Origin of the sequence: Kineosporia succinea (assembly GCF_030811555.1) — a bacterium.
Classification (GTDB): domain Bacteria; phylum Actinomycetota; class Actinomycetes; order Actinomycetales; family Kineosporiaceae; genus Kineosporia; species Kineosporia succinea.
Genome location: NZ_JAUSQZ010000001.1, coordinates 4,307,221 through 4,420,875, shown reverse-complemented (window position 1 = coordinate 4,420,875; position 113,655 = coordinate 4,307,221). Strand labels below are relative to the sequence as shown.

Sequence of the window (113,655 nt, the reverse complement as noted above, 5' to 3'; positions counted from 1 at the left end):
CGCCGACGACGTGGTCGGCCACACCCTGCCGATGGCCTTCCACGCCGGCCTGATGGCCACCTGCGCGGGTGTGCTGGTCGGCACCACGATGGCGATGTACGACATCCGCACCCTCGGCATCGACGGCCTGCCCGCCTGGATCGATGCCAACCAGGTCACGATCGTGCAGGCCAGCCCGGCCATCCTGCGCAACTTCGTGGGCATCGCCCCCGCCCCGGAGCAGCTGCGGCGCCTCACCAGCGTCACCATCGCCGGCGAGGCCGCCTACGGCCCGGACATCGAGGCCGCCCGGGCCCTGCTGCCCCCCGGCTGCGTGATCCGCAACCGTTACGGCTCGTCCGAGACCAGCCTGCTCACCGAGTACCAGGTCGACGACGCACACCCCCCGCTCGACGGGCTGCTGCCGGTCGGCCGGCCCATCCCCGATGTCGAGCTCACCCTGGTCGACGAGGCCGGGATCCCGGTTCCCGCAGGCGGTTCCGGCACGGTGACGCTGACCGGCCGCAACTTCGCGATCGGCTACCTGGGCGACGCGGCGGCCACCGACGCGGTGTTCACGCCGGCGGGTGACGGGCTGCGCACCTACCGCTCCAGCGACGTCGGCACCCTCGGCACCGACGGCGCCCTGCGTCTGCTCGGCCGTCGTGACCACAGCGTGAAGATCCGCGGCTACCTGGTCGAGCCCGGCGAGGTCGACGCGGCCCTGTCGGCGCTCGACGACGTGCGCGAGTCGCTCACGATCGGCGCCGAGAAGTCCGGGGACAGCGGCGGCAAGCGCCTGGTCTCGTACATCGTCTCCACCGCCGAACGGCCCGCCGCGGCCCCGGTGCGGCAGCAGCTCGCCGAGGTGCTGCCCTCGTACATGGTGCCCGAGAGCATCGTCTTCCTGGAGGCCCTGCCCCGCACCGACCGGGGCAAGCTCGACCGGGCCGGGCTGCCGCAGCCGCCCACGGTCACCGCCGGGGCCACCAAGGAAGAGCTGACCGAGTGGCAGAGCGTCGTGCACGCGCTCTGGTGCAGCGTGCTCGCCCTGCCCGAGATCAGCCTGGCCGACGACTTCTTCGAGCTCGGCGGCGACTCGCTGGCGGCCGAGAGCCTGATGACGCGGATGCAGACCGATCTGGGCGTGGCGGCGGCCGAGGCACAGACCACGGTGCTGGTGCAGGCGCCCACGCTGGGCGAGTTCGCCGAGCGCGTCACCCGCAAGGTCGACGCGGCCAACCAGACGCTGATCCCGTTGCGTCCCACCGGTTCCCGTCCCCCGCTGTTCCTGATGACGGGTGGCGGCGGCCTCGGTGTGACGCTGGTGCCGCTGATGCGCCGGTTGCCCGACGATCAGCCGGTGTTCGCGCTGCAGGCCTTCGGCCTGGAGGCTCGCGGCATCCCGGACTGGAGCGTCGAGGCCTCGGCGCGGCGTCACATCAAGGCACTGCGCCAGATTCAGCCCTACGGGCCGTATTTCATCGGCGGCCATTCGTTCGGCGGGGTCGTGGCGGTGGAGGTCGCGCACCAGCTGCGCGACGCCGGGCACGAGGTGGGCCTGCTGGTGGTGCTCGACTCGTTCCCGCCCGACCGCAAATCCCATGCGGGATCGGAGGGTTCGCTGGTGCAGCGGCTGAAGACCGCCGCCGGCGTGGCCACCACCGGCCTGCGCGGCACGCCCGGCGACGACCAGTACTGGCGCTTCTGGCGGCAGAGCAACTACCTGCACCGGCTCTACAAGGGCAAGCCCTACGACGGCGAGACCCTGGTGATCGTGGCGGCCGACAGCGACGAGAAGGAGGAGCGCCGCGCCTGGGCCCCCTTCCTGACCGGCACCTGGCGACTCACCCACGTGCCCGGCGACCACCTGTCGATCCTGCGTGACCCCTACGCCGGCCGCACCGCCGAGCTCATCCGGGAGGCACTGGAACCGGCGCAGGAGAAGCAGTACGACACCACCCGCCGCCCCAAGGACGAGACCCGGCCGCGTCTGTTCCGGCGCGGCAAGGCCTGGCCCGACCAGTACTGACAGGCGTCAGGAAGCCGCCCGGGGCGAGAGACCCGTCAGCAGCTCGTTGTACGAGTCCCGCAACGTGTTCGGCATGCGCCAGCCCCACACCCCGTAGGGGCGCCAGATCGCCTCGACCAGCACGATCTGCCCGTCCACGGGAATGAACGTGGCCCGCACCCGGGCTCCCGCGGTGATCTGGGTGCACTCCCCCGCCGTCATGCTGCGGCTGGCCCGGTAGAGACCGCCCTCGGTGACACCGCTGCCGCGCCAGCCGCAGAACAGGGGCAGGCGCGCGTAGCGGCTCTGCGGCTGGGCCATGCTCGAGCGGCGGTAGTCGAGCTGGGTGGCCGTGCGCCCGTCGACCTGCACCTGGCGCACGCCGCTGACGTACACGTCCGGATGCCGCTGCAGCCAGGCGGCCGGATCGGCGGGCAGCGGGGCGCGGGTGCCGTCGGGCTGCACGACCTGCTCGGGCACGGTGACGAGAACCCATCCCCCGTCGTCGAACTGGACCCCGATGTAGCTGTCGTCGGCGGTCGCGACCGCCCCCTCGGGCAGGTTGAGCGCCACCGGGGCGGTCAGGTGCTGACCGAGCACGACGGTCTGCCCGGTCGGTTCGGGGTCCTCGTCGTCGCGGAAGAACGAGGGCACCGACAGCCCACCGACGATGAGCACGAGCACGGCCGCGGCGGCGACGAAGAGCCGTCGACGGCGGCGCAGCGCGTCCGGGGAGACCGGCGCGGCCCGACCGCCCTCGTCCACCCACCCGTCCGGTGCGTCGAGATCGACGGCCCAGTCCGACGCGTCTTCAATCGTGTTGTTGCTCGTGCCGCTCTCGACCTGGGTGGCCGACCGGTCGCCGAGGTCGAACTCCATCACCTGCCCCTGGCCGTCGAGGCTCTCGATCGCGGGGGCCGGCTGGGTGGCCGGGCGGGTCAGGCCGATGGTGGACGTGGTGGCCGGCGGCGGCAGGGGCGGTCGCCCGAGCGGGGTGGCGGGGTTCGTGCCGGCCGGGGGCAGGCCCTGGTGAGAGGCCGGGCCTCCGGCGGTCACGCGTGAGGACGCGTCGGCACCGGGCGGCCCCCAGAGGGCCGCCGAGTCGTCGGGTTCGGTCGTGTGAGGACCAGGACCCGACGACTCACCGTTTCCCGACGTCAGTGACTCCGAACCCGCCATTGCCGACTCCTCGTTCAACCCGCACCCGCCGAAGCATTGTCACATCCCGATAACGATTAGGCTCGTCGGGTGCAACGGTGCGTGTGTCGCCGAGGTTCCGGCCCACCGGATCAGGCGTCCTCCGAACGGGTGTGCCGGGCCACGTTGCTCACGTCCTCGTCACCGAAGCCGGCCGCGATGAGCTTCTCCTCGATCGTCGCGACCAGCTGCGCGACCTCCAGCGGAAGATCGAGGACGGCGGCCTCGCGCAGGGCGATGCGCACGTCCTTGAGGTGCAGCGACGTGCGGAAACCGAGGGGGTAGGAGCCCTTGACCATGTTGCCCGCCCGCTGGCGCAGCACCCACGAGTCGGCCGAGCCCGCACTCAGCGCCGGCAGCAGCTGCTCGAACGGCAGGCCGAACCTCTCGGCCAGTACCACGCCCTCGGCCACCCCGGCGTAGGTACCCGCGAGCACCACCTGGTTCACGGCCTTGGCCGCCTGTCCGGCGCCGGCCTCGCCGAGGTGCGTGATGCGCGCCCCGAACGTCTGCACCACGGGCATCGCCCGGGCCACGGCGTCCGCCGATCCCCCGAGGAAGACCGTCAGCGTGCCCTTCTCGGCGCCCTCGGACCCCCCGGAGACCGGGGCGTCCACGAACATCCGGCCGCTCTCGGCGAGGTCCCAGGCCAGCTCGCGGGCCAGCGACGGGGACGCCGTGGAGCAGTCGACCAGCACCGCGCCGGACGGCAGCATCTGTGCGACGCCGTTCTCGCCCAGCACCACCGCGCGCAGGTCGGGGTCGTCGGAGACACAGGTGAGCACCGCGTCCGCCCCCTCCGCGGCCGCCGCCGGCGAGTCGGCCCGACGGGCACCGAGGGCCGCGAGCGGTTCCTCCTTGGACCGGGTGCGGTTCCACACCGTCACCTCGTGCCCCGCAGCGATCAGGTGCCGGGCCATCGGCGCCCCCATCGTCCCGAGCCCGACGACCCCGACCCTGAGCGCAGTACGTTCCGTCATGTCGGTAAGCCTATGCGCAGGGCCGTTCTTCGATCACGGACGCGATCAGGCCGCACCCAGGTAGCCGGTGCCGGCGTTGCCGCTGCGCTCGTCACCGCTCGGCTCGCCGGACTGCCCCGGGCCTCCCCGGTGCTGGAACCGTGGACCACCCTCGGGCGGCTTCGGCAGCGCGTTCTCGACCGCCGAGGTGATGCGCTCCCTCAGCTTCGCCTCGAGGTCGTCGGCCCGGTCCTGCTCGAGGCGGCCGTCCTTCACCGCCTGGTCGATCTTCGCGGTGGCCGCCGTGACCAGGGCGTCGACCACGTCGTCCACACTCTTGCCCTTCTCCTGGGCGAGCTCCTTGATCGACTTCCCGTCGGCGAGCGCGCTCTCCACCTCGTCGCGGTCGACGCCGAGGACCTTGGCGACCTCGTCGAGAGCCACGCCGAACGGGCCGGCGATGCGCAGGTCGAGGTGCGGACCGGCCTTCTCGGCGAGCTTCTCGGCCACCTTGTCGGCCTGGTCCTGGGTGATGGTGCCGTCGGTGACCAGGTCTTTCAGGGCGTCCTGGATGCGGTCCTCCCCCTTGGCGGAAGAACCGGGCGGCGTGGGTGAGGCACTGGCCGCAGGTGGGTCGGTGGGGGTGTCGTCGGCGAAGGCCGGGTAGGCGGCGAAGCCCGCGATCCCCAGCACGACCGCCCCCGCGGCCACGCCCATCAGTGGTGTGCGCATGTCTCGTTCCCCTCGGGTCGGGGCGGCTCCCCGGTCGAGCTCCCTGGATCCCTGCCCCAGGAGCGGGCGCTGCCCTCGTACCGAAGCTCGACCTGTCGCCTGGGGTGCGGCTCGGGGGCACCTGGCAGTTCGCTGTGAAGCTGTGAGGAGGCTGTGGGCAAGCTGTGACCAGAGATGTGTCGGCGACCTCACGGCACGCCGGTGGGGCATGGTCACGAGCACCCGCTGAACCCTGGTAAAGTTTTCCACGCCGAAGGGAACTCCGGCGAGCACGATCCCCCCTAGCTCAATTGGCAGAGCATGCGACTGTTAATCGCAGGGTTGCTGGTTCAAGTCCAGCGGGGGGAGCATCTGCCCGGTCGGGTCCGCATCAGCGGCCCGCACCGGGCTGTTCTGCATCCGGGCCCCGTTGGGCATCGGCATCGGCGGCAGCAGCTCGGCCGGCGACACCATGAAGACCTCGGCGAGCGAGTAGATCTCGACGAGCGTGAAAGGCGTCTTCCCCCGAAGACGCATGCTGATCTGACCCTGGGTCAGCCCGAGGGCTGAAGCAAGATCGACCTGTCGCAGCCCCCGCTTTGCAGCGTGGCCGCGCACCTCGGCAGCGACCCGCTCGACTGGCGAGTCGCTCCCGTAGAGCTCCGTGATAGCGGTCATGCCAATCAGAGTACGGCTCAGCCAATACTGACTCAAGGTCAGCAGATACGAGTGCACCAAGAGGTACATCAACTCGTTACCCAACCGAGATAAGGCGCCCTGACCAGGGCGCCTTTCGTTTAGCCACCTGTAATCAGGAAAATCGCAGCGATATCACTTGACCTGATATCCACTCGACCCGTAGAACATCATCCATGCAGATATCGCAGACCACCGCGAACATCCGGGCGGAGATGAGCCGGGCAGGACGCCGGCAGATCGACATCGCCGAACACCTCGGCATGAGCCAGGGCCAGATCAGCACCCGGCTGAACGACCAGACCGCGTGGCGCGTCCACGAGGTGCAGAGCATCGCCGCGTACCTGGGGATCTCCGTCAAGACCCTGATCAACGACGACGGCCCCGCAACCGTCACCACCGAGGCGGTCGCGGCGGTGACGCCGTGAGCGCCGTGATCCGCGCGCTGCGGAGCTACCGGCGGCTGCGCAAGCTGCACGGCGCTACCACCACCGATGCGGTCGAGATCGTCACCACCGTGCTCGCCGAGGACCGGTGGAGCACCGACGCCGAGGTCGGCGCCGCGGTCCGAGCGCTCATCGCCGAGAAGCGCGTGGACGACGCGACCGCCGACGCCCGTTGGCGCTTCCACATGATCAAGTTCGCCGAGGAGCAGACCGAGCTGCGTCGGCGGTTCGCGGCATGACCGGCGCCGTCGAGACCATCGTGAAAAGGGCTGTCTCGCAATGGCGTCAGCTGCTGGGCGAGCGCACCGAGCACGACCTCGCCACCGTCGCCGTGCTGCAGACCGCCCTCGACGACCACGATCTCACCGACCAGGCCCTCGGCCGGCTGACCCGCGCGGTGCTGGCTGAGCGCGAGGCCACCCTCGTCGCGCGCCACCGCGCGCTGACCGAGGCGAGCGCGCGGTGAGGCACCGCGGTGCTGGGCGCCACTGCCGGCCCCGGCCGCTGCTGCGCACCGAGGTGGTCTGGCAGACGATGCCCGGCGGCTGGTCGCGCCCCATCGTCTTCCGCCCGCGCATCCGGCTCCGCGACGTCACCAAGTTCGCCGGGGCCGTGGCGCTGCTGCTCCCCCTCCACGCGGTCGCTGCCGCCCTGACCGTCGGCGCGCTGCTGCTGGCCCTCGACCGGGTCGCCACCTAGACCGGCGGCCGCTCCGGCGTGACCCGAGCCGCCGGACGGCCGCCCTCCAACCACCGCATGAGGGCGGGCCGGGGCAACCCCAAGCTGCCCCGGCCCGCACCGAGATCCAACCCCCGAGAGGACTCACCGTGCAAACGATCCTGGCGCCTGTCAGCCCCCTTCCCGAACTCCCCCGCGTCGTCGCACGCACCACGACCGCGGTCGACGAGCTGCTCGCCGACAGCAGCGTGCCGTTCGACGACCGGATGACGCTGGCCCTGGCCCGAGTGGCCGTCATGTACGCCGACCTGCAGCGGCTCGCAGCGGCCGCGGTCCCGGCCACCACCCGGACGGTCGTCATCGACCTGGGCGCCCGGGCGGTGTCGGCATGAGCGGCCCCGCGTGGCAGCACGACGGCGCGTGCATCGACGAGGATCCCGAGCTGTTCTTCCCGATCGGCAGCACCGGACCCGCCATTCAGCAGATTGAGGAGGCCAAGGCGGTCTGTCACCTCCGCTGCCCGGTGCGCCTCACCTGCCTCAACTGGGCCCTCGAGACCCGACAGGAACACGGCGTCTGGGGCGGCCTGTCCGAGGACGAGCGACGATCCCTCAAGCGCCGCGAGACCCGGGCCGGGCGTAAGCCGAAGGTCAAGGCAACGCCGACGGCGCCGCCGCGCACCAGTGTGTCGGCCGACGCCGCCCGCGACGCCCTGGTCGCCGCGCGGAGCACCGGTCTCACCTGGCCGCAGATCGGGGGCCGGGCGGGCATGGACACCAGCGCGGTGCGCCTGATCGCGATCGGCGGCCGGCCGACGATCCTGGCCGAGACCGAGCGCCGGATCCTGTCGGTCTGGGCGCCCAAGGCGGGCCGGTGACCGAGACGCTCGAGCCCGGCCTCCACGACATCCCCGAGGCCGAGTACCACGCCGACCCTGTGCCCGGCGGCAGCGCCTCGAGCAGCACGCTGCGAAAGATGCTGGCGCCCTCTGCGCCCGCGGTCGTGCAGTGGGAACGCGAAAACGACACGTGGAAGCCGCAATACGACTTCGGGAGCGTCGCACACAAGCTGCTGCTCGGCCGTGGCGCCGAGGTGCACATCGTCAACCGCGAGGTGTGGAACACCAACGAGGTCAAGGCCGAGGTCAAGGCGGCCCGAGAGGCCGGCCTGATCCCGATCAAGGCGTCCGACTACCGCCGCGCGCAGGAAGTCGAGAAGGCCGTACGCAGACACCCGATCGCGCACGCTCTGCTCGAGCCCGGAAGCGGGATGCCTGAGCGCACGATCATCTGGCGCGACGCTGAGACCGGGCAGTGGTGCCGGGCCATGCTCGACTGGCTGTCCCTGCTGCCCGGTCAGCAGCCCGTGATCGTCGACGTGAAGACGACCGGGTCGGGTATCGACCGGCGCTCGATCACGAACACGATCGCGAAGTTCGGCTACCACCAGCAGGACGCGTTTTACCGGACGGCCGTCGAGTCACTCGGCTACGACCGCCCCTGGTTCTTCTTCGTGTTCATCACCTCGACCCCACCTCACCAGGTGGCCGTGGTCAGCCTCGACGACATCTCCGTCGTGGCCGGCCACGAGAAGAACCGGACCGCTCTTGCCCTCTGGGCTGAGTGCCGCCGCACCGGCGAATGGCCCGGTGTGTCAACGGATCTGGAAACCATCACCCTGCCCAACTGGGCTATCACGGAGGCATACGCGTGACCATCGAAACCCTGGCCAGCGCCCCGACCAGCGACCTGGCCGTGCCGACCCCGATCGGCGGGCACATCGCCGTCGCCGACGTCACCGCCTGGGTCGAGCGGGCTGAACTCTACGGCCAGCTGGCCCGGCGCCTGGTCCGTTCCCACTTCATCCCGCAGGCCTACAAGATCAACGTCCCCCCGCGCGCCGGGCAGGCCGAGATCGACGAGGCCTACGCCGTGGCCGAGGCCAACGCCACCGGCGCCATGATGCTCGGCGGCAGCCTCGGCCTCGACCCGCTCACGAGCCTGCAGCAGATCTACATCGTGCACGGCCGTCCTGGCATGTACGCCAAGATCAAGGTCGCCCTCGCGCAGGCTGCTGGTCACGAGGTCTGGGACGAGACCTACTCCGCCGAGCGGGTTGTCGTGTGCGGGCGCCGCAAGGGCTGGGCCGACGACCGCCTCGTCCGGATCGAGCTCACGATCGCGGACGCCGAGCGGGCCGAATGGGCGAAGTCGAACCCGAACTACCGCAAGACCCCGGCCGACATGCTCTGGTCGCGCGCCGCCTCCCGGGTCGTCGACCGCATCGCGTCCGACGTCCTGCACGGCATTCAGTCCGTCGAGGACATCGACGCTGACGAGACGACAGTCGAGGCCCGGCCCGCAGCCACCTCGGTCACGAGCGCCGCGATCCTGGCCCGAGCGGCGGCCGTGAAGGCCGCTGCTGACGACGCCAGCCCGCAGACTGTGCCGACCGCCGAGGCGGCCAGCGAGCCCGCCCCGACAAAGGCCGCGCCGCCGAAGATCCGGCAGGGGCAGCGCGACCGCCTCGCCGCAGCGTTCGACGGGCTCAAGGTCACCGAGTCCGGCGAACGGACCGCGATCCTGGCTGCGGTGGCCGACCGCGTGATCCGGTCGTCCGCCGACCTCACCGCGGCCGAGGCCGACACGGCCGTCGACCAGCTCGAGCGAGTCGCCAAGAAGCCCACCGCCGACGCCGACGCCTGGGTCGACCAGCAGCTCGAGCACGCGGCCGCGCTCGACCAGGTGCTCAGGACGGTGCGCCGTGGCGACTGACACCAAGCACCACCACGACACCGCGCACCCGGGCGCGGACCTCCGCAAGACCATCGAGCAGCTGCAGGGCTCCGGGCAGAGGAGGCCCTGCCAGCTGGCCGTCATGATCATCGTGCGCAGGTGGGCCCGCAAGGTGGCGGTCCCCGCCCCGTGCCCCGACGTCGCTGCGTACGAGATGCACGTGCGCTGCGGGATCGGCGACGAGGCACGCGAGGGCGCGGTCCTGATCTGCGCCGAGCACGAGCGCATGCTGCGTGAGCGCCCCGAACTCGCGCAGTGCCCGGCCGGCCACCCCACCACCATCCTCGCGGTGCTGCCCCTCGGCGGTGGCGCGTGACCGGCGTTCTGGCCGTGCTGCGGCACGTGCGGTTCTCCGACGGCACCCGCCTGCCGGCCGACCCGCCCCGAGACACCCGCGACCCGCGCGCGATCGCTTGCAGGGACCACCGCACCGGGTGCGATTGTCGCGAGGCGGATCTCTGCGAGGCGATCACCGAGGCTCGGTCCGAGGCACACCACGCGTTCCGAGCCGAGACGCACCTGCGGGCCGTCCTCCGGCTGCACGCGCCCCGCCTGCGCCGGTGGGTGACCGGGACCGGCTGCAGCACCTGCCTCGACCCGTGGCCCTGCCCGACGTGGTCACTCGCAAGCTCCGGCTTGCCCGAGCGGGAACGCGAGCAGCAGCTGCGCGAAGCCGAGAGCAGGATCTGATGCGCGAATGGCGAATCGACCTGCCGTTCACCAAGCCGGTCACCCTGAACGACCGAATGATCTGGCAGGTCAAGCACACCCACCGAAAGAGGTGGCGCGCCGCCGCGAAAACCGGTGCCAGGCAAGCCGGTATCCCGGAGCTCGCCAAGTTCACGGTGGTGTTCCACTACCGCCCGATCGACAACCGACGCCGCGACACCGACAACCTGGTGCAGTCCCTCAAGTGGATGGTCGACGGCCTGGTCGACGCCGGCGTCTGCATCGACGACGACCCCACGCACTACCGACTCACCGAGCCGGTGATTCACGGGGCGACCCGACCCCGTCAGCCCGGGCAGCTCTGGCTCGTCGTCCGCGATCTCGGCGACGAGCCGGGAACACAGACGCTGCTGCCCCTCGAAAGGACAGACGCATGACCGTCACCACCAAAGCCACCGTGCGCGTCAGCACCGCAGACCTGCGCGACGCCCTGAACGCCGTCATCCCGCTGGCGAAGAAGACCAGCACCGGCGACGACGAGATCGAGCACCGCGTGCGCCTGATCTTCGCCGCGAGCTGGCTGTTGATCTGCGCCACCAACGGGCAGGCCACCGGACTCGCGAAAGTGTCGATCGTCGAGGACTCCCGCGGTGTCCTGGGCGTCCTCGAGCCGGACGACGGCCCGATGATCGTCGACCTCCGGCCGCGCCGCGTGAAACTGATCCTGCAGCAGTTCAAGCCCCGCGCGACCGACCCCACCGTCGACCAGGCCATCCAGTTCAGCATCGACACCACCGCAAAGACGCTGCAGGCCACCGATGTTGGCGGATTCTGGTCGGACGGCGAATCCGTGGTGTTCCCCATCGAGGAGGCGGTCGACGCGTTCCCCGACATCGTTTCGCTGACCGGCCGGGCCCTGAACGGGATCGGCACCAGCCAGGTCGGCAAACCGCTCGTCACCGACTCGACGCTGCTCTCGCTGTTCCGGCCGGCGGGCAAGGCGTACGGGCACCCGCTGCAGGTCGAGTCCACCGGCAACGCCGACTCGCGCGGGTTCGTTGTCAGCTGCGGCGCGCGCTTCCTCGGAACCGTGGAATCCCGTCATCAGGACGACGATTCGCTCAAGTCCCGTGACAAGTGGCGCAACAGCTGGCGCGACCTGCTGCCCGCTCGTCTGGCGGCAGTCTGATGCCCGGCCTGCAGGTCGACCCGCAGATCACCGACGGGGCGTGGACCGGGCAGCTCCACAACCTGGCCAAGTTCCGCGTCGGCACCCTCACCCACGTCGGCATCCTCCCCCACGGAACACCCGACGGGGATGACGCATTCGCCGTAATGGGCCACACCAGCGACGGAACCCACGTAGTGCTCGAGGTCAGCTGGGACACGATGCGTGACGCCCTCGCCGAGATCGTCGCGGCCCGCCCACAGGAACCGACCCAGTGACCGGCGTGACCGTGACGGCCGCCGCCGTACAGGCAGCCCGACACCACGCTAAGGGCCGCGCGTTCGTCGAGCCGGGTGCCGACGCCGCCTGGCGCGGCGCTCTCGAGGCGGCCCTGCCTCACCTGATCTTCACCCCCGACGCAGGAAGCGAGGTCACCATGACCACCCCGACCGACCTGCCCCACCCGTCCACCATGGCGCTCGAAGAGCCCGAGTTCGACGAGCTGGCCACGGCCAAGACGCAGCGGTACCTGCGCGAGGAGCTGCAGGTCGAGGCCTCGGCGCTCGAGGTGACGACCCTGCTCGAGCTGCTGCGACCGCACATCGTGCAGTCGCTGACCGCGTCCCTCGAGGTCGTCGACCCGACCCCGTACGAGGTGCGCCGGGACGCCCTCGCCCTGGCCGTTCAGCGCTCGGCCGTGCGGTGCCCGTGCACGCATCAGCCCGAGGACGACATCTCGCTCGAGCTCGCGCCGATCTACGAGGACCTGCTGCGCGAGAAACTCCCCAGCGGCACCCAGATTGAGCTCGTCGACGACGTCGACCAGGCGCACGCACAGCCCTGATGAACGCCGAGCAGGTATGCGCGTGCGGGGCCGGCCTCCGAGTGGTGATCACCCTCGGCGGCCGGCGCCGCGAGCTCGAGGTCGACCCGCACCCCGACGGCACCCACGTCCTGACCGAGGTGCCTGCCATCGGCGGCGGCATGGCCGTGCGCGCACGCGTCCTCAGCGGCGTCGACCTGCCCGCTCAGGAGCCCGCGTACCGCTCGCACACCTGCCCCGCTCCCCCACCCCCGAAGGCGCCCCGGTGCGGCATCTGCCAGGGCCCCATGCCCATCGACGTCGCCACCTTGGAGGGCTGGACGATGCACCCGTGCTGCGACCCCGCGTACCAGCGCGAGGCCGCCCGCCAGCGCACCACCCCGCGGGCCCGGAGGTCCGCAGCATGAGCGACGTCATCACCGACCAGATCCGTGCCGGAGTGCTTGGCGCCATCGGCCGAGGCATGAGCAAGAGCTACGCCGCCCGCGCGGACGGCATCAGCGTGGCCGACGTCGAGGTGCTCATCGCCGAGGCTGGCGGTCTCGACGCGGTGCTCGCCCGCTACGCGCCGCACCGTGTGGTCGAGGGTCCACGCCCATGCCGTGTCTGCGGCGTGCCCGTCACCGCGGAGTACATCACCCGCACCGGGAACGACTGGCACGGCCACCACCCCGCCCCCCGCCCCCGGATCGAGCTGTGAACGGCGACCAGGTGCTCATCGACGCTCCTGCAGAGCGCCCGTGCACGCACCAACGCGTGCACCATCATCACGGCACCCTCGGCCGGTACGTGAGCGACCGGTGCCGCTGCAGGCCCTGCCGTGACGCGCACACCGCCTACCACCGCGACCGCACCACCCAGCTCGCGCACGGATCCTGGCAGAAGTACGCCGACGCAGAGCCTGTCCGTCAGCACCTGCGACAGCTGATGAGCGCGGGGCTCTGGCAGACAACCATCGCCGCACGCTCCGGTGTCGGCCTGGCAACCATCGCCCGTCTTCTGCGCACCAAGGGGCCACCCGTCCGAGTCCGCACCAGCACGGCGGCAGCTCTGCTCGCAATCACAGCGGGCCCCACAACCACCCGGACAGCCAGCGCGCTGTTCACCCTGAAAGAGGACGTCTGACAAATGGTTTGGTTCATGATCGATGACGCCTTCTCCGAGCACCCGAAGGTGCTCAGCATCCCGCGCACCTCGCGGCTGCAGGTCGTCGGTCTCTGGACGCTGATGGGCAACTGGTCGGCGCGGCAGATGACCGACGGCGCGATCTCGCGCGACCTGGTCGTCGAAAAGGGAGGAAGACCAGCGCAGATCAAGGCTCTGATCGATTCCGGCCTGTGGCACGGCCCCGACTCGCAGTGTGACCACCCAGACGACTCGTGCCCGGGGATCCCGGGCAAGGGCGAGCTGATCTTCCACGACTGGTTCGACTATCAGAAGTCCAAGCAGGAAATCCTCGACCGGCGAGCGAAGCGCGAGGCGTCGGGCCGGGCCGGCGGCAGGGCGTCAGGCACGACCCGACGCGGAAAGTCGGCAAGCAAACCCGAAGCAAGTGCTTCGCCCAAAACGAAGCAAGTGCTTCGCGAATCGTTCGTCGTTGCTTCGACCACGGGCGAACCCCCTTTCCCTCACCCTCACCCTCACCCAAACCCCTCTATGGCCGAGCTGGTCTGTCGTCGTCTGTTTGGTGACGCCCGCGACGCGAAGACGACGGCGCAAGAGCTGATTCCGATGTGGCAGGCAGCCGCCGGCGACGCAGACCTCGACGCCGAGCTGCGGAACTGGTTCATCCGCAACGCAGACACCGACCTGCGCAGCCCCTCGGCCGCCCTGCTCGGCTGGCTGGCCAAGGCAGCTGAACGAGCCGCCCGCCCCGGACCCAAGCCGGTACTCGGCTGCAGCGGCTGCGACCGCGGCTGGCTGCCTGACCACCCCGAGACCGGCATTCCCCGCCCCTGCCCGACCTGCAAGCCCCACACCCGCCGCATGGAGGCAGTCTGATGTCCGAACGCCACGAACAGCCCGCAGCCCTCATGCTGACACTCTGGCGCCGCTGCGCGGCCGTCGCCCTCGAGGCCGCCCGCGTCGGCGACCACGACGGCGCCGCCGGGTCGCTGCGCATGATCCGAGGCCTCGGCCACCGCGCTGAGCAGGTCTCGCTGCTCGTGTGGGTCGACGCCGTGCTCGAGGCCAACGGGCTCGCCGGCCACACCGGCCCCGCGTGCTTCCGGCTCTACGAGATCGACGGCCGCGGCGCCTCACAGCACCCCGCAATCGACTGGCTCGGCCGGCTCGCCACCGCCCGCGCCGAAGGCGACCACGACCGGATGAGCCGGGTCATGCGCGAGGCCGAGGTCGACCAGATGCGCTGGCGCGAGTACCTCGACCAGGCCCTACACGTCGCCGCGCACACCATCCAGCTCGAGCCTCAGCGCCGCGCTGTCGTCGCGCTGAACTGACCTACGCCACAACCGCAACCACGGAGGAGAATCAACGATGAGCCGCCTGCAGTGGCACGAGCTTCGCGCCGAAAACGACCGTCTGCGAACCGAAAACGAGCGCCTCAAGGCCGGCGCAGATGAGACCGCGCTCGTCGAGGGCGCCACCCCGACGCCTGGGCAGTGGATCGCGGCATACCTGGCCGCGAGCGCGCAGGGCCGCCGGGACATCGCCTCGGCGGTTCTCGAGCAGAGCGCGCTCACCCGCCGATGCTTCGAGATGGACCACGAGAACGAGTTGACCCGGCTCAAGACCGAGGCGCAGCGCCTTCGCGAGATCAGCGCGTCCGTGACGGCCCTTCCCGACGGGCAGCTCCACGTCGAGTGGCACGGGCCCGATCGCGACCCCTGGGACTGGACACTCATCCGGCCTCACCTGCTCGACGGTTTCATCGAGAAGCACAACGCGCTGGTGCGCGAGCTCGCCGAGATCGCAGCCGAGCGCACCGCGGCCTGGCAGGCCTACGCCGAGACCACCGGCGACCACTCGGCCGCCGAGGCACTCTGCGAGGGCTGCAGCGGCACCGGCGAGCACAAACGCTGGTGCCCGCGCGCAGTCGGCAAGGTCGCCGCGGTCCTCGGCGCGCTGGCCGACACCACCCGCGACGTGGCCGCCATGATCGCCCGCGAGGATCCCGACACCGCCCTCGACGCCGCCAGCATCGCCAACCGCCTCGAGGCAACCGCCGCCCTGGCCACCCGCACCCCGACCGGAGCCTCTGCGTGACCTTGCACTGCGTCGTCGAGACGTGGCACCCGCTCAAGGGCGAACACGTGCTCGGCTGCGAGGACGAGCGGTGCCGGGGCTGCGCGCCCCGGCCCGCCGAGCCCCCGCTACTGGTCTGCACCCCCTGCCGACTGCGGACCGAGGACCACCTGACCGAGCTACCCGCGCTACGGGTAGATCTGCTCACCCCGACCCGGCCCCGGGCCGGCGGCGGCCCGTCCCTCGAGGACGCCGTGCGAGACCGGACACCGACCACGCTGGCCGAGGTCCGGTCCCCCGCCTCGGACGCCGCTCTGTCCGAGCGGCACGACCTGCGAGATCTGGTGCTCAAGTGGGTGCGCTACCTGATCGACCACCACGGCACCCCTGCCTGGGACGTGCGCACGGGCGCGTACCGGTACATCCTCGAGCACTACCGGCTGCTGCTGGCCGACGTCGACCAGGCCGCCACGTTCGTCGAGCAGCTCGACGACGCCCTGCGCCGGGCCAGACGCCGGGCCTACCCGTCGGGCCCGCCCGGGCAAGCATTGGGCGAGTGCCCGACCTGCGGCGTGATGGTGCGCGCCGAAGGCCTCGGCCCGGCCACCTGCAGGGGGTGCGGCGCCACCCGCAGCATCGACGAGTGGCAGCAGGTGCTCGCGGGCGACCTGTCCGGCGAGGTGGCCGCGATCGGGCCCGATATCGCGGCCTGGCTCTCCGCCCGGCATGCCCGCGAGGTCACCCCGTCCACAGTGCGGCAATGGGCCAGCCGCGGCGCCCTGGTCGACCGCCGGCCGCCCTTACTCGGCCGCGAGCGCGTCACCGTGCGGCGCCTGGGCACCGACGACTACGCGCGGGCCCTGTATAGCGTCGCGGACGCCCGCAGGATCGGCCTCGGCCTGTACGGAGCTCCCAAAGCCAGCCTCGGCGTCTGACCTGCTCTCACCAACAAGGAGATCCCCCAAATGCCTCTGTCCATCACCGAACGCCGCACCACATGTGCCACCGCCCCCGTCCAAATCGAGGGCACCCTCTCCAACGGCCAGTTCTTCTACTTTCGGGCCCGGCACACCGGCATATCCCTCGGCATCGGAGCGACACCCGATGAGGCGGTCGAGAACACCGTCATTGCAGTGGGTCTCGCTCAGCAAGGGGCTATACCTGTTGGCCCGCACGAATGGTCGCACCTCGCACAACCCGACCTGGTGCTCGAGGCCCTGCTGAGCCTGCTGCCGTGACCCTGATCTTCCTTTACCTCTGCTGGTGCGCCCTGGCTGCCTGGGGCCCCTGGTCACCCGGCCGATACCGGTTCCCGGCCAACGTCGGTGCCTGGATCCTCTGTCTGTGGGCGGCCGTCATCCTGCAGCCGGTACCCTGACCGCGGGTCGAGTCCACCGCCCCGGCGTCTGGCGCCGCCGGGGCACCCTCGAAAGGACTCCTCATGCCCGCATTCCCACGCATCCGCCGGGCCACCCCCGGCGAGACCGTAAACGTCTACGACCCACCGCTGCCCGTGCTCGCCGGCATACGGTTCCCCGACATCACGCAGACCGGCAAGGGCAAGCAATGGACCGAACCGCGCGAGTACGGCTGCATCGCAATTGCCTGGACCAACAACCCCGACGCCGTACAGATCCGGTGGCAGATGGAACCCAACGACCCGCTCTTCGAGGACTGGATCGACGCTGGTGACGTTCGCTACCTCGAAACGTAGCCAACGTCACCCAACGACATTCGACGATCCGAATTGACGTCAAACGCCGCCTTGACCGATCATCTGTCACAACAGAGCGGCGCGGCTGCATCCCCCCGTCGGCCCGCCGTACGGCGCTCAGCTTCCCCCGTGGCTGAGCGCCGTCTCTGCGTCCGGGGACAAGCGAGGTGAAATCCCTTGCCCACCAAGCGGACCCGCACGACAGGCGACCCCGCCCTCAAGACGTACGCACGCAAGCAGCTCCGCGCCGCCATCCTGATCGAGGTCAAGGCCGGCCGCGGATGCGAGAAACCACGCTGCCTCATGCGCACCCGAGCGATCGCCTGGTGGCTCCCCCGCACCTCGCCCTGGTCCTACGACCTCGACGAGATCCTGACCCGCGACCAGGGCGGCAGCCCCACCGACCCGCACAACGTGCGGCCCGCCCACGCAAGATGCAACCGGTCAGCCGGTGCCGGCCTCACCAACAGCAAGCGACGTGCTCGAGCTGCAGCTGCTCGCGGCCCGCTCGACGTCCACCTCGACGATTGGTGAGGAGATCAGGGATGACCGGGCACGAACTCGCCAAGCTGTTGCTCTCACTGCCCGATCTCGAGGTGCAGCAAGGTGAATGGGACATCGCGGGCGCCTACCACCTGCAGTTCACGCACATCCCGGACGTGATCGAGCTCGAGGCGCGCTGACCCGGGGGCACCCCGAAAGTTCAGGGCCCCCGGCCGGGACCCCGAACACCGTCGACATTTTTTTCTACTGAACGGGGGCCGGCGTGGCGGTGCGATCGGTTGGCGGGACGGGCGGGGCCCGGAAGCCCCGGGCGAAGGCGCCCGGGCCGGTGCTGAAAGCCGCGCGCGCGTCGCTCGAGACGCTGGACTCGCGACACCCGATGGCGCAGCTGCTCGGCGCGGCCGTTGAGCGCCTCGCCCGCGACGTCGACGAGGCCGAAGAGGTCCGAGACCGGGTCGCCGCGGTGAAGGCGCTCATGGACGTGACCGGCCGCCTCGGCGAGGTGCCGACCACGCTGCCACCGGGCTCGCCGCCCCTCGATGGCACGGACGACGCCGAGGGCGGTGCGGCCCATGGTGACGACCCGTTCGACATTGGCGATCTGCCCCCCGGCGTGGGGAACTCGCAGGCGTCCTGAGCGGGCGACGTGGGGCCCGACCGTGGCCCGGGTGTCGGCCCGGATGGGCAAACGGCAGATGCCGTGGCAGCGGCACGTGCTCGACGTCGCGCTCGAGATCGACCCGGACACCGGCGAGCTCGCCTACCGCGACGTCGTGGTCACCGTGCCGCGTCAGTCCGGCAAGACCACCGTCACGCTCCCCCGCGTGGTGTGGCGGGCCGAGGCTGCTCACCTGCTCGGCGGCCGGCAGACAATGCTGTACGCCGCGCAGACCGGCATCGCGGCCCGCTCGAAGTGGGAAGAGGACTTCTGCGAGGACCTCGCGGCGGTCCCGATCATGCAGGGCCGCTGGCGGAAGATCGGGACCACCGGCCGCGAGAGGATTCGTTTCAAGTCCGGCTCGACGTTCGGGCCGATTGCCACCAAAGCCGAGTCCGGTCACGGGAAGACGCTCGACGACGGCACCCTCGACGAAGCTTTCGCTCAGGTCGACGCCAGGGTCGAGGAGGCCTGGCGGCCCGCGATGATCACGCGGCGCAACGCGCAGTTCTGGGCGGTCAGCACCGCTGGCACCGCGAAGTCGCTCTACCTGAAGGGCAAGGTGGCCCGGGGCCGTGCGATCACCGAGCTGGGGCGCTCGTCGCGTACGGCCTACTTCGAGTGGTCGGCGCCGAAAGACGCTGATCCGGAGGACCCCGCTACCTGGTGGGCGTGCATGCCCGCGCTGGGCCACACGATCCGGATCGAGGACATCCGGCACGAGTTCGAGACGATCGAGGGCGGGTTGCCGGCGTTCCGCAGGGCGTACCTGAACCAGTGGAGCGATGAATTCGACGACGCTGACTGGTGCATCCCCAAGCTGTCCTGGTTCGCCTGCGAAGACGAGACCTCGACCCGGATCGGGCCGCCGGCCCTGGCGCTCGACGCCGCCCCGGACCGCTCCCGGGCGTCGGTCGCCTACGCCGGCGCGCGCGCTGACGGGCTGCCGATGACGCAGCTGATCCGTGCTGGCGAGGGCACCGAATGGGCCGTCGACGAAGCCGCGAAGATCGCCCGCGAGAAGGGCGCGACTTGCGTGGTTCTCGACGGCGGTGGCCCGCTGGCGAACAAGCTCGAGCGGCTGCAGACCGCGCTCGGCGGGGTGTGCCCGGTCGAGGTGCTCGACCAGGGCGACGTGGCCAACGCGGTCGGGTCGATGCACGACGCGATCGTCACCGAGCAGCTGCGCCACACCGGACAGGCCGAGCTGACCGGCGCCCTGGCGGCCGCGGTGCTGATCCCGTCCGGCGACGGCCGCTCACGGTTCGGCCGGCGCAAGTCCGGCGGCGACATCAGCCCGCTGTACGCCAGCACGCTCGCCCTTGAGGGACTGCGCCGATACCCGGACACCGGCTCGATTCTCTACTGACGGAAGGCGGTTTCACCGTGGAGTTCTCGACCCCGCTGCAGGTGCTCGGCCTAGCGCTGCTGGTCATGTTCGCCGCGACGTTCGGCGCCCGCTGGGCGCTGCTGGCTGGGGCCTGCGTCGCTCTGTTCCTGTCGCTCGCGCTCTCGGGGGTCCGGCTGCAGCTGCGTCTTCGGGTTCCGGAGCGTGAGGCCTCGGCCGCCGACGAGAGCAAGGGCTGATCATGGATCTCATCAGCCGCGCCGCGGCGACCCTGCGCGGGCCCCGGGCCAGCCTGCAGAACCCGGCCGTGCCGATCAGTTCCGACGCCATCGTGACGATGATCGGCGGAGCCCCGGGCACGTTCACAGGCCGCCCGGTGACCGAGAAGAGCGCGCTCGGACAGTCAGCGGTCTGGCAGGCCGTGAATCTGATCTCGGGCACGTGCGCGGGTCTGCCGCTGCACGCGTACAGCAAGAAGGGCAGCAGCCGGCAGCCGCTGAGCTCAGGCCGGGCCGCTGCGCTGCTCGATAACCCGCACCCGGACCTGACCCCGTACGAGCTGTGGGAGCTGGTCTACGGGTCACTGTGCCTGCACGGCAACGCGTACCTGATGAAGCTGCACAACCAGGCCGGGGCGCTGGCCGAGCTGTGGTGGATCAACCCGAACCGGGTGAAGGCCGGCCGGGCCGACGACGGCACGAAAATGTACGTCCTCGACGGGAACACCGACCCGCGGGCGATCCGCTCCGACAAGACGATCCTGCACATCCCCGGTTTCGGGTATGACGGCACGGTCGGCTGCTCGCCGATCCGGATGGCGCGACAGGCGATCGCGTTGGGCATGGCCGCCGAAGAGTTCGGCGGCACGTTCTTCGGAAACGGCAGCCTCGCGACCGGCATGCTGCAGACCGAGCAGCGCCTCGACCAGGCCGAGGCCACCCGGCTCAAGGCGTTGTGGAAGATGGGCGCCCACGAAGGCCTCGACGGCGCGCACGACATCCGAGTCGTCGGGTCGGGAGCGACCTACACGCAGCTGACGATCGCGCCTGCCGACGCACAGTTCCTCGAGACCCGCGAATTCCAGATCACCGATATCGCCCGGTGGTACGGGATCCCACCGCACATGCTGATGCAGACCGAGAAGAGCACCAGCTGGGGCACCGGGATCGAAACGCAGAACCGCGGGTTCATCACCTACACGCTCGATCGGTACCTGGTGCGAGTCGAGCAGCGGATGACGAAAACCATCCGCCCGGAACCGGTCTACGCGAAGTACACCCGGGCCGGACTGCTCCGCGGTGATACCGCCGCGCGAGGCGCCTTCTACCGCGAGCTGTTCCACCTCGGCTCCATCTCCCCCAACGAGATCCGTGCGCTCGAGGACTGGGACCCGATCGAGGGCGGCGACGCCTACTACGTCCCGCTGAACCTCGGCCCGCTCGGCGCCGAGCCCGCGCCGGATCCGGAGCCCGAACCACCCGCGCCCGACCCGGCTGCGGACCCTGATGACGAAGAAACGGTGCCCGCATGATCGTCGCAACGAACCTGCCCGTCCGCTGCCTGAACAGTTCGTGCCCGGCCCCGGCCGACACCAGCGTGCCGATCGCCGAGGCAGCCCCCGGCGTCCTCGCGCTGCCGCGGCTGCTGTGCGCCGGATGCCGTCACGAGGTCCACAACGTCACCGAGGAAGGGGCGCCCGATGCGTGACACCCTCTACCGATTCCACGGCCGCGCGAACCCGGTCAACCGCCAGCGCACCCCGATCCGCGCCGAGCTCATGGTCGAGGACGGCGAGGCAGCAGGATCGGCAAAGCTGTTCCTGTACGACCCGATTGACAGCTGGGGCGGGATCTGGGGCGTCAGCGCGAAGGAGTTCCTGACCGCGCTGGGCGAGCTGCCCGAGGGGACCGAAGAGATCCGGCTGCACATCAACTCCCCCGGCGGCGAGGTCTACGAGGGCATCGCGATCCTGAACGCGCTCCGAGCTCACCCGGCCCGGGTCGTGGCCGTGGTCGACGGCCTGGCCGCCAGCGCCGCCAGTTTCATCGCGACCGGCGCCGACGAGGTCGTGATGAGCGAGAACACCGAGCTCATGATCCACGACGCCTGGGGCATCGTGATGGGCCCGGCCGCCGACATGCGGTTCATGGCCGACCGGCTCGACGCCCTGTCCAACAACATCGCGAGCGTCTACCAGCGCAAGGCCGGCGGCACCGTCGAGGACTGGCGCGCCGTCATGGTCGAGGAGAAGTGGTATTCCGCGGCCGAAGCCGTCGAGGCCGGCCTCGCCGACCGCGTCGACGACGGCACCGACCCGGCGGCCGCCGAGACCGCGAAGGCCAGCTACGACCTCGCCGGCATGTTCAAGGCCCGGGGGAAGAAGGCGCCGACCGCACCGGCGCCGGACTACACGCCACCGCCGCTGCCCGCGAACACCCCGCGGGCACCCGAACCCACCGCTCCCGCGCGCACCGAGAGCGATCCCGATCTGCTGGCACGGTTCCGGGCCCGCGAGGCCCGACAGCTCGCCAGCGCCTAACCCCCTGAGCAACCGGGCCCACGAGGGGCGCCGGTGCGATCCCTGACCGATGAGAGGAAACAACCGTGGCACCTGACCTTCAGGACCGCATCGACGCCCGTGCACGCGCGTGGGAGACGATGAAGGAGATCATGCAGCGGACGGGCAACGACCCGTCCGGCGAGGACAAGGCCACCTACGTGAAGGCCGAGATCGCCTACGACCAGGCGGACGAGGTCATCGCGACGGCCGAGAAGTTCCTCAAGATCGCAGCCGCGCAGAACGCCGGTTCGGTGGTCAACCGCGCCGGGGTCGTGGCCAGCACGGGCGACATCACCTCCGAGGAAGACGCCGCTTACGAGCGGGCTTTCAACCGCTACGTCCACGGTGGTCTGGCCGAGCTCGAGGCGGACGACAAGAAGCTGATGCGCGCTCGGTTCGAGCAGCCGAAGAACGCGGCCGGCACCACCCCCGCCGCCGGTGGGTACACCATCCCCCCGGCGTTCCGTGACCAGATCATCCAGCAGATGCGGTTCTTCGGACCGATGCTGCAGGAGGCCGAGGTTCTGGAGACGACCACGGGCGCGAACATCCCGTGGCCGACCAACGACGACACCGGCAACGTCGGTGCGATCCTCGCGGAGAACAGCCAGATCACCGAGCAGGACGTCACTCTCGGCACCAACTCGCTGGACGCGTACATGTACACGTCGAAGCTGGTGCGCGTCAGCTACCAGCTGATGCAGGACAACCCGCGGTTCGAGGCCTGGCTCGCCAAGCGCCTCGGCGAGCGGCTCGGCCGGATCCTGAACGCGCACTACACCGTCGGCACCGGAACCGCTCAGCCCGACGGCATCGTCACGAACGCCACCGTGGGCGCCACCACCAGCGGCACGTTCGCCGCGACCGGCGGCGTCAACTACGCCGCGCTGGTCGACCTGGTCGAGTCGCTCGACCCGGCCTACGGCGGCCTGTCCGACCTGAAGTTCATGGGTCACCAGAGCGCCCGGAAGGCGGCCCGGAAGATGCTCGACGGGCAGAACCGGCCCCTGTGGGAGCCCTCTCTGCAGGCCGGTGTCCCGTCGAACCTGATGGGTTACCCGTTCATCCTGAACAACGACATGGCCACCGAGGCGATCGCCTCGAAGTCGCTGGGGTTCGGCTCGATCCGCGAGGCGTACGTGGCGCGGGTCGTGCAGGACCAGAAGCTCATCCGTCTCGACGAGCGCTACGCCGACTACCTGCAGGTCGGCTTCTTCGCCTTCACCCGCGCGGACGGCACGCTGCAGAACGCGTCCGCTTTCAAGGTTCTGCAGGGCCCGGCGAGCTGACCCGGCCCCTGACGTAGCGACCAGGAAGGACCCACCACCATGGCTGACGCCAAGGCGAACACGGCCGTGCCGACTCCCGCGCACGGCGACCACGACCGGGTGCAGATGCTCTCTCTGCGCGCGGACGGAACCCCCGACCAGACCGCGGGATTCGAGATCATCGGTGACCGCGAGGTTGCCCTCGAGCAGGCCCGCGAGCAGTTCGCGCAACAGGCCGTCTCGGCGGTTGACCAGGCCGAGCGAACCGCGGCGGCGACCGACGAGATCGAGGACCTCGGTCAGGATCCCGTGATCGAGGAACGGCTGCGCAAGCACGAGGCGGCGGCGAAGGCCGCCGAAGCGGCTGCGGCGCGGGTCATCGACGAGAAGTTCACGGACGACCCGGCCGACACCGCGCAGTCGTCGACGTCGGCCAAGTCCGGCAGCACCTCGAGCAAGTAGCGCACCCGGCCGGTCGGCCCGGCATCACCACCCCGGGCCGACCGGCCCGCACGCACCGAAAGGACCACCCCGTGCGACATGACGCGCACCGACTCGGCGAGGGCGCCACGCTCGCCGCCGATACACACCGACACGACGCTGTCAGATGGCACTGCCACGCGCGCCTTTCGCGCCTGACCGTGCCACATGCCACAAGCCACAAAGTCCGCGACGAGATCCGGTCGCTCGAGGTGGCCGGCCGCCACGGGCTGCAGGGCTGGGGCGAGGCGCAGCACCGGCTGCTGACCGACCTCGGTGTCGAGCCGGACGTCACCGAGGTCGACGGCAATTTGCTGATGTACGGCGGCGCGTCCGTTCAGTGGCAGACGCTCATCGGAAATGGCAGTGCCACAGCCGATCAGGCGCTGACGTACTACTCCAACGCCCGGGCCGCGGTCGGTGTCGGTGACTCGACGACGGCGGCCGCTGCCACCCAGACCGACCTGCAGGCGGCCACGAACAAGACGCGTGTCGCGATGGATGCCACGTATCCGCAGCACACCGACGGCACCGTGCTGGCCTCGGCCTCGATTGCCTTCCGGGCCACCTTCGGTACTGCGGCCGCGAACTGGGCCTGGCAGGAGTGGGGCATCTTCAACTCGGCAACGGCTGCCACGGGCCGGATGCTCAACCGCAAGGTCGAATCGCTCGGCACCAAGACCAGCGCCTCGAGCTGGCAGCTGACGCTCACCCTGACGCTGGCCTGACACACCCCGGACCGGGTGTCGGTGGGGAGCGGGTAACCCCACCGACACCCCCGGCCCAACGAATCGCGCAGGGGGTGCTGTGGCCAAGCTCGACACCCTGGTCGACACTTTCGACACCGCCGACGGAACGAAGTGGGCCGGCATCGCCGGCACCAACCCGCTCGTCACCGGCGGGCAAGTCCAGATCACTCCGACCGGCGCGTTCCCGGGGTTCACCTCGCAGGTGACGTGGGACCTGACGAGCAGCTCGTTCACCATCCAGCTGGTCTCGGTGCCCGCCATCGGCACCCCGTCCGCCGGCGTCTTCGTGGCCCTCAACGTCGACGAGACCAACCACGTCCGATGGAACTGGGACAACACCGGGAACGTCTTCGCCGTCAGGGAAACCGCAGGCGTCGACAGCCTCATCGGCACCGGCGGCGTGCCGTACGTGGCCGGCATGTGGGTCCGGTTCCGCGAGGCCGCTGGTGTCATCAGCTGGGACTACAGCAACGACGGCATCTCGTGGACCAACAAGGGCTCGTGGGCCGCCACCGGCGTCTGGTCGGCGGTCAAACCCGTCATCTACGCGGGCTACTGGAACGCGGCTGACCCGGCTCCCGGCCCGGCCGCGTTCGACAACGTCAACAACCCGCCCGTGCCCACCACCAAGGCCGCGGGCGACACCACCACGCTGACCGACGCCGCGCAGCTGCAGCGCGCCAGCGCGGTGACCGACACGAGCACACTGGCCGACAGCGTCACCGGGCTGCAAAGCACGACCGGCAGCACCGACACCGCCGGTGTGGCCGAGTCGGTCACGCTGGTGGCGGCACTGGCGCGCACGGACACAGCCACCCTCACTGAGGCCGCGGCACTGACCGTGGTCGTGGCAGCGTCGGACACAGCCGCGCAGACCGAGGGCCCGCCGGAACTCGCTCTGGCGGTCACAGACACAGCCACGCTGACCGAGACGGCGGCCGCGGCCGCCACACTCACCGCGGCCGACGACGCAGCCCTGACAGAAGGCGCGACGCTCAACGCGGGCAGCAGCCCGGCGGCCGCCGACGGCGCGGCGCTCGGTGAGGCAGCGGCAGTGGCCGCCACGGTGGCCGGCGCCGACCTGGCGGCGCTCACCGAGGCGGCGCAGCTGCTGGTGCTGCTCGACCGGGCCGACTCTCTGGCCCTGGCCGAGGGCACCACGTCGGGCAGTGTGGCAGCGGCCGCCACCGACACCTGGTCGCTGACCGAGACTGCCAGCCTCGGCGCTGACGGCATGGTCGCGGCCGGCGACGCGGCCGCCCTGGCGGAGGCCTCGGCGCTGGCCGCCGTGCTGGCGGCCGCCGACGCTCTCACCGTCACGGACGTGGCCGAGCTCGGCGCCTATCTGGCGGTCACAGACGTTGTCGCGCTGGCCGAGTCTGCCGCTGTGGCAGCCGCTGTGGCGGCCGCCGACGTGCTGGGTCTGGCCGAGCAGCCGGCGGCGCTGGCGGCACTGATCGCGCGGTCGGACGCGGCGGTGCTGGCCGAGGCCTCGCTCTTGACGATCGCGACCAGCCTGATCGGCGCTGACTCGAGCCTGCTGCTCGAGAGCGCGGCGCTGCTGATCGTCGATGGCGAGCTCCACACCCGCGGCGTGCTGACCACCGGGCAGGGCGCCGGCACCGGGATGCAGATCGGGATGGGCCCGAGCACCACCATGAGCGGAGGACGGACATGATCGAGGTCGGCGACCTGGTGCCCCTCACGTGCAAGGTCACCCGGCCCGATACCGGCGCGCTCAGCGACCCGGGCGACATGCGGCTCGTCGTCACGCTGCCGGACGGGCTGACGACGCTCTCGTCCCCGGCTGACCTGACCGTGGAGCATCCGAGCATCGGGCTGTACACGTGCGACGTGCCGACCACGGTGGCCGGTCTGCACTCTTATCGGTGGATCGCCACCGGCGTGAACAGCGGCGTGCAGGCGGACGTCTACAACGTCGAGGCGGACGGCCCGCGCCTGGTTTCGCTCGTCGAGGCGCAGGAGGCGCTGCGCGGCCTGCGCCCGTGCACCAGCGCGGCCGACCTCGAGCGGCTGCGCTGGTACGTCCTGGTGGCCTCCCGCGCGGTCGAGCTCGACCTCAACCGGGTACTGACCCCGCGGACCATCACCGAGGTGCACCAGACCGGCGGCTCGGTGATCCTGCGCCAGGGCCCGGCGCAGCAGATCCTCTCGGTCGACGTCGACGGGATCGTCGCCGATCCCGGCACCTACCGGATGCGGACCGACGGCATCGTCGAGACCCGCTACGGGTGGACGACCTCGCAGGCCTGGGGCGCCGGCCGGACCACGATCACCTACCGCGCCGGCGACATGGTGCTCGACCCGGTCGTGCGCAAGATGTGCCTGTCCGGGATCAAGCGGATGTGGCTGCAGGCGCAGCAGACCCCGTCCCTGCCGCCGGAAGACATCGGCGCAGAGGACCTTTCCGCGATCGTGCAGAGCCTGACCCCGCTCGAACTCGACGCGTACTTCAAGCTGCGGCGCCTCGCGATCGCCTGACGAGAGGGGAGAGATCATGCCCGACCAGATCCGCACCGGTCAGGTCATCGATGCACTGCTCGCGCGGTGCCGTGCGCTGCCCGGTTTCGCCGACCCGGGCACGTGCGAAGAGAGCGACGACGTTCTCGTGTGGGACGGCCCGGAGTGGCTGCCCCTGGAGAGCAACACCCGCGGCCGACACCTGATCATCGGGTGGTCCGGCGACCGAGGCAGCCCCTCGCCTGCAGCCGATACCGACTGGGTCGCGGGCTCCATCGCCCGAGACGTGCGTCCCCGAGACGAAACGACCCGGCTCGTGTGCCTGGGCACGGCGCAATGGGCTGACTCCCCCAAGGCGGCCCGAGACCAGGCGCTGCAGCTCGTCTCTGCCGTCGCAGGGATCTGCAGGACGGATCCGAGCCTCGGGATCGACACGTCCGCGACCGTCGGCGGGCACCGAACCCTCACCTACGTGACCGGCGGGTCACTGACGCAAAGCGCTGTGCAAGAGGGCTTTACCGCCTCACAGCTGTTCACCATCACGTACAAGACAAGGGTGTGATCCGGTGCGAACCGTAAGACTGATCGACCCGGCGCTGCAGCCGGGAGAGTGCCGCATCGTCCCGGTGCTGGCCGACTACGGGCTCGACACCCGGGTCGAGGTCGGCCGGGACGTCGAGCTCCCGGACGAGGTGGCCGGCGAGCCACCGACCTGGGAACCGCGGACCACGCACATGACCGACCCCGGCCGAGGCCTGCTGGCTCAGCACGACGTGTGGATCGACCCCGAGCTCGGCCCCGCCGATCTCTCTGCACCGCGAACGGAGGCCTGACGCATGGCCAACAGGATGGAACACCAGGTCGGCATCAAGGCCGAAAGTTCTTACAACACGCCGGTTACCGTTGATCGGTTCGTGCCGTACCTCGACGGCACCGAGGGCAACTGGGACACCCGGCAGCGCCAGGGCCAGGGCGTCATGGTCAGCACCCGCCGTGGGTTCCGCGGCGATCGGCGCGTGCTGCCCATCGGTCAGGGCGAAGTCGTCATCAAGGCCGAGGCCGGGAGCCGGCAGTTCGGTCTGCTGCTCGAGGCCGCCGCAGGAGCGGGCACGGTCACCGCGATCACCGGCGGCAGCCTGCAGCTTTTCACGCCGAGCATCCCCGGCACCGTGATGCCCAAGTCGTACACGATCCAATTGGCCAAGGTGCGCAACGACGGCACGGTCGACACCGAAACCTTCGGCGGCTGCACTGCGGTTTCGGCGGAGATCGAGTGCCCCGAGGACGACATCCTCACGGTGCAGGTGACTTTCGACGCGCGCTCGTATCAGACCGGAGTGCCGCTGGCAGTGGCGTCGTACACCGCTGCGTCGTACCTCTTCGACCACTCCCAGGGCGCTGCGGGGGTCGGCGGCACCCTGGTCGCGCCGACCACCACCACGCTGGCCAGCGGCCTGACTCCGTTCGGTGCGATCCGCTCGTGGAAGCTCGAGTGGGAGCAGAACGCGGACATCGAACGGTGGGTGCTGGGCGGTCGCAACCAGCCGACTGTGGGCATCCTCGAGCCCGAGTTCACAGCCGACGTCGAGTACAACGACACGACCCTGCGCACGGCATATCTGGCCGGCACCGGCCTGCCGGTCACCGTCACGCACACCACTACCGAGGTCGTGGGATCCGGCAACAGCCAGCTGCAAGTGGCGATCCCGCAGCTGTTCCTCGAGAGCCCGGTCACGCCAGGGATGGCGGACGAGACGGCAGTCGTCGGCATCACCGGCAAGGTGACCTACAACAACACCCACGATCTGTTCTACATCGGCTACCGGACCGCGGACACGGCACTCTGATGGACGTCGAGCTCACCCCCTCGAAAGAGTTCGAGCGGGTCATCGCTCGAATGAAAGGCGCACCACCGCAGATCAAGCGCACGCTGTCCAAGGAGATCAAGGACGCGACAGCCCCGATCGAGCGGGCCGCGAAGGCGAACATCAAGGGCACACAGGTGCGAGGGGTCCGCGGCGGTGGCGCTGCTCAGCGCGGTGCCGCCAACGCCGCCCGATCCAAGCGGGGCGCGACCGGGAAAACCGGCCTACGAGAGTCAATCGCCAAGGGCGTCACCCGCAAGATCACCTACTCGGGATTCCGGACCGGGGTCCGCGTACGGGTCGACGGGAAGTACCTGCCCGAGTCTCAGCGGGCCCTGATCAGGGCGACGAACAAGGGACAGTGGCGCCACCCGGTATTCGGCAACACCTCCGCCTGGGTCACTCAAAAGATAACCCCGGCAGGGTGGTTCGACCGGGCAGTCAGCGAACATGGCCCGGCCGCCATCAAGAGGATTCGAGAAGCGGCGCGAAAAGCGCTGCAGGAACTGGAGAAATAGCGTGGTCGCGATTCACTTCACGTATAAGCCCGACGGCAAAGAGTACGTGATGATCGAAAGGCCGACCGTGGGCGAGGTGCTCTGGGCGCAGCGGCACCTCGACCTCGACTTCGCCGAGGTCGGGAACGGAACCCGTGCTCTGATGTCCTGCTTCTTCGCGGTCCGCCGGCAGAACAAGACCCTGACCGCCAAGGCGTTCGAGCGGCTTGCCATCGACGATTTCGACATTCACGTGCCCGACGACCTCGCCGAAGACGACGAGACCGAAGACCAGGGCGAGGGCGAGCCGGACCCTACGGCCGGGTCGGCGCCGGCCGACCCCGCGGGAACTCCCGCCAGTACGAGTTCCGAGCAGCCGACGAGTACGCCCGCCTGAGGGCGGAGTTCCTCGTCGACCTGGCGTACCACTTCCACCTGATCCCCCGCGAAGTCGACGAGCTGCTCGTCGACGAGTTCGACGCGTTCGTCAGCACGGCGAAAGAACTGAGGAAGGCTGACAAATGAGCGAGAGCCTATCCTTCGACCTCATCGTTCGGGACCACTCCGACCGCGGCCTCAACAAGTTCGCCGACAACCTCGACCGGGCCGGCCGCAAGGCGAAGAAGGCCGGCGCCGACTCGAGCGAGGGCCTCGACAAGGCCGGGGACAGCGCTGAGAAGGCCGCGTTCGAGTTTAAGGCGCTGGCCGTGGCTGGCGCCCTGATCGGCCCCGCGATCGTGCCGGGCGTGGCCGCGGCCGTGCCGCTGGTCGTCGGGCTGACGGGGGCGCTGGCCGGGGCCGGCGCGGCCGGGAAGCTCTTCGGTGCCGTCTTCACCTCGACCCTCGAAGAGGTGAAGGAGTCAGCAGACGATCTGGATTCGCTGCAGGAGAAGATCGACGCTGCGAACCAGGCTGCGGCATCTGCTACGCAGCGAGGCGACGGCGAGGCCCGGACGGCCGCACTCAAGGCTCAGACGAAGGCGCAGCAGGAATATGCCGACGCCCTGGCGCTGATGCCGCCGAAGCAGCGTCAGGCGGTGCAGGAGTACCGATCGATGGCTGCCGCGTGGCAGGGGTTCGTCGACAAGAACAAGCCGGCCACGTACGGGATCCTGAGCCAGGGGTATGGGCTGATCAAGGCTGGGCTCGCCGAGGCTCAGCCGCTTTTCGACGTTGCTGCCCGATCGGCCGGCGGATTCCTGGACAGGCTGAAGGAGTGGGCCGACTCGGGCGGCCTGAGGGATCTGGTGCTTTTCCTGTCGGCGCAGGCCACCGGAGCGTTCGCGAGCTTCGAGGTAATTCTGCGGAATCTGGCCCGCGGCTTCGGCCCTCTGTTCAAGCTCTCTGCGGGGCAGGGACAGGGCTTTCTGATCTGGCTGACCCAGATGTCCGGGAAGCTCGCCGCGTTCGGTCAGGGTGGCGGTTGGACCACGTTCGTCAGCTACACCAGCTCCCAGGGCCCTGCCCTCATGTCGCTGCTGACGTCGATCGGGACGTCGCTGGTGACTCTGGTTCAGGCGGTCACGCCGCTGGCCCCTGTGTCCCTCGCGATCGCGGGGGCCCTGGCTCAGCTCATCGCTGCGGTGCCGCCGCCGGTGCTGACCGCGATCGTCGCGGGATTCGTGGCGTACCAGGTGGCGATGGCCGCCTACAACGGCTACGCGACCCTCGCCGCTGTGGCCACCAAGGTCTGGACGGCGGGACAGTGGCTCCTGAACGCTGCGATGAGCGCGAACCCCATCGGTCTGGTGGTGATCGCGATCGCGGCGCTCGTGGCGATCGTCGTGGTGATCGCTAAGCGCACCACGTGGTTTCAGCAGCTGTGGGCGAAAGCGTGGCCCGCGATCCAGCGGGTCGGAGAGGTCGTCTGGAAAGCCGTTCAGGTCGCGGCTCAGCTCGCGTTCAAGCTCATTGCAGGCTACGTGCGCTTCTACATCGGTACGGTGCGCGCGATCCTCTCGGGTCTGCGAAGCTTCGCCGTAGGCGCCTGGCGGGCGATCTCGACTGCCGCGCAGCGGGTTTGGTCGGCAGTTACCGGATTCGTGCGGACTGCGGTGCAGCGGCATCGGGAGCTGCTGCAGACGATCGTCACGAAGGCCCGCGACATCCTGGGCAAGATCCGCTCAATCTTCAGCCCTAGCGCGCTTTACAACGCTGGCGCGCAGCTGATCAAGGGGCTCACCCGAGGCATCACGAACGCGATGGGCGGTGCCGTCGACGCCGTGAAGTCCGGGCTCGGCCGGATCAAGGGCATGCTCCCCGGATCCCCGATCCGCACCGGCCCTCTGAAGAACTGGAACAACGGCGGCGCCGGCAAGAGGTTGATGGATCTGGTGGCTTCCGGCATCCGGAAGGGCGCCCCGGGAGTCAGCAAGGAGATGAGCGCCGCGCTGACGGTCGCCCGGAAGGGGTCGTCTGTCCTGGCCACGGTGAGCAGGGCAGGTGCTCTCGGAAGGACGAGCGCGACCAAGGAGAGCATCGCCAACCGGCTCGCCGGAGCCCGCGGCGAGATCGCTGACATCACCAGCAGGCACGCACCGAAGAAGACCCGTTCGAGCGTAGGCGGCAGCTCGGGCGGTGGCGGCGGGCTGACGATCAACATCAACGCCCCGTTCGGGACGCCGGAGCAGATCGCGAAGGCGCTCATCAAGGCGATGTCCGAGTACAAGTCGAACGGCGGGTCGATCCCGGTGGGGACTTTCCAAGGTGGGTCGATCTAGTGCCGGGCGTCCTGGAAATTGAGTTCACGAGCGGAGTCTGGACCGATGTCACGGCCTGGACTCAGCCCGGGGTCGAAGTTGAGTTCGGGTCGAGCAACTGGGGCGACGACGGCGGCCCTGGCAGCATCCGGGCCAGCCTCGAGAACTACGATGGCAGGTTCACGCCGGACAACCCGCTGTCCCCGTACTGGGACCGCATTCAGGAGGGCATCCGCTGCCGGTGGTCGATCGTGCACAACGCGACGACCTACCGGCGCGGCGTGTTCCGGATCAAGACATGGGTCGTGAACACCGATACTGATCAACGTCTTTCGACCGTGACCATTACCGCGCTGGACCGGACCGGCGGCCTAGCTCGGCGTGCCATGGACTCGGACACGATCGAGCGGTTCCGGTCAAGCGCGCCCGGCTGGTTCGACGCCTGGCCGTTCATCACGAACGGCCGGCCGCGGCGCCCGCACAACGTCGGCAAGCCGGTCGACGGGCGGAGCTCGGCCACGATGGTCGACCCAAAGGACGGCCGCGGCGCCTGCAGCTACATCGAGCCGGCCGGGCTGGCCGTCGAGGGCGCAGTCGACTTCAGGCCGAACAAGGCTCGCGGGCCCGTGCTGGTCTGCCAGTCGCAGGCCACCAGCGTGAGCCCACTGTTTTCGCTGGGCTTCTGGTTTCGGCTCCCTCTCGGTACGGCCCCTCCCTTGGACGACGTGGGCGTGATCGCGGCCGGTTTCGACGCGAGCTACAACCTGCTGTGGCGGGTCACCCTCGCTAACGCCAACCCGCAGCTGCGTTTCGAGTACGCGTTCACCCCGGCCGGGGTCGCTACCTCCTTCTACGTGATGGACACCGGCCCGGTGGACGGTGCCTGGCACTCCTTCTACCTGTCGGCAAACCCGGGCGACACAACGAATCCCGGCTATCTGGCCTACGACAGCTTCACAGGCGGTTCGTTCGGCGGCCTGGTCCCGGTCGACACGGCGGCCTGCAGCTACATCGTGTTCGCCGGCGACATGAAGCCCAACTTCGCGACCAAGGCCAACGGGGCCGCGGTGGGGAACATCAAGGCGCGCAGCGTCCCGATGTCGGTGGCCTGCGTGATCATGTCGACGGGGGCGGGCAGCGGTTTCGAAAGGTACAGCCAGAACAACAACATCAGCACGGCCACCGACAGGTGGTTGGGCGATTACGCTGTCTGGGGCGGGTTCTCGGCGGCGTACACCGGCGACGGGACCCTCCGGAACGTCGCGCAGGGCTCGAGCATCGGCCAGTCGGTCACGGACGTCGCTCAGGTCCTCGCTCGCACGGTCTCAGGCATGCTGTGGACCCGGTACGCGGACGACGTGGTCGAGCTGATCGACGGCACGCAGATGCGGCCGACCACGGTCAGCCTGACGCTCACGGTCGGCCCGGACGACGACGTCGATGCCGGGCAGGTGTGGCGGCGGGGCGCGCAGGAAAATCCGACCCGACAGACCGTCCAATCACCGCTCGGTGACGGGACTTTCGTGGATTCCGTCATGGAGACAAGGGAGCGCCGCGACGGATCCAGCGTCGATGCCTTCACCGTCTCTCCGGCTGACTCCCGGTCGTTGGCTGCCTGGTACGTGCGCCGGGGCCGTCGGCTCCGGATCTCGCAGTTCGGTGTCGACGTCGGATCGGCGGTGCAGGATCTGTGGTCCTGGGTGCTGACGCAGCTGCGCCCGGGCGTGCGGGTGCGCCTGCAGGGGCTCGAGGCAAGCCAGTTCGGGTACGCCTACAGGGACGTGCACATCATCGGATGGAAGGAAGAGTGGGGCGAGCTCGAGACCGGCACCGGCGGCCTGCAGCAGTCCTGCCGGATCGTCTTCAACACGGTGCCGGCCGACACCCCGGCCGAGCTCGTCTACGACGACGCGGTCTACGGCCGGTACGACTTCGACGGTGTGCAGGCGACCATCGGCGCGATCAGCGCCACCGCGACGGCCCTGACGATCACCACCGCGTCCGGGCCGGTGCTGACGGCCGCAGCCGGTCAGTACCCGCTCTGGCTGCACGTCAACGGCGAGTACATGCAGGTGCCGAGTGCGCCAGCGTCCGCGACCAGCCCGCAGACCGTGACGGTCGTGCGCGGCGTCCTGGGCTCCGTGGCCCGGGCGCACGCGGCCGGCACCGCCGTGCAGTTGTACCCCCAAGCCGGATACGGAGCCTGAGATGCCCATCCCCACACTGCCTTATGTGACTGCGGGCCAGCGGGCCACCGCGTCCGACCGGAACGCAGTGAAGGACTACCTCGATTACCTGCTGAACCCGCCGGCGGTGTCCGCGTACAGGTCGGCCGCGACCGCCACCATTTCCACCGCGTCCTGGTCGAACGCGATCGGCATGGAGACGGAGGACTTTGACCGAGACGGGATGCACGACAACGCCACGTCGAACAGCCGGATCGTTTTTCAGACCGCGGGTCGATATCAGGTCACCGCGCGAATGACGTTCGAGCCGAATGCAACTGGCTTCCGTGCGTGCGAGACGCGCCTCAATGCGAACGGTCTTTACACCGGCGGGTCCCTGATGTCGGAAGCCACTGCGGCAGCTGCCACCGCAGGGAAAAACACTGTTCTAGAGCAGAACTGGTCGCGCGTCTTCAGCGCGGGTGACTACATCGAGATGTTCGCCTATCAGAACAGCGGCGGAAACCTGGGCCTGATCCTGGGCATTCGTCGCACCGGTATTCAGGCCATCCTCATCGGCACAAGCTAAGGAGAGCAGTGCTCGCGAAAATCATTCACGACAGCGGCGAGACGTACCTCGAGCTGTCCGGGGCCAGCGGCGGCAGCGTCGACCCGATCCCGATGACCGCACCGCAGCCCGCCGCGCTGGCGCACCTGCTGACCTGGCTGCTCGGTAACGACTGGGGGTTCCCGGCCGGCGTCGACGGCTGGAACGGCACCGATCCCCTGCGGATCCGCCGTGAGGACGGCGTGCTCACCGAGGGCACGGTCACCGCGCAGGTCGAGGACGGCGTGCTCATGACGCGCATGCACCTCCGCCGGCTGATCCGGATCTCGGGCCCGGACTACGTGGCCGCGGCGAAGGCCTCGATCGATGAGCTCGACCTGTCGCCCGCATACCCCTGGGGCGACTGGGACGGCACCGAGGCCCGTGAGATCGACCGATTCGAGTAGGGAGAGCGATCATGGCTTGGAGAATGGCGAAGAGCCTGGACAAGCTGCTGGCCGAGATCAACGGTCGATCCCCGCAGCGGTCGAAGGACAGCGACGGCGGCATCGGCGACGCCGCGCACGCCAGCCGGGAAAGCGACCACAACCCGTGGGTGCAGGACGCCGGCATCGGCGTGGTGACCGCCCGGGACTTCACAGACGATCCGGGCGCCGGGTTCGACGCCTCGAGCTTCGCGGCCTGGCTGCGCGCGCGCTGCAAGGCCGGCACCGAGACCCGCGTGAAGTACATCATCAGCGACCGGCGCATCTGCTCTGGTACCCGCGAAAACTGGTCGTGGAGGCCGTACTCCGGCCCGAACAGCCACACGAAGCACGTGCACGTCTCGGTGCTGGCATCGAAGGGCCGCTACGACGACGGGCGCAGCTGGGGATGGCAGAGCGCCACCCCGGGGAAGGAGACGATCGACATGGCCGACACGAAGATCGACGGCAAGCAGCTGTTCACCGAGGGCATGCTCGCGCAGACGAAGCTGACCCCGGCCGACGCTGCCGAGATGACCATGCCCGACATCCCGCGCAAGGCGGACGCCGAGGTCTCGCTGCTCTACATCCTGAAGTGGGGCGGCCCCGGGCTCTTCCGGCTCTACAAGCTGCTGCGTGAGGTGCGCACCCTGGTCGCCTCGACCAACGCGCAGCAGGCCGAGATCCTCAAGATCCTGCGGGCCCGCGAGTGACCTTCCCGTCGCCCCCGTTCCCGCCCTGGGCGACGGCGGCCGCCCGCGGCTCCGAGGTCGCCTGCGACGGCCTGCTGATCGTGGCGGCCGTCATGGCCAGCCGGGGCGCGCCGGCCTCGCTCGCGCTGGCCCTGGGAACGCTCGAGTGGCTCTGGCCCGCACTGATCGGCCTAGGCGGCGTGAGCTCGGCGATCGGCACGCTGTCGGGCTGGCTACGGCTCAAGCTCGCGGGCTGCAGCCTCTCGGCCGGCGGATTCATCTCCTGGGCGTGCGCACTGCTGCTGGGCCACTCCACTTCTGGCCAATACGCCCTCGCAGCCGCGCTCATCGCCGCGACCGGGCTGCTTGTCTACCGGGTCGTTGTGACCCTCGCGATGATCCACCTGCAGGCCCGAGGCGGTGCGAGTGTCTCCTGAGCTCGTCGTCCCCCTCGCCGCCGGGGCCGCCTCGGTCCTGGTCGCGGCGATCACCTTCATCTTCGGGCCGACGATCAAGGTGTGGATCGAGCGGCGCGCCGAGCGGGAGAGCCGCGGCGAGGAAGGATGGACCGAGGCCGTCGACGCCCTGAAGGCACAGGTGTCCGGTCTGCGGACCGAGGTCGACGGACTTCGTACCGAGGTGGACGGCCTACGGCGGCAGGTCAGCGAGCGTGACCAGCGCATCGCCGATCTCGAGTCCACACTCTCTGACCAATCACGTTCTCTTGCACGGGCAAACAGCCGGGTGACGCAGCTCGAGCTGTCCTGGCCCCCCGGATTCACGATGCCTGCCCCCGACCCGCACCACCTGTAGGAGGCCTCACCATGTCCAGATCCATCACCGATCGCATCGCGCGCCTGCCGCTGCCCGTCCGGCACGCCGCCCTGGTGCTCGCCGCTGGCGGCCTGTCCTGGGCCGGCACCGAGCTCGTGCCGTGGCTCGAGGGGCAGGCCGAGCTCGGCGCCGTCCTGGCCCTGGCCCTCACCGGCGCACTGGCCGCCGTGACCCCGCTGGTGCAGGGCTACGGCCTCGGGAACCGGCAGACCGACCTGCCGCTGCCCGAGACCGACGGGCCGCTGACTATCAGGCTGACGGCACCGCTGGACACCCCTGACGAGCTGAGCAAGCGCATCACCGCGGCGATGCGCGAGTACCGCGAGAGAGGCGGAAGGCTGTGACACCTCGGGAGTTCACCGACGAGCAGCTCGAGCAGCTGCAGGACACGTTGGCGGCCGCGGCCGCCGGGTGGGCGGCCGGTCTGCAGCCGGCCGACCCGGAGCCCGAAGCGCCGGCCGTGGGCACGATCAAGCCGCGGGTCACGCAGACCACCGAGCAGGGCGTCGCGCTGGCCTGGGAGCCGGTGCCCGGGGCCACGTCCTACGTGCTGGTCCGGGACGGCGTCGACCGGGACGGGCACGGAATCTGGCGAGAGACCCTGACGGCACCGGCGACCGCGCACACCTTCCTCAAGCTCAAGGCCGAGACCCGCTACACGTTCGGCGTTGACGCGATCGGCGCGGACGGGGCCGATCTGGCCCTGGGCGAGATCTCGGTGACGACGTTGCCGGAACCCAAGCCGGTCGATCCGCCGGCCCCGGGCACCCCGGGAAAGCTCGCCCCGGTCGGTCGATCCAAGACCGGCACCAACGTGATCGTGTTCGGGCCGCAGACCCTGACCGAGCTGACCGCGTGGGAACGGAAGTACGGGGTGCAGGTCGACGGGCTGCTCACCTACGCGTGGCGCGAGACCGAGGAACGGTTCCTCAACGAGCAGTTCTGGCGGCAGGCCGGCGAGATCGCGGCGACCGGACGCGTGGTCGTGATCAGCCTGCCGTGGGCGCCGGAATCCGAGGGCTCCGGGATGAACGCGAAGGCCGCGAAGGGCGGCTACGTCGCGCTGCACCGCAAGATCGCGGCGCTCATCCTGAAGTACGGACTCAACCGCGAGAACGTCGTGCTGCGGCTGTGCTGGGAGTACAACGGCGTCTGGTACGCGTGGTCGACCACGAACGGGGGAGCCGCGCTGTTCAAGGCCGCGTGGCTCGTCACGGTGACCACCTTCCGGGCCGCCGGGATCACCAAGCCACTGTGGGCGCAGACAGCGAACAAGGGCCCGCAGACAGCGAACCGGGTCACCGGGGCCGACGTGTTCGTGCCCGGGGCCACGAACATCGTGGGCCTGGATCACTACAACTTCTGGCCGCCGCAGAACGACGACGCGGGTTGGGCGGCCGCGGTTGCTCAGGTGCCGGGGCTGACGTCGCAGCGGGCTCTGGCCTCGGTGATGGGCGCGCAATGGTCGGTGGACGAGACCGGCCCGGCGAACCCAGCGTCGAAGGACTACGGCGGCGACGGCGCAGGGTTCGCCCGCCGGATGGTCGACTACATCCGGAAGAACAAGGGCGCCGGCCTCGCCTACTTCACGATCTACGATCACGAGGGCGCACCGAAGGAGCTCAACCACACGATCGACGCCAACCCGAACTGGCGGTCCGAGGTTCTCGGGGCCCTCAAGTCCGGCTGGTAACTTTCTCTTTCGCAACGAACGACGCCCCGGCCCGCACAATGCGGGCCGGGGCGTTTCGTCGTTTGCCGGTCAGACGTGCGCCGGTTCCGCCGCGCGGTGGCGAGCCCACGCGTCGGCGGCCGCCGCCAGCTCCCGCAGGTGCACGGCCGGTGTCTGGGCGTTGGTCGCGGCGATCCGGTCGGCGGTCCCTCGAGCGAACAGGGTCACTGTGGTCGGGGTGGCGTCGGCCCACGCCGGGACCTGGGCGGCCCACGCCTCGGCCTGCGCCGGTGTGTGCCCGGCTCGAATGAGCCGCACGATCATGAGCGCCGTGTCGATCCAGGCAGCGCCGCGCACCGGCGTGCACCAGTCGACCACCGCGATCCGCCCGTGGGCGTCGTCGACGAGGAAGTTCTTCGGGGTGACGTCCGAGTGCACCAGCACGTCGCCGGCAAGCAGCTCAGGGCTGATGCGGCCGCCCCACCGTTCACCGGCGGTCAGGATCTTGACCGGCGGGCCCGGGGCTGGCGTAGTGGACATCGCTGTCAGGGTGGCCGTGAGCAGGGGCAGGTCGGCCGAGTCCGGTGCGATGTCGACGTGGCGGCCGGGCGCGCGGTCGAATCCAGTCACGAGCCAGCCGCTGGCGGCTACCTGCCAGCGCAGACGCGGGGCGAGATCGCGCGGCACGTGCGGGTTCAGCACGGCCTCGCGGCGATGCATCCACGCCTGCGGGTTGTCGATCGCGGTCCCCTTGCAGAAGACCGAGCCCGTACGCGTGTGCAAGATCGCGACGAGGTCAGAGGACGACCCGGCAGCCACATGCGTCACCTCTCGCAGATCGCCGACGTGTTGCTCGATGGCGGATCGAACGTCGGCCGGAAGCTGGTGCCACTGCGTGCGCATCTCGTCCCCCTGGGTGGTGCTGCGGCGTACGGCGAGACTATGCCGTACGCCGCAGCACGGTGGTTACGGCTTGGGACTGTCGGTGCACCCCTGGTGACACTGCGAGCACGACCCGGTGCCGCTGCCGTCGCCGCCGGAGTCGCAGGCCGCCTCGCCACGCCACAGGGGCATGTCGATCGAGTACCCGGCCTGCCGGATGGCGGTGATGGAGTCGGACAGGCGCGGTGCTTCCGCCGGCCGGGGCTCGCCGCTCGGCAGATCATCCGGGATCGGCAGAGTCTCCGTGTCGACCGGCAGGTCGTCGGGCACATGGTGGATGAACCGGCCCGCGACCTGATCGCAGAAGGCCTGATACTCCCTGGTGTACAGGATGAACGTGTGCCAGCCGATGTCGACGAGGTCGCTCGGCCCGATTGCCCGGTCGGTGACGGCGCAGGTCCCGAGGAATCCGAGGGCCTGGTCCATGATGCGCTCGGGCATGCCTTCGGCGAGCTCGGGGTGCTCGGCCCGGATGCGGGCGGTGAGCCTCTCGAAGAGCTGATCCGAGATCAGTGTCCGGCCGACCCGCGAAGCGGGGGCGTCAATGATGGTCATCTGTCTTCCCTTCGGCGTGGATTTGCTTGTGTGGCCACACGTAAGAGATTGGATCAACGTAACTTGTTTCACAACAGCCATTTTTTATGAGTGCAGTGCGAAACCAGTGTCGTTTCAGATGGTTTCAGAGCGCACAGCGAGGGGACGGGCCGCTCAAGTGCGGTCCATCCCCTCGCTGTGACGCTGATGCCCCGTCAGCGTCCCGTGCTCCCGCTGGGCGTCCGGCATCATCCGTGTGCCGGGGGCGGGCGGGCTCAATTCGCAGGGACGGGCCCGAGACTCCCGCTGGGGCCCGTCCCTGCCGGCGTCGGTCGCCCGGATCGCGACGCCCTTCACAGCCCCGCAGGCAGCCCCCGTCGGCCTGCAGGTGGTGGGTCCTCCCGCGGGGGGCGCCGAACGTCAGGCGCGCCGTCGCGGGAGGTCTGACCGCTGCCCCGACATCTGGGCGGGAGGGACGTGCCGGGGCAGCGGGGTCTAGTAGCGCAGCTCGACGCTCATGATCGAGGGCGCCTGCGTGTCTCGACGGAACTCAGCTTCACGCACGCCCTCGACCTGGCGGACCACCTCGAGCGCGCGCTCCTGGTCGCCGCGCGTGCTTTGCAGGATTACCTCGAGGGAGGAGCTGCCGATCCCGGCGGGCGCCACGAGCAGCGGCCGCACGCCGGCCGCACGCAGGTGCGCCTCGACGTCGTCGCGGAGCTGCTGGATGCGCAGCTGGTCTACACGCCGCCTCGGTGCCGCAGTCACGACAGGCGCCGGGTGGACACTGCGGCGGGGTCGCCCTCGCGACGATCAGCCAGACCACCGGTGACCATCCAGCCGAGGACGTACTGACGCACGAGCTCGCCGGCGGGGCAGATCGCTCGGCGTCGGCAGCGCTTGCAGCGTCCCATGTCGTCGGCCGGATGCTGCTCGAGGACCTCGACCACGGCGGTGAGCGCATGCCGAGCTCGACGCCGGCCGACGGCGGGGTCGACGTCATCCGGCAGATCGACCGGGGACGGTTTCGTCTCGTCACGCAGCCGTGCAACGACGTTGCTGATTTCCTCGATCATCGACAGCCGCAGGGCGAGTGCACCAGCGGCGGGCGGCGGTCTGGTGTCGATTCCAGTTCTAGCGCCAGCCCTTTCGGGCGGCATTGCACTTGCACTTCCCCGTGTAAGCATCCCCGCTACTCCCCTACGTCCAGTAAGTTCGTGCCTACAAACGGTTGCGCTTGGGGCAACAGAAAAACAACCCAACAAAATGTTGGGTAATCACGGCACACTGAAAGCCACGGATGGGACCAAGGGGGCACCGGTGAAGGCCACAACCAAGCACGTCTCACTCGCTCAGCGCCAACTCGCGAAGCTACTGAAGGAGGCACGTGAGCACGCCGAGCTGACACAAGAAGATGTCGCCGGCCTAATCGGCATGCACGAAATGACGATCTCACGCATCGAGAACGCCCACACCTCCGTGAAAACTGGCCAAGTCCTCGAGATGGCAAGGATTTACAAGCTGAGCGACTCCGAAGCAGACGACCTGCTCGCACTGGCGCGGGGTGCTAAGGATCCCGGCTGGGCAGATCGGTACCGCGACGCCATCCCGTCCCCTGTGTCGATGCTGGCCGATCTCGAGGCTGCGACGACCGGGCTGCTCGACTACGCCCCGGAGATCCTGCCCGCCCTGCTGATGACACCGGCCTACGCCGAGCACCTGATCAACCTGGACTCGCGTGCAAGCGCTGAGACACGCCGTCAGAGGCTGTCTTTCCGCCTCGAGCGACAGCAACGCATTTTCGCCCGCCAGGACCGCCCGACGTTGCGGTTCGTGCTCCACGAGGCCGTGCTGCGGGCCCGATTGAGCTCTCCGCAGGTGATGTCCGAGCAGCTTGCCCACCTGTCGCGCCTCTCCCGACAGAAGGGCATCGAAATCCGCGTGTGGGCCTACTCATGCGGCCTGCACCCGTGGATGACAGGTGCATTCACGGTGCTGCAGTCCGACGGCAGATACCCGCATGTGGTCTACACAGAGTCGGCGCTCGAAGGGAGGTACTGGGACATCCCGAGTCAGGTCGAGGAGTACGCCCGCCTTTTCGGCGTGATTCGCCGAAAAGCAATCCCGCTCAAGGAGATTCAGGAATGACGGCAGACGCCCCCGATCCCTCTACGTGGATCAAGGCTCAGAAGAGCGCTCAAGCGAACAGCTGTGTCGAGATGAGGCGGACCGCCAACGTCGAGGTGCGAGACACCAAGCAGCACGGGCACGGCCCGACGCTGCACCTCAACGGCACCGCATTCGCAGCTTGGGTGGCCGGCGCGAAGGCCGGCGAGCTCGACCACCTCGCCTGAGGCTGAGGCTGAGCGAGTAGCACGACGCACATAGAAGGGCCCCGACCGCATCCCGCTCGGTCGGGGCCCTTCCTGGTGCAGTGTCGCTACATCAGCAGCGGACTGCCGTCATGTGGACGTCTTAACGCGCTTCTAGGGGTGGCGTAGTGGCGCTTCACAGGCGCAGAGTGCATTCTCATTGCGGCTCGTACCCTCCTTGGGGGTCTCGGTGCCAGCGGGTCGCCGGGGGTCCAGCCTGGCGGCCCGCGCTATTCGCAATTGTCGTAGAGATCTTGAGTCAGGCCGGAATTGAGCGCAGGACCGGCCGCCGCACGAATCTGGTCGCTGCGCCCTCGAGCGCCTGGTCGGCCCGGGCGGTGTTCGCCCGCACGTACCGCTGCGTGGTGCTGATGCTCGCGTGCCCGAGCACGATCCGCAGCTCCTCCATCGACAGTCCGCACGTGTTGTGCAGGTAGCTGGCGGCCGCATGCCGCAGCTGGTGCGTCGTGACCCCTTTCGGCAGTGCGCCGCCGACCAGGTGGCCGATGCGGTCGGGGCTGAGGTGCCGGCCGTGGAACTGCGGGTGCATCGGTGAGCAGTTCGGGAAGGCCCACCCGAACTGCGGGTGGGCCTGTGACCGGATGCGGTCGCCGATCACGCGCGGCACCTGCACCTCCCGCTCCTTGCCCCCCTTGCCCTTGATCCACAGCTTGCCGGCGCGCAGGTGGTCGACGTGCACCCCGGCGATCTCAGCACGACGCAGGCCCGGCACCGCGCCGAGCATGATCGCGAGCCAGATGCGCTCGTCAGCCCGGTCGAGGGCCCACTCGATCTGCTCGTCCGAGGCCGGCCGCGGCACGCCCATCGGCACCCGGACACGAGGCAAGCGGTCGGCCGGGTTGACCGGGATGGCCCGCATGTCGTCGGCGGCCGCCAGGGCGTACACACCGACCACCGTGGAGCGGATCGAGCGCCGGTACTCCGGCGACCACCGGGAGTTGGCCATGAAGCTCAGCAGGTCCTGCCGGGTGGCGTTCAGGGGGCTGCTGTACCCCGCGGCCTCGAGCTCGCGCTCGAGTTTGCGCAGATGGACGCTTCTGACCCGGACAGAGCCGGGAGATCCCCCGGCGGCGAGAAGTTCCTCACGGTAGGCGTCAGTGACACGAATCCATGTCGATTTCGTCATGCCCCTGACTCTCACTCAGACCGCCCTCGCCTGTATAGAGATCATCGAAATTTTTCGTACACCTGTTCGAATGCTCACCCGTTTGGTGACTTCGACCTCATCCGTTCGGAGGGGTATGACCGGGGCAATCGGGCGATCTACTGGACCATCGGCGCCCGAATACGTTGGAATCGAGCGGGATTCAGATATCTTCACTACCTGCAAGGATGAGTAACCGCAGGGTTACTGGTTCAAGTCCAGTGGGGGGAGCCAGCGAAGGGACCCGACAGGGTCCCTTTCGTCGTTGTGGGGCCCGGCTGACCTCACGCGTCACCGCGCGTTCAGCTGCACCCGCCCCTTCCCCGCCCGCTTGGCCGCGTACATCGCCTGATCGGCCGCGTGCAGCAGGTCGGGACCGGTGTCCCCCTCGATCGCCACGGCCACCCCGATGCTCGCGCCCACCCGGGCCCGGGTCTCGCTCAGGTCGAACTCCCGCGACAGCGCCGCCAGCACGCTCCAGCCGATCCGCATCGCGGTGCCGACGTCGGGCACTCCCGGGCACAGCACCGCGAACTCGTCCCCACCGAGCCGGGCCACCACGTCGGACGAACGCACCGACGCCGCGATCCGGTCGGCCACCTGCACCAGCAGCTCGTCCCCGGCGCCGTGCCCCTGCAGGTCGTTCACCGCCTTGAACCCGTCCAGGTCCAGGTACAGCACCGCGACGTGCCCCGAATGCCGTTCCCGCAGCTCGCGTTCCAGCTGGCGGTGCAGGTGCAGGCGGTTGGGCAGGCCGGTCAGCGAGTCGTGCGCGGCCTCGTGCTGCAGCCGCTCGGTGAGTTCCTTGCGGGCCGTGATGTCCTCGACCAGCATGATCAGGTAGGGCTCCCGGTCCCCGTCGGGCCGCACCGCCGAGGCCGAGATCCGGCCCCAGCGCTGCCCTCCGTCCGGGCGCACCAGGTGGCGTTCCGAGGTGAACGACTCCCTCTGCCCGGCGACCATCTCGGCGATGTTGGCCATCGCCTCGTGCAGTTGCCCGCCGTCACGCAGGAAGTCACCCACCGGCGCCCCGACCATGCGTTCCTCACTGATCCCGGCGAACTCGCTCAGGGCCCCGTTGACGCGCAGCAGCCGGCCCGCGCTCTCCGGCTCCAGCGACACGATCGCCATCCCCATCGGCGAGGTGTCGAACGCCAGCCGGAACCGTTTCTCGCTCTCCGCCAGCTCTTCCTGGGTCGTCAGCACCCGGCTGAGGTCAGTGATCACACCGATGAAGCCGAGAGGGCGCCCGTCGGGCCCCTGCTGGGCGGTCACCGTCAGCTGCCCGGGGAACATCGAGCCGTCCTTGCGCAGGAAGGTGCGCTGCTCGGAGTAGGCGCCCTGCTCGTCGAGGGCGGTGGTGATCGTGGCGAACGGGTGCTCCCCGCCGGCCGGCTGGTGCTCGTCGGGTGCGTGCATCTGCAGCGCCGTGAGCTTCCCGATCACCTCGTCGGCGCGGTAGCCGAACAGGTTCTCGGCCCCGATGTTGAAGAACGTGACCAGGCCGTCGGGTCCGCCCACGCCGAGGATCGCGGTGCCGGTCACGGCGTCCAGCACCGCGGCCAGCTCGTCGTGCGCGCGGCGCACCTCGGCGGCCGCGGCGCGGGCCTGGGTGACGTCCTGCACCACCGTGAAGACGGAGTGAAGACGGGGGCGGCGCTCGGTCGCGGTGCGCAGCACCACGTCCCGGGTCTCGCCGTCGTCCCGCACGATCCGGTACTCCAGCGTGTACGCCCTCCCCTCCCGCGCCAGCCGTCCGACGTCCTCACTGACCCGTTCCAGGTCGTCCGGGTGGATCCGGGTGAGGTACTCCTCCGGGCTCGGGCGCACGTGTCCCGGGTCGGTGCCGAGCAGCAGGTGCAGCCCTTCGCTCCAGATCGTGCGCCCGGTCGCGGGATCCCACCGCGCCGAGCCCATCCCGGCCACCCGCTCGGCCATGTTCAGGTCACCGGTGCGCTCCTCGACCAGCGCCATCGCCCGCTCCCGCAGCCGCCCGACCACCGACGTCACCATCGTGGTCAGGGCCAGCACGCCCAGTGCCACCTGCAGCGTCAGCACCTCCTCGGCGCCGCTCCCCCGGGCCGCGATCGAGCCCAGACCGTGATTGGTGCCGAGCGTGCTCAGGGTCGCGATCACCAGCAGCGTGATCATCGTGCGCAGCGGCCCGAGTCGCAGGGCACCCCAGATCAGCGGCAGTACCAGGATCGACGACCCCACCACGCCCTGGTAGGTGAGGAAGACCAGGGCGGTGATCCCGGCCGAGATTCCCAGCTGGGCCAGCCATTCCAGGTTCCGGCGGTGCTCGCGCAGCTCGAGGAGGAGTTCGTCGCGGTCGATGCTCACGGCCAGGCACGGCGAGACCAGCATCAGGGCCAGCAGGTGGTTACGGGTGAACTCCGACCACAGGCTGAGGAGCGTGCGGTCGCTCGAGGCCCCGACGACGGCGAACGCCACCGATGCCACGGCGCTCCCGGCCAGCACGCTGACCAGTACCCGCACGGTGTCGAGCAGCGACTCGTCGAGCGCGCTGCGCGGCCGCAGCCGGCGCAGCAGCAGGGCGATCAGCACGTTCTCGACCAGACCGGCCACCAGACCGCCGAGATTCACCAGGTCCGGCTCGAGGAAGAGCACGATCGTCGACGACCCGAGCGCCAGACCGGCCACGATCCAGGGCCAGAACCGCCGGGACGCGAACACCAGAAGCACGGCCCCGAACCCGGACAGCGGCCACCAGACCGGCTCCCAGGCCGACGCGTCCTCCAGCGGCCCGAGCCCGGCCCAGCCCAGCAGCGAGGCCACCGCCGCGGTGAGAACGACCACGAGGGCACGAGCAGCCAGCGTCGGCACCACGTCTCCTCGCCCCGGATCCCCCATCCAGCGTCCGGTTCTGGATCGGGGGCACGCCCGGCGGGCCTGAGCCCGAGGGGCCCGGCCACCCGATCGGGCCAGCCGCTCGGCACACAGAGTCAGTGCTCGATGCCGCCCGATGATGGACGTGGTGGTCACCCCTCGCGGAACCCTCACCGGTCGTTCGGGGGACACGAAGACCATCGATGTCATAGCCTTTGCCCGACTTGTCCATCGGGTGAGGGGGAACGATGCCGACGGTGATCACGGTGGTCCTGACCGACGCGGGCTCGTCGCCCGAGGCCTTCGAACTCTCCGTGATCGCGCTGCGCGAAGACCTGCACGCGCTGGATCTCGATGCGCTGGAGCCGATTCCGGGCGAGGCTCCCGACCGCACCCGGGCCGTCGACCCGGTCACCGTGGGCGGGCTGATCCTCACCCTGCAGAACTCGGTCCCGCTGTTCGAGCTGGTGCTCGGCGCGGTGCGCGGCTGGCTCGGGGCGCGCGAGGCCGCACGCACCGCGGAACTGTCCATCGGTGACCGCCGCATCGTGCTGACCGGCATCGACCGCCAGCAGCAGGACCGGCTGATCGACGAGTTCGTCCGGTCGGGAGACCAGGCCGGGCCCGCGACCGGGCCCCAAGCTCAGGCCGGGCCCCAAGCTCAGGCCGGGCCCCCGGCCGGCACCGCCCCCGGTGGCCAGGCCCCGCCCGACCGCACCCCGTGACCGGGCGGCGTCTGGCGCTGCTCATCGCCACCGACCAGCACGACCACCCGGGCCTTCGCGCCCTCGAGAGCCCGGCCGTCGACATCGCCGCGCTCGACGAGGTGCTCGGCGATCCCGAGCTCGGCGACTTCGAGACCGACCTGCTGCACAACGAGCCCGCCGACCGGGTGCAGCGCCGCGTGCAGGAGGTGCTGCACGACCGCTCGCCCGACGACCTCGTGCTCATCCACTTCTCCGGCCACGGGCTGAAAGACACCGCCGGCCGCCTCTTCCTGGCCACCCGCGACACCCGGGCCGACTTCCTGGAGACCACCGCGGTCGACACCGCGCTGATCAACCGCCTGATCCGCCGCAGCCGGGCCCGGCGCGTCGTGCTCCTGCTCGACTGCTGCTACGGCGGGGCCTTCGAGCGCGGGGTCACCGCCCGCACCCCCGGCGACGTCGACCTGCGCGAACACCTGGCCGAGGAGCTGCCCGAGGCCGCGACGGCGGGAGTGGGCCAGGGGCACGGCTACGTCGTGATCACGGCGTCCACCGCGATGGAGTACGCCCTCGAGGGCGAGTCGCTGCGGGACTCCTCCGGCCCTGGTCCCTCGCTGTTCACCGACTCCCTGGTGCGGGGCATCCGCACCGGTGAGGCGGACGCCGACGACGACGGGTTCGTCTCCCTCCCCGAGCTCTACGACTACGTGCACGAGGAGGTACGGCGGCGTACCCCGAACCAGACGCCGAGCAAGTGGGAGTTCGACGTCCGGGGCACGATCTCGATCGCCCGGAACCCGAACCGGGTCGTGCGCCCCGGGCCGCTGCCCGAACGGCTCCCGGAGCTCGCGCGCGACGCCTACACCGCGGTGCGTGAGGCCGCCGTGACCGAACTGGGCCGCCTGGCCAGGGGTTCCGAGTTGTCGGCGGCCGAGAGCGCCCGGCGGCTCCTGGGCGAACTCACCACCGACGACAGCCGCGCCGTCAGCGACGCCGCCCGGCGGGCCCTGGACACGCTCGAGGTCGTCCTGGCGCCCGACCACGTCGATTTCGGCACTGTGCCCTCCACGTTCGACGCCCCGGTACGGCGCCTGGTCGCCATCAGTGGCCCGCCCCTGGCCCTGGCCACCCTGTCCCTCGCCCCCGACGAGCACGTCCGGGTGGTGCGCCGCGACGAGCAGCTCACCCTGGAATGGGCTCCCGAGCCCGGGCAGGAGCTGGGCACCAGCATCGAGGTGATCGGCCCGGCCGGCTCGAAACCGCTGCCGGTGCGAGGAACCCGTGAGAGTCTCGACCCACCCGAGCCGGCACCCGACACCCCGTCCCGACCGACGCGTCCCCCGTCGGCCACCCCGAAACCCGCCACCCCGAAACCCGCCACCCCGAAACCCGCCACCCCGAAACCAGGCACCCCGAAACCCGCCACCCCGAAACCAGGTGCCCCGAGAAGCGCCCGCAACCGCAGGGGCTGGATCCTGATCGTCGCCGGCGCCGTCGCCCTGATCTCGGTGATCGCGGTGATCTTCTGGCCCCAGGACCCCGGTGGATCTCCCTCGGCCGGGGGCGACCCGGACGCCGGCATCACCCTCTACCTCGACGAGCCGCGAAACCCGCTGACCCCGGCCCACACCCAGGAACCCGGCGGCCTGCAGATCGTCGGCAGCGTGTTCCGGGGCCTGGTGCGCGCCGATCCGGGCTCCGCCGAGCCGCGGATGGCGATGGCCGAGTCCGTCACCTCCGACGACAGCCGGATCTGGCACGTGCGGCTGAAGCCGGACCAGCTCTTCCACGACCGTTCGCTCGTGGACGCCGACAGCTTCGTCGACGCCTGGAACTGGGCCGCCTACGGGCCGAACGCGGCTCTGAACAACTACTACTTCGCCTCGATCGTGGGTTACGCCGCCCTGAACCCGCCCGACCCCGACGGAGGCGGGCCGCAGGAGGCGCCGGAACCGTCCGCCCGCACCCTGTCCGGGCTGAAAAAGGTGAACAGCCAGGAGTTCACGATCGAACTCGAGAACCCGCAGTCATACTTCCCGTCGGTGCTCGGTTCCACGGCGTTCTCCCCCCTGCCGCCGGTGTTCTTCGAGGACCCGGAGGCGTTCGGCGAACACCCCGTCGGCAACGGCCCGTTCGTGTTCACCCCCGCCCCGGACTCCGGAACCTCGGCGACGCTGACCCGCTGGCCCCGCTACGGAGGCGACGACCAGGCCCGGGTCGCCGAGGTGAGGCTGCGCACCTACCCCTCCGACGACGCCGCCTACGACGAGACCCTCAGCGGCGACCTGGACTTCATGGCTCAGGTACCGGCCGACGACCGGGCCGGCAACCGCTACCGCACCGACCACCCGGGGCACTTCGCCGACAAGGCGCTCGGTACGGTCGAATTCGTGATGGTGCCGCAGTACGACCCCGCCTACCGTGACGACCCGGACCTGAGCAAGGCGTTCTCGACGGCGATCGACCGCGACACCATCGCCGCCGGCGTTCTCTCCGGCAGCCGGATTCCCGCGACCGGGTGGGTGTCACCGGTCGCGTACGGCTACCGGCCGGGCGCCTGCGGCGAACTGTGCACCTACGACCCGGACGCCGCCCGGAAGTACCTGGCCGCCACGGATTTCGACGGCCCGGTCTCGTTCAGCTACGACGCCACCCGGCCGGACGCCGCCCGCACGGCCGGCGCGATCTGCCGCGACATCACCGAGACCCTGGGCCTGGCCTGCGAGAAGAAGGCCTACCCGACCAACGCCGAGTACATGGACGCCCAGGGCGACGCCGCGATCAGCGGGCTCTTCCACGGCTCCTGGGGCATGGACCACCCGCACATCCAGAACTTCGTCGAGGCGCCCTACGTCACCAGCTCCAGCTCGAACCGTACGCGGTGGTCGAGCCGGGAGTTCGACCGGCTCATCACCCGCGCCGACGAGCAGGACCCGCACGACGCCCTGGAGACCTACCGGCAGGCCGAGGCGCTGCTCGCGGAGCCGATGCCCGTGATCCCGCTCTGGTACGACGCCCAGCAGTCGGTGTGGTCGGACCGGCTCGGCAACGTGCGGATCGGGCCGGACGGGACGCTCGACCTGGCGTCCGTCGAGGCCGACGGCTGATGCCGGGCCACTGCTCTTCCGCCCGGCGATTTCGTACCATGACACATGGCCACCCCGTCCTCACGCTCGCCGCGTCCCGTTCCTCCTGCTCAGGCCGATGTGGTCGTGATCGGCGGCGGGGTGATGGGCCTGAGCACGGCCTACCACCTCGCGGCGGCCGGGGTGGAGAACGTGGTGGTGCTGGAGAGCGGGCAGCTCGGCAGCGGTTCCACCGGCAAGGCGGCGGGCGGGGTACGGGCGCTGTTCTCCGACGCCGTGAACATCCAGCTCGGTCAGCGGGGTCTGGAGACGCTGCGGCGCTTCCGGCAGGACTTCGGCCAGGAGATCGACCTCGAGCGCAGCGGCTACCTCTTCCTGCTCGACGACGACACCGACGTGGAGGCGTTCTCGGCGGGCGTGGACCTGCAGAACGCCCTGGGGGTGGCCAGCCGGATGATCGACGTCGCCGAGGCACAGCGTCTTTCGCCGCTGATCAGCACCGAAGGCCTCACGGGGGCGCTGTTCTCACCGGACGACGGGCACTGCACGCCGGAGTCGGTGGTGGCCGGATACGCCGGGGCGGCGCGGAAACTCGGTGTCACGATCATGACCGGCACGCCCGCGACCGGGATGTTCGTGGAGGACGGCGAGATCCAGGCGGTGCTCAGCCCGGCCGGGCGCATCCGCACCGGCGCCGTGATCTGCACGGCCGGGGCGTGGTCGGGCCGCATCGGCGACTGGGCCGGCGTCGACCTGCCGGTGCGTCCGCTGCGCCGCCAGATCGCCGTCAGCACCGCGATTCCCGACCTGCCGCCCGACCTGCCGTTCACCATCGACTTCGGCACCTCGTTCTACTTCCACCGCGAGGGCGGGGGCCTGCTCCTGGGTGGCGCCGAGAAGCACGACACCTGGGGCTTCGACCAGAGATCGACCCCGGACTGGCTCGACGACCTGGCCTCGGCCATGTCCCGCCGGGTGCCGTCGCTGGGCTCGGTCGGCATCCGCCGGGGCTGGGCCGGGCTCTACGAGATGACGCCCGACCACAACGCGCTGATCGGCGAGGCTCCCGGCGTCTCACGTTTCCTCTACTGCACCGGTTTCTCCGGGCACGGCTTCCTGATGGGCCCGGCCGCCGGTGAGGTCATGCGTGACCTCTACCTGGGTCAGGCCCCGGTGATCGACGTGAGTGGCCTGTCCGCCGAGCGTTTCGCGAACCAACAGCTCCGTCCGGAGCACAACGTGATCTGAGTTGGGAGCCCGATGACGACCAGCAGCATCCCCGGATCCGAGACCCTCACCCGGCGTGCCCGCACGGCCGCCGAGGCCTGCGGCGTCGAGACCACCCTGATGGCGGGCGATCATCCCGTCCACTCCCCCGTCAACGGGCTGCCGATCGGGGGCGTCACCTTCTCGTCGGGCCCGATGGTGGACGACTCGGTCGCCCGGGCGCGCACGGCTTTCGTCGCGTGGCGGCGGGTTCCGGCCCCGGCCCGGGGTGCCGTGATCAAGCGGTTCGGGCAGTTGCTGACCGAGCACCAGGCCGACCTGGGCACGCTCGTGAGCCTGGAGGCGGGCAAGATAACCTCCGAGGCCCTCGGCGAGGTGCAGGAGATGATCGACGTCTGCGACTTCGCGGTCGGTCTCTCGCGGCAGCTGTACGGCCGCACGATGGTGTCCGAGCGGCCGGGGCACCGGCTGATGGAGACCTGGCACCCGCTCGGCGTGGTCGGGGTCATCAGCGCGTTCAACTTCCCGGTGGCGGTCTGGTCGTGGAACACCGCCGTCGCGCTGGTCTGCGGCGACCCGGTGATCTGGAAACCGTCGGAGAAGACACCGTTCACCGCACTCGCGGCGCACGCGCTGCTGCGGCGCGCGCTGCGGGAGGGCGGCCATCCCGACGACGTGTCCCAGGTGGTGCTGGGCGACGGTCCGGTCGGCGAGCAGCTGGCCGCGCACCCGGGCGTCGACCTGGTCAGCGCCACCGGCTCGACCCGGATGGGCCGGTCGGTGGGGCCGGTCGTGGCCCAGCGGTTCGGCCGCAGCCTGCTGGAACTCGGCGGCAACAACGCCGCGGTGGTCACACCGTCGGCCGACCTCGACCTGACCGTACGCGGAATCGTCTTCTCGGCCGCGGGAACCGCCGGTCAGCGCTGCACCACGATGCGCCGGGTCATCGCCCACCGCAGCGTCGTCGACGAGCTGACGAAGCGGCTGGTGGACGTCTACGAACGGCTCCCCCTCGGCGACCCGACCGCGGAGGGGACACTCGTCGGGCCGCTGCTCGACGCGTCCTCGAGCTCGGCCCTCGACCGCGCCCTTCGGGAGGCCGAGCACCAGGGCGGGACCCTGGTGGCCGGCGGCGGGCGCGAGCTCGAGAACGAGGCGCCGGACGCGTACTACCGGCGGCCGGCCCTGGTGCGGATGCCCGGGCAGACGCCGATCGTGCACGCCGAGACCTTCGCACCCCTGCTCTACGTGATCCCCTACGACGACTTCACCGAGGCCATCGCCCTGAACAACGCCGTTCCGCAGGGACTCTCGTCATCGGTGTTCACCCGCGACCAGGCCGAGGCGGAACTGTTCACCTCGGCCGAGGGCTCGGACTGCGGCATCGTCAACGTGAACATCGGCACGTCGGGCGCGGAGATCGGCGGGGCGTTCGGCGGTGAGAAGGAGACCGGCGGCGGGCGCGAGTCGGGCTCGGACGCCTGGCGGGCCTACATGCGCCGGGCCACGAACACGGTGAACTACAGCGGTGAGCTTCCGCTCGCACAGGGCGTGAACTTCGACGTGTGACATCCACTCACGCTCTGCAACGGCGATGCTCCGGCCAGTCATTCGCAGGAGAATCACACACCACAACGGGGGCATGTCCCTAGAATCCGTCCCGATGTCCTTACCATCCGTGCCCCCCGAAACCCCCGCCGCCGAACGCAGCGGCGTGGCGCAGAGGCTGCTCGAACAGCCGCTGCGCACCTTCGGCGTGGGCGCGACCGCCGTGATCCTGGGCGTGACCGCGGCCTTCGGTGGTCTGGAAGAGGCCGAGGGCAGTGGCGAATCGACGCCGGTGAAGGTCGGCACGACCATGCGGGCCGACCCGTTCGAGATCACGATCAAGCGTCTGGTGTGGGCGGACGAGCTCCCGGGCGTCTACACCGTGGAGAATGGGAGTCGCTGGCTGGCGATCGTCGCGGACGTCAAGAACACCAGCGACGAAACCCTTGAGCCCTTCTACGCCCGGGAGGCCGTCACCGTGAACGGCGTCGACGGTCTCGTCAGCGAGCCCGAGCTGGACACCAGCACGCTGGCCGACGACGACCGCACCGACCGGCACCGGGCCGACCAGTTGCTGCACTACGCCGACAGCGGTGACCTGAACCCGCTGCAGCCCGGAATATCCTATGAGGCCGCGTTCCTGTACGAACAGCGCGGCACGACCGAGGCCCCCGACCAGGTCACGGTCCAGCTCGTCGGACACACCCTCCGAGACGACACGTTCCAGGGCACCGAGAGCTGGTTCGACGCGGCCGTCGTGGCCGAGTCGACCCTCCCGGTCCGGAGCAGCGCGGCCTCCTCGGGCGACGATCCGGCGGCCCCGACCGAACCGACGACAGATGCAGAGACAGAAACCTTGACCAACGCGGGGACGGACACCACGAACACGGCGACCCGGCTGATCGCCGCCTCCGCACCGGAGGTGACCGCTTGAGCAGCCAGAACGACTGGTCCCGGCCGGCCCTGGCGGTGACCGGGCCGAACGACGACCCGACCGCCACGGCCACGCCCAAGGAGGGCGACGCCGACCTGCAGCCGGTGTACCGCGACGTGACCGGGCGGCCGATCCCGCTCGCGAACGGGTGGGAGCGGCCGGACGGCGAGCGCCCGCGCGAGAACGCGCACCAGCAGTGGGCCGGTGCGGCGGCGGCGTTCAGCAACGACTCGGGCCCGGACTCCGGAGGACTGTTCGCGGCGGACTCGCGGCAGTCCGGCACGAAGTACGAGCCGCCGGTGTCGTACCCGGCCACGGCCGGGGGCAGCGCGTTCTTCAGCGGTGCGCGGCAGGCGGCGAGTGAGCAGCAGGCGGCGCGTTGGGACGCGCGGGGTCCGGTGGGCGAGCCGGGTGGACCTGGCGTCGTGCCGGGTCGACCTGGTGCTGCGCCGGGTGGACCTGGGGCGTCGGGGCAGCCTTCGGGACCGGTGGGCCGGTCTTCGGGGCCTGCGAGTCATCCTTCCGGGCCGCTGGGCCAGTCCTCCGGGCCCGTGAGTCAGTCTTCGGGGCCCGTCGGCCAGGGCGGGCCGGTGGCGCGGGACTCCGGGCCGCACTCCGGGCCGACCCGTCGTCCGGGGCAGGCGGCACCGTGGGACTCAGCTGTCCAGCCCGGTTCCGGGGCGCAGCCGGGTTCGGCTGTCGCGCCGGGTTCCGCCGGGCCGGAGGGGGGTCCGGGGTGGCAGCAGTCCGGTCCTCAGGGGCAGCAGGCGGGGCAGGCTCCGTGGCAGTCCGGGGCCGGCGAGCAGGTCGGCGGAAATGCCTGGCCGCAGCCGGGATCCGCGACGCGTCCGGATCCGTCCGAGGCTCCCTGGCCGGGGCCGGCATCCGGGCAGGGTGCGGGGCAGTTGGGTTCCTGGCCGCCGCCCGAGCAGAACGACGGTGGCCGGCAGGACTCCGGGGCGCAGACTCCGCAGCCGGGTGCCCAGAACTGGCAGGACTCGGGTGCACAGGCTCAGTCCGGCACGGCTAGCTGGCAGGACTCCGGCGCCCAGCCCCGGTCCGAAACGCCCAGCTGGCAGGACTCCGGTGACCAGAACTGGCAGGACTCCGGCGCCCAGGCTCAGCAGCCGGGTGCCCAGACCTGGCAGGACCCGGTCGCTCAGAACTGGCAGGACCCGGTCGCTCAGGACTGGCGGGAGCCGAACCAGGGCGAGTACCGGACAGGTGACTACGGCGACTACCAGCAGCCCCCGAGCGGCCGCATCGAGTACGCCACCCCCTACCAGGACCCGGAGTACCCGCAGACCGCACCGGCCGGCTTCCAGCAGGTCGAATGGTCGTCGTTCGAGGACTACCAGACGGGCTCGCAGCCGCCGGTGTCCGACTGGGACGAGGCCCCGGACGCCGGCGACCAGGGCCCTGAGGGGGCTCCGGGCTGGCAGCAGGTCCAGCCCGCCCAGCAGCTCGGCGGCTACGCCGGGTCAGGTGAGCAGCCGCGTCAGCCGGGGGGTTTCGGGCAGCAGAACCGCTCGGTGCGTCCGTGGGACGACGACTGGCAGCAGGAACAGGACGACCCCCAGCAGCCGGGTCAGCCCGGCCCGCCGGACCGAGCCGGCCAGGCCGGTCAGGCCGGTCAGGCCGGTCAGGCCGGTCAGGCCCGTCACCCCGGCCGGTCCGGAGCGGTCGTGCCGCCCGAGCTGGCCGGCTCGGTCAGCCGCGACCTGGGAGGGCGCGAGCCCACCCCGCGCGAGCCCCAGAGCCGCGATGCCAAGGACTGGGACGAGCGCTACTGGGACGAGGGCGGCCCCCGGCTGCTCGGCGGACCGGAACCGGTCTACGGCGCCGCCAACCCTCGCCGCGACCCGAACTGGCACGGCGGCCCCCGTCATCCGCGGGAGACGCCGGGCCAGAAGAAGGTGACCGCCGGGCGCGTGATCGTGGTCGTGGTGCTGCTGATCGCGGCGCTGGCGGTGGGCCGGTTCGTCACCCAGTTCGGCAAGGACGACCCGGACTTCATCCCGCTGTTCAAGCAGCAGGGGTCGGTGGGCAAGCCGGTCGAGCTGCGCTACGCCGAGGTGACGGCGACGTCGGTGTCCGGTTCCTCGTGCCTGACGGCGGGTTACGACCGGTTCAGCTTCCGCTCGCCCGGTGTGTTCGTCACCGTGCCGGTGAAGATCGTGGCCCGGGGCGAGACCGCCACCCTGCAGTACGCGGCGATCGAAGACCGTCAGGGACGCCTGTTCCGGCCGACCACCAACGGCCGGGGTTCGTGGGAACCGGGCATCGCCCAGGTCGGTATCGCCCGCTACGCCACCGTGGCGGTCGAGATGCCGGCCGACGCGGTGCCCGGTGCCCGGCTGCGCATCGCTCTGAACAGCACCTACCTCGACCAGGACGACATGACCGACATCGATCTCGGCGTCACCGCCGAGGAGGTGCGGTCGTGGAGCGGCAACGACCGGTCGGTCGTGGTGGGCGACAGCTCCGACCTGGCCCCGGGTGTGCAGGACGCGGCCACGACGGCCGCGTCGGCGAGCGCCTGCGAGGGCCCGGTCACCTCGTCGTGAGCCGGGATCGTGACGGGATCGTGAGACGGGCTCGTGCGTGAGGCTCGTGCGTGAGGCTCGTGCGCCGAGATCGTGCGCCCGGAGATCGTGCGCACGGCGTGAAGCAGGCGGCCATCAGACGGGGACGGTGAGCGGGTCGTGAGCAGGTCGATCCGCCACCTCGACCGTGAGCTGGGCTGGCTCACCCGCAACCGCTGGGGTCTCGGGGTGCTGCCGATCGCGCTGCTGTGCGCGCTGGCGGCCAGCTCGGACCGGGTGAAGACGTACTGGTGGGACTCCGAGCTGCACGAGGCCCGGCCGGCCGCGCAGGGTGAGTGGTTCGCCTACTCGCAGCCCTACGAGCTGACCGACGGCGAGCACACGATGTCGCTGAAAGCCCGCCTGGACGCGGTGGAACCGCTGTCCGCGGCGGAGGCCACCGGCTCGATGGACTACCAGCTGCCCGACGGCGCGGTCGCGGTGCGGGTGACGCTGTCGGTGCGGGCCGACCCGGCCACGTCTCTCACCGGCTGCTCGATGGCCCTGCGCGACGACGCGGGCAACCGCTACAGCTACGTGGCGACCCTGGCCGCCGGCGGCCAGCCGACGTCGCCCTGCGTCCCCGCCGACTCCCCCGGGCCCGTCGTCCTGATGAAGGAACTCCGCATGCCCGCGGCGGACGAGCAGCCGCGGCCGGCCTCGTACACGGTCACGCCGGTCTGGGTGGTTCCCGCGAGCGCGAAGCTCACCGAGGTCGACCTGTGGTGGGAGATGCCGGAGTACATCGCCTTCAGGACGGCGAACTGACCGGCTCCTGAGCCGCAGGGTCCACGGGAACGGTGTGCGACAGCACCCGCTCGATCGCCGCGGCCAGCAGGCACATCGTGACGCTGAGGCCGATCGCCCGGGTCACGATGTCGATGTGCGGCGCGAACCCCAGCCAGACGGTGGCCGGTCGCGGGCCGAGCAGCAGGCGGGCCAGTTCGCGCAGGCCGTCCTCGAGCCGCTGCGAGGCCAGGAAGGCCAGGCCGAACACGATCATCGGGCCGAGCCCGGCCACCGCGAGCTGACGCAGCCCGCCGAACAGGCCGGTGAACCGCTCGGCCACCTCCCCCAGCATCTCGGTGCCCGCACGCCGCACCGGGCCCGGAACGACGCGCAGGATGCGGGGTTCCGGCGGGTTCGGCGGCGGAACCAGCTGGTGCCCGTAGACCACCGCACCGACCGTGAGCCAGGCGACGGGCACCACGACCAGGGAGTCGACGCTGGAGATCAGGTCCAGGGTCCAGGCACCGGCCGCGTCGACGGCCCCGGCGACCGGGCCGAGCTGCCGCAGCATCGCCTCCCAGCCGCCGACGAACATCTCCACCCCGCGCCGGCTCTCGGCCCAGGCCCAGGCCGCGTCCTGGTAGCTGGTCAGCCGCACGGTGACCGCGACCAGCCAGAGCGCCTCCACGTAGGCCCCGACGAAGGCCAGGCCCACCCACCGCCGCCGGCCCTCGAGCTTGGCCAGGACGAACCGGAGCACGATCGCCCCGGCCACGACCCCGATCTCGACCCACGGGCCGCCGATCTCGAAGCGGTCGAGGTTGTTGCTGACCCCGGCGAGCCCGGAGAAGTAGTCGTTCTGCGCGAACTCCTCACCGAGCAGCGCGTTGAGGTAGCGGTCGGTGTCCTCCTCGAGGAACCCGTAGGCCGCGTACACCGCCAGGAACGGCACGAGCACGCTGGCCAGCACGTCGAGGAGACGGCGCTCACGGTGCCGCACCGGGTCGAGGGGCGCGACCACCGCGGCCGCGTCGCTGATGGCGGGCAGCGACCGGCGCAGCGTGTAGAGCATGAGCACGATGCCGGTCACGGTCGCGAGCGGGGCCAGCACCAGGGTGAAGATGCCCGCGGTGTTGTTCAAATCGCTGATCCGGACCGAGGCCCAGAGCGCGCCGTTGCGGGCGGCCAGGGCGAACAGCGCGATGGACAGCAGCACCGGCCAGTGCCGCAGCCAGAGCCGGCATCCCGACCCCACCACGACGAACGCCCCACTCACCGCTTTCAGCACAGCCAGACCTTAGGAGACGTAACGCCTCTCGTGTTCCGGCTTGGGTCGATCAGATGAAATCGACGACGCATCGTTACGGGAGTTCACGCGCCCGCGACAGCAGGGCCTCCCGCTCGGAGACGTTGCCGGTCATCGCGGCCGCCCGCTCGAACTCGGCCCGGGCCTCGTCGATGCGGCCGAGCCGGGCCAGCAGGTCGGCGCGCACCCCGGGCAGCAGGGGGTACGTGCGCAGGGCGGGTTCACCGGCCAGGGCGTCGGCGGCGTCCAGCCCGGCCTGCGGGCCCAGGGCCCGGCCGAGCGCGACGGCCCGGTTCAGCGCGACCACCGGCGTCGGCAGTGCCCCGAGCAGGACCTGGTAGAGCGCGGCGATCCGCATCCAGTCGGTGTCGTCGGGGGTGCGGGCCCTGGCGTGCTCGGCCGCGATCGCGGCCTGCAGCGTGTACGGCCCGAAGGTGCCGCCCAGCCCCTGGGCCTTCTCGAGTCCGGCCAGCCCTCGCCGGATCAGCCACTGGTCCCACCGCGCGCGGTTCTGGCGGTCGAGCGGAACCGGTGCCGAGTCGTCCCCCGTTCTGGCCCGTAAGCGAGAGGCCTGCAGCTCGAGAAGGGCGAGCAGACCGTGCACCTCGGGTTCGGCGGGCATCAGGGCGGCGAGGGTGCGCCCCAGGTGCAGGGCGTCGTGGCAGAGGGCGGGACGCAGCAGGTCGTCGCCGGAACTGGCCGAGTAGCCCTCGTTGAAGATCAGGTAGACGACCTCGAGCACCGACGCCAGGCGGGCCGGCCGCTCGTCGCCAGCGGGCACCTCGAACGGCACCTTCTTCTCGGCCAGGGTGCGCTTGGCCCGGGTGATGCGTTGCGCCACGGTGGCTTCCGGCACCAGGTAGGCACGGGCGATCTCGGCGGTGGTGAGACCACCGAGCAGACGCAACGCCAGTGCCACCCGGTTCTGGGGGGCCAGCACCGGGTGGCAGGTGACGAAGACCAGCCGCAGCACGTCGTCCTCGATGGTGTCGATCTCGGGAACGACGTCGGAAGGCAGCCGGTGGCCGAGCTCGACCAGGTTCTCGGCCAGCCGCGCCTCACGTCGGATCCGGTCGATCGCCCGGTTGCGCGCCGTCGTCATCAGCCAGGCCGCCGGGTTGTCGGGCGTGCCCTTCACCGGCCACTGCTCGAGCGCGGTGACCAGCGCGTCCTGGGCGATCTCCTCGGCCACGCCGACGTCGCGCACCATCCGGGCGACGGAGGCGACGATCCGCGTGGCCTCGACCCGGAAGACGCCTTCGATCAGGGCGTGCGGGGACGGCATCCCCGCAGTGAATCACTCCGGGGCGAAAGCCGCACCGAAGTCCTCCGGCCCCATCACCCGGCGGATCTCGGACGAGCCCTCCCAGCCCGGCCAGAAGTCCACGTGCACCTGAAGGAACCGCCGCGTCCACTCGACGGCCTCCTCCTGGCTGCGCAGCTCGTACATGGCGTAGCTGACGATGGTCTCCTTGGCCTCGGTGAACGGGCCGTCGGTGACACTGATCTTCCCGTCCTCCAGCGACACCCGGGTACCGGCGGCCGAGGGGGTGAGCCCAGCGGTGTCGAGCAGCACACCGGCCTTCGTCGCCTCCTCCCCGAGCTTCGCGATCTCGGCGAACAGCTCCGGCGGAGGGGTGCCGCCCAGCTGGTTCTCGGCGGCCTTGAGCAGGATCAGGTAGCGCACGGGAATGCCCTTTCGTCGAGTGGGCCGGGACCTCGATGGCCAGCCTCACTCAACCCGACGATCGGCACCCGGCGTTCTCGACACCGTCCGCGAGAAACTTTCAGGAGAAGCGCGGTGGGGGCACCTCGTCGCCCACCTGCGCCCGCACCAGCTGGGCCAGACGCGAGCGCAGCTCGCTCATGCCCTCGGCGCCGACCTTCTCGACCAGACGGGTCTCGAGCCGGGCCTGCACGTAGCCCGCCGCCCGCAGGTGCTGCTGGGCCTTGTCGGTGAGCACGTAGAGCACGCGCCGCCCGCCCGAGGGGTGCGGGGCCTGACGCAGATGACCGCGCTTCTCCAGGTCGCGGATGAGCTGCACGGTCTCTTTCTGGCTGATCCCGAGCACCTCGGCGAGCTCCCCGCTGGTGTGCCCGCCCTCGTGCAGCGTGTGCAGGATCGTGTCGTGCACCGGGCGCAGGCCGTCGTAGCCCGCCGTGTGCATCTCGGCGCCCGAGGAGGCCAGGATCGCCTGGTAGGCGGCCCCGAGCAGGAACGTCAGCTCGCGGTCGGCCAGCGGGTCGTGCGGATGCTCGACGGTGGCCGGCTCCTCGACGGTGAGCGATTCCTCGGCGGAGGCGTCCGGCGACGGGGCGGGCCGCCGCCGGCTCTCGAAGTTCCAGTTGTGGGCCAGCGGCGCGCCGTACTCCGGGTCGTAGCTCTCCGGGCCGCCGTAGCCGTTGTCCATGAGGAGGGTGTTGCCTTTCGATCGTCTGGCTCAGAGGGCCGGGGGTGCACCGGCGTTCAGTTCCCGCTCACCGGCGTCGGCCCAGAGGTCGGCGAGCGCCGCCTCGATCACGGCCCGCACCCGCGGATCTTCGGCCTTCACGCCCGGCGGCAGGATCGACTGGGCGATCAGCTGCCCGTCCGGGTCTCGGCGCAGGGCCACCCGGGCCGGTTTGCCGCGCGGCATGGGCACACTCGCGCTCAGCACCACCGACGACTGCACGCGCTCACGCACCACCTCGGGCAGCCGGCCCACATCGTCCTGGATCTCCAGCGGGGTGGTCTTGCGGGTGTCGACCCACCAGATCACCAGCATGCGCGAGTTCTGCTCCCAGACGGCCTGATCCACCGCGTCCCAGCTGCGCACCATCCGCTCGCCGCGCGGGGTGACGATGCGCAGGTCCCGGGTGGTGGCCGCGGCCGCTCCCCCGCCGACCAGGATCGACCAGGCCAGCAGACGCGGCGTGCCCGGCTCGTCGAGGCCGAGGGACTCGGACATGCCCTCGGGCATGACGGCCTTCCGGGGCAGACGGGGAATCAGTTTCATCAGGTCACACCGTGCTTCCGCTCGGAGAGAGCACGTTTGGCGATCTCGAGCTCCATGACCCGCATCCCGACGTCCTCACCGCGCTGCCAGGCCGCCTTGAGCGACGAGATCTCGCGCGCCAGCTGGGCTTCGGCGATGTGCAGGATCATGCCCGCGGCGTAGCGGGCGAGCGCCACCTCGTCTTCGAGCGTGGGCAGCGGCGCCACCACCAGCTCGGTGATCATCGGGACGACCGGGTCGGGGGCGAAGTCCTGCACCAGGGCCACCCAGGCCGCCTCGGTCAGGCCGACCGCGACCGCGATCCCGCCCGCGCCCCGGATCGCCTCGTGAATCGCCCGGTAGAGCGGGGTCTGGAAGGTGTCGGCGGGCAGCGCGTCGGTCTCGGCCGACGGCACCAGGCGCGGCACCTGCAGCATGCACTCCAGCGCCTGCCGCTCGATCGCCGCGTTCTTGTCGCGGGGGTCGGGGCGCGACAATGTGGGACGCGGTGGACGACGGGGCGTTTCGGGCACCTGTGTGGGTGACGTGGTGGTGCCGGGTGTCACCGGCCCGCCGTGGTTCTCGTACGCGTCGTACGGCGGCTCGTCTTCGGGCGGGGGCATGTCCTCGGGCGGCGGCTCGTCCCACGAGTTGCCGCCGCTGAAGTTCTGGCCCCCGTTGAAGTTCTGGCCGCCGTTGACGTTCTGGCCGCCGCTGAAACCGGTCTTGCCCTCGCCGTTGTTCCAGCGCTGACGGTCCCGCTCACCCCAGTTGCCGCCGCCCTTACCGCCCTTGCCGTCCTTGCCCTTCCAGCCCTTCTTCGGCTCGGGCGGCAGGATGTAGGTGCCGTCGGGCATCTGCCACGACCCGTCGGGCTGCTGAATTCCCCCGGCCGGCCCCTCGTTCCGCCGGTTGTTCCACTGCCGGCCACCCCCGGAGGCCTTGTTGCCCCCGGACTGCTCGGCGCGTCCACCGTTGCCACCGCCGACAGCCCCTGCCCGCTGGGCCCGCGCGACCGACTGACGCACCAGCTCCTCGTCCATGCCGAGCATGCCCGCGAGCTTGACCGCGTAGCCCAGGCGGATCACCTCGTCGCGGATGTTCGCGACGACGGGCGCGGCCAGCCGCAGCGCCCGGGCACCCCCCTCGACCGTGCTGAGGTCGACCCCGTTGATGATCGACTCGATCTTGAACTCGAACATCGGGCGACGGCCCGCGATCAGCTCGCGCACCGCCTCGTTGCCGTGCCGGAGCCGCAGGTCACAGGGGTCCATGCCGCTGGGGGCGATCGAGACGTAGGTCTGTGAGACGAACTTCTGGTCGTCTTCGAAGGCCTTGAGCGCCGCGTTCTGCCCGGCCTTGTCACCGTCGAACGTGAAGATGACCCGGCCGTCGGAGTTGCGCTCGTCGCCGATCAGGCGCCGCACGATGCGGATGTGGTCGGCGGCGAAGGCGGTGCCGCAGGTGGCGACCGCGGTGGTCTCGCCGGCCAGGTGGCACGACATCACGTCGGTGTAGCCCTCGACCACGACCACCTGGTGGTTCTTGGCGATCTCCCGCTTGGCCAGGTCGACGCCGTAGAGCACGTGCGACTTCTTGTAGAGGCTCGTCTCGGGGGTGTTGAGGTACTTGGCCTCGATCGTGTCGTCGTCGAACAGCCGCCGCGCGCCGAAGCCGAGCGTGCCGCCCGTGACGTCGCGGATCGGCCAGATCAGCCGGCCGCGGAAGCGGTCGTAGAGCCCACGCCGCCCCTGCCCGGAGATGCCCGCCGAGACCAGTTCGTCGCCGGTGAACCCGCGCCCGGTCAGGTGCCGGGTGAGCACCTCACCCCCGCGCGGCGCGAACCCGACCCCGAAGTGCGCGGCCGCGGCCTGGTCGAAGCCGCGGTCGACCAGGAACTGCCGGCCGATCGAGGCCTCGGGCGAGGTGCCCAGCTGCTCGATGTAGAACTGCTCGGCCATCCGGTTGGCCTCGAGCAGCCGCCGGCGCTGGTTGACGCCCGCCTGGTCGGGACGCTTGCCCTCGTTGCCCGACTCGTCTTCGTACCGCAGCTGCAGGCCGATGCGCTGGGCCAGCCGCTCGACCGCCTCGGCGAACGACAGGTGGTCGATCTCCATCACGAAGGAGATGACGTCGCCGCCCTTCTGGCAGCCGAAGCAGTGGTAGAAACCCACGGTCGGCCGCACGTTGAAGGACGGCGTCTTCTCGTCGTGGAACGGGCACAGCCCCTTCAGCGCGCCGATGCCGGCGGTGCGGAGCGTGACGTACTCGCCGACGACCTCGTCGATGCGGGACCGCTCGCGAACTGCTTCTACGTCTTCGCGGCGGATCCTCACCCGGTGATTCTAGTTCTTCACGAACCGGGCGAGGACACCGGAGCCGAGGTGGTCTGCCAGTTGATCTTGAACTCCTCGATCTGGTCGCTCGCGAAGCTCACGGCCAGGCGCATCAGGATGAACGCGACCAGGGCGAGCGTGACCAGCACCATCATGACGGCGAAGTAGATGGCCAGGGTGATCTTGGCCATCGTGCCCCAGGTGATGCTGCGGGCGGGCATGATCTGCGAGCGGATGACGGTCTGCGAACCGGTCTCCGGGCCCGGCGCCGCAGTGATCGGCTGGCTCCCGGTTCTCAGCCTCTCCCGGTCGCGGGGGCTCTCCAGCCCCCGGCGGGGACTGTCGTAGCTGGTGCGGTTCTGGAAGAAGTCGGTGCCGCCAGTGCTCACGCCTCGCCTGCCTGTCCACGTTCGGTCGGTGACCGAAGAGTGTCAGGCGTTCATGCCCGGAAATGCTTCGTGCAGCACAAAAGCACGTCAAATCGCTCTCAGTTGGGAAGGAGCTCGTGGTGCCAGGCCACGGCCCGGGCGTCGGTGAGGCTCGCGACCTGGTCGATCACGGCCCGCAGCCGGCCCGCGTCGTCGGCGGCCTCGTTCCAGGCCAGGGCGAACGGCAGGTCGAGCACCTTCGGAGCCCGGTCTTCGAGCACCTGGGTGAGCTCCATCAGCAGTTCTCGCTGCCGGGTGTAGAGCGGCTGACGGTCTTCGACGGTCATCACGTAGACCACGGCCAGCCCCTTGAGCACCGCGATCTCGATCTCGGTCTCCTTCGGCACCACCAGATCGGCGTAGTAGCGGGTGAGCGGCCCGTCGCCCGAGACCTCCCGGGTGGCCTCTTCCACCGAGCGCACGAAACGGCCGATGAGCTGCGACGTCATGTTCTTCAGGGCGGCCAGCGAGGCGTAGTCGCCCTCGAAGCCGGTGACCCACGCGGGCAGCCGGCGCAGCCGGTTCAGGCCCTCGAGCAGGTCGCTCTCCGGCACGTGCGGCAGGTACCAGGCCCGCACCTGTTCCACCACGCGGGCGGCCTCGTCGTCGTCGGTGAGCAGGCGCGGGTCCAGACGCAGCGAGACCACCGCGTCTTCCACGTCGTGCACGCTGTAGGCCACGTCGTCGGCCAGGTCCATCACCTGGGCCTCGATGCAGCGGTGCCGGTCGGGAGCGCCGGTGCGCAGCCAGCCGAACACCTCGAGGTCGTCGTCGTAGACGCCGAACTTGCGCGAGCCCTCCTGCGGCGATTCCCCGCTGCGCCACGGGTATTTCGCCACGGCGTCGAGGGACGCACGGGTCAGGTTGAGCCCGTGCGGACGTCGCGGACCCATCACCTTGGGCTCGAGACGCGTGAGCACCCGCAGCGTCTGCGCGTTGCCCTCGAAACCACCCACGCCCGAACAGATCTCGTCGAGAGCAGTCTCACCGTTGTGACCGAACGGCGGGTGCCCGAGGTCGTGCGCCAGGCAGGCCGTGTCGACGACGTCCGGATCACAGCCCAGGGCCGAGGCCAGCTCTCGCCCGACCTGCGCCACCTCGAGGCTGTGGGTCAGGCGGTTGCGCACGAACTCGTCCGAGTGCGGGCCCACCACCTGGGTCTTGGCGCTCAGCCGGCGCAGCGCCGACGAGTGCACCACCCGGGCACGGTCGCGCGAGAACTCGCCCCGGCGCGGATCTTTGGGCGGCTCCGGGTACCAGCGCTGCTGATCCTCGAAGGCATAACCCACCTCGGGCCCGTGGTAGAACCGGCTCACTGCTTCCTCCTCGTCCCGCGGGCCCGTGCTCTCTGTCGGCACCTGCGGGCTGTTGCTGGAGCCTGTCACCCTCCGGAAACGGACAGTTCCGCCTCACGCAGCACGCGGGTGAATTCCGCGTCGATCTCGCGGCTGTCGAGCCAGCCGGCCGGCAGCGACACCTGACGCGGCGACCCCGCCCGGCCGCGCGGCCCCTCGGCGCCCTCGCCCGGGTAGGGCTGGCTGCCGTCGAGCTGGCCGGCGAGCTCGTCGAACTCGGCCAGCGAACTGATCATGGCCAGGCCGGTGCGGATCTCCTTGCCCACCACGTAACCCTTGAAGTACCAGGCGATGTGCTTGCGGAAGTCGCGGCAGGCCCGGTTCTCGGCATTGCTCTCGGCGTCGTGACCGGTTTTCTTGTAGGGCTTCTCGTAACCGTCGTAGTGCTCGGTGAGCAGCTGGATGTGGCGGCGCATGGTGTCGAGCACGTAGCCCAGACCCGGCTCCAGACGCTCGGAGCGGCCGTTCATGGCGGCGGCCAGGTCGGCGAACAGCCACGGCCGGCCCAGGCACCCGCGACCCACGACCACCCCGTCGGCACCGGTCTCGGCCATCATGCGCACCGCGTCGTCGGCCGACCAGATGTCGCCGTTACCGAGCACCGGGATGCTGGTGACGGCCTGCTTGAGCTTCGCGATCGCCGACCAGTCGGCCTGGCCGGAGTAGTACTCGGCGGCCGTGCGGCCGTGCAGCGCGACCGTGGCGACGCCCTCGTCCTCGGCGATGCGCCCGGCGTCGAGGTACGACAGGTGGTCGGCGTCGATGCCCTTGCGCATCTTCACCGTGACCGGCACCCCGTGCGGCGTGGCCGCCTTCACCGCGGCCGAGACGATGGCCCGGAACAGGTCGGCCTTCCAGGGCAGGGCCGCTCCCCCGCCCTTGCGGGTGACCTTCTGCACCGGGCAGCCGAAGTTGAGGTCGATGTGGTCGGCGCGGTTCTCGTCGAGCAGCATCTTCACGCAGGCCCCGACCGTCACCGGGTCGACGCCGTAGAGCTGCACGCTGCGCGGGTTCTCGTCGGGATCGTGCTGGATCAGGCGCATCGACTCGTCGTTGCGCTCGATCAGGGCCCGTGACGTGACCATCTCGCTGACGAACAGCCCCTCGCCGCCCTCGGCCGCCATCTGCTCACGGCACAGCCGCCGGAACGCCGTGTTGGTGATGCCCGCCATCGGGGCGAGTACGACGGGGGTGGCGACGCGGTGGGGGCCGACCTGCAGAGCTGTCACGTGTCCCATTGTCTCCCACGTTCCGGCCACGGCCCGACCAGCTCCCCTTGCGGGCTGCGCCGGCTGTTGGAGGCTGGGGGCATCGAGTCCCCTCCGGGAGGTCTGAAATGCCCGAGTACCAGCGCACCCTCACGATCGAAGCCAGCCCGGACGACCTGTTCGACTACCTGTCCCGGGTGGAGAACCTGCCCACCTACTTCTCCGGCCTGACCAGTGCCCACTCCGCCACCGGCGACGAGGTGCACGTGACCGCCGAGGTGCCGGCCGAGGCCACGCAATCGGGACATCCGGAGAAGGTCGAGTCGAACGCCTCGTTCGCGGTGGACGCGGACAACCGGTCCATCTCGTGGGGCACGCCCGCCCTGAACGACCATGACTACGGCGGATCGTTGCAGGTCACGGCCTCGGGGCCGGGCGCTCAGCTGGCCGTCACCCTGCACACCGAGCACGACGACCCGGACACGATCAACGCCGGGCTGGACGAGACGCTGCGCAACATCGACCGGCTGGTCACGCAGCGGCCCGACCTGCAGTAGTCACGCCACCGTCACGCCACGTAGCTCAGCAGATCGCTCAGCTGCGGCAGCACCCGGTGCGGCCCGCTCGGATGCGGGTCGGCCGCGTGCAGGCCGTAGGGGTCGTGCAGCAGGGGCGTGAGCCCGGCCGCGGTGGCCGAGCGGACGTCGTAGAACACGGTGTCGCCCACGTAGGCGATGCGTGAGGACGCGTCGAGCCCCAGGGCGTCGAGAGCGTGCCGGAAGATCGCGGGGTCGGGTTTGCGGACACCGACCACGTGCGAGTCGACCACGCAGACCACCCGGGCGGTGCCCGGGGTGTCGACACCGCAGATGCCGAGCCGGGCCAGGTCGCCCTCGACCTGCCCCTCGGCGTTGGAGACGATGCCGATCGGCACGTTGCGCTCTTCGAGAGCGAGCAGGGTGCGGGCGGCCTCGGGCATCGGGTGCTGCCACCGCGTGTTGCCGAAGCCCTCGACGAAGCTCTCGATGCGCTTGTCGGTGGTGGCCACCCCGGCGGCCCGCAGGAAGGCGCTCGCGTAGGCCCGCCAGTCGGACTCCTCCCCCTCCTCGCGGGCCAGGTCCATGGCGTGGGCGCCGGCGAAGTGGGCCCGGCGCAGGGTCTCGGGATCGGTCGAGCCGCCGAACGGGGCCACCAGCGGACCCGTCATCCCCGGATCGGGCAGGAGCAGCACGCCGCCGGCGTCGAACAGGATCGCGTCGAACTCCGTCATGATCCAATTCTTCCCCCTCGACGTCGTTCCGCGCAGCAGGTCGCCCTGGCCGGATGCGGCGGGTCGGCGGGTCGGCGGGTCGGCGGGTCGGCGGGTCAGCGCAGCAGCCATCCGTTCTCCTCGGCGACCCGGACCGCCTCGGCGCGGGTGCGGGCGCCGGTCTTGCCGATCGCCGACGACAGGTGGTTGCGCACCGTGCCCGCGCTCAGGTGCAGCTTGCCGGCCAGGTCGGCGACCGTGCCGCCGTCGCGCGCGGCCTCCAGCACCTCGGTCTCGCGGCTGGTCAGCGGACTGGCCCCGGCCGTCAGCGACTCCGCCGCCAGCGCCGGATCGACCACCCGCAGTCCCTGGTGCACCCGCCGCACGGCATCGGCGAGCTGGCGGGCCGGTGTGTCTTTCACGACGAACCCGCTCGCCCCCGCCTCCATCGCCCGCCGCAGGTACCCCGGCCGCCCGAACGTGGTGACGATCAGCACCCGGCACCCCGGCACGGCCGCCCGCAGCTCCCGGGTGGCGGCGATGCCGTCCTGCCCGGGCATCTCCACGTCGACCAGCGCCACCTGTGCCCCGCTGCCCAGCGCCGCGGCCACCACCTCGTCGCCCCGGCCCACCTCGGCCACGACCTCGAGATCGGGCTCCAGCCCGAGCAACGCGGCCAGCGCCCCGCGCACCATCGCCTGGTCGTCGGCCAGCAGCAGCCGGATGCGCCCCGCCTCAGGATCGTTCACGAGCTCCCGTTCACTCATCCGCTCTCGTTCAGGCCGACTCCCTCGGCCAGCCCCGGCCTCTCGCCCAGCCCCGGCCTCTGGTCCAGTCACGGCCTCTCGCCCAGCCCCGGGTTCTCGCCCGGGCACCGGTTCTCGTCCGGTGCGGGCCTCTCGTGCGGTCACCACCCCACCCGCAACCGAAACCCGCGCCCCGCGTCCCCGTGCCCCACCGACACCCCCGCGCCGACCGCCTCAGCACGCTCCCGCAGACCTCGCAGGCCCTGACCACCCGCCGGAACGGAGTGAGAAGCACTGGTGCTCGCCTCGTGCTCGAGCTCAGCGGATCCCCCGCCCGACCCCGAAACCCCCACCCCGTCGTCCACAATCTCCACGCAGTTCCGGCTCAGCACCACCCGGCAGCGCTCGGCCCCGGAGTGCCGCACCACGTTCGTCACGCCCTCCCGCACCGCCCACCCGAACAGCTCCCGGCGTTCACCCGGCACCTCGTCGACGGCACTGGGCAGCTCGGCCACGATGCCCGCCGCGTCGAGCGCCGTGCGCGCCGACACCAGCTCCGTGGCCAGCGTGACCTCCCGGTACCCGGCCACCGCCGCCCGCACGTCGGCCAGCGCGTCGCGGGCCAGCCGCTCCACCTCGGCGATCTCCTGCTCGGCCCGCTCCGGCGCCAGCGGCACCAGACGCCCGGCCAGCTCGGACTTCATCGTGATCACGGTCAGCGTGTGCCCGAGCAGATCGTGCAGGTCACGGGCGAACCGGTCGCGCTCACGGGACACCGCCAGCCGCGCGATCTCCTGCTGCGCCTGGGCCAGCTCGACGTTGCGCGCGATCATCTGCGAGATCCCCCAGACCGCCACCGACGCCAGCACCAGGGCGATGGCGAGGCCGTTCTGCTCCTCCCAGCCCGGCACCGTGCGCGCGGTGATCTCCACCGCCGCGATCAGCGCGACCACCGTGCCCAGCGCCACCTCCGCACGCAGCAGCATGATCGCCATCACCGCGTCGTAGACCAGCAGCGCCAGCCCGGTCTGCCCGACCAGCAGCGTCACGGCCAGCGTGAGCGCCAGCGCGCCCACCACCACCGAGCCCCGCACCACCGGCCCGACGTCGCGGGCCCGCCACTGTGAGACCCGGGCGATGCTGAATCCGTAGCCGTAGAGGAGGCAGAACCCCACCAGCAGAACGAGCGAGACCACCCGCCGGGCAACCGGATCCAGATGGATGGCCACGGTGAAGGTGTCGTGCAGGTAGAACAGCCAGACCAGGGTGAGCAGCCACCGGGCCGAGAACGAGAGGGGCCCGATACGCACCACCCGGCGCGAACCCATGTCCACACTCATACCGAACCCCCTCCCTCAATCCGACAACCAGAACCGTACAAGCCCCCACCGACAAGCATCAGACCCGCTTCGTGTCCCGACGGAACAGCACCGCCGTCCCCGCCACGAAAACCGCCGTCCAGAGCAGAAGATCCGCCACGTGCGCAACGGTCAGCCCGGAGTCGGTGATCGGGCTGCGGGCCACCAGCCCCACCGCGTAGGTCGGCATCCACGGCGCGATGTCCTGCAGGGCCTGCGGCATCTGGTCGAGAGGCTGGAAGAGCCCTCCGAAGAAGCTCATCAGCGCCAGCACCGGCCCCATGAACTGCATCGCGTTCTCGGCCGGGATCAGATAGCCGATGAACAGCCCGAACGCCGCGAACACGAGCGAGCAGAACCAGCTCAGCACGGCCACCGAGATCCACTCCCCCGCACTCAGCTGCGCCCCCATCGAGGCCCCCACCCCGAGCACGATGAGGATCGGCACCACCCCGAGAATCAGTGCGGCACCGACCTTCGTGAGCACGTAACCGGTGGGCCGCAACGAGGTCAGGCGCAGCTGACGGGTCCAGCCCTGCGACCGTTCCACCGAGACCTGAGCTCCGATCGAGGTGGTCGCGATCATGGCGCCGTAGACCGCCATGCTCACCATCACGTAGGCGAACGCGGCCGGTTCGCTGTCCTTGTACCCGTGCCCGAAGAGCAGGAAGAACACCGGCGGCATGATCAGCAGGAAGATCATCGTGCGCCGGTTGCGCAGTGCCCGGCGCAGTTCCAGCACCAGGTAGGTGGGGCTGAAGGTGACCGGCCCCCGCACAGCAGTGACAGACATCGTGAAAACCCCTCAGGAAGTGGTGAGTGCGATGAAGGCGTCCTCGAGATTGCGTGAGGTGACCTCGAAGTCGTGCGCGTCGGTGCGAGTGACCAGGTACCGCAGCACCGCGTCCGAGTCGTTGCACCGCAGCGTGACCGAATCGCCCTGCTGCTGAACCGAGGTGACGCCGGGCAGTGCGGCCAGGGCCACCTGGTCGGCCCCCGGCAGCACGGCCCGCACCTGCCGTCCCGAGGCCATGCCCCGAATCTGCGACGCGGTACCGTCGGCCACCACCGCACCCTTGCGGATCATCACGATCCGGTCGGCGTACGCATCGGCCTCGTCCAGGTAGTGCGTGGCGAACAGGATCGTGCGGCCGGCCGCGGCGTCCTGCCGGATCGCACCCCAGAAGGCGCGCCGGGCCTCGACATCCATGCCGGTCGTCGGCTCGTCGAGCACCAGCAGGTCCGGCTCCGGCAGCAGCGCCAGCGCGAACCGCAGACGCTGCTGCTCCCCTCCCGAGCACTTCCCCACCCGGCGCCCGGCGATCTCCTCGATCCCGGCCCGCTCCAGCACTTCCCGCACCGGCCTGGCCTCCCGGTACAGCGACGCGTTCAGCTGCACGGTCTCCCGCACGGTCAGGTCTTTCAGCAGCCCCCCGGTCTGCATGACGGCCGCGATCCGGCCCTGGGCCACGGCTTCCGCCGGGTCCAGCCCGAACACCTTCACCGAGCCACCGTCCGGACGGCTGAGCCCGAGCAGCATGTCGATCGTCGACGTCTTGCCGGCCCCGTTCGGCCCGAGGAACGCGACCACCTCACCCGCCCCGATGCGCAGGTCGAGGCCGTTCACGGCCGTCACCGTCCCGAAGGTCTTGGTGAGACCCTCGAGCACGATGGCGGACGGTGTGGTCGGGTCGGTCGCGAAACCGACGACCGCGGAACCGGAGTTCGCTGGTGTGTCCATGTCTCAAGGCTGGCCTCCGGCCGCGGGCCGGGAGGATGGCGCCCGTCATGATCCGCGCATGACAAGTGTCATGGGCGGTACGCGTTCACCCGTTCAGCACAGCCCTCAACTGCCGGGTGAGCAGCACGTCCCATTCGAGGCCGTCCGAGTGACTGGGCAGGCGTTCGTCACCGTTCAGGAACACGTCCAGCCCCTGAGCCACCGGTTCCCGGAGAGAGGGATGCCGAGCCAGCACCCGCGTGAGTACGTCGGCCACCACCGGGGTCACCGCCGCGCTCTCGTGTTGCACCACCGCACGGGCCTCGACCCGCAGCACCCGCTCGACCGTCTCCTGCCCACTCAGCTCACCGAGGTCGAAGAGGTGCCCGGCGGCCACCGCCGACGCCACCGGGTCCAGGCCGCTCCAGGTCTCGCGGCCGTTCTCCGCGATGTCCCGCAGCAGGTCGAGCCAGTCGCCGCGCAGAGCGGGTTCGGCCTCCACGACCCGGGCGGCGGTCCGTGCTCCGGCCGCCATCGGCTCACCGGCCGTGTCTACGATCGCCCGCACGGTGGGCCAGGTTTCGGGGGCCCTCCCGATTTCGATCATGAGGGACGCGCCGGTCAGCTGCCGGTGTCGTCCCGGGAACGAGGTGGCCGCCTCGCCCGCGAGCAGTTCCGCGCAGGCCGACTCCAGAGCAGGTGACGGGTACGCCGACCAGATCCGCAGCAGGTCCCGGTCACCGAGGGCGTCCCGGCCCAGGGCCCAGACCTGCGAGAACACCGAAGCCCGCACCGGCCGGTCGAGCAGCGCCTGCACGGTGAGGAGCCAGGCCCCGCCGGGGTGATCGAGAAACGGGTGCGCGGCCAGCGTCACCTGGGCGGCCGGGCTGAACGTCTGCGGGTCGGCGACCGCCTGTGCCCCCAATGTACGCAGCACCGCGGCCTTTACATCGAGGTCGTCAACGCGCAGCGCTCCCACCAGCACATCGACCGCCGCGGTCGACGGCGGCAGCAGCCCGAGCAGTTCGGCCCAGGTGCCGGCCGCCGAGGGATCGGCCGCGAGGGCCGACCGGGCCACCTCGATCAGGTCGTCCTGCGCCCACGCCACCTCCCGGCGGCGGGCGGGCCAGCCGGCCAGCAAACTCGGGTAGGTCCTGCTGATTCCCGGCCCCTCGGCCACCGTCACCCGCTCGCCCACCGCCACGACCGACCGGGCGGGCTCGGCCCAGCGCACGTCGTGCAGCAGGAAGAGCGCGCCCGAGATCGTCGTCCGCAGGGTGACGTCGTTCTCGGCCAGGGGCAGCAGACGCGCACACCCGTCGGCCAGGGCCGGGGCCTTCTGCCCGGCCTCGGCCTGCACCCGGATCACGGCGTTCACCACCCGCTGAGCGGTGGCGGCGTCGCGCGGTTCGGCCAGCAGCTCGACCAGTGCGTCCAGAGCGGCCGGGGTGGCGGCCCGGGACTGTTCCGCGATCAGGGCCCAGGCCTCGGCCCGGTCACCCGCTTCGACCTGCGACCGAAGTCGGTGCAGCAACGGGACGACTCGGGCCCCGGCCTCGGCCGTGAGCACGGACAGCGAGTCGACGTGGACATTGGGGTAGGCGGGCGACTGCTCGGGCCACAGCCGTACGAGAAGGTCCAGCCCGGAGGGCAGTTCGACACCCAACGCGAGCGCCGACCAAACCGCCGCGAAGACCGCGTCGTCCTGCCCCGCGTCCACCATGGACTGAAGTTCGACCCCCGTCAGGAGACCGTGCCGGGCCAGTGGTTCCATCAGCCGCACGCGCGGATACGCCTCGGTCTCGGCCGTGAACCGTTCGCGCAGAACCGCACTCAGCTCCGGAGCCGGTTCCCAGTAGCAGGCGTTGTCGTAGATCTGCGCCCGGATCTCCGCATCACCGTCGTGGGCCAGCGGCAGCAGGGCCCGCATGACGTCGTCCGCCCCGGCCCGGGTGTCCTGGTCGAAGCGCTCCATGTCGGTGCCCTCGGGCAGGTACATCGGATTGCGCCCGGAACCGGCCTGAATCGCGGCGCAGTACGCCTCCAGCAACTGCAACGCACCCGTGCGCCCGGGAGCGGTCTCGTCGAGCCCGATCTCGACCAGGAACGGCAGCGCCGCCACGGTCGCCGGGTACACGCTGCCCTGATGCAGGATGGAGCCGTGCAGTTCACCGCACGCCTCTTCCCAGTCCTCGTCGCGCAGCGCCCGAATCAGGTCCGGAACATCGCCCGCGCCACCGTAGGCGTGCGAAAGGGTGTCCCAGTCGAGGTTCTCGCTCATGGCCTGACTTCTCCCACCACATCGTCTTCGAGTGTGCTCACCAGACACAGGTCCAGCCCGATGTCTTCCCGGGTCGGTAAGAACCGTTTGTCCGACCGCGGAACGGGTTCGAGCGCCTGCCGGGCCCGTGCACGCAGGCCCTGGTCCTGGGCGAGCGCCCGCTTCAGCACCGGGGCCGCGGCCGGAATCACGGCGGCTGTGCCCGGGTCGGTCACCGCGGGCAGGAGCCGGTCGGCGACCTCCTCCGGCTCGATCTCGCCCAGGTCGAGCAGCGCCCCACCGTCAAGGGCCAGGCGCACCGCCGGATCGGGGTCATCGGCCAGCGGCAACAGAGTCTGCGCCACTTCAGCCAGTCCTTCCCGCGCCACGTGGCCGGAGCACCGCAGCAGACTCAGCGCCTCGGAGCGCCCTTGCGCCCGGCGGTCCAGAGCCACGTCGGCCAGGAGCGGGAGGGCCGCGACGGTGGCCGAGTACACGCTGCCCTGGTGCAGGATCGACATGTCGAGCCGGAAGCCCGCGACCTCCCGGTCCTCGCCACGCAGTTCTTCGATCAGGTCGGGGATCTCCTCGGCGCTCCCGTACGCGTGGGTGAGCGTCGAGGAGTCGGGTTTCACACCAAGGCCTTTTCGAGCGTGAGGACGAGTCGGGCATCGGCTTCCGGCGCGCCCGCGGAGGGAATGCGGTGGTCACCTTTCAGGAGCGGGGCCAGGTGCGTCGCCGCCCGTTCCCGCAGGTCGGGGCGGTCGACGACGGCCCGGTGCAGTACCCGGGCCATGGACTCGACCACCGCGGCGGTGCCGGGCGTCCCGATCTGCAGGGACAGCGCCTGCTCCACCGCCTCGTCGGGGGTCAGGGCGCCCAGGGCCGCCAGGTGGTCGAGGGCCAGGGCCCGGGCGGCCTGGTCACGTCCGGCCCACGACTCGCGGCCGTTCGTGGCGATGTCTCGCAGAAGGTCGAGCCATTCGGGGAGCCGGGCGGGCCTTTTCGCCACGACACGATGGCCCAGGGGCAGCGTGGTCTCCAGCGGAGGGCCCGCGGCGTCGGCCTGGGCCAGCAGCGCCGGCCAGACCAGATCCTCGTGCTCTTCGAGAGGCTGGGCCATCAGTACCTCGACCGCCGCCAGCTGCACCGCCCGGCCCGGGTACGAGCGCCGCACCTTCTCGGCGGTCAGACCCCGGCACACCCGGATCAGGGCCGGTGACGGGAAGGCCGACCACACCGCCAGCAGCTTCTCGGCCGCGAAACCAGCCGCGCCCAGACGCCAGGCCGGCTCGAAACCGTCCGGGTCGCGGGTAATCGCGGCGCGGGCTGCCAGCAACCAGGCCTCGTCCTCATTGCGCTGCACACTCTGAGCGGCCAACGCTTCGATCGCCCGGGCCCGCAGGTCGTCGTCGAAGGCCTCGGGGTGCCGCGCGGCCAGACCGGCGAGCACCTCGGCGCCCGGGCGGGGGTCGGCCCCCAGCACCGCGATCAGCTGGTGCACCACCGCACGCGAGGGCGGCAGCTGGGCCAGCACCGGCACCCACTGCCCGGCCCGGGCCGGCCAGGCGGCGGTGGCGCGGGCGATCAGGTCGAGCAGCCCGGCCTCGGCCCAGGCCACCGAACGCATCGTCCGGAAACCGGTCAGCGCCGCGGGCAGGGCCAGCTGCGTGTCGCCGACGTTCACGCCGGGCAGCTCCGCGGCCTCGGTGAGGTTGGCGCCGCCCCGGGCCCAGCGCTCGTCCCGGGCCCCGAAAAGCATCACCATGCGGGCCGCCTCGAGTTCCGGGCCGCCCTCGGCGTCGAGCGCGGCCACCACGTCACAGACCTCGGCCGTGCGCTCGGGCGATCCCGGCAGCACGTATCCGAGCGCCGCCACCACGGCCGCCAGCTCTTCGGTTTCGCGCCCTGCCCCCGCGAGACCCTCCACGACGGCCAGCAATCCGTCCACCGCCGAACGCCCCGCCGGCCGCGACAGGTCCGCGACCTGGCACCAGCAGTACGCGAGATCCTCGGCCGTGAGCCCGGAATCGTCCACCGAGGCCAACCGCAGCAGCACCGGCACCGCCCGCGCCCCCGCCGCCTGCACCATCAGCTCCAGCGAACCGGCCGGATCGGACGTCGGGTACTCCTGCGCGTGCACCGGCCAGAGCCGGGCCAGCTCCTCGAGCGCCCCGGGCAGGTCGAGCCCCAGCGCCACGGCCGACCAGACCGCGGCGAACCGCACGTCGTCGTCGGTCAGAGCGTCCAGGGCCTCCCCGGTGAGCAGGCCGTGCCGGGCCAGCGGTTCCATCAGCGCCACCCGCGCGGCCGAATCCGTCTCCACGGCAAGCCGTTCCCGCAGCGCCGCGGCCACCGCGTCGGTGTCGCGAACAACCGTCCAGTGAGCCGAACACTCATAGACGGCCATCCTGACCTCCGGGTCGAGATCGGCCGTCAGCGGCAGCAGGTCGAGTGCCACGCGTTCCAGCGTGTCGAGGGCGGCCGTCAGCAGATCGTGCTCCGGCCCGAGCCCGAGCACGGCCTCCCCGTAGACACTCAGCAGCTGCAGCGCCCCGAGTCGCCCCGGCGCCTCCTTCTCCTGGGCCACCGCGGCCAGCGACGGCATCGCCGCCACCGTCGCCGGGTAGATCCCGCCCTGATGCAGGATCGAGCCGTACAGCGCCTCGACCGCGTCCGGCCAGTCCCGACCCCACAACTGCCCGATGAGCTCCGGGGTGTCCGTCGCCGGACCGTAGGCGTGGGTAAGAGACGGCCAGTCGACCGGGTCCGCGCTCGGGATCATGGGCCGAACAGTAGCGAACCGTCCCTAAGCGCTCAGCGTGTCTCTCAAGGTGCCCACCAGCCGACTGTCGGCCGCAATGTCGTCGGGTACCAACGTCCTCTGGTCGGAACCCACCAACCCCTCCAGCTCCCACCCGACCGCCGACCGCAGGTCGGGCCGTTCGGCCACCGCATCGCGGATCACCCGGGCCGCGGCCGGCACCACCTCCAGGGCACGACGTGTGCCCGCCGCCGCCCGCACCGCCTGAACGGCCAGGTCGAGCGCGTGTTCGGGCGGTACGTCACCGAGTACCTGCAGGGCCTCGACCGCCACCGGCTGCCCGTCCACGGCCAGGTCCCGAAGGCACGTCAGCCAAGCCTCGCGAAGCTCCGGACGGGCCACCACGAGCCGGTTGCCGAGTGCCACCGCGGCACCGAGCGCGGGCCCGGCCACGTCGAGCAGCCCGAGCAGCGCCGACCAGGCCTGATCCAGCTCCGCCGAGGGCGCGGAACCGTCCCGCCCGAAAAGGATCTCCAGCGCCGCCACCTGCACGGCGCGACTGCGGTACACGCCCCAGTTGCTCCGCGTGACCAGCTCCAGACACACCGCGTCGAGCTCCGGGGAGGGCGCGTGAGAGGCCCAGATCCGCAGCAGCTCGTCCTCCCCCGGCCCGGACTCACTCATGCGCCAGGCCCGGCCGAACCCGCCCTGGTCCCCCGCCCCGAGCAGGGCCTGGGTGACGAGCAGCCAGGCCCCGGCGTCCCCGCCCGGCACCGGAAGATCTCGCACCGCAGCGTAACTGGCCGCATCGAACACGTCGGGCTGCAGCGCGGCGGCGTGGGCCAGCAGCCGCATGGCCTGCTTCGACGGCACCCCGACGGGACCGACCGAGCCGAGCAGCACGTCCACCGTCGCGGACGACGGCGGCAGCGGGGTGAGCAGACCGGTCCAGGTGTCGACGGTGTCGGGCCAGGCCGCGATCGCGGTGCGCGCCAGGTCGGCGAGACCGGGCTCGGGCCAGCCGAAAGAGGCCAGCGCGGTGGCGAAGTCGACCGAGTTGCCGCCGATGCTGAGATAGGGCGGGGAGGACGCGGCGGTGGCGTCGCGGGCGGCGGCCAGCCAGCGCGGGTCACGAACGGCGAAGAGCGCGACCGCGAGCGCCGCCTGGTCCTCCGGGGAGCCGGGGTCGAGGCGGGCCAGCGCGTCACCGGCGCCCGGGTAGGGCAGCAGCGGGATCAGGGCCCCGAGATAGTCCTCGAGATCGTGACTTTCGACCCTTGACGCCAGCGACACCAGGGCGGCCGCGGCCACCTCGCCGGCCGCGCGGGAGATCAGCGCGAGATCGTGCCAGGCCCAGGCCAGTTCGCCGACGGCGACCCGGTCGAGCGCGCCGAGCACCGGAACGGCCCGGGCCCCGGCCGCCCGCACGAGGCGCCCCAGCGGGTCGTGGTCCTCCGAATACGCTTGTTCCGGCCACAGTCTCACCAGGTGCTCGACCGCACCGGGCAGGTCGCGGCCCGACACCACGGCCGACCAGGCGACGGCGAACACCACGTCGTCCTGGCCGCTGCCGAGCAGGGCCTCCAGGTCGCCGGGCGTCAGCGCGCCGAGCCGGCCCAGCGACTCGGCCAGCGCCACCAGGGCCTGTGAATCGTCTTCCGCGGCAAGCCTTCCGCGCAGGGTCGCGACCGGGTCCGGCCAGGTGACGGCGGCCCGGTAGAGCGCGGCGCGGACCTCCGGATCGGCGTCGCCGGCCAGCGGCAGGGCGGCCCGGGCCGACTCCCCCAGCCCCGCGAAAGCTTCGGCCAGCAGGAATTCCGGGCCCACACCGTCCATCAGCGACCGGCCGTAGACGCCGAGCAGCTGCAGGGCACCGACCCGGCCACCGGCCTGCGGGTCGAGCGCGACCTCGACCAGGAACGGCAGCGCCACCACGGTCGCCGGGAACAGCTCGTCGCCGGGCACGAGCAGCGAGGCGAGGTCGTCGGCGGCCGGCTGCCAGTCGTCGTCCGCCAGCTGCCCGATCAGCCCGGGAACGTCGTCCGCCTCGCCGTAGGCATGGGTCAGCGAAGACCAGTCGACGGCGTCCAGCGGATTGAGCACGGGCGAAATGTACCCGAACGGAACGTCACTCCTGATCGCGAGTTGGCATCAAAACCCTTACCGGCAGCCACTTTCTGTGACCGGACCGAGACCGTGAGAGATACCCCGCTGGTCAGGCCCACGAGAAAGGCCCCCGCCGGGAGGCGGGGGCCTTTCCGGAGGAGACCTAGGCGCCGATCAAACGGGTCGCCAGCCACTGCGTGACCCCGGCCAGGGGCACGCGCTCCTGGTCCATCGTGTCGCGTGAGCGGATGGTGACCGCGTCGTCTTCCAGCGTCTCGAAGTCGACGGTGATGCAGTACGGCGTGCCGATCTCGTCCTGACGGCGGTAGCGACGGCCGATGGCCTGCGCGTCGTCGAAGTCCACGTTCCAGTTGCGGCGCAGCTCGGCCGCCAGGTCGCGGGCCTTCGGCGACAGGTCGGCGTTGCGCGACAGCGGGAGCACCGCGGCCTTGACCGGGGCCAGACGGTGGTCGAGCTTGAGCACCGTGCGCTTGTCGACGCCGCCCTTGGTGTTGGGCGCCTCGTCTTCGGTGTACGACTCGACCAGGAACGCCATCAGCGACCGGGTGAGACCGGCGGCCGGCTCGATCACGTAGGGCAGGTAGCGCGTGTTGCTCGCCTGGTCGAAGAAGCTCAGATCGGAGCCCGACTTCTCGCTGTGCGTGCGCAGGTCGTAGTCGGTGCGGTTGGCGATGCCCTCGAGCTCGCCCCACTCCGAGCCGGTGAAACCGAAGCGGTACTCGATGTCGACCGTGCGCTTGGAGTAGTGGGAGAGCTTCTCCTTGGCGTGCTCGTACAGGCGCAGGTTGTCGGCGCTGATGCCGAGATCCGTGTACCAGGCCATCCGGCGGTCGATCCAGTACTGGTGCCACTCTTCGTCCGTGCCCGGCTCGACGAAGAACTCCATCTCCATCTGCTCGAACTCACGGGTGCGGAAGATGAAGTTGCCCGGCGTGATCTCGTTGCGGAACGACTTGCCGATCTGGCCGATGCCGAACGGCGGCTTGCGGCGGGCGGCCTGGTAGACGTTCTTGAAGTTCACGAAGATGCCCTGCGCCGTCTCGGGACGCAGGTAGGCCATGCCGGACTCGTCTTCGACGACACCGAGGTAGGTCTTCATCAGGCCGGAGAACTGCTTGGGCTCGGTCCAGGCGCCCCGGGTGCCGCAGTTCGAGCAGGCGATCTCGGCGATCGAGGTGGCCGGGCGGCCCTTCTTCTCCTCGAACTCCTCGAGGAGGTGGTCTTCCCGGTAGCGGCGGTGGCACGACTGGCACTCGACCAGCGGATCGGTGAACACGTCGACGTGACCCGACGCCTCCCAGACCGCGCGCGGGAGAACCACGGACGAGTCCAGGCCGACGATGTCGTCGCGGCTCGTGACCATGTAGCGCCACCACTGGCGCTTGATGTTCTCCTTCAGCTCGACACCGAGCGGGCCGTAGTCCCACGCAGAGCGGGTACCGCCGTAGATCTCGCCGCTGGGGAAGACGAACCCCCGGCGCTTGCTGAGACTGACGACGGCTTCGAGGCGGGATTCCTGCTTGGCGGCCACGGAACGGCTCACTCCATCCGGCTGGGTGTCGGTGGACGACTCTTGAAAACTGACGCGTCGTAGCGTACGCGCGTTCTCAGGGTGCTCCTGACCTAGTCGACGATCAAGTCACTTTCGTGGTCCTCGACGCCCCCGGCTCCCCAGGTGACGAGATCCTCGAACGCGGTCGGCTCGTCGATGCAGCGGTACATGAGCGGCACGGCGCGCACCTTCACCTCCGGGTGCGAGAGGGCCCGGCGGTAGGCACCCACGGTCTCCCAGCGGGTGGAGAGCACCCACAGGTCGCTCTCGTCGATCGAGCGGCTCACCCGGGCGTCGAGGCAGCCCGGGCGCTCGGTGAGCGCGACCAGCGCCTCTCGCGCGAGGGCGCGGAACTCGTCCCACTCGTGGGTGGGGACGCGGTACCGGGTGACGACGAACACCCCACCAACGTTACTGCTGCGCCCAGCGCGAACCGGACTCCCCTGAGGGTGCCCTAACATGACAAGCTTCGGCCTATGAGCACCAACCGGCGAGAGACCAAGCAGCGGGTGGCCGTCTCCACGGCGCTCGACCAGGTGACGGAGTTCGTCAGCGCACAGCAGCTGCACACCATCCTGCGCGACACCGGCGACGGGGTGGGCCTGGCCACGGTCTACCGCACCCTGCAGCAGCTCGCCGAGGACGGCGAGGTCGACGTGCTGAAGACCGCCGAGAACGAGGCCGTCTACCGTCGCTGCAGCCGGGGTCACCACCACCACCTGCTCTGCCGTCTGTGCCGGCGCACGGTCGAGGTGGAGGCTCCCTCGATCGAGAAGTGGGCGCAGAAGGTGGCCGCCGCCAACGGGTTCGCCGACGTCGACCACGTCGTGGAGATCACCGGCATCTGCGCCGAGTGCCAGGCTCGGCTCGCCGTCTAGAGCACACAAAATGGTGGACGCGCCTGCCCGGGTCGGGCAGGCGCGTCCACCGTTCGCTGCTGGTGGGGTCAGCGGGATTCGCGGAACTCCACGTGCTGCCGGACCACCGGGTCGAACTTGCGCAGCACCAGCCGGTCGGGGCTGTTGCGGCGGTTCTTGCGGGTGACGTAGGTGTACCCGGTGCCCGCCGTCGAACGCATCTTCACGATCGGTCGCAGTTCGGTGCGGCTCGCCATCTCGATCACTCCTTCACGCGCCCGGCCGGTCCGGGTTGCATGGAGGTTAACCTGAGAACGGTTCTCACTATTCCGTGGGCTTGTCCACGGCTCCGCCGTAACGGCGGTCACGCCTGGCGTAGATCTCGACGGCCTCCCAGAGGGTGCGCCGGTCGACGTCCGGCCACAGCACATCCATGAACACCAGCTCGGCGTAGGCGCTCTGCCAGAGCATGAAGTTCGACGTGCGCTGCTCACCCGACGAGCGCAGGAACATGTCGACGTCGGGCAGGTCGGGCTCGTCCAGGTACTTCTGCACCGTGCGCTCGTCGATGCGGTCGGGGTCGATCTTGCCCTGGGCCACGAGCTGCGCGATCGCGCGCGTGGCGTCGGCGATCTCGGCCCGGCCGCCGTAGTTCACGCACATCGTCAGGGTGATCGTGTCGTTGCCGCGGGTGAGCTCCTCGGCGATCTCGAGCTCCTTGATCACGCTGGCCCACAGCTTCGGGCGGCGTCCCGCCCACCGCACCCGCACACCCCACTCGTGCATCTGGTCGCGCCGGCGCCGGATCACGTCCCGGTTGAAGCCCATCAGCCAGCGCACCTCCTCCGGCGAGCGCTTCCAGTTCTCGGTGGAGAAGGCGTAGGCGGAGATGTGCTTGACGCCGATCTCGATGCCGCCGGCCACCACGTCGAGCAGCGAGGCCTCGCCCATCTTGTGGCCCTCGGTGCGGCTCAGGCCACGGTCGTTGGCCCAGCGGCCGTTGCCGTCCATGACCACGGCGACGTGACCCGGCACCAGCTCCTGGGGAATCGCGGGCGGCTTCGCCCCGGAGGGGTGCGGCGGCGGCGCGACCGGCGGGGCGGTGCGGACGGGCAGCGACTGGCGACGGCGGAGCGCCAAGGCAGGACCTCTTCACGAGCGGTGTCGGCGGGCGGCCAGAATCGTACTCCCCCCAACCGTTTTGCCGTGATCGTGCTCAGAACGGCGGGTTCGGCGTCTGCGTGGTCTCCGGTGGCGCCACCGCGGCCTGGGCCCGCTCGATCCGGGCCACGTCGATCGTCGGCAGCATCGGCCCGGTCGGCACCTCGATCGAGGGCCGGTCGCCCTCACGCTCCACCCAGCGCAGCGAGCGCACCCTCCGCTCCACGTGCCACTGCAGGTAGGCCGCCACCAGCCCACTGGCCTCACGACGGCGGCGGGCCTCCGTGGCGTCCGCGAACGGCCAGTCACCCGTGAGCAGAGCGCTCAGCAGCTGCAGGGTCTCCGGGTGCGGCGCGGCCGAACCCGGCGGACGGCACGACGGGCACACCGAGCCCCCCATGCCCAGCGCGAAGGCGCGGTGCGGGCCGGTCTGGCCGCACCGCGCGCAGTCGGTGAAACTCGGCGCCCAGCCCGCGACCGACAGCGACCGGATGAGGTACGCGTCGAGCACCAGGCCGGGCTCGTGCAGGTCCTGCGACAGGGTGCGCAGACCGCCCGCCAGCAGCAGGAACTGCTGCAGCGCGGGCTCCCGCTCGGTCTCGGTGAGCCGCTCGGCCGTCTCCAGCATCGCGGTCGCCGCGGTGTAGCGGGCGTAGTCGGCGGCGATGGTCAGGCCGTAGGCGCCGATCGTCTCGACCTGGTTGACCGTGTCGAGCGAGCGGCCCTCGTGCAGCTGCACGTCGATGAGCATGAACGGCTCGAGGCGGGCGCCGAACCGCGACATGGTCTTGCGCACGCCCTTGGCCACGGCCCGCACCCGCCCGTGCTCCCGGGTGAGGAGCGTGACGATGCGATCGGCCTCGCCCAGTTTCTGGGCCCGCAGGACGATCGCATCGTCACGATAGGTGCGCGCCATCAAGGACGTGTTTCATCAGTCGCTGCCGTGGCGAGGAGGTGCCCGGGGCGTCGGCTGGGCGTGGCTGGTGGGGCCCCTCGTAGCGGTGTTCTACGTGGGGCCACGCCGGACGCGTCCGGACGGCGTCCCGCAATAGGCATGGACTGATGAACCACGGCCTAACGCCCGACGGAGCGGTTCACCGCGGACAGCACGGCCTTCATCGAGGCCCGCACGATGTTCTCGTCGATGCCGACGCCCCACAGCACGTCGTCGCCGACCTGGCACTCGACGTAGGCCGCGGCCTTCGCGTCGCCCCCGGCGCTCATCGCGTGCTCGCTGTAGTCGAGCACCCGGACCGAGATGCCGTGACCGGCCAGCGCGTCACCGAACGCCGCGATCGGGCCGTTGCCGTGCCCCTGCAGCGTGAACGGCGCACCGTCGTCGACCAGTTCGACCTTCAGGTGGTCGGCGCCGTCTTCACCGCTGGTGTGCTGCATGCCCTTCAGCGTGAACCGGCCCCACTGCTTCGTGGGCGTGGGCAGGTACTCGTCGGAGAAGATCGTGAACAGCTGCGCCGGGGTGACCTCGCCGCCCTCGTCGTCGGTGTGCTTCTGCACCACCTGGCTGAACTCGATCTGCAGCCGGCGCGGCATGTCCAGCTGGTACTCGTTCTTCATCAGGTAGGCGACGCCGCCCTTGCCCGACTGGCTGTTGACGCGCACCACGGCCTCGTACGAGCGGCCCACGTCGTGCGGGTCGATCGGCAGGTACGGGACCTCCCACAGGATGTCTTCCACGGTCTTGCCCTGTGATGCGGCCGAGGCGGCCAGCGCCTCCATGCCCTTCTTGATCGCGTCCTGGTGGGAGCCGGAGAACGCGGTGTAGACCAGGTCGCCGCCGTAGGGGTGGCGCTCGGCCACCTTCAGCTGGTTGCAGTGCTCGACCGTGCGCCGGATCTCGTCGATGTCGGAGAAGTCGATCTGCGGGTCGATGCCCTGGCCGAACAGGTTCATGCCCAGCGTGACCAGGCAGACGTTGCCGGTGCGCTCGCCGTTGCCGAACAGGCAGCCCTCGATGCGGTCGGCGCCGGCCTGGTAGCCCAGCTCGGCGGCGGCCACCGCGGTACCGCGGTCGTTGTGGGGGTGCAGCGACAGGATGACGTTCTCGCGGAACGCCAGGTTGCGGTTCATCCACTCGATCGAGTCGGCGTACACGTTGGGCGTGGCCATCTCGACGGTCGCGGGCAGGTTGATGATGACCTTGCGCTCGGGCGTGGGCTCGAACACGGCCAGCACCTCGTTGCAGATGCGCTTCGCGAACTCCAGCTCGGTGCCGGTGTACGACTCGGGCGAGTACTCGAAGTACACGTCGGTGCCGACCATCGCGTCGCCCAGCTTCTTGCACAGCCGGGCGCCGTTCAGGGCGATGTCGACGATGCCGTCCTCGTCGGTGTTGAACACGACCTTGCGCTGCAGCGTGGACGTGGAGTTGTAGAGGTGCACGATCGCCTGCTTCGCGCCCACGATCGACTCGAAGGTGCGCTCGATCAGGGCGTCGCGAGCCTGCGTCAGCACCTGGATCGTGACGTCGTCGGGGATGTGCCCGCCCTCGATCAGCTCCCGCACGAAGTCGAAGTCGGTCTGGCTGGCCGCCGGGAAACCGACCTCGATCTCCTTGTAGCCCATCCGGACCAGCAGCTCGAACATCCGCATCTTGCGCTCGGAGTTCATCGGATCGATCAGAGCCTGGTTGCCGTCACGCAGGTCCACGGCGCACCAGCGGGGCGCGACCTCGATGCGCCGGTCCGGCCAGGTGCGGTTCTCCACGTTCACCGAGATCAGCTCGTTGAACGGGACGTACTTGTGAACCGGCATGCCGGAAGGCTTCTGGGTGTTCTTCATGGCTTCGTGCCTCTTCTTGGTCTGGTTCTGCTTCGCGTTCAAGGACGGTCGGCCGGCATGCAGAAGAACCACCGCGACGAGAGGACCGGCCTAGCAGGTCCCGCCGCGGCGACCAAGGAGAAGAAGCTCCGAACGCACGGTCGTCAGACTACATCCCCATCGCGGGGTCGCTCCAATCGGCCACCCTTCGACCGTGGCGCCGTTCGTGTTCACCTCAGCGCCTTCTCAGCACCACCTCCACACCATGCTCGGGTGGAGGGTTACTGGTTCTACAGCGCGTTGTTCTTTCTCGGTGACTTCGGGTCCCAGCTGGTGCTGGACCTGGTCGTGGCCGGGATCGCGCTGGTGTGCGCGTTTCTCGTGCGGCGGCGGCAGGCCTGGTTCGGGCTGACGCCGTGGGCCGTGTGCCTGACCGTCGGCTCGCTGGCCGTGATCGCGATCAGCACGCTCAGCCCCCGCACCGGCGACATCACCCCCGGCCGTCTGCAGCTGGAGCCCCTGGCCACCCTGCGGGTGTATCGGTACCACCCGGCCGACCTGCTCATGTTCGTGGGCGGCAACGTGCTGATGTTCGTGCCCCTGGGCCTGTTCCTGTACCTGGCGGTGCGGCGCTCGGTGCTGCTGTGCGCCGTCGCCACCACGCTGGTCTCGGTCGGCGTGGAGGTGCTGCAGCTGGGGATCTGGACCCGTTCCACCGACATCGACGACGTCATCACGAACGGGTTCGGCGGGTTGCTCGGGGTGCTGCTGGGCGCGGTCCTCGTGCGTTTCGGCACGAGGGACGCGTCGGGGCACCCCGAGCGGTCCGGTCACCCGAGGCTCAGGCCTGCGGATGCCGTGCGTCGTAGTTCCTGAACCGCGGTTGCAGGATCCCCAGCAGCACCACCAGCACGATGCAGGTGAGACCACCGGCGATCGCGGCGATGCTCTCGTCGGTGAGGTCGGCGGCCGAGCCGACCACCAGGTCGCCCAGGCGCGGGCCGCCCGCGACCACCACGATGAAGACGCCCTGGAGGCGTCCGCGCATGTGGTCGGGAGTGGCCGTCTGCAGGATCGTGCTGCGGAAGACCGCGCTGACCGAGTCGGCCATGCCCGAGAAGACGAGCATCACGAAGGCGGGCCACAGAAGCCAGTGCGCCGACGCGTCCTCACTCGTGCGACCCGCGAGCCCGACCACCACACCGAACAACACGATGCTCGCGCCCCAGGCCGTGATCGCGGTGAGCACCGCGAGGCCCTGACGCCGCACCCGGCTGACGGGCCCGGAGAACACCCCGGCCAGCAACGCGCCGACGGCGATGCCGGCGCCGAGAATGCCCGCCGTGGTGGCCCCGCCGCCGATCACCACGGCCCCCAGCGCCGGGAACAGCACCCGGGGCATCGCGAAGATCATCGCGATCAGGTCGACGATGAACGTCATGCGCACGTTCGGCCGGGTGCGCAGGTAGTTCAGGCCCTCCAGCACCGAGGCCAGCCCGGAGCGCCGGATCTCTCCCAGCGGCGGCATCGCCGGCAGCGCGACCAGGGTGGTCAGCGCGATGCCGAGCAGCAGCACCTCGGTGAGGTAGGTGCCGCCGAAACCGAACCAGGCCACCCAGAACCCGGCCAGCAGCGGGCCCATCGTCATGCCGACGCTGCCCGCGAGACCGGACAGGGCGTTCGCGGCCGGCAGCATCTCCGGAGGCAGCAACCGCGGCAGGATCGCCATCCGGGCCGGTGAGTTCACCGCGAAGAAGCCACTCTGCACGGCGACGAGAACGTACATCAGCCAGACGTTCTCCAGGCCGGCCAGGGCCTGCGCGGTGAAGGCGACGGCGATCCCGAACAGGCCGCCGGAACTGGTGATGATGACGCGACGCCGGTCGAACCGGTCGACGAGCGCGCCGCCGTACAGGCCGAACACGATCAGCGGGCCGAGGGAGAACAGGCCGACCAGCCCCACGCTGAACGTGGAGCCGGTCAGGTCGTAGACCTGCAGCCCCACGGCGACCGTGGTGAGCTGGGAGCCGATCGAGCTGAGCAGGGTGCCCAGCCACATCCGGCGGTAGGGCCGGCTCAGGCGCAGAGGGGTGATGTCGGCCAGGAGGCCGAGGCCCCGGGGACGTGCGGGCGGTGCTTGTGTCACTCAGAAACCCAGTCGTTGCATCTGTTTCGGATCGCGCTGCCAGTCCTTGGCCACCTTGACCCGGATGTCCAGATGGATCCGGGTGCCCAGCAGGGCCTCGATCTCCTTGCGGGCGTTGGTACCGACCTCGCGCAGGCGGCTGCCTCCCTTGCCGATGACGATCGCCTTCTGGCTGTCGCGCTCCACGTACAGCAGTACGAAGACATCGAGCAGCTGGCTGTTCTCGGGCCGGCCCTCGCGCTCGCTCACCTCGTCGACGACGACGGCGAGAGAGTGCGGCAGCTCGTCGCGCACCCCCTCGAGGGCGGCCTCGCGCACCAGCTCGGCGATCATCACGTTCTCGGGCTCGTCGGTGAGCTCGTCGTCAGGGTACATCCGCGGGCCCTCGGGCAGGTGCCCCATCAGCACGTCGACCAGCGCCTCGACCTGGAAGCCGTCGACGGCGGAGACCGGGATGATGTCGGCCGACTCCATCAGCTCCTGCACCTCGAGCAGGTGCTCGGCCAGACGCTCGGGCCTGACCTTGTCGGCCTTGGTCACGATCGCCACGATCGGCGTGCGCCGCAGCTCTTTCAGCTCGGCGGCGATGAACTTGTCACCCGGGCCGATCTTCTCGTCGGCGGGCAGGCAGAAACCGACCACCTCGACCTCGAGCAGGGTCTCGCGCACCAGGTTGTTGAGGCGCTCGCCGAGCAGCGTGCGCGGCTTGTGCAGACCCGGGGTGTCGACCAGCACGAGCTGGGCGTCGGGCCGGTGCACGATGCCGCGGATGGTGTGCCGGGTGGTCTGCGGACGGCTCGACGTGATCGCGATCTTCTCGCCGACCAGGGCGTTCGTCAGGGTGGACTTGCCGGCGTTGGGCCGCCCGACGAGGCAGGCGAAACCGGAACGATGCGTGGTGGTCACTGTTCTCCGATGGGTGCGGCCAGGGCTCGGGCCCCGGCCTTGGTGAGGTGGTCGGCGACCAGTGCGGCGCTGGCTTCGCTGAGGTTCTCCCGGACGATCACGGGAGCCTCCTCGACCAGTTGCTTGGCGGCCATCAGGCCGAGACCGGTGGTGCGGCGGATCTCGCGGATCACCAGGATCGGGCTGGGGCCGGCGACCTGGAGCACGACGCGGTGGTCGCCGGGCTCGGTGAACCGCGCGGCGGCGGTGACCGGGGCGGCCGGATCGACCGGGCGGAAGACCCGGTAGATGCGGTAACCCGACGACAGGGCCGGGAGCAGGAGCAGCAGCCACCAGCCGCCCTGGGTCGCCCAGAGCAGGAAGACGAGGATGAGCAGGACGTTGACGGCGACGATCAGGCCCTTGGCCCGGTTACTCAAGCCGGTGCTCACCGGACGTCACTTCCTTCTGCCGCGGACTGGGCCCCGGCGTGCTCGTAGTCGTGCTGGTCGGGCGACTCGTCGCGGCTGACCAGCACGGTGGCCAGGCTGTGGCGCCGGCCCTCGAAGGTGTCGGCGGTGAGCAGCAGCCCCTGCACCGACGTGGTGGAGCCGGCGATCGGCACCCGGCCCAGGCCCTTGGACAGCAGACCGCCGACGGTGTCGACCTCTTCGTCTTCTATCTCGGTGCCGAACAGGTCTCCGAGCTCGTCGAGGTGCATGCGGGCGCTGACCCGGCGGCGGCCGTCGGGCAGGCTCTCCACCTGGGCCTCGGCCTGGTCGTACTCGTCGGCGATCTCGCCGACGATCTCCTCCAGGATGTCTTCGATGGTGACCAGGCCGGCGGTGCCGCCGTACTCGTCGACCACGATCGCGGCGTGCCCGGCGTGCTGCATCTCGCGCAGCAGGGCGTCGGCCGGTTTGCTGTCGGGCACGAACACCGGCCTGCGCATGACCGATTCGACCCGCTGGACCAGACCGGCGCCGGGCTGCTCGTGCATGCGCCGCGCCACGTCTTTCAGGTAGAGGATGCCGACCGGGTCGTCGAGGCCGCCCCCGACCACCGGCACCCGGGAGAAACCCGAGCGCAGGAAGAGGGACATCGCGTCGTGGAGGTTGGCGTCGTGATCGACGCTCACCACGTCGGTGCGCGGCACCATCACCTCACGGGTCAGGGTGTCGCCGAGGTCGATGACCGAGTGGATCATCTTCTGCTCGCCCAGCTCGATCAGCTGGCTCTCCTGGGCGATGTCGACGAACTGCCGCAGCTCGGCCTCGGAGGCGAACGGGCCGTCGCGCAGGCCGCTCCCGGGGGTGACCGCGTTGCCGATCAGCACCAGCAGGCGGGTGAGCGGGGCCAGCACCGTGGTCAGCGCCAGCAGCGGGCCGGCCGCGACCAGCGCCACGTCGTCGGCGTACTGCCGGCCCAGGGTGCGCGGGCCGACGCCGACCATGACGAACGACGCCGCGGCCATGATCAGGCCGGCCACCAGGCCGGAGGTCCAGTGCAGGCCGATCGTGCGCACGGTGGCGAAGGTCACGGCGACGACCGCCCCGACCTCGGCGCTGACCCGGACCAGGGTGGCGACGCTCAGCACCGGCGCGGGCTCGTCGGCCACCCGCACCACGGCCGCGGCGCCGCGGCGCCCCTGGTGGTTCAGGTCGGCGGCGTGCGAGCGGCCGATGCGCGACAGCGCCGACTCCGACGCCGCGGCGAGGCCGGCGACGACGGTGAGGACGAGCGCCAGGACGATCAGGCCGGCCATCGGTTACCTCAGACCTTGCCCCGGGTGGAGAGGAACGTCAGCAGCAGCTTGCGCTGCAGGCCGAACATCTCCTTCTCCTCCTCGGGCTCGGCGTGGTCGTAGCCGAGCAGGTGCAGGATGCCGTGGGTGGTGAGGAGCAGCAGCTCCTCCTCGAACGAGTGCCCGGCGGCCCGCGCCTGCTTCTGCGCGACCTGCGGGCACAGCACGATGTCGCCCAGCAGGCCGGGCTCCGGGTCCTCGTCGTCCTTGCCCGGGCGCAGCTCGTCCATCGGGAAGGACAGCACGTCGGTCGGGCCCGGCTCGTCCATCCACTGGATGTGCAGCTGCTCCATCGAGGCTTCGTCGACCATGACGATCGACAGCTCGGCCTGCTCGTGCACGCGCATGGCACTGATCACGCTGCGCGCCAGAGCCGCGACCTCCGCCTCGTCGACGGAGACGCCGCTCTCGTTGTTGACCTCGATGCTCACCCGGTCATTCTCGCGCATGCCCGGGCGTGGTCCGGACCCAGCTCACCGGCCCGTGCGGTGGCTGCGCCGTTCCACTCGGTTCTGCGGGGCCATCCGGTCCTGCGGCTGACGGGCCGGCGGCCGGTTCGCCGCCTGCTCGATCTGCTGCTCGGTGTCCCACCGGCCGTAGGCCTCGACGATCTCCCCGACCAGCCGGTGCCGCACCACGTCGGTGCTGGTGAGCCGGGCGAAGTGGATGTCGTCGACGCCGTCGAGGATGTCCTGCACGACCTTCAGGCCCGACTGTGTGCCGCCCGGCAGGTCCACCTGGGTGACGTCGCCCGTGACCACGATCTTCGACTGGAAGCCGAGCCGGGTCAGGAACATCTTCATCTGCTCGGGCGAGGTGTTCTGCGCCTCGTCGAGCACGATGAACGCGTCGTTCAGCGTGCGGCCGCGCATGTAGGCCAGCGGCGCGACCTCGATCGTGCCCGCCGCCATCAACCGCGGGATCAGGTCGGGGTCGAGCATGTCGTGCAGCGCGTCGTACAGCGGGCGCAGGTACGGGTCGATCTTCTCGGTCAGCGTGCCGGGCAGGAAGCCCAGGCGCTCGCCGGCCTCGACCGCGGGCCGGGTCAGGATGATCCGGTTGACCTGCTTGGCCTGCAACGCCTGCACGGCCTTGGCCATCGCCAGGTAGGTCTTGCCGGTACCGGCCGGGCCGATGCCGAAGACCACGGTGTGCTCGTCGATGGCGTCGACGTAGCGCTTCTGGTTCAGCGTCTTGGGCCGGATCGTGCGGCCCCGGTTGCTGAGGATGTTGAGGGTGAGCACGTCGGCCGGACGCTCGGCGGTCTGCTGGCGCAGCATCCCGATCGACCGGTCGACCGCGTCGGGGGTGAGGACCTGTCCGCCCGCCACCACCGCGAGGAGCTCGTCGATCAGGCGCTCGACGAGGGCGACCTCACCGAACGGGCCGGTGACGGTGATCTCGTTGCCCCGCACGTGGACGTCGGCCCGGCTGAAGGCGCGCTCGACGGCGCGCAGAACCTCGTCCCGGGCTCCCAGCAGGGCCACCATGTTGACCTCCGCCGGCACGACGATCCGGTGCACGGCCTCCGCGCCGTTCCGCGGGGCGTTCTTCGGTTCCGTCATGAGCTGGCGTTGCGCCCGCCTCTCCGGGTTCGGCGTGCTGCCTCTGAGCCGGGCAGCCCTTACGCCAACGATCGTAGCCGCCGACACCATTCCGCGGCTCCCCCATTTCCGGGTATCTACCCGGGAATGCCGATCTTCGACCCGGCCAGCACGTGGGCATGCACGTGGAAGACGCTCTGCCCGGCCTCGGCCCCGGTGTTGAACATCAGCCGGAACTGGCCGTTCGCCTCAGCCTTGGCCAGTTCCCCGGCCACCGTGACGACCTCGGCCAGCAACGGCTCGTCCTTGGCCACCAGCTGCACCACGTCGGTGTGATGGTCGACCGGCACCACCAGGATGTGCACGGACGCCACCGGGTTGATGTCCCGGAAGGCGACCACCCGGTCGCCCCGATACACCATGTCCGACGGGATGTCTCCGGCGATGATCTTGCAGAACAGGCAGTCCGGGTCAGCGCTCACCCGTCTCACGCTATCGCTTCCGCGCCCCCGGGGGCCGGCTCAGGCCCAGCGTCCCGATGCCGCGGCCAGGATGCCCAGGGCCAGGGGGCCGGCCGACGACGTCCGCAGCACCTCGGGTCCGAGCCGCACCGGCAGAGCACCAGCCGCGGTCAGGGTGGCCAGCTCGGACTCGCCGATGCCGCCCTCCGGCCCGACGACCAGCAGCACCTCACCGGCGGCGGGCAGGTCCAGCCCGACCAGCGGACGTCCGGCGTCTTCGTGCAGCACCAGCGCCAGGTCGGCGCCGGCCAGGCGAGACGCCAGCGCCGCCGTCGAACGCAGCGGCTCCACGACCGGAACCCGCGGCCGGCGCGACTGTTTCGCAGCCTCGCGGGCGATCGTGGCCCAGCGCCGGGAGTTCTTCTCGACCTTCGGCCCCTCCCAGCGGGACACGCTGCGCGCGGCCTGCCAGGGCAGCACCAGGTCGACGCCGGCCTCGGTCGCCGTCTCCAGCGCCATCTCGTCCCGCCCGCCCTTGGCCAGCGCCTGCACCAGGCCGAACCGCAGCACCGGCTCGGGCGTCAGCTCGAGCTCGTCGACGAGCAGGTCGAGGTGGGCCTTGCCCGCGGCCGTGACCGTGCAGCGCGCCACCAGGCCCGAACCGTCGGCGAGCTCGATCTCCTCGCCGGCCCGGATGCGCCGGACCCCGGCGGCGTGCCGTCCCTCGTCCCCGTCCAGGACGAGGGTGGTGGACGGCGCGGCGCCGGTCAGGGCTCCGGGCTCGGTGAAGAACCGGGGCAACGTCATGATGCAGAACTACCCGACGGACACCGGAAGGCAAGGACCGACGCGTCCGCAAGCACTGAACTCAACGCCCCGCGAACCGGTCGCGCAGCTTCGAGAACACGCTGGTGTGAACCGGCGTCATACGACCGGCGGGCCGGTCCTCGCCGCGGAGCTTGGCGAACGCGCGCAGCAGCTCTTCCTGCTCCTCGTCGAGCTTGGTGGGCGTGATCACGGCCAGGTGCACCACCAGGTCGCCCCGGCCACCGCCCCGCAGATGGGTGATGCCGAGCCCGCGCATCGTGGTGGCCTCACCGGACTGCGAGCCCGAACGCACCTCGAAGTTCTCCACCCCGTCGAGCGTCTCCAGCTCGATCGTGGTGCCGAGGGCCGCGGCCGTCATCGGTACCTCGACAGTGCAGTGGATGTCGTCGGCGCGGCGTGTGAACACCGCGTGCTGACGCTCGACGATCTCGACGTAGAGGTCACCCGCGGGGCCACCGCCCGGGCCGATCTCGGCCTGGCCGGAGAGCTGGATGCGGGTGCCGGTCTCGACACCGGCGGGCACCTTGATGGTGAGGCTGCGACGCGAGCGCACCCGGCCCTCGCCCGAGCACTCCAGGCACGGGCTGGGGATCACGGTGCCGAAGCCCTGGCAGTTCACGCAGGCCTGGGTGGTCATGACCTGGCCGAGGAACGACCGGGCCACCCGCTGGGTCTGGCCGCGGCCCTTGCAGACGTCGCAGATCTCGGGCTGGGTGCCGGGCTGGCAGCAGCTGCCGCTGCAGACCGGGCAGACCACGGCGGTGTCGAGCTGCAGCTCGCGCTGACCGCCGAACGCCGCCTCGGCGAGGTCGATCTCGATCCGGATCAGGGCGTCCTGACCGCGGCGCTGACGGGGCACCGGGCCCCGTGCGCCCCCGGCGGCGCCGCCACCGAAGAAGGTCTCGAAGATGTCGGTGAAGCCGAACCCGGCCCCGAAACCGCCGTTGCCGTTGGGGTCACCCCCGGTGTCGTAGGCCTGACGCTTCTCCGTGCTGGAGAGAACCTCGTAGGCGCGGCCGACCTCCTTGAAACGCTCGGCCGCCTCCTCACTGGGGTTGACGTCCGGGTGCAGCTGACGTGCCAGCTTCCGGTACGCCTTCTTGATCTCCTCGGGGCTGGCCGTCCGGGAAACCCCGAGCACCTCGTAGTAATCGCTCACGGCGGTTGTGTTCTCTCCAGATCGGTGCAGTGAAAGAGTGCAAGGCGGTGCGGAATGCTACGGGACCCCCGGGTCTCAGGGCTCCGGGCCCCTGGCGATGCTCACGATGCCAGGATCCGGGACACGTACCGGGCGACGGCGCGTACGGCGGCCATCGTGTTCGGGTAGTCCATGCGGGTCGGGCCGAGAACGCCCAGGCGGGCGACGACCTCTCCCTGCGAGGCGTAACCGCTCGAGACGACCGATGCTTCCTGCAGGCCGATGTGAGCGGTCTCGCGGCCGATCAGCACGCCCACTCCCCCGGCGCCGTCGGCCATCTCGGTGAGCAGTTTGAGCAGCACCACGTGCTCCTCGATGGCCTCCAGCACCGGGCCGATGTTCTGCACGAAGTCCGGCCCGGAACGAGCCAGGTTGGCCGTGCCGGCCAGCACGATGCGTTCTTCGCGCTCGATGTTGAGCGAGTCCTCGAGGGCGTCGAGCACCGACCGCACCAGCGCGCGGTCGTTGTGGTCGAACTGCTCGGGCAGGCCGGCCACCAGGGCACTCACGTCGGTGAGCCGGCGCCCGGCGACGGCCTGGTTGAGCCGCCCCCGCAGCCCGGCCAACGTGTCCTCGGCGAACTCGGCCGTCATCGGCACGATGCGCTGCTCGACCCGGCCGGTGTTGGTGATGAGGATGACCAGCAGCCGCGTGGTGTCGAGCGCGACCAGCTCGACGTGCCGCACGGTGGAACGACTCAGCGACGGGTACTGCACCACCGCGACCTGACGGGTCAGCTGGGCGAGCAGGCGCACCGTGCGGTTGACCACGTCGTCCAGATCGACGGCACCGTCGAGCAGCGTCTGGATGGCCCGCTTCTCGGCCGTGGACAGCGGTTTCACACCGCTCAGCCGGTCGACGAACATGCGGTAGCCCTTGTCGGTGGGCACCCGGCCGGCGCTGGTGTGGGGCTGCGCGATGTAGCCCTCGTCTTCCAGGGCGGCCATGTCGTTGCGGATGGTGGCCGGGGAGACACCGAGTGAGTGCCGCTCGACCAGCGCTCTCGACCCGACCGGCTCCCGTGTCTCGACGTAGTCCTCGACAATGGCGCGCAGCACGGCGAGCTTGCGTTCCTCGCTCATGCCACCCACCTTTCTCCAACTCAGTCGCTGACCGTGACGGCCGGTGCGGAAACCCTGGCACTCACGCTGCCGGAGTGCCAGTTTACGTCCCCGGAGCGACCCGCGTGTGTCCCCGGCGGGTCGGCTAGGTCTCCTGGCGCCCCCTGGTTACCGTCCCGCCATGGTTCCCAGTCTGCCCAGGATGCCCGGTTCCGCGCGCGGCCCACAGGCCACAGGTGCACGAACAGGTGCATCAAAGGAGGGACGCGTGGGTGACCGGTACGCGGGGGACGTCCTGGCGAACGCCCGGGTCAAGCCGAAACTACGGGAAGAACCGGCCGTGGCCGGCCTGGTGGTCGAGGACGTGGAGACCGGCTGGGTCGGGGCCGTGGTGCGCACCGAGAAGAGCGGCGGAATGCACGTCGTGGTGCTCGAGGACCGTCGCGGTCGCACCCGGTCGTTCCCGCTCGGCCCGGGATTCTGGGTCGACGGGGTTCCCGTGGCGCTGGTCCCGCCGTCGGCCGCGGTTTCGAAGCCACCATCAGGGACGCTTCGGTCGGCTTCCGGGTCGGTGGCGGTTCGCGACCACCGGGCCCGGGTGGCCCGTGCCTCGCGCATCCTGGTCGAGGGCAAGCACGACGCCGAGCTGGTGGAGAAGATCTGGGGCCACGACCTGCGGGTCGAGGGGGTCGTGGTGGTGCCGCTGCACGGCGTCGACGACCTGGCGGACGCGGTCGCGGACTTCGGGCCCGGTCCGGGGCGGCGGCTCGGGATCCTGGTCGACCACCTGGTGGCGGGCAGCAAGGAGTGGCACGAGGCGGCCGCCGCGGCGAAGGTCTCCGGGGCCCGGGAGCACGTGCTGGTCGTGGGGCATCCGTACGTGGACGTCTGGCAGGCCGTGCGGCCGCGGGTGATCGGGGTGGACGCCTGGCCGGTGGTCCCGCGCGGTCTGCCGTGGAAGGAGGGGGTGCTGAAGGCGCTGGGCTGGCCCTACGCCGAACAGGCGGACGTGGCCGAGGGCTGGCAGCGCATCCTGGCCTCCGTGAACAGCTACGCCGACCTGGAACCGGCCCTGCTGGGGCGGGTCGAGGAACTCATCGACTTCGTCACCGGTGACGGCGAGGATCGCTGAGTGCTGCTCGCACGTTCTACGGTGTGAGCAGGAAAGGGGCATGCCATGAGCCAGCCACCGCACGACCGGCATGACCAGGGAGACCGGGACGAGGAGTCCCGGGACGCGTCTGCCCACGACGAGCACGGGCCGTCGGGCGCACCCGCCGAGGCGACCCAGTACTCGCCGATCATCCCCGGTCAGCCCCTCGACACCGGCCCCCAGCCCCAGGGACAGCCCGCCCAGTTCAGCGGCCTCAACCTCGGCGTCCAGGGGCCGGCATCGCAGTCGGCGCCGGATCCTCAAGCAGCGCAGCGCCAATCAGCACCGCAGCGATCAGCACCGCAGCAACCAGCGCCCGGGCAATCACCGACGGGCCGGCGCCAGGAGGGCGACGTGAGTCAGGGCCAGACCGGTCAGCACGAGACCGGGCCGGATCACCCCGCCGAGGGCCAGAACGCCTCCGCGTCGACGAACGGCCCGTCATGGCGTCAGGGCCAGACCTACAGCCCGGCCACCCCCGGCCAGCCGGGCACACCCACGGAAGCCGGGCAGACTCCTGGCACCGCGACGGGGCATCCGTACCCGTCCAGCGACCAGCCCGGCCAGGGCCCCAGCCAGTACGGCCAGCCCTCGTACGACGCGGGACAGTACGGCCAGCCCCCTTACCCCGCGCCTGGTTACGGCCAGCCCTCGTACGGCCAGCCCTCGCACGGCCAGCCCTCGTACGGCCCCGGCCAGAACGCTCCACAGAACTGGGCCCCTCGGCCGGGCAACGTCCCCAATCCGCCGTACGGCAACCAGTCCCCCGTCCAGCCGAACCACCCCGGAGCGCCCGCACCGTACGGCCAGCACCCCCAGCCGGGCCAGTACGGCCAGCCGAGCCAGTACGGCCGGCCCCCGACCGAGGCGGGCCAGTTCCCGACCGAGGGGGGCCAGTTCCCGACCGAGGCGGGCCAGTTCCCGACCGAGGCGGGCCAGTTCCCGACCGAGGCGGGCCAGTTCCCGAACCAGTCCGGGCCGTACTCGCCCCCGTCCGGCCAGTTCCCCGCCCCGTCCGGCCAGTTCCCCACCCAGCCGGGCCAGTTCCCCACCCAGCCCGGCCAGTTCCCCACCCCGTCCGGCCAGTTCCCCACCCAGCCCGGGCAATATCCCGCCCAGCCCGGGCAGTATCCCCAGCCGGGGCAGCAGCCGACCACGTCCGGTCAGTTCCCCAGCCACTCGGGGCAGTACGGCCAGCAGCCGGGACAGTTCCCGAACCAACCCGGCCAGCCGTCAGCCCAGACCGGTCAGTTCCCCGGCCAGGCAGGTCCCCACAACCAGCCGGGGCACTACGGCCAGTCAGATCAGTACGGCCAGCCCAGTTCACACAACGCGCCTGGTTCGTACGGCCCGCCCGGTTCTCACGGCCCGCCCGGTTCTCACGGCCAACCCGGCTCCCACGACCAGCCCGGTTCTCACGACCAGACCAGTTCTTACGGCGCACCCGGTTCCCAAGGCCAGCCCGGCTCCTACGGCGCACCCGGTTCCCATGGCCAGCCTGGTTCCTACGGCGCACCCGGTCCCCAAGGCCAGCCCGGTTCCTACGGCGCACCCGGTTCGTATGGTCCGCCCGGTTCCTACGGCCAGCCGGGACGGCCCGGCCCGCACGGCTATTCGAACAACCCCACCCAGCCCGGCCATCCCGGCGGACCCCTCAGTCAGGTCGAGGCCAATCGCTGGGCCACCGCCGCCCACGCCGGCGCGGTCTTCATGTTCGCCCCGATCGTGCCGCTGATCATCTCCGGCCTGATCTACCTGCTCTACAAGGACCGCAGCCGCTACATCCGCGAACAGGCTTTGGAAGCCATCAACTTCCAGCTCTGTGCCCTCGGCGCATTCGTGGTCGCGACCGTGCTCAGCTGGGTGTTCCTGCCCAACGGCATCGTCGCGCTGGTCTGGCTCCTGGCGGCGGTCTTCGGGCTCATCGGCGCGGCCTCCGCGTACCGCGGCGATCCGTTCCGCTACCCCTTGTCCCACCGGTTCCTGAAGTAGGGCGAAAATGGTGGACGACGTGGAGCTCCGCGTCGTCCATCATTTCGACGCACCTACGGGAGAAGGGCCCTGACCACGGCATCGGCCAGCAGACGCCCCCGGCGGGTGAGCACGACCGTGCCCTGACCGGCCGGTTCGGGCTGCACCAGCCCCTCTTCGAGCACCCCGGCCAGCAGCACCGACGGATCACCGTGCAGACCGGCATCTTTCAGCGGGAGCCCTTCGCGCAGACGTGAGCGCAGCAGCACTTCCTCGAGCTGACGGGCCTCGGGGTCGAGTACCTCGCGACCCTGCGCCGGGCTCTCCCCCGCGTCGATCCGCGCCGCATAACTGCTGGGGTGACGCACGTTCCACCACCGCACCCCACCGACGTGGGAGTGGGCGCCCGGACCGACGCCCCACCAGTCGTCCCCACGCCAGTAGGCCAGGTTGTGCTGACAGGCGTCCTGCGGGGTGCGCGCCCAGTTGCTCACCTCGTACCAGGTCAGCCCGGCGGCGGAGATGAGATCGTCGGCCAGCTCGTACTTGTCGGCCTCGTCGTCGTCATCGGGCGCCTTGACCTCACCGCGCCGCACCCGGGCCGCAAGCTTCGTGCCGTCTTCGACCACCAGCGCGTAGGCCGACAGATGATCGGGCTCGCAGGCCAGCGCGGCCTCCAGGCTGGCCCGCCAGTCGTCGAGCGATTCGCCGGGCGTGCCGTAGATCAGGTCGAGACTCACCGACAGGCCCACGTCGCGAGCCCACTTCACCACGTCCGGAACCCGTTTCGGGTCGTGCGTGCGGTCGAGCACGGCCAGCACGTGCCGCACCTGCGACTGCATACCGAACGAGACCCGGGTCACGCCGCCCGAGGCCAGCGCCGCGAGCGACTCCGGCGTCACCGAGTCGGGGTTCGCCTCGACCGTGACCTCGGCGCCGTCGACCAGGCCGAAGTTGTCGCGCACCCCGGCGACCAGCAACGCGAGGTCACCGGCCGGCAGCAGCGTGGGCGTGCCACCACCGACGAACACCGTGGACACCGGCCGCGCGGCCACACCCGCCCGCTCGAGCACGGACGACGCGAAAGACAGCTCCCGCACGGCCGTTCCGGCGTACGCCGCCTGACTCGCGCCCCCGCCCAGCTCTTTCGCCGTGTACGTGTTGAAATCGCAGTACCCGCAGCGCACCGCACAGAACGGAACGTGCAGATACACACCGAACGCCCGCTCCGCCGAACCGATCGCGGCGGACGCCGGGAGAGAACCGTCGAGCGGCGCGGGTTCGCCGTCGGGAGGGGGACCAGCCATGATGAATCAGCCTCGTCTGACGGCTTTTTCGGCCACGTGACGGATGTCCGGGTCGAGTTCGAGACCGAGCGCCGTGAAGGCGTCGATCAGCTGACGCATGTCCACCGGATCGGGACCGCGCAGGAAGTGCCCGACCGTGATGCCGTGCCCCGGGCGGAACACCACGCGGACCTCGTCACCGGCCGAGACCGGGCCTGTCTGGAGCACTCTCATGTACGCACCGGGCCGGTTGACCTGGGTGTACCGGCGCACCCAACCCTTCTCCCGCATCCGCTCGGCGAACGTGCGGCAGGGTGTACGCGGCATCGTGACCTCGAGAAGCACCTCGGGCCCGATCGCCCAGCGCTCGCCGATCTCCGCGCCGGTGACGTCGATGCCGGCCGTGCGCAGGTTCTCGCCGAACAACCCGGGCTCGATCTCCCGCTCGAGCTCGGCCGCCCACCAGGCCGCGTCCTCGTCGGCGTACGCGTACACCGCTTTGCCGCGTCCACCATGGTGTTTGCGGTCGATCTGGTCGTCCCCGGCCAGACCCAGCGGACCGATCTCCACCGGGCCGGGCACGGGACGTTTGTCGATAGCGGTCTTGTGCGCCACGACGCCCCAAGGCGCGGGCAGCAACCCGTGCACGACGGAGACCGAGCTGATCCGCCCGGTCTCCGCGACGTCCACCATGTCATGCACCCTGGAAGTCGAACCCTTACTTCTTGCGCTCGCCCGTGGGCGCGTCGCTGGAGAGCGCCGCGATGAAGGCCTCCTGGGGCACCTCGACCCGGCCGACCATCTTCATGCGCTTCTTGCCTTCCTTCTGCCGTTCGAGCAGCTTGCGCTTACGGCTGATGTCACCGCCGTAGCACTTGGCGAGAACGTCTTTCCGGATGGCACTGATGTTCTCGCGGGCGATGATGCGAGCGCCGATGGCCGCCTGGATCGGGACCTCGAACTGCTGACGCGGGATCAGCTTGCGCAGCTTGCCCGTCATCATCACGCCGTAGGAGTAGGCCTTGTCGGCGTGGACGATGGTGCTGAACGCGTCGACCGGCTCGCCCTGCAGCAGGATGTCGACCTTGACCAGGTTGGCCACCTGGTCGCCGTCGGGGTCGTAGTCGAGCGACGCGTAACCGCGGGTGCGGGACTTCAGCTGGTCGAAGAAGTCGAACACGATCTCGGCCAGCGGCAGCGTGTACCGCATCTCGACGCGGTCTTCGGAGAGGTAGTCCATGCCCCGCAGCGATCCGCGCCGTTCCTGGCACAGCTCCATGATCGCGCCGATGAACTCGGCGGGCGCCAGCATGGTCGCCTTGACGATGGGCTCGCGGACCTCGTTGATCTTGCCGCCCGGGAACTCGGACGGGTTGGTCACCGTGATCTGCGTGTTGTCGTCCATCGTGACCTCGTAGACCACGTTCGGCGCGGTCGAGATGAGGTCGAGGTTGAACTCGCGCTCGAGGCGCTCGCGCACGATCTCGAGGTGCAGCAGGCCGAGGAAGCCGCAGCGGAATCCGAAGCCCAGGGCCACGGACGACTCCGGCTCGTAGACCAGCGCGGCGTCGCTCAGCTTGAGCTTGTCGAGGGCCTCACGCAGGGGGCCGTAGTCGGAGCCGTCGATCGGGTAGAGGCCGGAGAAGACCATCGGCAGCGGCTCGCGGTAACCCTCGAGCGCCTCGGTGGCCGGCTTGGCGTAGTTGGTGACAGTGTCGCCGACCTTGGACTGGCGAACATCCTTCACACCGGTGATCAGGTAGCCCACCTCGCCCACGCCGAGGCCCTTGGTCGGCACCGGCTCGGGTGAGCTGACGCCGATCTCGAGGAGCTCGTGCTGGGTCTTGGTGGACATCAGGGTGATGCGCTCACGCGGGTGCAGCATGCCGTCGATGACCCGGACGTAGGTGACGACGCCGCGGTAGGTGTCGTACACCGAGTCGAAGATCATCGCGCGGGCCGGCGCGTTCGGGTCGCCGACCGGGGCCGGGACCTGCTTCACGATCTGGGCCAGCAACGCGTCGACGCCCATGCCGGTCTTGCCGGAGACCTTGAGGCAGTCCTCGGGCTCGCAGCCGATCAGCTTCGCCAGTTCCTCGGCGTACTTCTCGGGCTGCGCGGCGGGCAGGTCGATCTTGTTCAGCACCGGGATGATCGTGAGCTCGTTCTCCATGGCCAGGTACAGGTTGGCCAGGGTCTGGGCCTCGATGCCCTGAGCGGCGTCGACGAGGAGCACGGCGCCTTCGCAGGCGGCCAGGGACCGGGAGACCTCGTAGGTGAAGTCGACGTGGCCCGGGGTGTCGATCATGTTCAGGGCGTAGGTGACGCCCTCTTCCTCCCAGGGCATCCGCACCGCCTGGGACTTGATCGTGATGCCGCGCTCACGCTCGATGTCCATGCGGTCGAGGTACTGGGCGCGCATCTGCCGCTGATCGACGACACCGGTCAGCTGCAGCATCCGGTCGGCCAGCGTCGACTTACCGTGGTCGATGTGGGCGATGATGCTGAAGTTCCGGATCAGTTCCGGAGCGGTGGCGGACGGCTCGGGCGCCGTGTGGGCCATCGGAGACACTGCTGCGCTACCTCGATCGTCTGGCTCGTCGGACTGCTCGGACTCTCCATCGTCCCATGTCCTTCGTCCTTTCCTCGCATCGTCCCCCGTTCGCCCTCCGGTTCCCCGCCAGTTCCCCGCCGGTTCTCGGCTGGTTCTCGGCTGGTCGGGCTGAGCTTCGGACGCTGGTAACCTAGGAGGTCTGTGCGTGAGCGCCTCAGGTGCCCTAGCACTGCCGGTGTGCCTACAGACCGCTGACCAGACTTAGACGATCCGAGAGAAGAAGATCCACGTGGCTAACATCAAGTCCCAGATCAAGCGCAACCTCACCAACGAGAAGCGCCGTCTGCGCAACAAGGCCGTGAACAGCCAGCTGCGCACGGTCGTCCGCAAGACTCGTGAGGCTGTCACCGCCGGTGACGTCGCCGCTGCGACCGCCGCCCTGGCCACTGCTTCGAAGCAGCTGGACAAGGCCGCCAGCAAGGGCGTCATCCACAAGAACCAGGCTGCCAACCGCAAGTCGGCCCTGGCCCAGGCCGTGGCCAAGCTGAGCGCCTGATCTTCGCCTAACGCGATCCGGCACTTCCCTTCGTGGGGGTGCCGGATTTCGTTGTTTGGCGCGGCTTTCACCCATGATGGACGCGTCGACGCACCACCCTCCCCAGCCCACCTTCTCCGGTGGGCCTTCTCGTTCTCCGGTGGGCCTTGTCATGCTCCGGCGGGCCTTGTCACGCTCCGGCGGGCCTTGTCATGCTCCGGCGGGCCCTCTGGTGACCTACCGACGGCTCTGGGCCACCGTCAGCACGAGGCGCTCGACGGCGTAGACCGGATCCCGGCCGCCACCCTTCACCGCGGCGTCGGCCTCGGCGAGGGCCATGACCGCGCGGGCCAGTCCGTCTTCGTTCCAGCCGTTGAGTTCGCGGCGGGCGCGGTCGATCTGCCAGGGCGCCATACCCAGTGACTTGGCCATGGAGGCCGACGCGCCCCGCCCGGCCGCCGAGACCTTGGCCAGGGCACGGACTTTCATCGCGACGGCGGCGACCAGCGGGACCGGGTCCGCCCCCGTGGCCAGCGCGTGACGCAGCAGCACCAGAGCCTCTTCGGCGTGGCCGGCGACCGCGGCGTCCGCGACCTTGAAGCCGGTGACCTCGACCCGGCCGCCGAAGTAGCGCTCGACCGAGTCGACGTCGATGCGGGCGGCCTCGTCGTCGTTCATCAGCTGGGAGCAGGCGGCGGCCAGCTCGCGCAGATCGTTGCCGACGGCGTCGACCAGGGCCCGGACCGCGGCCGGGGTGATGCGCCGGTCGCCGCGACGGAACTCGTTGGTCGCGAACTCGACCTTCTCGTCGTCGCGGGTGATCGGCTGGCACGACACCTCGGGCGCGTTGGTCGCGCGGGCCGCCTCCAGCAACGGACGAGCCCTCACCACCCCCGAGTGCCGGATGATCACGCAGGCTTCCAGCGAGGGGTCTTTCAGGTAGGTCGTGACGTCGGTGACGAGTGCCTCGTTGGCCTGCTCGACGTTCTCCAGCACGACCACCTTGCCCCCGCCGAAGAGCGACGGGCTGGTGGCCACGGACAGCTTGCCGGACAGGTACCCCGCCGCCTCCATCCGCTCGACCTCGGTCTCCGGATCGGCGGCGCGGGCGGCAGCCAGCACATTGGCGACCGCGCGGTCGGCCAGCACCCCTTCGGCCCCGACCACCAGCAGGATCGGTGCCGGCTTCACCTCGTCGGGCGTGACGATCGGGTTCTTCGCCTTGGACGCCGACTTTCCCGCCGCCGCCTTCGTGCCGCCCCGTGCTCGCGAACCCGCTCCTGCTCCAGCCACGCCAACACCTTATGGCCTCGCCCGGCCGGGTCCGGGGCGGTTCGTGACCCAGGGCGGGTCCGCTCGGGCAGTGCCGTCGATTCACTTCGACGTCACCACCCTCAGGTCGCGCGGACCGCCGACCACGGCGATCTGCCCCTGTGTGTCGGTGCGGAAGGCCCGGGCCCCGACCCGCTGCAGCATCGAGAGTGCCGCCGGGGCGGGATGCCCGTAGTCGTTGTCCGCCCCGACGCCGATCAGGGCCACCCGTGGATGCAGGAAGCGGTACAGCCGCTCCTCCTGCTTCGCCGATCCGTGGTGCGAGAGAACGACCACGTCGACGTCCTGGGACGACACCGCACTGGCCGGATCTGCTGTGCTCGTCGTTTCCGTGGTCAGTGTTCGGAGCAGCGCCCGCTGTGCGTCCGGCTCCACGTCGCCCAGGGCTGCGACCCGCACACCTCTCACCTCGGCCAGCATCACCACGCTGACGTTGTTGATCTCCTCCCCCTCAGGATCACGGCCCGCCGCCAGCCCGGCCCGCACCGCGGACGCCGACGGCGGAACCAGTCGCCACCGCACCTGCCAGTCGCCCGTTCCCGCGGTGCCGCTGATGCCGCCGGTGACCGGGAGTGTGCGAGAACCGGGCGCCAGGGCCGCCACCTCCCGGGCCTGCGTGCCGGGCAGCGCGACCGGGCTCACGTAGACCGGTGGGGCGCCGCGCCCGTCGAGGGCCCCGGCGAGTCCATCGGCGTGATCGGCGTGAAAGTGGGTGACGAGCACCAGATCCAGATGGTGGACGCCCGCCCGCCTCAGGCAGCGGTCGGCCAGTTGCGGGTCGGGGCCCGCGTCGACGAGGACCGCCCGGTCGGGGCCGCTTCGGATGGCGGTCGCGGACCCCTGGCCCACCTCGCACTGGACCACGAGCCAGTCCGAGGGCGGCCCCCCGCCCGGCAGGACCGGCACCCAGCGCGGCAGCACCAGGCAGGCCCCGACCAGCACGGGTGTGGCCAGGGCCGTGCGCCAGGCACCCCGCACGAGCAACCCCGCGCAGACCAGGCTCAGGGCGGCGAACAGCGCGGACCCGGCCGGACCGTCCGGCCAGGGCAGTGCCCCGGCCGGCACGTCGGCCGCCCGGTGCGCGACGATCGCGATCCACTGGGTGGCCAGACCACCGGCCCAGGCCACCAGCGTGGCGCCGTCGGGCCAGACCAGCGAGAGCGCGGCCGCCACGACCCCCGCGATCGTGGCCGGGGCGACCGCGGCGTCGGCCAGCAGGTTCGCCGGGATCGACACCAGGCTCACCACCGGATCCAGCAGGATCGTCACCGGCGCCGTGACCACCAGCGCGGCCACCGGTACCGCGAGCGCCAGCACCGGCCCCTGCGGCCAGCGCCGCAGGCGGTACAGCCAGATCGGTACCAGGAGCAGGAGCCCGGCCGTGGCCAGCACCGACAGCGCGAACCCGAAACTCCGGGCCAGCCAGGGATCCACGCCGAGCAGGATCACCACCGTCGCCGCCAGCACCGGCGCTCCGGCCGACCGCCGGGCCACCAGAACCCCGGACACGGCCAGAACACCCATCACCGACGCCCGCAGCACGCTCGGCTCCGGCCGGGCCAGCACCACGAAACCCGCTATGACGAGGACGGTTCCGGCCGCCTGCGTTCTTCGGCCGCCCCGCAGCGCCCCGATCACGACGAACGTCACCGCCGCCAGGATCGCCACGTTGCTGCCCGAGACCGCGGTCAGATGGGTGAGACCACCGGCCTGCAGGTCGGCCGCGAGGTCTGGATCGAGGTTCGACGTGTCACCCACCACGAGCGCGGGGAGCAGACCCCGGGCGTCGGAGGGCAGACCGGCGCACGCCTCGCGCAGCCCTTCACGCAGGTGCTCCGCGAACCGCCAGGGCCAGGTGCCGGGATGGGTGATCTCCGGACCCGAGCGCACGAACGCCACCGCGACCTCCGGCTTGCCCGGGTCGGTGGGCTTCAGCTTCGCCGGCGCCCGGACCCGTTGCCCCGCAACCAGATCCCCCCACGTCCCGCTGCCGAACACCACGAGCTGGGCCGAACTGCGCAGAGTTCGCCGGGCCCCGCTTGCCTTCCCGCCGACCTCGATCCGGCTCAGCTTCAGCCGCACCAGAACGAGGGGCTCGCCGCCGAACGAGGTCGCGGTGAGCTTCTTCGGGTCGCCGGAGACCCGCCCCTCGAAGGTGACCGTGCTCTGCCGGGCCGCGGCCGCGGTCAGTGGATCTTGCTGACGGTGCATCATGCGGACGCCGGTGATCGCGGTGACCGGCGCGGTCAACGCGAGGGCGAGCAACAGGCCCGCGCCCCAGGTGACGGGGGTCGTGCGGGCGCGGTAGCGCCCGGGAGAGCGTCGGCGGCCCGGGCGGGACTCTCGCCGTCTCCGGGCGGAGGTCAGCGCCACCCGGCGCCCCCGGCGGCGCCCGGCGCGCAGATCGGTGGTCGCCACCGCCCTCGCCGCCAGACGGTCGAGATCGGCCCACAACGCCCCGGGGCGTCGCGGGAGCCGGTCGTCGAGACCCGGAGAAGGAAGAGGGTGAGGACGCCGTTCTCCGGGCACCCGGCCCCGCCGGGAACGGGAGAGGCGGCTGCCGGGAAGCGCGCGATCGGCGGGTCCTCTCCGCCGCGTCTGCTGCCGGAGGTGTGCGAGCGCGAGCAGAAGCGCCAGAAGCAGCAGGATGCTGAGCAATCCGCCCAGCGTCAGCACCACTTCGGCCGGCAGCACCAGGGCGCCCCAGGTCAGGAGCCAGGCTGCGGCCGCGCCGGGGAGCAGGCGCAGATCGGGTCGGGGACGCGACGCCGGACGCTGCGGACGGGCCGGGCGACGGGTCTCACCGGGAGCGGTGCGACGGGCTCCACCCCGGGAGAACCAGGTGCGCGCGGCCTCGTTCAGCGCCGCCCGGCGGGTCACCGGGGCCTCCGCACGGTCGTCGGCCCGACCGTCACCGCGGACACGGCCGGCGCGGCCAGCAGAGTCAGCACGGTCAACCGGGCCGGCGCAGCCCACCGGGCCGGCGCAGCCCGTCGGGTCAGGTCGCGGCGCATGTCAGACCCGGACCATCGGGCGCAGCTTCTCCATGGTGGCGTCGCCGATGCCGGAGACCTCGTTCAGATCGTCGACGGTGGTGAAACGACCGTTGGCCTGGCGCCAATCGAGGATGCGCCCGGCCAGCACCGGCCCGACGCCGGGGAGCGCGTCGAGTTCGCCGACCGTGGCCGTGTTCAGGTCGATCGGCGCTCCCGCACCGGCAGGACCACCGGTGCCACCGCTGCCGGCCGCTCCGCCGGGCCCGGCACCGGCCCCGGGCCCGGCACCGGCAGCGGTGGCTTCGTCGGGGAGCTTCTGACCGGGCTTGGGCACCAGGATCCGTTCACCGTCGACCACTTTGCGGGCCAGGTTGAGACGGCCCAGGTCGGCCCGGCCACCCGCTCCCCCGGCCGCCTCGATCGCGTCCTGCACCCGCGCGTCCGTACCCAGCGACACCACACCGGGCTTCTTGACCTGGCCGACCACGTGCACCCGCACCGACCCCACCGTGCCCACCACGGCAGGTGACGGGGACAGGTCGGGGTGAGCCGCCGCGTCCGTCATCGGCGCGACCGAGACGGAGACCGACGGAGCCGGAGGAACCGACTCACCGACCTCGGCCGACCTGTTGCGCAGCAACAGGAAACCGGCGCCGACCGCGATCACGAAGGCGAGCAGTGCCGCGGCCAGCGCGGCCCGGACCGGCACCTCCCAGCGGGCACCGCCAGGCACCCGGGAACGCACCAGCCCCTCCCTCAGATCACGCAGGGCCTGCTCGTCGTCGGCAGCACTGTGCGAGCCGGAGCGCCAGTCGGACGGCCAGGCGCCGTGCCCCTCGAAATCGTCCGGCCCGTACCCGCCGGACTCCGGGGAATCCTCGAGAAGCCGCCTCGGCCGCGGAGGTTCGTCGGATCGCATGAACCGAACCTAGGCGTCCACCATCCCCCACCCCGGCCCGCACCGGCCTCTGTGGAAAACCCCGGCTTCCTACCGGCCTGTGGAAAGCAGAAAACCGTCAGGCACCCGCCGGACGGGACACGACCACCCCGACCGCGCCCGGCCCCACGTGCGCACCGATGACCGGACCGACTTCGGTGACCGGCACGTCCCCCATCGCCGGGAGTTGTTCGCGCAACCGGTCGGCGAGCTCCTGTGCCCGCTCCGGGGCGGAGAGATGGTGCACGGCAATGCTCGTGCCCCGCCCGTCGTGCTCCCCCGGCCCGGCCGGGCTCACCTCGGCGATCGACAGCTCGAGGAGACGCGTGAGGGCCCGCTGGGTGGTGCGGACGCGCTCGAGTGGCTCCAGGCGCCCGTCGGCGAGAGCGAGGACGGGCTTGATGGTCAGCGCCGAACCCAGCAGGGCGGTCGCCGCACCGATCCGGCCTCCACGACGCAGGAACTCGAGAGTGTCGAGGTAGATGTAGATCGAGGTGTTGAGCGACCGGTGGGCGGCCGCCCGGGCGGCCTCGGCGGGACCGGCGCCCGCGGCGAGCGCGCCCACCGCGGCCTGGACTCCGAAGCCGAGGCCCATGCCGAGCGAACGGGAGTCGACGACCTCGACGGTGAAACCGTCGGCCGCCACCTCGGAGGCGGCGAGGCGGGCGGCGGCGACGGTGCCGGAGATGTCACCGGACAGGTGTACCGAGACCACGGCGGAGAAACCGCGCGCCCGTAGACGACGGTAGGTGTCGACGAAGACCTGGGGCGACGGCCGGGAGGTGGTGACCGGCCGGTCGGCCCGCAACGCCGACACCACGTCGTGGGCGTCGAAGGTGATCTCGGTGCCCGACCCGATGTCCTCGGGACGGGAGACCCCGTTCACGACGACCTGCAGGGGAACCACCGTGACGCCCAGCTCCGCGGCCAGCGCGGCCGGCAGGTAGGCGGTGGAATCGGTGACGACGGCGACAGGACCGGCCATGAACGCCGAATCTAGCGCGGATACGGCGCCGTCGGGGCGCCGCCGGGCTCAGGCCCGTGGATCACGCCTCGGAATCGGGCTTGCCCGCGGTCTCACGGACGTCGGGCGAGGAGATGTTGGCCAGCTCCTCGTCCTCCTCCTTCATCCGTGCGGCGGCCCGGCGCTTCAGCGAGCGGCGCAGGGAGAGGTCCTGGATGGCGCGTTCGAGCAGGCCCTCGAGGTCGTCGGCGTCCCACGGGACGAGGGTCGCGATGCCGGCACTGACCCGGCCCTGCCAGACCTCACGCGGCAGCTTGACCTTCTCGGCCAGGTAGGAACGGATTCGGCGTTCCATCTCCAGCGGGGAGGTGCCGGTGCCCGGGCCGATCATGACGAACTCGTCGCCGGCCCAGCGGGCGACCACGTCGGTGGCCCGGGTGGCGTTGAGCAGGCCCTGGGCCACGGCCTTGAGCACCTCGTCGCCGTCCTTGATGCCGTGCTGCTCGTTGATGCCGCGCAGGGTGTCGACGTCGACGACCAGGGCGTGCACGGCGTGGCCCTGGCGTCGGGCCAGGTCGATCATCGGGCGGGCGACGAGCTCGAGGCCCTTGCGGTTGGCGACGCCGGTCAGCGGGTCCTTGACGGACTGCTCCATGACCTGGCGGTGGGCGTCGACCAGGGCCATCGCCGCACTGGTGCGGGCTCGGCGGACAGCCATCGCGAGGCCGGCGGCGGCCCCGATCATCAGCAGCATGTTGACCCAGCGGGCGGCCTCGTCGGTGGTGAAGCCGCCCCGGGCGACCGCGGTGACGACACAGCCGACCCAGAGGGCACCGCACGAGGCCAGCACGGCCCAGAACCAGTTGCGGGCGCTGACCACGCAGGCGGCGGCCGCGGCGAGGATCAGCTCGGCGGCCGGCCAGTACTGGTCGATCAGGCCGGCGCGGGCGCAGGCGGCGGTGGCGGCGAGGATGGGGACGATGGCCGCAGCGGTCTCGCGGCGCCAACCCGGCAGTCGCCGGGTGGACGCCAGGAACGCGATCAGCACGAAGACGGCGGCGCACGCGCCGTCGACGGCGATCAGAGCCCCGCGGTAATCGACATCCATGAACAGGCCGAGCACGGCACTGACGGCGTGGATGGCGGCGAAGCCGAGACACAGACGCGGCAGCCCGAGGCTGGTCGCGTCACCGGCTCTGGGGGCGAGGGAGGCAGGACTCACGAGGAATCTGATCGGCCGGATGACGCGTGTGCTTGAGCGCGCCTGTGGGTGTGGGGGTTTGTCCACAGGTGGGGAGTGGAATTCAAAACTGTCGGAGGGTCGTGGGAGGGTCGGTGGTGTGACGATGACAGCTGCGGCGAGCCGTAACCAAGAGGTCCGCGACCGCGCGGAGGAGTCGCTGCGCGCGCTGGTCGGGCGGCCGGAGGCCCGGCTGCACGACGATCAGTGGGCGGCGATCGAGGCGCTGGTGGTCGATCACCGGCGGGCCCTGGTGGTGCAGCGCACCGGCTGGGGTAAGTCGGCGGTGTACTTCGTGGCCACCGCCCTGCTGCGGGCGGCCGGGGTCGGCCCCACGATCATCATCTCGCCGCTGCTGGCGCTGATGCGCAACCAGATCGCGGCGGCCGAGCGGGCGGGCATCCGCGCTGTCACGGTCAACTCGTCGAACCTCGACGAGTGGGCCGAGGTCTACCGCGCGATCGACGCCGGTGAGGTTGACGTGCTGCTCGTGTCACCGGAGCGGCTGAACAACCCCGACTTCCGCGAGCGGGCGCTCCCCCAGCTGACGGGTGCCACCGGCCTGGTCGTGATCGACGAGGCGCACTGTGTCTCCGACTGGGGGCACGACTTCCGGCCCGACTACCGGCGTATCCGCACGCTGCTGGCCGAGTTGCCGGCCGGGGTGCCGGTGCTGGCCACCACGGCCACGGCCAACGAACGGGTGACGGCCGACGTCGCCGAGCAGTTGTCGGTCACCGGCACGTCGACGCTTGACGATGTGCTGGTTCTGCGGGGCACGCTCGACCGGGACTCGCTGCACCTCGGGGTGGTCGAACTACCCTCTCCCGCACAGCGTCTGGCCTGGCTCGCCGAGAACCTCAAGACCCTTCCCGGCTCAGGCATCATCTACTGCCTCACGGTCGCGGCGACCGAGCAGGTCTCGGAGCACCTGCGGGCGGCCGGTTACGAGGTGGCGGCCTACTCCGGGCAGACCGAGGAGACCCAGCGCCGCACCGCTGAGGCCGATCTGCTGGGCAACCGGGTCAAGGCGCTGGTCGCGACCTCGGCGCTGGGCATGGGTTTCGACAAGCCTGACCTGGGGTTCGTGATCCACCTCGGGGCGCCGCCCTCGCCGATCGCCTATTACCAGCAGGTGGGCCGTGCGGGGCGTGGGCTCTCGCAGGCGACGGTGGTGCTGCTGCCGGGCCGCGAAGATCGTGAGGTCTGGAACTACTTCGCGGGTCTCGCTTTTCCTGCCGAGCACCAGGTGCGGGCCACGCTCGATGCGCTGGCCGGGCGCGACGGGCCGATGTCGACGATGCTGCTGGAGACCCAGGTCGACCTGAGCCGCTCCCGGCTGGACATGATGCTGAAGGTGCTCGACGTCGACGGTGCGGTGCAGCGGGTGCGTGGTGGCTGGCTCAGCACCGGTCAGCCGTGGCAGTACGACGAGGAGCGGTACGAGCGGGTGCGGGCCACCCGACGGGCCGAAGAGCAGTCGATGCTCGATTACGTCAACACGTCCGGGTGCCGGATGCAGTTCTTGCGGCGCACTTTGGACGACGCGGTCGCCGAGGCCTGCGGGCGCTGCGACCGCTGTGGTGGGGTCCAGTTCGAACTGACGGTGGACGGGTCCGACGTCGAGACCGCCGGAGAGGTGCTGAACCGGCCAGGTGTGGCGGTCGACGCGCGGCGGCAGTGGCCGAACGGCATGGCCGAGCTCGGCGTGCCGTTGAAGGGCCGCATCGCGCCGGGCGAGCAGGCCGAGACCGGGCGCGCGATCGCAGGAGTCACCGATCTCGGCTGGGGTGCGCAACTGCGGGCGCTCTTCAACCCCGAGACGCCTGACGGCGAGGTGCCAGTGCCGCTGCGACACGCCATCGTCGCGGTGATCGATGCCTGGGAACTGCCCGAGCGGCCCGACTGCATCGTGGTGATCGAGTCGGTCTCCCGGCCGCAGCTGGTCCGGCACCTCGCCGAGGGCCTGTCCAAGTACCTGCGCCTGCCCATCACGGCCCGGCTGGTGCCAGACCCCGCGTCCACCCCGGGAGAGGGCGCCGCGAACTCGGCACACCGGGTCAAGGCCGTGGCCAACCGCTATCAGCTGACTCCGAGCGAACCCGAGCCCACCGAGACCGGCCCCGGGTCGGCAGGCGGCGTCGAAGGACGGTCAGTCCTCCTCATCGACGACCGCACCATCACCGGCTGGACGCTCACGGTCGCCGCCCGGCAGCTGCGTCAGGCGGGAGCCACGGCGGTCCGTCCGCTGGTCCTGGCCGCCGGCTAAGACATCCGGGGCAGGTATGGGCCCAGTCCCCGCCCATACCTGCCCGCCCCGGCCTGCTCTGACCTGCCCGCCCCGCCACCCCCGGCCCGCTCTGACCCCGCCCGCCTAGGCCGCCACGGCTCGCTCCGACGCGGCGGCCCCGGCCTGCTCTGACCTGCTCTGACCTGCTCTGACCTGCTCTGACCTGCTCTGACCTGCTCTGACCTGGCCAGCCCGGCCCGCTCTGACCCGGCCCGCTCTGACCCGGCCCGCTCTGACCCGGCCGCTCTGACCCGCCCGCCCCGGCCGACCCGGCTCGCTCCGACCCGGCCCGCTCTGACCCTGCTCCGACCCGCTCGAGCTGGCCGCCCTGCCCGGAGCTGGCCGCCCTGCCCGGAGCTGGCCGCCCTGCCCGGAGCTGGTCGCCTTGCCTGGAGCCGGCCGCCCGGGACTCAGCAGCGACCTTCCCGATTCATGGGCAGCCAGGCAAACCCTTCCGGCATTGTGCGAGCGCTACCGGAGAGCCCTCTCCCCACACCGCTGCCGTGCTTTTGGGGCGGCGGTGCGGGAGGCAAGATGGTGGTGCTTTCGATTATCGATAATCGAAAGCACCACCATCCGAGTCCAGCGCCCATACCCAGTCGACAGCAGGCCGCACTTCCACTACCACTCACGAAGGCAGCATGTGGGCGGATCACTTGCCCTAACGGGCACATGCGACGAGCGGCTCGGCGGGCAAAAAGACTCGGCCCCCACCGCGTCCAACCAGGACAGACGCGTGGAGGGATACGCGCCAGTGGGGGCCGAGCCGTTCAAGGGGACTCGTCATCGAGATCGGCGACGGCGAATCGAAAGTCGGGGAACAGCGAGTCCGGAAACAGAGCCATACCGCGGCCAGCCGGCAAGTCGGTCTGTAAGACAGGCAGTAGGTCAGTCCGCAAGACAGGCGGTAGTAGGTCAGCCAGTAGGTCAGCCGCTTGAGGCAGCCACTTCAGTCAGCCAGCGCGCGAGGCCGGAAGCCGACCCCACCAGCCGGGCCATCAGTAGCCAAAGCCCCTGTCTCTCAGGAGATACAGCAGAACCTCAGATCGCGAACAGC

General features: G+C 70.6%; 117 protein-coding genes, 1 tRNA gene and 1 pseudogene (1 of these 119 only partly in view). 67 read left to right on the top strand and 52 right to left on the bottom strand.

Annotation, left to right across the window (positions count from 1 at the left end; translation table 11 throughout):
• Positions 1-2,011: the 3' portion of an AMP-binding protein gene (locus J2S57_RS19190; protein ID WP_307244903.1), read on the top strand. Its footprint begins 623 nt before the window's first position; 2,011 of the gene's 2,634 nt are visible here — the last part of the coding sequence; its start codon lies off the left edge, out of view; its stop codon occupies positions 2,009-2,011.
• Between the two features lie 6 nt (positions 2,012-2,017).
• Here J2S57_RS19190 and J2S57_RS19185 read toward each other — a convergent pair whose 3' ends face one another.
• The 3 genes from J2S57_RS19185 to J2S57_RS19175 form a co-directional block, all read right to left on the bottom strand.
• The gene (locus J2S57_RS19185) at positions 2,018-3,169 is read right to left on the bottom strand and encodes a hypothetical protein (protein WP_307244901.1); all 1,152 of its coding nucleotides are present in this window, start codon (positions 3,167-3,169) and stop codon (positions 2,018-2,020) included.
• 110 nt (positions 3,170-3,279) lie between these two features.
• The gene (locus tag J2S57_RS19180; protein WP_307244899.1) at positions 3,280-4,167 is read right to left on the bottom strand and encodes an NAD(P)-dependent oxidoreductase; all 888 of its coding nucleotides are present in this window, start codon (positions 4,165-4,167) and stop codon (positions 3,280-3,282) included.
• 45 nt (positions 4,168-4,212) lie between these two features.
• Positions 4,213-4,878 (bottom strand): hypothetical protein, encoded by a 666-nt coding sequence (locus tag J2S57_RS19175; RefSeq protein WP_307244897.1) that lies wholly within the window; start codon positions 4,876-4,878, stop codon positions 4,213-4,215.
• A gap of 275 nt (positions 4,879-5,153) precedes the next feature.
• Between J2S57_RS19175 and J2S57_RS19170 the strand changes: the two genes are divergently transcribed.
• A tRNA-Asn gene (locus tag J2S57_RS19170) sits at positions 5,154-5,226 on the top strand.
• Here J2S57_RS19170 and J2S57_RS35375 read toward each other — a convergent pair.
• On the bottom strand, positions 5,188-5,535 hold the full coding sequence (locus J2S57_RS35375) for a helix-turn-helix domain-containing protein (protein WP_370882676.1): 348 nt from the start codon (positions 5,533-5,535) through the stop codon (positions 5,188-5,190). The two genes, J2S57_RS19170 and J2S57_RS35375, sit on opposite strands and share 39 nt — an antisense overlap.
• Before the next feature lie 194 nt (positions 5,536-5,729).
• Here J2S57_RS35375 and J2S57_RS19165 point away from each other — a divergent pair, with 194 nt between their 5' ends.
• The 49 genes and pseudogenes from J2S57_RS19165 (at position 5,730) to J2S57_RS18925 (ending at position 38,575) form a co-directional block, all read left to right on the top strand.
• Entirely contained in the window at positions 5,730-5,981 is a 252-nt protein-coding gene (locus J2S57_RS19165; RefSeq protein WP_307244895.1) for a helix-turn-helix domain-containing protein, read from the top strand.
• Complete coding sequence (locus tag J2S57_RS19160) at positions 5,978-6,238, top strand: hypothetical protein (RefSeq protein WP_307244893.1); 261 nt, start codon at positions 5,978-5,980, stop codon at positions 6,236-6,238. The genes J2S57_RS19165 and J2S57_RS19160 overlap by 4 nt, the downstream gene beginning before the upstream one ends.
• Entirely contained in the window at positions 6,235-6,465 is a 231-nt protein-coding gene (locus J2S57_RS19155) for a hypothetical protein (protein ID WP_307244891.1), read from the top strand. Before J2S57_RS19160 ends, J2S57_RS19155 begins: the two co-directional genes overlap by 4 nt.
• Positions 6,462-6,698: a hypothetical protein gene (locus J2S57_RS19150; RefSeq protein ID WP_307244888.1), complete on the top strand. Its 237-nt coding sequence runs from the start codon at positions 6,462-6,464 to the stop codon at positions 6,696-6,698. Before J2S57_RS19155 ends, J2S57_RS19150 begins: the two co-directional genes overlap by 4 nt.
• 128 nt (positions 6,699-6,826) lie before the next feature.
• Positions 6,827-7,069, top strand: a complete 243-nt coding sequence (locus J2S57_RS19145; protein ID WP_307244886.1) for a hypothetical protein — start codon at positions 6,827-6,829, stop codon at positions 7,067-7,069.
• A pseudogene (locus tag J2S57_RS19140) lies at positions 7,066-7,311 on the top strand (WhiB family transcriptional regulator); the annotation flags it as partial. The gene J2S57_RS19145 and the pseudogene J2S57_RS19140, both read left to right, overlap by 4 nt.
• 239 nt (positions 7,312-7,550) lie before the next feature.
• On the top strand, positions 7,551-8,390 hold the full coding sequence (locus tag J2S57_RS19135) for a PD-(D/E)XK nuclease-like domain-containing protein (protein WP_307244884.1): 840 nt from the start codon (positions 7,551-7,553) through the stop codon (positions 8,388-8,390).
• Positions 8,387-9,451, top strand: coding sequence for a hypothetical protein (locus tag J2S57_RS19130; RefSeq protein ID WP_307244882.1), 1,065 nt, complete (start codon positions 8,387-8,389; stop codon positions 9,449-9,451). The genes J2S57_RS19135 and J2S57_RS19130 overlap by 4 nt, the downstream gene beginning before the upstream one ends.
• On the top strand, positions 9,441-9,788 hold the full coding sequence (locus J2S57_RS19125) for a hypothetical protein (RefSeq protein ID WP_307244880.1): 348 nt from the start codon (positions 9,441-9,443) through the stop codon (positions 9,786-9,788). Before J2S57_RS19130 ends, J2S57_RS19125 begins: the two co-directional genes overlap by 11 nt.
• Positions 9,789-10,071: 283 nt before the next feature.
• Positions 10,072-10,578 carry a RusA family crossover junction endodeoxyribonuclease gene (locus J2S57_RS19120; protein ID WP_307244878.1) on the top strand — a complete coding sequence of 169 codons (507 nt, stop codon included), beginning with the start codon at positions 10,072-10,074 and terminating at the stop codon, positions 10,576-10,578.
• Positions 10,575-11,330 carry a hypothetical protein gene (locus J2S57_RS19115; RefSeq protein WP_307244877.1) on the top strand — a complete coding sequence of 252 codons (756 nt, stop codon included), beginning with the start codon at positions 10,575-10,577 and terminating at the stop codon, positions 11,328-11,330. Before J2S57_RS19120 ends, J2S57_RS19115 begins: the two co-directional genes overlap by 4 nt.
• Positions 11,330-11,587 carry a hypothetical protein gene (locus tag J2S57_RS19110; RefSeq protein ID WP_307244875.1) on the top strand — a complete coding sequence of 86 codons (258 nt, stop codon included), beginning with the start codon at positions 11,330-11,332 and terminating at the stop codon, positions 11,585-11,587. The genes J2S57_RS19115 and J2S57_RS19110 overlap by 1 nt, the downstream gene beginning before the upstream one ends.
• Positions 11,584-12,153 (top strand): hypothetical protein, encoded by a 570-nt coding sequence (locus J2S57_RS19105; RefSeq protein WP_307244873.1) that lies wholly within the window; start codon positions 11,584-11,586, stop codon positions 12,151-12,153. Before J2S57_RS19110 ends, J2S57_RS19105 begins: the two co-directional genes overlap by 4 nt.
• 44 nt (positions 12,154-12,197) lie before the next feature.
• A complete protein-coding gene (locus J2S57_RS19100) occupies positions 12,198-12,539 on the top strand; it encodes a hypothetical protein (protein WP_307244871.1) in 342 nt (113 codons plus the stop codon).
• The gene (locus J2S57_RS19095) at positions 12,536-12,832 is read left to right on the top strand and encodes a hypothetical protein (protein ID WP_307244869.1); all 297 of its coding nucleotides are present in this window, start codon (positions 12,536-12,538) and stop codon (positions 12,830-12,832) included. Before J2S57_RS19100 ends, J2S57_RS19095 begins: the two co-directional genes overlap by 4 nt.
• Entirely contained in the window at positions 12,829-13,257 is a 429-nt protein-coding gene (locus J2S57_RS19090) for a hypothetical protein (protein ID WP_307244866.1), read from the top strand. The genes J2S57_RS19095 and J2S57_RS19090 overlap by 4 nt, the downstream gene beginning before the upstream one ends.
• Positions 13,258-13,272: 15 nt before the next feature.
• A complete protein-coding gene (locus J2S57_RS19085; protein WP_307244863.1) occupies positions 13,273-14,133 on the top strand; it encodes a hypothetical protein in 861 nt (286 codons plus the stop codon).
• Positions 14,133-14,591, top strand: coding sequence for a hypothetical protein (locus J2S57_RS19080; RefSeq protein WP_307244861.1), 459 nt, complete (start codon positions 14,133-14,135; stop codon positions 14,589-14,591). Before J2S57_RS19085 ends, J2S57_RS19080 begins: the two co-directional genes overlap by 1 nt.
• 37 nt (positions 14,592-14,628) lie before the next feature.
• Positions 14,629-15,357, top strand: a complete 729-nt coding sequence (locus J2S57_RS19075; protein WP_307244858.1) for a hypothetical protein — start codon at positions 14,629-14,631, stop codon at positions 15,355-15,357.
• Positions 15,354-16,271 (top strand): hypothetical protein, encoded by a 918-nt coding sequence (locus tag J2S57_RS19070; protein ID WP_307244856.1) that lies wholly within the window; start codon positions 15,354-15,356, stop codon positions 16,269-16,271. The genes J2S57_RS19075 and J2S57_RS19070 overlap by 4 nt, the downstream gene beginning before the upstream one ends.
• A gap of 30 nt (positions 16,272-16,301) precedes the next feature.
• Complete coding sequence (locus J2S57_RS19065; protein ID WP_307244854.1) at positions 16,302-16,574, top strand: hypothetical protein; 273 nt, start codon at positions 16,302-16,304, stop codon at positions 16,572-16,574.
• A 203-nt stretch (positions 16,575-16,777) separates the two neighbouring features.
• Positions 16,778-17,050, top strand: a complete 273-nt coding sequence (locus J2S57_RS19060; protein WP_307244852.1) for a hypothetical protein — start codon at positions 16,778-16,780, stop codon at positions 17,048-17,050.
• A 177-nt stretch (positions 17,051-17,227) separates the two neighbouring features.
• Positions 17,228-17,584, top strand: a complete 357-nt coding sequence (locus J2S57_RS19055) for a hypothetical protein (RefSeq protein WP_307244850.1) — start codon at positions 17,228-17,230, stop codon at positions 17,582-17,584.
• Between the two features lie 11 nt (positions 17,585-17,595).
• On the top strand, positions 17,596-17,733 hold the full coding sequence (locus tag J2S57_RS19050) for a hypothetical protein (RefSeq protein ID WP_307244847.1): 138 nt from the start codon (positions 17,596-17,598) through the stop codon (positions 17,731-17,733).
• A 149-nt stretch (positions 17,734-17,882) separates the two neighbouring features.
• Positions 17,883-18,191, top strand: a complete 309-nt coding sequence (locus tag J2S57_RS19045; RefSeq protein WP_307244844.1) for a hypothetical protein — start codon at positions 17,883-17,885, stop codon at positions 18,189-18,191.
• A 31-nt stretch (positions 18,192-18,222) separates the two neighbouring features.
• The gene (locus J2S57_RS19040) at positions 18,223-19,581 is read left to right on the top strand and encodes a terminase large subunit domain-containing protein (RefSeq protein WP_307244842.1); all 1,359 of its coding nucleotides are present in this window, start codon (positions 18,223-18,225) and stop codon (positions 19,579-19,581) included.
• A 17-nt stretch (positions 19,582-19,598) separates the two neighbouring features.
• Positions 19,599-19,799 (top strand): hypothetical protein, encoded by a 201-nt coding sequence (locus tag J2S57_RS19035; RefSeq protein WP_307244839.1) that lies wholly within the window; start codon positions 19,599-19,601, stop codon positions 19,797-19,799.
• A gap of 2 nt (positions 19,800-19,801) precedes the next feature.
• Positions 19,802-21,091 (top strand): phage portal protein, encoded by a 1,290-nt coding sequence (locus J2S57_RS19030; protein ID WP_307244837.1) that lies wholly within the window; start codon positions 19,802-19,804, stop codon positions 21,089-21,091.
• Positions 21,088-21,267: a hypothetical protein gene (locus J2S57_RS19025; RefSeq protein ID WP_307244836.1), complete on the top strand. Its 180-nt coding sequence runs from the start codon at positions 21,088-21,090 to the stop codon at positions 21,265-21,267. The genes J2S57_RS19030 and J2S57_RS19025 overlap by 4 nt, the downstream gene beginning before the upstream one ends.
• The gene (locus tag J2S57_RS19020) at positions 21,260-22,099 is read left to right on the top strand and encodes a head maturation protease, ClpP-related (protein ID WP_307244835.1); all 840 of its coding nucleotides are present in this window, start codon (positions 21,260-21,262) and stop codon (positions 22,097-22,099) included. Before J2S57_RS19025 ends, J2S57_RS19020 begins: the two co-directional genes overlap by 8 nt.
• A gap of 65 nt (positions 22,100-22,164) precedes the next feature.
• Positions 22,165-23,409 (top strand): phage major capsid protein, encoded by a 1,245-nt coding sequence (locus J2S57_RS19015; RefSeq protein ID WP_307244833.1) that lies wholly within the window; start codon positions 22,165-22,167, stop codon positions 23,407-23,409.
• A gap of 39 nt (positions 23,410-23,448) precedes the next feature.
• Positions 23,449-23,850, top strand: a complete 402-nt coding sequence (locus J2S57_RS19010) for a hypothetical protein (protein ID WP_307244831.1) — start codon at positions 23,449-23,451, stop codon at positions 23,848-23,850.
• 179 nt (positions 23,851-24,029) lie between these two features.
• The gene (locus tag J2S57_RS19005) at positions 24,030-24,596 is read left to right on the top strand and encodes a hypothetical protein (protein WP_307244829.1); all 567 of its coding nucleotides are present in this window, start codon (positions 24,030-24,032) and stop codon (positions 24,594-24,596) included.
• Positions 24,597-24,675: 79 nt separating this feature from the next.
• Positions 24,676-26,295, top strand: coding sequence for a hypothetical protein (locus J2S57_RS19000; protein WP_307244827.1), 1,620 nt, complete (start codon positions 24,676-24,678; stop codon positions 26,293-26,295).
• Positions 26,292-27,119 (top strand): hypothetical protein, encoded by an 828-nt coding sequence (locus J2S57_RS18995; RefSeq protein WP_307244825.1) that lies wholly within the window; start codon positions 26,292-26,294, stop codon positions 27,117-27,119. The genes J2S57_RS19000 and J2S57_RS18995 overlap by 4 nt, the downstream gene beginning before the upstream one ends.
• A 16-nt stretch (positions 27,120-27,135) precedes the next feature.
• Entirely contained in the window at positions 27,136-27,660 is a 525-nt protein-coding gene (locus J2S57_RS18990; RefSeq protein WP_307244823.1) for a hypothetical protein, read from the top strand.
• Between the two features lie 4 nt (positions 27,661-27,664).
• On the top strand, positions 27,665-27,931 hold the full coding sequence (locus J2S57_RS18985) for a hypothetical protein (protein ID WP_307244820.1): 267 nt from the start codon (positions 27,665-27,667) through the stop codon (positions 27,929-27,931).
• Between the two features lie 3 nt (positions 27,932-27,934).
• Complete coding sequence (locus J2S57_RS18980; protein ID WP_307244818.1) at positions 27,935-28,945, top strand: phage tail tube protein; 1,011 nt, start codon at positions 27,935-27,937, stop codon at positions 28,943-28,945.
• Positions 28,945-29,481, top strand: a complete 537-nt coding sequence (locus J2S57_RS18975; protein WP_307244816.1) for a hypothetical protein — start codon at positions 28,945-28,947, stop codon at positions 29,479-29,481. The genes J2S57_RS18980 and J2S57_RS18975 overlap by 1 nt, the downstream gene beginning before the upstream one ends.
• A gap of 1 nt (position 29,482) precedes the next feature.
• Positions 29,483-29,857, top strand: a complete 375-nt coding sequence (locus J2S57_RS18970) for a hypothetical protein (protein ID WP_307244814.1) — start codon at positions 29,483-29,485, stop codon at positions 29,855-29,857.
• A gap of 124 nt (positions 29,858-29,981) precedes the next feature.
• Positions 29,982-32,180 carry a phage tail family protein gene (locus tag J2S57_RS18965; RefSeq protein WP_307244811.1) on the top strand — a complete coding sequence of 733 codons (2,199 nt, stop codon included), beginning with the start codon at positions 29,982-29,984 and terminating at the stop codon, positions 32,178-32,180.
• Between the two features lie 365 nt (positions 32,181-32,545).
• Positions 32,546-34,366 (top strand): hypothetical protein, encoded by a 1,821-nt coding sequence (locus tag J2S57_RS18960; RefSeq protein WP_307244809.1) that lies wholly within the window; start codon positions 32,546-32,548, stop codon positions 34,364-34,366.
• 1 nt (position 34,367) lies between these two features.
• Positions 34,368-34,913, top strand: a complete 546-nt coding sequence (locus J2S57_RS18955; protein ID WP_307244807.1) for a hypothetical protein — start codon at positions 34,368-34,370, stop codon at positions 34,911-34,913.
• 8 nt (positions 34,914-34,921) lie between these two features.
• Positions 34,922-35,338 carry a hypothetical protein gene (locus J2S57_RS18950; protein ID WP_307244805.1) on the top strand — a complete coding sequence of 139 codons (417 nt, stop codon included), beginning with the start codon at positions 34,922-34,924 and terminating at the stop codon, positions 35,336-35,338.
• 11 nt (positions 35,339-35,349) lie between these two features.
• Complete coding sequence (locus J2S57_RS18945) at positions 35,350-36,069, top strand: hypothetical protein (protein WP_307244803.1); 720 nt, start codon at positions 35,350-35,352, stop codon at positions 36,067-36,069.
• Positions 36,066-36,485, top strand: a complete 420-nt coding sequence (locus J2S57_RS18940) for a hypothetical protein (protein ID WP_307244800.1) — start codon at positions 36,066-36,068, stop codon at positions 36,483-36,485. The genes J2S57_RS18945 and J2S57_RS18940 overlap by 4 nt, the downstream gene beginning before the upstream one ends.
• On the top strand, positions 36,475-36,861 hold the full coding sequence (locus J2S57_RS18935) for a hypothetical protein (protein ID WP_307244798.1): 387 nt from the start codon (positions 36,475-36,477) through the stop codon (positions 36,859-36,861). Before J2S57_RS18940 ends, J2S57_RS18935 begins: the two co-directional genes overlap by 11 nt.
• 11 nt (positions 36,862-36,872) lie before the next feature.
• Positions 36,873-37,226, top strand: coding sequence for a hypothetical protein (locus J2S57_RS18930; protein WP_307244796.1), 354 nt, complete (start codon positions 36,873-36,875; stop codon positions 37,224-37,226).
• Positions 37,223-38,575 carry a fibronectin type III domain-containing protein gene (locus tag J2S57_RS18925; protein WP_307244794.1) on the top strand — a complete coding sequence of 451 codons (1,353 nt, stop codon included), beginning with the start codon at positions 37,223-37,225 and terminating at the stop codon, positions 38,573-38,575. Before J2S57_RS18930 ends, J2S57_RS18925 begins: the two co-directional genes overlap by 4 nt.
• Positions 38,576-38,644: 69 nt before the next feature.
• Here J2S57_RS18925 and J2S57_RS18920 read toward each other — a convergent pair whose 3' ends face one another.
• From J2S57_RS18920 to J2S57_RS18905, 4 genes are all read right to left on the bottom strand, one after another.
• Entirely contained in the window at positions 38,645-39,337 is a 693-nt protein-coding gene (locus tag J2S57_RS18920; RefSeq protein WP_307244791.1) for a phosphotransferase, read from the bottom strand.
• 183 nt (positions 39,338-39,520) lie between these two features.
• Positions 39,521-40,051: a glycine-rich domain-containing protein gene (locus J2S57_RS18915; RefSeq protein WP_307244789.1), complete on the bottom strand. Its 531-nt coding sequence runs from the start codon at positions 40,049-40,051 to the stop codon at positions 39,521-39,523.
• A 474-nt stretch (positions 40,052-40,525) separates the two neighbouring features.
• Positions 40,526-40,798, bottom strand: coding sequence for a hypothetical protein (locus J2S57_RS18910; protein ID WP_307244787.1), 273 nt, complete (start codon positions 40,796-40,798; stop codon positions 40,526-40,528).
• Positions 40,795-41,106, bottom strand: coding sequence for a hypothetical protein (locus tag J2S57_RS18905; RefSeq protein WP_307244785.1), 312 nt, complete (start codon positions 41,104-41,106; stop codon positions 40,795-40,797). The genes J2S57_RS18910 and J2S57_RS18905 overlap by 4 nt, the downstream gene beginning before the upstream one ends.
• 244 nt (positions 41,107-41,350) lie before the next feature.
• On the opposite strand from J2S57_RS18905, the gene J2S57_RS18900 reads away from it, so the two are divergent.
• A complete protein-coding gene (locus J2S57_RS18900; RefSeq protein ID WP_307244783.1) occupies positions 41,351-42,178 on the top strand; it encodes a helix-turn-helix domain-containing protein in 828 nt (275 codons plus the stop codon).
• Positions 42,175-42,384 (top strand): DUF397 domain-containing protein, encoded by a 210-nt coding sequence (locus J2S57_RS18895; protein WP_307244781.1) that lies wholly within the window; start codon positions 42,175-42,177, stop codon positions 42,382-42,384. Before J2S57_RS18900 ends, J2S57_RS18895 begins: the two co-directional genes overlap by 4 nt.
• A gap of 277 nt (positions 42,385-42,661) precedes the next feature.
• On the opposite strand, the gene J2S57_RS18890 is transcribed toward J2S57_RS18895, so the two are convergent.
• Both J2S57_RS18890 and J2S57_RS18885 read right to left on the bottom strand, forming a co-directional pair.
• Positions 42,662-43,549 (bottom strand): tyrosine-type recombinase/integrase, encoded by an 888-nt coding sequence (locus J2S57_RS18890; RefSeq protein WP_307244778.1) that lies wholly within the window; start codon positions 43,547-43,549, stop codon positions 42,662-42,664.
• Positions 43,550-43,858: 309 nt separating this feature from the next.
• Positions 43,859-46,414, bottom strand: coding sequence for a sensor domain-containing diguanylate cyclase (locus J2S57_RS18885; RefSeq protein ID WP_307244777.1), 2,556 nt, complete (start codon positions 46,412-46,414; stop codon positions 43,859-43,861).
• A 251-nt stretch (positions 46,415-46,665) separates the two neighbouring features.
• Here J2S57_RS18885 and J2S57_RS18880 point away from each other — a divergent pair, with 251 nt between their 5' ends.
• From J2S57_RS18880 to J2S57_RS18850, 7 genes are all read left to right on the top strand, one after another.
• Positions 46,666-47,142, top strand: a complete 477-nt coding sequence (locus tag J2S57_RS18880; protein WP_307244776.1) for a hypothetical protein — start codon at positions 46,666-46,668, stop codon at positions 47,140-47,142.
• Positions 47,139-50,231 carry a caspase, EACC1-associated type gene (locus J2S57_RS18875; RefSeq protein ID WP_307244774.1) on the top strand — a complete coding sequence of 1,031 codons (3,093 nt, stop codon included), beginning with the start codon at positions 47,139-47,141 and terminating at the stop codon, positions 50,229-50,231. Before J2S57_RS18880 ends, J2S57_RS18875 begins: the two co-directional genes overlap by 4 nt.
• Before the next feature lie 45 nt (positions 50,232-50,276).
• Entirely contained in the window at positions 50,277-51,458 is a 1,182-nt protein-coding gene (locus J2S57_RS18870) for an NAD(P)/FAD-dependent oxidoreductase (protein ID WP_307244771.1), read from the top strand.
• Positions 51,459-51,470: 12 nt separating this feature from the next.
• A complete protein-coding gene (amaB, locus tag J2S57_RS18865) occupies positions 51,471-53,006 on the top strand; it encodes an L-piperidine-6-carboxylate dehydrogenase (RefSeq protein WP_307244769.1) in 1,536 nt (511 codons plus the stop codon).
• Positions 53,007-53,100: 94 nt separating this feature from the next.
• Positions 53,101-53,919, top strand: a complete 819-nt coding sequence (locus J2S57_RS18860) for a hypothetical protein (RefSeq protein ID WP_307244767.1) — start codon at positions 53,101-53,103, stop codon at positions 53,917-53,919.
• Complete coding sequence (locus J2S57_RS18855; protein WP_307244765.1) at positions 53,916-56,486, top strand: hypothetical protein; 2,571 nt, start codon at positions 53,916-53,918, stop codon at positions 56,484-56,486. The genes J2S57_RS18860 and J2S57_RS18855 overlap by 4 nt, the downstream gene beginning before the upstream one ends.
• A 138-nt stretch (positions 56,487-56,624) precedes the next feature.
• On the top strand, positions 56,625-57,272 hold the full coding sequence (locus J2S57_RS18850; protein WP_307244763.1) for a hypothetical protein: 648 nt from the start codon (positions 56,625-56,627) through the stop codon (positions 57,270-57,272).
• Here the strand turns inward: J2S57_RS18850 and J2S57_RS18845 are convergent.
• The 9 genes from J2S57_RS18845 to dusB all read right to left on the bottom strand — a co-directional run bounded on the left by J2S57_RS18845 (position 57,256) and on the right by dusB (position 66,871).
• Positions 57,256-58,521 carry a hypothetical protein gene (locus J2S57_RS18845; RefSeq protein ID WP_307244761.1) on the bottom strand — a complete coding sequence of 422 codons (1,266 nt, stop codon included), beginning with the start codon at positions 58,519-58,521 and terminating at the stop codon, positions 57,256-57,258. The two genes, J2S57_RS18850 and J2S57_RS18845, sit on opposite strands and share 17 nt — an antisense overlap.
• 73 nt (positions 58,522-58,594) lie before the next feature.
• Positions 58,595-59,824: an RNA polymerase sigma factor gene (locus tag J2S57_RS18840; RefSeq protein ID WP_307244759.1), complete on the bottom strand. Its 1,230-nt coding sequence runs from the start codon at positions 59,822-59,824 to the stop codon at positions 58,595-58,597.
• A gap of 12 nt (positions 59,825-59,836) precedes the next feature.
• Positions 59,837-60,226, bottom strand: coding sequence for a YciI family protein (locus tag J2S57_RS18835; RefSeq protein WP_307244757.1), 390 nt, complete (start codon positions 60,224-60,226; stop codon positions 59,837-59,839).
• A 100-nt stretch (positions 60,227-60,326) separates the two neighbouring features.
• Positions 60,327-60,950 (bottom strand): MarR family winged helix-turn-helix transcriptional regulator, encoded by a 624-nt coding sequence (locus J2S57_RS18830; RefSeq protein ID WP_307244755.1) that lies wholly within the window; start codon positions 60,948-60,950, stop codon positions 60,327-60,329.
• 30 nt (positions 60,951-60,980) lie between these two features.
• Entirely contained in the window at positions 60,981-61,535 is a 555-nt protein-coding gene (locus J2S57_RS18825) for a hypothetical protein (RefSeq protein WP_307244752.1), read from the bottom strand.
• Positions 61,535-63,850 carry a DNA primase gene (gene dnaG, locus J2S57_RS18820; protein WP_307244751.1) on the bottom strand — a complete coding sequence of 772 codons (2,316 nt, stop codon included), beginning with the start codon at positions 63,848-63,850 and terminating at the stop codon, positions 61,535-61,537. The genes J2S57_RS18825 and dnaG overlap by 1 nt, the downstream gene beginning before the upstream one ends.
• Before the next feature lie 17 nt (positions 63,851-63,867).
• Positions 63,868-64,239: a hypothetical protein gene (locus J2S57_RS18815; protein ID WP_307244749.1), complete on the bottom strand. Its 372-nt coding sequence runs from the start codon at positions 64,237-64,239 to the stop codon at positions 63,868-63,870.
• Between the two features lie 98 nt (positions 64,240-64,337).
• Positions 64,338-65,594 carry a deoxyguanosinetriphosphate triphosphohydrolase gene (locus J2S57_RS18810; RefSeq protein WP_307244747.1) on the bottom strand — a complete coding sequence of 419 codons (1,257 nt, stop codon included), beginning with the start codon at positions 65,592-65,594 and terminating at the stop codon, positions 64,338-64,340.
• 65 nt (positions 65,595-65,659) lie between these two features.
• Positions 65,660-66,871, bottom strand: coding sequence for a tRNA dihydrouridine synthase DusB (gene dusB, locus J2S57_RS18805; protein ID WP_370882487.1), 1,212 nt, complete (start codon positions 66,869-66,871; stop codon positions 65,660-65,662).
• Positions 66,872-66,969: 98 nt separating this feature from the next.
• Here dusB and J2S57_RS18800 point away from each other — a divergent pair, with 98 nt between their 5' ends.
• The gene (locus J2S57_RS18800) at positions 66,970-67,398 is read left to right on the top strand and encodes an SRPBCC family protein (RefSeq protein ID WP_307244743.1); all 429 of its coding nucleotides are present in this window, start codon (positions 66,970-66,972) and stop codon (positions 67,396-67,398) included.
• 11 nt (positions 67,399-67,409) lie between these two features.
• Here J2S57_RS18800 and J2S57_RS18795 read toward each other — a convergent pair whose 3' ends face one another.
• From J2S57_RS18795 to J2S57_RS18745, 11 genes are all read right to left on the bottom strand, one after another.
• Complete coding sequence (locus J2S57_RS18795; RefSeq protein WP_307244741.1) at positions 67,410-68,111, bottom strand: HAD family hydrolase; 702 nt, start codon at positions 68,109-68,111, stop codon at positions 67,410-67,412.
• 95 nt (positions 68,112-68,206) lie between these two features.
• Positions 68,207-68,857 (bottom strand): response regulator transcription factor, encoded by a 651-nt coding sequence (locus J2S57_RS18790; RefSeq protein ID WP_307244739.1) that lies wholly within the window; start codon positions 68,855-68,857, stop codon positions 68,207-68,209.
• A gap of 140 nt (positions 68,858-68,997) precedes the next feature.
• On the bottom strand, positions 68,998-70,176 hold the full coding sequence (locus J2S57_RS18785; protein WP_307244737.1) for a sensor histidine kinase: 1,179 nt from the start codon (positions 70,174-70,176) through the stop codon (positions 68,998-69,000).
• A 58-nt stretch (positions 70,177-70,234) separates the two neighbouring features.
• A complete protein-coding gene (locus J2S57_RS18780; protein ID WP_307244734.1) occupies positions 70,235-70,987 on the bottom strand; it encodes an ABC transporter permease in 753 nt (250 codons plus the stop codon).
• Between the two features lie 12 nt (positions 70,988-70,999).
• A complete protein-coding gene (locus tag J2S57_RS18775; protein ID WP_307244731.1) occupies positions 71,000-71,935 on the bottom strand; it encodes an ABC transporter ATP-binding protein in 936 nt (311 codons plus the stop codon).
• An 85-nt stretch (positions 71,936-72,020) separates the two neighbouring features.
• Positions 72,021-74,195 (bottom strand): hypothetical protein, encoded by a 2,175-nt coding sequence (locus tag J2S57_RS18770; RefSeq protein ID WP_307244729.1) that lies wholly within the window; start codon positions 74,193-74,195, stop codon positions 72,021-72,023.
• The gene (locus J2S57_RS18765; protein ID WP_307244727.1) at positions 74,192-74,809 is read right to left on the bottom strand and encodes a hypothetical protein; all 618 of its coding nucleotides are present in this window, start codon (positions 74,807-74,809) and stop codon (positions 74,192-74,194) included. Before J2S57_RS18765 ends, J2S57_RS18770 begins: the two co-directional genes overlap by 4 nt.
• Positions 74,806-76,959, bottom strand: coding sequence for a hypothetical protein (locus tag J2S57_RS18760; RefSeq protein ID WP_307244725.1), 2,154 nt, complete (start codon positions 76,957-76,959; stop codon positions 74,806-74,808). The genes J2S57_RS18765 and J2S57_RS18760 overlap by 4 nt, the downstream gene beginning before the upstream one ends.
• 24 nt (positions 76,960-76,983) lie before the next feature.
• The gene (locus J2S57_RS18755) at positions 76,984-79,041 is read right to left on the bottom strand and encodes a hypothetical protein (protein ID WP_307244723.1); all 2,058 of its coding nucleotides are present in this window, start codon (positions 79,039-79,041) and stop codon (positions 76,984-76,986) included.
• Between the two features lie 166 nt (positions 79,042-79,207).
• Positions 79,208-80,608 (bottom strand): glycine--tRNA ligase, encoded by a 1,401-nt coding sequence (locus J2S57_RS18750; protein WP_307244721.1) that lies wholly within the window; start codon positions 80,606-80,608, stop codon positions 79,208-79,210.
• A gap of 80 nt (positions 80,609-80,688) precedes the next feature.
• Entirely contained in the window at positions 80,689-81,018 is a 330-nt protein-coding gene (locus J2S57_RS18745; RefSeq protein ID WP_307244719.1) for an antibiotic biosynthesis monooxygenase family protein, read from the bottom strand.
• 75 nt (positions 81,019-81,093) lie between these two features.
• On the opposite strand from J2S57_RS18745, the gene J2S57_RS18740 reads away from it, so the two are divergent.
• Positions 81,094-81,495 (top strand): Fur family transcriptional regulator, encoded by a 402-nt coding sequence (locus J2S57_RS18740; RefSeq protein ID WP_307244718.1) that lies wholly within the window; start codon positions 81,094-81,096, stop codon positions 81,493-81,495.
• A gap of 68 nt (positions 81,496-81,563) precedes the next feature.
• Here the strand turns inward: J2S57_RS18740 and rpmG are convergent, their stop codons facing one another.
• The 4 genes from rpmG to leuA form a co-directional block, all read right to left on the bottom strand.
• Positions 81,564-81,731, bottom strand: a complete 168-nt coding sequence (rpmG, locus tag J2S57_RS18735; RefSeq protein WP_307244716.1) for a 50S ribosomal protein L33 — start codon at positions 81,729-81,731, stop codon at positions 81,564-81,566.
• Positions 81,732-81,798: 67 nt separating this feature from the next.
• On the bottom strand, positions 81,799-82,614 hold the full coding sequence (locus J2S57_RS18730) for an isoprenyl transferase (protein WP_307244714.1): 816 nt from the start codon (positions 82,612-82,614) through the stop codon (positions 81,799-81,801).
• A gap of 76 nt (positions 82,615-82,690) precedes the next feature.
• The gene (gene recO / locus J2S57_RS18725; RefSeq protein ID WP_307244712.1) at positions 82,691-83,551 is read right to left on the bottom strand and encodes a DNA repair protein RecO; all 861 of its coding nucleotides are present in this window, start codon (positions 83,549-83,551) and stop codon (positions 82,691-82,693) included.
• Between the two features lie 158 nt (positions 83,552-83,709).
• Positions 83,710-85,434: a 2-isopropylmalate synthase gene (leuA, locus tag J2S57_RS18720; RefSeq protein WP_307244709.1), complete on the bottom strand. Its 1,725-nt coding sequence runs from the start codon at positions 85,432-85,434 to the stop codon at positions 83,710-83,712.
• Between the two features lie 252 nt (positions 85,435-85,686).
• Between leuA and J2S57_RS18715 the strand changes: the two genes are divergently transcribed.
• Positions 85,687-86,289, top strand: coding sequence for a VanZ family protein (locus tag J2S57_RS18715; protein ID WP_307244707.1), 603 nt, complete (start codon positions 85,687-85,689; stop codon positions 86,287-86,289).
• Here the strand turns inward: J2S57_RS18715 and J2S57_RS18710 are convergent.
• The 10 genes from J2S57_RS18710 to hrcA all read right to left on the bottom strand — a co-directional run bounded on the left by J2S57_RS18710 (position 86,255) and on the right by hrcA (position 95,361).
• The gene (locus J2S57_RS18710; RefSeq protein WP_370882675.1) at positions 86,255-87,472 is read right to left on the bottom strand and encodes an MFS transporter; all 1,218 of its coding nucleotides are present in this window, start codon (positions 87,470-87,472) and stop codon (positions 86,255-86,257) included. The genes J2S57_RS18715 and J2S57_RS18710 overlap by 35 nt on opposite strands.
• An 87-nt stretch (positions 87,473-87,559) precedes the next feature.
• Positions 87,560-88,465, bottom strand: coding sequence for a GTPase Era (gene era / locus J2S57_RS18705; RefSeq protein ID WP_307244703.1), 906 nt, complete (start codon positions 88,463-88,465; stop codon positions 87,560-87,562).
• A complete protein-coding gene (locus tag J2S57_RS18700; protein ID WP_307244700.1) occupies positions 88,462-88,896 on the bottom strand; it encodes a ribosomal protein L7/L12 in 435 nt (144 codons plus the stop codon). The genes era and J2S57_RS18700 overlap by 4 nt, the downstream gene beginning before the upstream one ends.
• Positions 88,893-90,209: a hemolysin family protein gene (locus J2S57_RS18695; RefSeq protein ID WP_307244698.1), complete on the bottom strand. Its 1,317-nt coding sequence runs from the start codon at positions 90,207-90,209 to the stop codon at positions 88,893-88,895. Before J2S57_RS18695 ends, J2S57_RS18700 begins: the two co-directional genes overlap by 4 nt.
• 8 nt (positions 90,210-90,217) lie before the next feature.
• On the bottom strand, positions 90,218-90,679 hold the full coding sequence (ybeY, locus tag J2S57_RS18690) for an rRNA maturation RNase YbeY (protein WP_307244695.1): 462 nt from the start codon (positions 90,677-90,679) through the stop codon (positions 90,218-90,220).
• Positions 90,680-90,721: 42 nt separating this feature from the next.
• A complete protein-coding gene (locus J2S57_RS18685) occupies positions 90,722-91,813 on the bottom strand; it encodes a PhoH family protein (RefSeq protein ID WP_307244693.1) in 1,092 nt (363 codons plus the stop codon).
• Between the two features lie 116 nt (positions 91,814-91,929).
• Positions 91,930-92,214, bottom strand: a complete 285-nt coding sequence (locus tag J2S57_RS18680) for an HIT domain-containing protein (protein ID WP_370882674.1) — start codon at positions 92,212-92,214, stop codon at positions 91,930-91,932.
• A gap of 99 nt (positions 92,215-92,313) precedes the next feature.
• Positions 92,314-93,060: a 16S rRNA (uracil(1498)-N(3))-methyltransferase gene (locus J2S57_RS18675; RefSeq protein WP_307244689.1), complete on the bottom strand. Its 747-nt coding sequence runs from the start codon at positions 93,058-93,060 to the stop codon at positions 92,314-92,316.
• A 61-nt stretch (positions 93,061-93,121) separates the two neighbouring features.
• Positions 93,122-94,240, bottom strand: a complete 1,119-nt coding sequence (gene dnaJ, locus J2S57_RS18670) for a molecular chaperone DnaJ (RefSeq protein ID WP_307244687.1) — start codon at positions 94,238-94,240, stop codon at positions 93,122-93,124.
• 101 nt (positions 94,241-94,341) lie between these two features.
• Positions 94,342-95,361 (bottom strand): heat-inducible transcriptional repressor HrcA, encoded by a 1,020-nt coding sequence (gene hrcA, locus J2S57_RS18665; RefSeq protein WP_307244684.1) that lies wholly within the window; start codon positions 95,359-95,361, stop codon positions 94,342-94,344.
• 247 nt (positions 95,362-95,608) lie between these two features.
• On the opposite strand from hrcA, the gene J2S57_RS18660 reads away from it, so the two are divergent.
• Positions 95,609-96,472 (top strand): DUF3097 domain-containing protein, encoded by an 864-nt coding sequence (locus J2S57_RS18660; RefSeq protein WP_307244681.1) that lies wholly within the window; start codon positions 95,609-95,611, stop codon positions 96,470-96,472.
• A 45-nt stretch (positions 96,473-96,517) separates the two neighbouring features.
• The gene (locus tag J2S57_RS18655; RefSeq protein ID WP_307244679.1) at positions 96,518-98,485 is read left to right on the top strand and encodes a magnetosome magnetite crystal formation protein family; all 1,968 of its coding nucleotides are present in this window, start codon (positions 96,518-96,520) and stop codon (positions 98,483-98,485) included.
• A 53-nt stretch (positions 98,486-98,538) separates the two neighbouring features.
• Here J2S57_RS18655 and hemW read toward each other — a convergent pair whose 3' ends face one another.
• The 3 genes from hemW to lepA are packed head-to-tail and all read right to left on the bottom strand — an operon-like array spanning position 98,539 to position 102,313.
• Positions 98,539-99,771 carry a radical SAM family heme chaperone HemW gene (gene hemW / locus J2S57_RS18650; protein ID WP_307244677.1) on the bottom strand — a complete coding sequence of 411 codons (1,233 nt, stop codon included), beginning with the start codon at positions 99,769-99,771 and terminating at the stop codon, positions 98,539-98,541.
• A 6-nt stretch (positions 99,772-99,777) separates the two neighbouring features.
• Positions 99,778-100,443, bottom strand: coding sequence for an MOSC domain-containing protein (locus J2S57_RS18645; protein WP_307244675.1), 666 nt, complete (start codon positions 100,441-100,443; stop codon positions 99,778-99,780).
• A gap of 25 nt (positions 100,444-100,468) precedes the next feature.
• Positions 100,469-102,313: a translation elongation factor 4 gene (gene lepA / locus J2S57_RS18640; RefSeq protein WP_307244672.1), complete on the bottom strand. Its 1,845-nt coding sequence runs from the start codon at positions 102,311-102,313 to the stop codon at positions 100,469-100,471.
• Positions 102,314-102,593: 280 nt separating this feature from the next.
• Between lepA and rpsT the strand changes: the two genes are divergently transcribed.
• On the top strand, positions 102,594-102,860 hold the full coding sequence (gene rpsT, locus J2S57_RS18635) for a 30S ribosomal protein S20 (RefSeq protein ID WP_307244670.1): 267 nt from the start codon (positions 102,594-102,596) through the stop codon (positions 102,858-102,860).
• A gap of 216 nt (positions 102,861-103,076) precedes the next feature.
• Here rpsT and holA read toward each other — a convergent pair whose 3' ends face one another.
• The 5 genes from holA to J2S57_RS18610 all read right to left on the bottom strand — a co-directional run bounded on the left by holA (position 103,077) and on the right by J2S57_RS18610 (position 110,290).
• Complete coding sequence (gene holA, locus J2S57_RS18630) at positions 103,077-104,132, bottom strand: DNA polymerase III subunit delta (protein ID WP_307244667.1); 1,056 nt, start codon at positions 104,130-104,132, stop codon at positions 103,077-103,079.
• An 81-nt stretch (positions 104,133-104,213) separates the two neighbouring features.
• Positions 104,214-107,051 (bottom strand): ComEC/Rec2 family competence protein, encoded by a 2,838-nt coding sequence (locus J2S57_RS18625; RefSeq protein ID WP_307244665.1) that lies wholly within the window; start codon positions 107,049-107,051, stop codon positions 104,214-104,216.
• Positions 107,052-107,186: 135 nt separating this feature from the next.
• Positions 107,187-108,086, bottom strand: a complete 900-nt coding sequence (locus J2S57_RS18620; protein WP_307244663.1) for a ComEA family DNA-binding protein — start codon at positions 108,084-108,086, stop codon at positions 107,187-107,189.
• A 97-nt stretch (positions 108,087-108,183) separates the two neighbouring features.
• Positions 108,184-109,089 (bottom strand): DegV family protein, encoded by a 906-nt coding sequence (locus tag J2S57_RS18615; protein WP_307244661.1) that lies wholly within the window; start codon positions 109,087-109,089, stop codon positions 108,184-108,186.
• 61 nt (positions 109,090-109,150) lie between these two features.
• On the bottom strand, positions 109,151-110,290 hold the full coding sequence (locus J2S57_RS18610; protein WP_307244660.1) for a GGDEF domain-containing protein: 1,140 nt from the start codon (positions 110,288-110,290) through the stop codon (positions 109,151-109,153).
• A gap of 124 nt (positions 110,291-110,414) precedes the next feature.
• On the opposite strand from J2S57_RS18610, the gene J2S57_RS18605 reads away from it, so the two are divergent.
• Complete coding sequence (locus J2S57_RS18605; protein WP_307251075.1) at positions 110,415-112,577, top strand: RecQ family ATP-dependent DNA helicase; 2,163 nt, start codon at positions 110,415-110,417, stop codon at positions 112,575-112,577.
• The last annotated feature ends 1,078 nt before the right edge of the window (positions 112,578-113,655 follow it).

Coding starts and splice junctions, on each gene's coding strand:
- J2S57_RS18680 (WP_370882674.1), bottom strand. CDS start 92,214: ATGGTGTATCGGGGCGACCGGGTGGTCGCCTTCCGGGACATCAACCCG.
- J2S57_RS18830 (WP_307244755.1), bottom strand. CDS start 60,950: ATGGACAACGGCTACGGCGGCCCGGAGAGCTACGACCCGGAGTACGGC.
- J2S57_RS18615 (WP_307244661.1), bottom strand. CDS start 109,089: ATGGCCGGTCCTGTCGCCGTCGTCACCGATTCCACCGCCTACCTGCCG.
- J2S57_RS19185 (WP_307244901.1), bottom strand. CDS start 3,169: ATGGCGGGTTCGGAGTCACTGACGTCGGGAAACGGTGAGTCGTCGGGT.
- J2S57_RS18790 (WP_307244739.1), bottom strand. CDS start 68,857: ATGAGTGAACGGGAGCTCGTGAACGATCCTGAGGCGGGGCGCATCCGG.
- J2S57_RS18770 (WP_307244729.1), bottom strand. CDS start 74,195: ATGAGCGAGAACCTCGACTGGGACACCCTTTCGCACGCCTACGGTGGC.
- J2S57_RS18800 (WP_307244743.1), top strand. CDS start 66,970: ATGCCCGAGTACCAGCGCACCCTCACGATCGAAGCCAGCCCGGACGAC.
- J2S57_RS19095 (WP_307244869.1), top strand. CDS start 12,536: ATGAGCGACGTCATCACCGACCAGATCCGTGCCGGAGTGCTTGGCGCC.
- J2S57_RS19010 (WP_307244831.1), top strand. CDS start 23,449: ATGGCTGACGCCAAGGCGAACACGGCCGTGCCGACTCCCGCGCACGGC.
- J2S57_RS18860 (WP_307244767.1), top strand. CDS start 53,101: ATGTCCTTACCATCCGTGCCCCCCGAAACCCCCGCCGCCGAACGCAGC.
- J2S57_RS18995 (WP_307244825.1), top strand. CDS start 26,292: ATGATCGAGGTCGGCGACCTGGTGCCCCTCACGTGCAAGGTCACCCGG.
- J2S57_RS18915 (WP_307244789.1), bottom strand. CDS start 40,051: ATGACCATCATTGACGCCCCCGCTTCGCGGGTCGGCCGGACACTGATC.
- J2S57_RS18775 (WP_307244731.1), bottom strand. CDS start 71,935: ATGGACACACCAGCGAACTCCGGTTCCGCGGTCGTCGGTTTCGCGACC.
- J2S57_RS18955 (WP_307244807.1), top strand. CDS start 34,368: ATGCCCATCCCCACACTGCCTTATGTGACTGCGGGCCAGCGGGCCACC.
- J2S57_RS18620 (WP_307244663.1), bottom strand. CDS start 108,086: ATGCGATCCGACGAACCTCCGCGGCCGAGGCGGCTTCTCGAGGATTCC.
- J2S57_RS18895 (WP_307244781.1), top strand. CDS start 42,175: ATGACGGCAGACGCCCCCGATCCCTCTACGTGGATCAAGGCTCAGAAG.
- J2S57_RS18960 (WP_307244809.1), top strand. CDS start 32,546: ATGGACTCGGACACGATCGAGCGGTTCCGGTCAAGCGCGCCCGGCTGG.
- J2S57_RS18760 (WP_307244725.1), bottom strand. CDS start 76,959: ATGATCCCGAGCGCGGACCCGGTCGACTGGCCGTCTCTTACCCACGCC.
- J2S57_RS18605 (WP_307251075.1), top strand. CDS start 110,415: ATGACAGCTGCGGCGAGCCGTAACCAAGAGGTCCGCGACCGCGCGGAG.
- rpmG (WP_307244716.1), bottom strand. CDS start 81,731: ATGGCGAGCCGCACCGAACTGCGACCGATCGTGAAGATGCGTTCGACG.
- J2S57_RS18685 (WP_307244693.1), bottom strand. CDS start 91,813: ATGACGGAACCGAAGAACGCCCCGCGGAACGGCGCGGAGGCCGTGCAC.
- J2S57_RS19180 (WP_307244899.1), bottom strand. CDS start 4,167: ATGACGGAACGTACTGCGCTCAGGGTCGGGGTCGTCGGGCTCGGGACG.
- J2S57_RS18645 (WP_307244675.1), bottom strand. CDS start 100,443: ATGGTGGACGTCGCGGAGACCGGGCGGATCAGCTCGGTCTCCGTCGTG.
- recO (WP_307244712.1), bottom strand. CDS start 83,551: ATGGCGCGCACCTATCGTGACGATGCGATCGTCCTGCGGGCCCAGAAA.
- J2S57_RS19030 (WP_307244837.1), top strand. CDS start 19,802: ATGGATCTCATCAGCCGCGCCGCGGCGACCCTGCGCGGGCCCCGGGCC.
- J2S57_RS19080 (WP_307244861.1), top strand. CDS start 14,133: ATGTCCGAACGCCACGAACAGCCCGCAGCCCTCATGCTGACACTCTGG.
- J2S57_RS19050 (WP_307244847.1), top strand. CDS start 17,596: ATGACCGGGCACGAACTCGCCAAGCTGTTGCTCTCACTGCCCGATCTC.
- J2S57_RS18840 (WP_307244759.1), bottom strand. CDS start 59,824: ATGCCGTCCCCGCACGCCCTGATCGAAGGCGTCTTCCGGGTCGAGGCC.
- dusB (WP_370882487.1), bottom strand. CDS start 66,871: ATGGGACACGTGACAGCTCTGCAGGTCGGCCCCCACCGCGTCGCCACC.
- J2S57_RS19075 (WP_307244858.1), top strand. CDS start 14,629: ATGAGCCGCCTGCAGTGGCACGAGCTTCGCGCCGAAAACGACCGTCTG.
- J2S57_RS35375 (WP_370882676.1), bottom strand. CDS start 5,535: ATGACCGCTATCACGGAGCTCTACGGGAGCGACTCGCCAGTCGAGCGG.
- J2S57_RS18825 (WP_307244752.1), bottom strand. CDS start 61,535: ATGAAACTGATTCCCCGTCTGCCCCGGAAGGCCGTCATGCCCGAGGGC.
- J2S57_RS19025 (WP_307244836.1), top strand. CDS start 21,088: ATGATCGTCGCAACGAACCTGCCCGTCCGCTGCCTGAACAGTTCGTGC.
- J2S57_RS18785 (WP_307244737.1), bottom strand. CDS start 70,176: ATGAGTGTGGACATGGGTTCGCGCCGGGTGGTGCGTATCGGGCCCCTC.
- J2S57_RS19155 (WP_307244891.1), top strand. CDS start 6,235: ATGACCGGCGCCGTCGAGACCATCGTGAAAAGGGCTGTCTCGCAATGG.
- J2S57_RS19175 (WP_307244897.1), bottom strand. CDS start 4,878: ATGCGCACACCACTGATGGGCGTGGCCGCGGGGGCGGTCGTGCTGGGG.
- J2S57_RS18710 (WP_370882675.1), bottom strand. CDS start 87,472: ATGTGGCTGGGCACCCTGCTCAGCTCGATCGGCTCCCAGCTCACCACG.
- hemW (WP_307244677.1), bottom strand. CDS start 99,771: ATGGCTGGTCCCCCTCCCGACGGCGAACCCGCGCCGCTCGACGGTTCT.
- J2S57_RS18930 (WP_307244796.1), top strand. CDS start 36,873: ATGTCCAGATCCATCACCGATCGCATCGCGCGCCTGCCGCTGCCCGTC.
- J2S57_RS19115 (WP_307244877.1), top strand. CDS start 10,575: ATGACCGTCACCACCAAAGCCACCGTGCGCGTCAGCACCGCAGACCTG.
- leuA (WP_307244709.1), bottom strand. CDS start 85,434: ATGAAGAACACCCAGAAGCCTTCCGGCATGCCGGTTCACAAGTACGTC.
- J2S57_RS19020 (WP_307244835.1), top strand. CDS start 21,260: ATGCGTGACACCCTCTACCGATTCCACGGCCGCGCGAACCCGGTCAAC.
- J2S57_RS18695 (WP_307244698.1), bottom strand. CDS start 90,209: ATGGCCGGCCTGATCGTCCTGGCGCTCGTCCTCACCGTCGTCGCCGGC.
- J2S57_RS18780 (WP_307244734.1), bottom strand. CDS start 70,987: ATGTCTGTCACTGCTGTGCGGGGGCCGGTCACCTTCAGCCCCACCTAC.
- J2S57_RS18975 (WP_307244816.1), top strand. CDS start 28,945: ATGGACGTCGAGCTCACCCCCTCGAAAGAGTTCGAGCGGGTCATCGCT.
- J2S57_RS18870 (WP_307244771.1), top strand. CDS start 50,277: ATGGCCACCCCGTCCTCACGCTCGCCGCGTCCCGTTCCTCCTGCTCAG.
- J2S57_RS19110 (WP_307244875.1), top strand. CDS start 11,330: ATGCCCGGCCTGCAGGTCGACCCGCAGATCACCGACGGGGCGTGGACC.
- J2S57_RS18980 (WP_307244818.1), top strand. CDS start 27,935: ATGGCCAACAGGATGGAACACCAGGTCGGCATCAAGGCCGAAAGTTCT.
- amaB (WP_307244769.1), top strand. CDS start 51,471: ATGACGACCAGCAGCATCCCCGGATCCGAGACCCTCACCCGGCGTGCC.
- J2S57_RS18890 (WP_307244778.1), bottom strand. CDS start 43,549: ATGACGAAATCGACATGGATTCGTGTCACTGACGCCTACCGTGAGGAA.
- J2S57_RS19085 (WP_307244863.1), top strand. CDS start 13,273: ATGATCGATGACGCCTTCTCCGAGCACCCGAAGGTGCTCAGCATCCCG.
- hrcA (WP_307244684.1), bottom strand. CDS start 95,361: ATGAGCGAGGAACGCAAGCTCGCCGTGCTGCGCGCCATTGTCGAGGAC.
- J2S57_RS18675 (WP_307244689.1), bottom strand. CDS start 93,060: ATGACGTTGCCCCGGTTCTTCACCGAGCCCGGAGCCCTGACCGGCGCC.
- lepA (WP_307244672.1), bottom strand. CDS start 102,313: ATGGCCCACACGGCGCCCGAGCCGTCCGCCACCGCTCCGGAACTGATC.
- J2S57_RS18905 (WP_307244785.1), bottom strand. CDS start 41,106: ATGATCGAGGAAATCAGCAACGTCGTTGCACGGCTGCGTGACGAGACG.
- J2S57_RS18740 (WP_307244718.1), top strand. CDS start 81,094: ATGAGCACCAACCGGCGAGAGACCAAGCAGCGGGTGGCCGTCTCCACG.
- J2S57_RS18655 (WP_307244679.1), top strand. CDS start 96,518: ATGAGCCAGCCACCGCACGACCGGCATGACCAGGGAGACCGGGACGAG.
- J2S57_RS18945 (WP_307244803.1), top strand. CDS start 35,350: ATGGCTTGGAGAATGGCGAAGAGCCTGGACAAGCTGCTGGCCGAGATC.
- J2S57_RS19060 (WP_307244852.1), top strand. CDS start 16,778: ATGCCCGCATTCCCACGCATCCGCCGGGCCACCCCCGGCGAGACCGTA.
- J2S57_RS19165 (WP_307244895.1), top strand. CDS start 5,730: ATGCAGATATCGCAGACCACCGCGAACATCCGGGCGGAGATGAGCCGG.
- J2S57_RS18795 (WP_307244741.1), bottom strand. CDS start 68,111: ATGACGGAGTTCGACGCGATCCTGTTCGACGCCGGCGGCGTGCTGCTC.
- J2S57_RS18965 (WP_307244811.1), top strand. CDS start 29,982: ATGAGCGAGAGCCTATCCTTCGACCTCATCGTTCGGGACCACTCCGAC.
- J2S57_RS18990 (WP_307244823.1), top strand. CDS start 27,136: ATGCCCGACCAGATCCGCACCGGTCAGGTCATCGATGCACTGCTCGCG.
- J2S57_RS19065 (WP_307244854.1), top strand. CDS start 16,302: ATGCCTCTGTCCATCACCGAACGCCGCACCACATGTGCCACCGCCCCC.
- J2S57_RS18880 (WP_307244776.1), top strand. CDS start 46,666: ATGCCGACGGTGATCACGGTGGTCCTGACCGACGCGGGCTCGTCGCCC.